The 115343-nt window shown below is 71.9% G+C and carries 95 protein-coding genes, 1 tRNA gene and 1 pseudogene (1 of these 97 cut by a window edge); 43 read left to right on the plus strand and 54 right to left on the minus strand.

The window, feature by feature from the left end:
• Positions 1–119 precede the first annotated feature (119 nt).
• Positions 120–1319 (plus strand): sensor histidine kinase, encoded by a 1200-nt coding sequence (locus ACIGDI_RS16700; protein WP_399896620.1) that lies wholly within the window; start codon positions 120–122, stop codon positions 1317–1319.
• The gene (locus ACIGDI_RS16705; RefSeq protein ID WP_200701186.1) at positions 1316–1984 is read left to right on the plus strand and encodes a response regulator transcription factor; all 669 of its coding nucleotides are present in this window, start codon (positions 1316–1318) and stop codon (positions 1982–1984) included. The genes ACIGDI_RS16700 and ACIGDI_RS16705 overlap by 4 nt, the downstream gene beginning before the upstream one ends.
• Before the next feature lie 27 nt (positions 1985–2011).
• Here ACIGDI_RS16705 and ACIGDI_RS16710 read toward each other — a convergent pair whose 3' ends face one another.
• Positions 2012–2425: a VOC family protein gene (locus tag ACIGDI_RS16710; protein WP_399896624.1), complete on the minus strand. Its 414-nt coding sequence runs from the start codon at positions 2423–2425 to the stop codon at positions 2012–2014.
• 208 nt (positions 2426–2633) lie between these two features.
• Between ACIGDI_RS16710 and ACIGDI_RS16715 the strand changes: the two genes are divergently transcribed.
• The 3 genes from ACIGDI_RS16715 to ACIGDI_RS16725 all read left to right on the plus strand — a co-directional run bounded on the left by ACIGDI_RS16715 (position 2634) and on the right by ACIGDI_RS16725 (position 7681).
• Entirely contained in the window at positions 2634–4751 is a 2118-nt protein-coding gene (locus ACIGDI_RS16715; protein WP_399897653.1) for an MMPL family transporter, read from the plus strand.
• A gap of 126 nt (positions 4752–4877) precedes the next feature.
• Positions 4878–6122, plus strand: a complete 1245-nt coding sequence (locus tag ACIGDI_RS16720) for an Ig-like domain-containing protein (protein WP_399896627.1) — start codon at positions 4878–4880, stop codon at positions 6120–6122.
• Between the two features lie 173 nt (positions 6123–6295).
• Entirely contained in the window at positions 6296–7681 is a 1386-nt protein-coding gene (locus ACIGDI_RS16725) for a glycoside hydrolase family 16 protein (RefSeq protein ID WP_399896630.1), read from the plus strand.
• A 58-nt stretch (positions 7682–7739) separates the two neighbouring features.
• Here ACIGDI_RS16725 and ACIGDI_RS16730 read toward each other — a convergent pair whose 3' ends face one another.
• Positions 7740–8645 (minus strand): helix-turn-helix domain-containing protein, encoded by a 906-nt coding sequence (locus tag ACIGDI_RS16730; RefSeq protein WP_399896633.1) that lies wholly within the window; start codon positions 8643–8645, stop codon positions 7740–7742.
• A 146-nt stretch (positions 8646–8791) separates the two neighbouring features.
• On the opposite strand from ACIGDI_RS16730, the gene tkt reads away from it, so the two are divergent.
• From tkt to ACIGDI_RS16770, 8 genes are all read left to right on the plus strand, one after another.
• Positions 8792–10867 (plus strand): transketolase, encoded by a 2076-nt coding sequence (tkt, locus tag ACIGDI_RS16735; RefSeq protein ID WP_399896636.1) that lies wholly within the window; start codon positions 8792–8794, stop codon positions 10865–10867.
• Between the two features lie 19 nt (positions 10868–10886).
• A complete protein-coding gene (tal, locus tag ACIGDI_RS16740; RefSeq protein WP_399896639.1) occupies positions 10887–12032 on the plus strand; it encodes a transaldolase in 1146 nt (381 codons plus the stop codon).
• The gene (gene zwf, locus ACIGDI_RS16745; RefSeq protein ID WP_399896642.1) at positions 12029–13570 is read left to right on the plus strand and encodes a glucose-6-phosphate dehydrogenase; all 1542 of its coding nucleotides are present in this window, start codon (positions 12029–12031) and stop codon (positions 13568–13570) included. Before tal ends, zwf begins: the two co-directional genes overlap by 4 nt.
• Positions 13567–14493 carry a glucose-6-phosphate dehydrogenase assembly protein OpcA gene (gene opcA, locus ACIGDI_RS16750; RefSeq protein WP_399896645.1) on the plus strand — a complete coding sequence of 309 codons (927 nt, stop codon included), beginning with the start codon at positions 13567–13569 and terminating at the stop codon, positions 14491–14493. The genes zwf and opcA overlap by 4 nt, the downstream gene beginning before the upstream one ends.
• The gene (pgi, locus tag ACIGDI_RS16755) at positions 14493–16139 is read left to right on the plus strand and encodes a glucose-6-phosphate isomerase (protein ID WP_399896648.1); all 1647 of its coding nucleotides are present in this window, start codon (positions 14493–14495) and stop codon (positions 16137–16139) included. Before opcA ends, pgi begins: the two co-directional genes overlap by 1 nt.
• An 11-nt stretch (positions 16140–16150) precedes the next feature.
• On the plus strand, positions 16151–17029 hold the full coding sequence (gnd, locus tag ACIGDI_RS16760; RefSeq protein ID WP_399897656.1) for a phosphogluconate dehydrogenase (NAD(+)-dependent, decarboxylating): 879 nt from the start codon (positions 16151–16153) through the stop codon (positions 17027–17029).
• Between the two features lie 6 nt (positions 17030–17035).
• Positions 17036–17629, plus strand: a complete 594-nt coding sequence (locus ACIGDI_RS16765; protein ID WP_399896651.1) for a histidine phosphatase family protein — start codon at positions 17036–17038, stop codon at positions 17627–17629.
• A 106-nt stretch (positions 17630–17735) separates the two neighbouring features.
• The gene (locus tag ACIGDI_RS16770; RefSeq protein WP_399896654.1) at positions 17736–19193 is read left to right on the plus strand and encodes a membrane-associated oxidoreductase; all 1458 of its coding nucleotides are present in this window, start codon (positions 17736–17738) and stop codon (positions 19191–19193) included.
• Here the strand turns inward: ACIGDI_RS16770 and ACIGDI_RS16775 are convergent.
• Entirely contained in the window at positions 19180–20979 is a 1800-nt protein-coding gene (locus ACIGDI_RS16775; protein WP_399896657.1) for a bifunctional sugar phosphate isomerase/epimerase/4-hydroxyphenylpyruvate dioxygenase family protein, read from the minus strand. The genes ACIGDI_RS16770 and ACIGDI_RS16775 overlap by 14 nt on opposite strands.
• A 39-nt stretch (positions 20980–21018) precedes the next feature.
• Positions 21019–21894 (minus strand): shikimate dehydrogenase, encoded by an 876-nt coding sequence (locus tag ACIGDI_RS16780; protein WP_399896660.1) that lies wholly within the window; start codon positions 21892–21894, stop codon positions 21019–21021.
• 143 nt (positions 21895–22037) lie between these two features.
• Here ACIGDI_RS16780 and ACIGDI_RS16785 point away from each other — a divergent pair, with 143 nt between their 5' ends.
• A complete protein-coding gene (locus ACIGDI_RS16785) occupies positions 22038–22703 on the plus strand; it encodes a TetR/AcrR family transcriptional regulator (RefSeq protein ID WP_399896663.1) in 666 nt (221 codons plus the stop codon).
• Between the two features lie 190 nt (positions 22704–22893).
• Positions 22894–24237 (plus strand): MFS transporter, encoded by a 1344-nt coding sequence (locus ACIGDI_RS16790; RefSeq protein WP_399896666.1) that lies wholly within the window; start codon positions 22894–22896, stop codon positions 24235–24237.
• A 69-nt stretch (positions 24238–24306) separates the two neighbouring features.
• On the opposite strand, the gene ACIGDI_RS16795 is transcribed toward ACIGDI_RS16790, so the two are convergent.
• Complete coding sequence (locus tag ACIGDI_RS16795; protein ID WP_399896669.1) at positions 24307–24681, minus strand: VOC family protein; 375 nt, start codon at positions 24679–24681, stop codon at positions 24307–24309.
• Positions 24682–24785: 104 nt separating this feature from the next.
• Between ACIGDI_RS16795 and ACIGDI_RS16800 the strand changes: the two genes are divergently transcribed.
• Positions 24786–27155, plus strand: a complete 2370-nt coding sequence (locus ACIGDI_RS16800) for an ATP-binding cassette domain-containing protein (protein ID WP_399896672.1) — start codon at positions 24786–24788, stop codon at positions 27153–27155.
• A 13-nt stretch (positions 27156–27168) separates the two neighbouring features.
• Here ACIGDI_RS16800 and ACIGDI_RS16805 read toward each other — a convergent pair whose 3' ends face one another.
• Both ACIGDI_RS16805 and ACIGDI_RS16810 read right to left on the minus strand, forming a co-directional pair.
• The gene (locus tag ACIGDI_RS16805) at positions 27169–27579 is read right to left on the minus strand and encodes a VOC family protein (RefSeq protein ID WP_399896675.1); all 411 of its coding nucleotides are present in this window, start codon (positions 27577–27579) and stop codon (positions 27169–27171) included.
• 182 nt (positions 27580–27761) lie between these two features.
• Complete coding sequence (locus ACIGDI_RS16810) at positions 27762–28199, minus strand: PPOX class F420-dependent oxidoreductase (protein WP_399896678.1); 438 nt, start codon at positions 28197–28199, stop codon at positions 27762–27764.
• A 92-nt stretch (positions 28200–28291) separates the two neighbouring features.
• Between ACIGDI_RS16810 and ACIGDI_RS16815 the strand changes: the two genes are divergently transcribed.
• The 3 genes from ACIGDI_RS16815 to ACIGDI_RS16825 all read left to right on the plus strand — a co-directional run bounded on the left by ACIGDI_RS16815 (position 28292) and on the right by ACIGDI_RS16825 (position 31580).
• On the plus strand, positions 28292–28882 hold the full coding sequence (locus tag ACIGDI_RS16815) for a TetR/AcrR family transcriptional regulator (protein WP_399896681.1): 591 nt from the start codon (positions 28292–28294) through the stop codon (positions 28880–28882).
• The gene (locus ACIGDI_RS16820) at positions 28879–30273 is read left to right on the plus strand and encodes an MFS transporter (RefSeq protein WP_399896684.1); all 1395 of its coding nucleotides are present in this window, start codon (positions 28879–28881) and stop codon (positions 30271–30273) included. Before ACIGDI_RS16815 ends, ACIGDI_RS16820 begins: the two co-directional genes overlap by 4 nt.
• A 74-nt stretch (positions 30274–30347) precedes the next feature.
• Positions 30348–31580: a serine hydrolase domain-containing protein gene (locus tag ACIGDI_RS16825; RefSeq protein WP_399896686.1), complete on the plus strand. Its 1233-nt coding sequence runs from the start codon at positions 30348–30350 to the stop codon at positions 31578–31580.
• 3 nt (positions 31581–31583) lie between these two features.
• Here ACIGDI_RS16825 and ACIGDI_RS16830 read toward each other — a convergent pair whose 3' ends face one another.
• The 4 genes from ACIGDI_RS16830 to ribA form a co-directional block, all read right to left on the minus strand.
• On the minus strand, positions 31584–32735 hold the full coding sequence (locus ACIGDI_RS16830; protein ID WP_399896689.1) for a saccharopine dehydrogenase family protein: 1152 nt from the start codon (positions 32733–32735) through the stop codon (positions 31584–31586).
• Positions 32728–33789, minus strand: a complete 1062-nt coding sequence (locus tag ACIGDI_RS16835; RefSeq protein ID WP_399896692.1) for a saccharopine dehydrogenase — start codon at positions 33787–33789, stop codon at positions 32728–32730. The genes ACIGDI_RS16830 and ACIGDI_RS16835 overlap by 8 nt, the downstream gene beginning before the upstream one ends.
• Complete coding sequence (locus ACIGDI_RS16840; protein WP_399896695.1) at positions 33786–34931, minus strand: NAD(P)/FAD-dependent oxidoreductase; 1146 nt, start codon at positions 34929–34931, stop codon at positions 33786–33788. Before ACIGDI_RS16840 ends, ACIGDI_RS16835 begins: the two co-directional genes overlap by 4 nt.
• A gap of 70 nt (positions 34932–35001) precedes the next feature.
• Positions 35002–35661: a GTP cyclohydrolase II gene (gene ribA, locus ACIGDI_RS16845; protein WP_399896698.1), complete on the minus strand. Its 660-nt coding sequence runs from the start codon at positions 35659–35661 to the stop codon at positions 35002–35004.
• 38 nt (positions 35662–35699) lie between these two features.
• Here ribA and ACIGDI_RS16850 point away from each other — a divergent pair, with 38 nt between their 5' ends.
• Positions 35700–36464: a creatininase family protein gene (locus ACIGDI_RS16850; protein WP_399896701.1), complete on the plus strand. Its 765-nt coding sequence runs from the start codon at positions 35700–35702 to the stop codon at positions 36462–36464.
• Positions 36465–36598: 134 nt separating this feature from the next.
• On the opposite strand, the pseudogene ACIGDI_RS16855 reads toward ACIGDI_RS16850, so the two are convergent.
• The 5 genes and pseudogenes from ACIGDI_RS16855 to ACIGDI_RS16875 all read right to left on the minus strand — a co-directional run.
• Positions 36599–37648: pseudogene (locus tag ACIGDI_RS16855) on the minus strand (YbhN family protein); the annotation flags it as partial.
• Complete coding sequence (locus ACIGDI_RS16860) at positions 37645–38790, minus strand: class I SAM-dependent methyltransferase (RefSeq protein WP_399896704.1); 1146 nt, start codon at positions 38788–38790, stop codon at positions 37645–37647. The gene ACIGDI_RS16860 and the pseudogene ACIGDI_RS16855, both read right to left, overlap by 4 nt.
• Entirely contained in the window at positions 38787–39977 is a 1191-nt protein-coding gene (locus ACIGDI_RS16865) for a glycosyltransferase family 4 protein (RefSeq protein WP_399896707.1), read from the minus strand. Before ACIGDI_RS16865 ends, ACIGDI_RS16860 begins: the two co-directional genes overlap by 4 nt.
• Complete coding sequence (locus tag ACIGDI_RS16870) at positions 39974–40372, minus strand: 6-carboxytetrahydropterin synthase (protein ID WP_142144147.1); 399 nt, start codon at positions 40370–40372, stop codon at positions 39974–39976. The genes ACIGDI_RS16865 and ACIGDI_RS16870 overlap by 4 nt, the downstream gene beginning before the upstream one ends.
• Before the next feature lie 166 nt (positions 40373–40538).
• Positions 40539–41519, minus strand: coding sequence for a dehydrogenase (locus tag ACIGDI_RS16875; RefSeq protein WP_399896710.1), 981 nt, complete (start codon positions 41517–41519; stop codon positions 40539–40541).
• Positions 41520–41625: 106 nt separating this feature from the next.
• On the opposite strand from ACIGDI_RS16875, the gene ACIGDI_RS16880 reads away from it, so the two are divergent.
• On the plus strand, positions 41626–42402 hold the full coding sequence (locus ACIGDI_RS16880) for a CDP-alcohol phosphatidyltransferase family protein (protein WP_390627356.1): 777 nt from the start codon (positions 41626–41628) through the stop codon (positions 42400–42402).
• Between the two features lie 166 nt (positions 42403–42568).
• Here the strand turns inward: ACIGDI_RS16880 and ACIGDI_RS16885 are convergent, their stop codons facing one another.
• Genes ACIGDI_RS16885 through ACIGDI_RS16905 form a run of 5 tightly spaced genes read right to left on the minus strand, consistent with a single transcriptional unit; the run spans position 42569 to position 48042 of the window.
• Positions 42569–43006 carry a GNAT family N-acetyltransferase gene (locus ACIGDI_RS16885; RefSeq protein WP_399896714.1) on the minus strand — a complete coding sequence of 146 codons (438 nt, stop codon included), beginning with the start codon at positions 43004–43006 and terminating at the stop codon, positions 42569–42571.
• A 10-nt stretch (positions 43007–43016) separates the two neighbouring features.
• Positions 43017–44243 carry an MDR family MFS transporter gene (locus ACIGDI_RS16890; RefSeq protein WP_399896717.1) on the minus strand — a complete coding sequence of 409 codons (1227 nt, stop codon included), beginning with the start codon at positions 44241–44243 and terminating at the stop codon, positions 43017–43019.
• Positions 44240–46006 carry an ABC transporter permease subunit gene (locus ACIGDI_RS16895; RefSeq protein WP_399896720.1) on the minus strand — a complete coding sequence of 589 codons (1767 nt, stop codon included), beginning with the start codon at positions 46004–46006 and terminating at the stop codon, positions 44240–44242. Before ACIGDI_RS16895 ends, ACIGDI_RS16890 begins: the two co-directional genes overlap by 4 nt.
• 4 nt (positions 46007–46010) lie before the next feature.
• On the minus strand, positions 46011–47501 hold the full coding sequence (locus ACIGDI_RS16900) for an ABC transporter substrate-binding protein (protein WP_399896723.1): 1491 nt from the start codon (positions 47499–47501) through the stop codon (positions 46011–46013).
• A 4-nt stretch (positions 47502–47505) separates the two neighbouring features.
• The gene (locus ACIGDI_RS16905) at positions 47506–48042 is read right to left on the minus strand and encodes a GNAT family N-acetyltransferase (protein WP_399896726.1); all 537 of its coding nucleotides are present in this window, start codon (positions 48040–48042) and stop codon (positions 47506–47508) included.
• 116 nt (positions 48043–48158) lie between these two features.
• On the opposite strand from ACIGDI_RS16905, the gene ACIGDI_RS16910 reads away from it, so the two are divergent.
• Together ACIGDI_RS16910 and ACIGDI_RS16915 are read left to right on the plus strand one after the other, a co-directional pair.
• Complete coding sequence (locus ACIGDI_RS16910) at positions 48159–49106, plus strand: ATP-binding protein (RefSeq protein WP_399896729.1); 948 nt, start codon at positions 48159–48161, stop codon at positions 49104–49106.
• Positions 49107–49155: 49 nt separating this feature from the next.
• Positions 49156–49548 carry an SCO5389 family protein gene (locus tag ACIGDI_RS16915; RefSeq protein WP_399896732.1) on the plus strand — a complete coding sequence of 131 codons (393 nt, stop codon included), beginning with the start codon at positions 49156–49158 and terminating at the stop codon, positions 49546–49548.
• Between the two features lie 92 nt (positions 49549–49640).
• Here the strand turns inward: ACIGDI_RS16915 and ACIGDI_RS16920 are convergent, their stop codons facing one another.
• Genes ACIGDI_RS16920 through ACIGDI_RS16935 form a run of 4 tightly spaced genes read right to left on the minus strand, consistent with a single transcriptional unit; the run spans position 49641 to position 54193 of the window.
• Positions 49641–51005 carry a GH1 family beta-glucosidase gene (locus ACIGDI_RS16920; protein ID WP_399896735.1) on the minus strand — a complete coding sequence of 455 codons (1365 nt, stop codon included), beginning with the start codon at positions 51003–51005 and terminating at the stop codon, positions 49641–49643.
• A gap of 29 nt (positions 51006–51034) precedes the next feature.
• Positions 51035–51874, minus strand: coding sequence for a carbohydrate ABC transporter permease (locus tag ACIGDI_RS16925; protein ID WP_272176873.1), 840 nt, complete (start codon positions 51872–51874; stop codon positions 51035–51037).
• 7 nt (positions 51875–51881) lie between these two features.
• A complete protein-coding gene (locus ACIGDI_RS16930; protein WP_399896738.1) occupies positions 51882–52871 on the minus strand; it encodes a carbohydrate ABC transporter permease in 990 nt (329 codons plus the stop codon).
• Positions 52872–52876: 5 nt separating this feature from the next.
• Complete coding sequence (locus tag ACIGDI_RS16935) at positions 52877–54193, minus strand: ABC transporter substrate-binding protein (protein ID WP_399896741.1); 1317 nt, start codon at positions 54191–54193, stop codon at positions 52877–52879.
• Between the two features lie 210 nt (positions 54194–54403).
• Here ACIGDI_RS16935 and ACIGDI_RS16940 point away from each other — a divergent pair, with 210 nt between their 5' ends.
• Positions 54404–56176, plus strand: a complete 1773-nt coding sequence (locus ACIGDI_RS16940) for a coagulation factor 5/8 type domain-containing protein (protein WP_399896743.1) — start codon at positions 54404–54406, stop codon at positions 56174–56176.
• Positions 56177–56218: 42 nt separating this feature from the next.
• Here the strand turns inward: ACIGDI_RS16940 and fusA are convergent, their stop codons facing one another.
• The gene (gene fusA, locus ACIGDI_RS16945; protein ID WP_399896746.1) at positions 56219–58249 is read right to left on the minus strand and encodes an elongation factor G; all 2031 of its coding nucleotides are present in this window, start codon (positions 58247–58249) and stop codon (positions 56219–56221) included.
• 453 nt (positions 58250–58702) lie between these two features.
• Here fusA and ACIGDI_RS16950 point away from each other — a divergent pair, with 453 nt between their 5' ends.
• The 3 genes from ACIGDI_RS16950 to ACIGDI_RS16960 all read left to right on the plus strand — a co-directional run bounded on the left by ACIGDI_RS16950 (position 58703) and on the right by ACIGDI_RS16960 (position 62365).
• Complete coding sequence (locus ACIGDI_RS16950; protein WP_399896749.1) at positions 58703–59875, plus strand: acyltransferase family protein; 1173 nt, start codon at positions 58703–58705, stop codon at positions 59873–59875.
• A gap of 139 nt (positions 59876–60014) precedes the next feature.
• Positions 60015–61349, plus strand: a complete 1335-nt coding sequence (locus ACIGDI_RS16955) for a hemolysin family protein (protein ID WP_399896752.1) — start codon at positions 60015–60017, stop codon at positions 61347–61349.
• Positions 61346–62365, plus strand: coding sequence for a hemolysin family protein (locus ACIGDI_RS16960; RefSeq protein WP_399896755.1), 1020 nt, complete (start codon positions 61346–61348; stop codon positions 62363–62365). The genes ACIGDI_RS16955 and ACIGDI_RS16960 overlap by 4 nt, the downstream gene beginning before the upstream one ends.
• A gap of 67 nt (positions 62366–62432) precedes the next feature.
• Here ACIGDI_RS16960 and ACIGDI_RS16965 read toward each other — a convergent pair.
• The 4 genes from ACIGDI_RS16965 to sucC form a co-directional block, all read right to left on the minus strand.
• A tRNA-Leu gene (locus ACIGDI_RS16965) sits at positions 62433–62520 on the minus strand.
• Positions 62521–62673: 153 nt separating this feature from the next.
• Positions 62674–64236 (minus strand): aldehyde dehydrogenase family protein, encoded by a 1563-nt coding sequence (locus tag ACIGDI_RS16970; protein WP_399896758.1) that lies wholly within the window; start codon positions 64234–64236, stop codon positions 62674–62676.
• Between the two features lie 52 nt (positions 64237–64288).
• Positions 64289–65188 (minus strand): succinate--CoA ligase subunit alpha, encoded by a 900-nt coding sequence (gene sucD, locus ACIGDI_RS16975; protein ID WP_399896761.1) that lies wholly within the window; start codon positions 65186–65188, stop codon positions 64289–64291.
• Between the two features lie 10 nt (positions 65189–65198).
• Entirely contained in the window at positions 65199–66329 is a 1131-nt protein-coding gene (gene sucC, locus ACIGDI_RS16980; RefSeq protein ID WP_399896764.1) for an ADP-forming succinate--CoA ligase subunit beta, read from the minus strand.
• A 177-nt stretch (positions 66330–66506) separates the two neighbouring features.
• Here sucC and ACIGDI_RS16985 point away from each other — a divergent pair, with 177 nt between their 5' ends.
• The 5 genes from ACIGDI_RS16985 to ACIGDI_RS17005 all read left to right on the plus strand — a co-directional run bounded on the left by ACIGDI_RS16985 (position 66507) and on the right by ACIGDI_RS17005 (position 74485).
• On the plus strand, positions 66507–68189 hold the full coding sequence (locus tag ACIGDI_RS16985; RefSeq protein WP_399896767.1) for a thiamine pyrophosphate-binding protein: 1683 nt from the start codon (positions 66507–66509) through the stop codon (positions 68187–68189).
• An 11-nt stretch (positions 68190–68200) separates the two neighbouring features.
• On the plus strand, positions 68201–69433 hold the full coding sequence (gene frc / locus ACIGDI_RS16990) for a formyl-CoA transferase (protein ID WP_399896770.1): 1233 nt from the start codon (positions 68201–68203) through the stop codon (positions 69431–69433).
• A gap of 4 nt (positions 69434–69437) precedes the next feature.
• Entirely contained in the window at positions 69438–71582 is a 2145-nt protein-coding gene (locus ACIGDI_RS16995; protein ID WP_399897659.1) for an acetate--CoA ligase family protein, read from the plus strand.
• Between the two features lie 120 nt (positions 71583–71702).
• On the plus strand, positions 71703–73091 hold the full coding sequence (locus ACIGDI_RS17000; RefSeq protein ID WP_399896773.1) for an OFA family MFS transporter: 1389 nt from the start codon (positions 71703–71705) through the stop codon (positions 73089–73091).
• Positions 73092–73093: 2 nt separating this feature from the next.
• Positions 73094–74485: an OFA family MFS transporter gene (locus ACIGDI_RS17005; RefSeq protein ID WP_399896776.1), complete on the plus strand. Its 1392-nt coding sequence runs from the start codon at positions 73094–73096 to the stop codon at positions 74483–74485.
• 66 nt (positions 74486–74551) lie between these two features.
• Here ACIGDI_RS17005 and ACIGDI_RS17010 read toward each other — a convergent pair whose 3' ends face one another.
• The 16 genes from ACIGDI_RS17010 to ACIGDI_RS17085 all read right to left on the minus strand — a co-directional run bounded on the left by ACIGDI_RS17010 (position 74552) and on the right by ACIGDI_RS17085 (position 94463).
• Entirely contained in the window at positions 74552–75604 is a 1053-nt protein-coding gene (locus ACIGDI_RS17010; protein ID WP_399896779.1) for a sugar phosphate isomerase/epimerase family protein, read from the minus strand.
• Entirely contained in the window at positions 75601–77061 is a 1461-nt protein-coding gene (locus ACIGDI_RS17015) for a nucleotide pyrophosphatase/phosphodiesterase family protein (RefSeq protein WP_399896782.1), read from the minus strand. Before ACIGDI_RS17015 ends, ACIGDI_RS17010 begins: the two co-directional genes overlap by 4 nt.
• A complete protein-coding gene (eboE, locus tag ACIGDI_RS17020; protein WP_399896785.1) occupies positions 77058–78227 on the minus strand; it encodes a metabolite traffic protein EboE in 1170 nt (389 codons plus the stop codon). Before eboE ends, ACIGDI_RS17015 begins: the two co-directional genes overlap by 4 nt.
• A 3-nt stretch (positions 78228–78230) precedes the next feature.
• Positions 78231–79079: a TatD family hydrolase gene (locus tag ACIGDI_RS17025; RefSeq protein ID WP_399896788.1), complete on the minus strand. Its 849-nt coding sequence runs from the start codon at positions 79077–79079 to the stop codon at positions 78231–78233.
• Positions 79049–79750: an EboA domain-containing protein gene (locus tag ACIGDI_RS17030; RefSeq protein WP_399896791.1), complete on the minus strand. Its 702-nt coding sequence runs from the start codon at positions 79748–79750 to the stop codon at positions 79049–79051. The genes ACIGDI_RS17025 and ACIGDI_RS17030 overlap by 31 nt, the downstream gene beginning before the upstream one ends.
• Entirely contained in the window at positions 79747–80697 is a 951-nt protein-coding gene (locus tag ACIGDI_RS17035) for a sugar phosphate isomerase/epimerase family protein (protein ID WP_399896795.1), read from the minus strand. Before ACIGDI_RS17035 ends, ACIGDI_RS17030 begins: the two co-directional genes overlap by 4 nt.
• Positions 80694–81839: an SCO3242 family prenyltransferase gene (locus ACIGDI_RS17040; RefSeq protein ID WP_399896798.1), complete on the minus strand. Its 1146-nt coding sequence runs from the start codon at positions 81837–81839 to the stop codon at positions 80694–80696. The genes ACIGDI_RS17035 and ACIGDI_RS17040 overlap by 4 nt, the downstream gene beginning before the upstream one ends.
• Complete coding sequence (locus ACIGDI_RS17045; RefSeq protein WP_399896801.1) at positions 81836–83044, minus strand: inositol-3-phosphate synthase; 1209 nt, start codon at positions 83042–83044, stop codon at positions 81836–81838. Before ACIGDI_RS17045 ends, ACIGDI_RS17040 begins: the two co-directional genes overlap by 4 nt.
• 94 nt (positions 83045–83138) lie before the next feature.
• Entirely contained in the window at positions 83139–84467 is a 1329-nt protein-coding gene (locus tag ACIGDI_RS17050) for a ThuA domain-containing protein (RefSeq protein ID WP_399896804.1), read from the minus strand.
• A gap of 13 nt (positions 84468–84480) precedes the next feature.
• Positions 84481–86985, minus strand: a complete 2505-nt coding sequence (locus ACIGDI_RS17055; protein ID WP_399896807.1) for a PQQ-dependent sugar dehydrogenase — start codon at positions 86983–86985, stop codon at positions 84481–84483.
• Between the two features lie 92 nt (positions 86986–87077).
• Entirely contained in the window at positions 87078–88076 is a 999-nt protein-coding gene (locus ACIGDI_RS17060) for a sugar phosphate isomerase/epimerase family protein (RefSeq protein WP_399896810.1), read from the minus strand.
• Between the two features lie 15 nt (positions 88077–88091).
• A complete protein-coding gene (locus ACIGDI_RS17065; protein ID WP_399896813.1) occupies positions 88092–89300 on the minus strand; it encodes a Gfo/Idh/MocA family protein in 1209 nt (402 codons plus the stop codon).
• A gap of 68 nt (positions 89301–89368) precedes the next feature.
• Positions 89369–90409, minus strand: a complete 1041-nt coding sequence (locus tag ACIGDI_RS17070) for a substrate-binding domain-containing protein (RefSeq protein WP_399896816.1) — start codon at positions 90407–90409, stop codon at positions 89369–89371.
• Between the two features lie 15 nt (positions 90410–90424).
• A complete protein-coding gene (locus ACIGDI_RS17075) occupies positions 90425–91444 on the minus strand; it encodes an ABC transporter permease (RefSeq protein ID WP_272176773.1) in 1020 nt (339 codons plus the stop codon).
• Positions 91441–92958, minus strand: coding sequence for a sugar ABC transporter ATP-binding protein (locus tag ACIGDI_RS17080; RefSeq protein ID WP_399896819.1), 1518 nt, complete (start codon positions 92956–92958; stop codon positions 91441–91443). Before ACIGDI_RS17080 ends, ACIGDI_RS17075 begins: the two co-directional genes overlap by 4 nt.
• A gap of 323 nt (positions 92959–93281) precedes the next feature.
• Positions 93282–94463 carry an ROK family transcriptional regulator gene (locus ACIGDI_RS17085; protein ID WP_200704844.1) on the minus strand — a complete coding sequence of 394 codons (1182 nt, stop codon included), beginning with the start codon at positions 94461–94463 and terminating at the stop codon, positions 93282–93284.
• 242 nt (positions 94464–94705) lie between these two features.
• On the opposite strand from ACIGDI_RS17085, the gene ACIGDI_RS17090 reads away from it, so the two are divergent.
• Positions 94706–95881, plus strand: a complete 1176-nt coding sequence (locus ACIGDI_RS17090; RefSeq protein ID WP_399896824.1) for a low temperature requirement protein A — start codon at positions 94706–94708, stop codon at positions 95879–95881.
• A 45-nt stretch (positions 95882–95926) separates the two neighbouring features.
• Here ACIGDI_RS17090 and ACIGDI_RS17095 read toward each other — a convergent pair whose 3' ends face one another.
• The 4 genes from ACIGDI_RS17095 to ACIGDI_RS17110 form a co-directional block, all read right to left on the minus strand.
• A complete protein-coding gene (locus tag ACIGDI_RS17095) occupies positions 95927–96601 on the minus strand; it encodes a GntR family transcriptional regulator (protein ID WP_272176770.1) in 675 nt (224 codons plus the stop codon).
• Between the two features lie 142 nt (positions 96602–96743).
• Positions 96744–97682: a beta-ketoacyl-ACP synthase III gene (locus tag ACIGDI_RS17100; RefSeq protein WP_399896827.1), complete on the minus strand. Its 939-nt coding sequence runs from the start codon at positions 97680–97682 to the stop codon at positions 96744–96746.
• Between the two features lie 171 nt (positions 97683–97853).
• A complete protein-coding gene (locus ACIGDI_RS17105) occupies positions 97854–97988 on the minus strand; it encodes a hypothetical protein (protein WP_260844764.1) in 135 nt (44 codons plus the stop codon).
• Complete coding sequence (locus ACIGDI_RS17110; RefSeq protein WP_399896832.1) at positions 97957–99291, minus strand: OFA family MFS transporter; 1335 nt, start codon at positions 99289–99291, stop codon at positions 97957–97959. The genes ACIGDI_RS17105 and ACIGDI_RS17110 overlap by 32 nt, the downstream gene beginning before the upstream one ends.
• A 261-nt stretch (positions 99292–99552) precedes the next feature.
• Here ACIGDI_RS17110 and ACIGDI_RS17115 point away from each other — a divergent pair, with 261 nt between their 5' ends.
• From ACIGDI_RS17115 to fdhD, 5 genes are read left to right on the plus strand one after another with little or no spacing between them, the layout of a single operon-like run.
• Entirely contained in the window at positions 99553–100524 is a 972-nt protein-coding gene (locus ACIGDI_RS17115) for a 2-dehydropantoate 2-reductase (protein ID WP_399896835.1), read from the plus strand.
• Between the two features lie 10 nt (positions 100525–100534).
• Complete coding sequence (locus ACIGDI_RS17120) at positions 100535–102460, plus strand: molybdopterin oxidoreductase family protein (protein ID WP_399896838.1); 1926 nt, start codon at positions 100535–100537, stop codon at positions 102458–102460.
• A gap of 4 nt (positions 102461–102464) precedes the next feature.
• Positions 102465–104282 (plus strand): NADH-ubiquinone oxidoreductase-F iron-sulfur binding region domain-containing protein, encoded by a 1818-nt coding sequence (locus ACIGDI_RS17125; protein ID WP_399896841.1) that lies wholly within the window; start codon positions 102465–102467, stop codon positions 104280–104282.
• On the plus strand, positions 104279–105139 hold the full coding sequence (locus ACIGDI_RS17130; RefSeq protein ID WP_399896844.1) for a 2Fe-2S iron-sulfur cluster-binding protein: 861 nt from the start codon (positions 104279–104281) through the stop codon (positions 105137–105139). Before ACIGDI_RS17125 ends, ACIGDI_RS17130 begins: the two co-directional genes overlap by 4 nt.
• A gap of 7 nt (positions 105140–105146) precedes the next feature.
• On the plus strand, positions 105147–105995 hold the full coding sequence (gene fdhD / locus ACIGDI_RS17135; RefSeq protein ID WP_399896847.1) for a formate dehydrogenase accessory sulfurtransferase FdhD: 849 nt from the start codon (positions 105147–105149) through the stop codon (positions 105993–105995).
• A gap of 333 nt (positions 105996–106328) precedes the next feature.
• Here the strand turns inward: fdhD and ACIGDI_RS17140 are convergent, their stop codons facing one another.
• Positions 106329–106856: an isochorismatase family protein gene (locus tag ACIGDI_RS17140; RefSeq protein ID WP_399896850.1), complete on the minus strand. Its 528-nt coding sequence runs from the start codon at positions 106854–106856 to the stop codon at positions 106329–106331.
• 19 nt (positions 106857–106875) lie between these two features.
• On the minus strand, positions 106876–107313 hold the full coding sequence (locus ACIGDI_RS17145) for a MarR family winged helix-turn-helix transcriptional regulator (RefSeq protein ID WP_399896853.1): 438 nt from the start codon (positions 107311–107313) through the stop codon (positions 106876–106878).
• Positions 107314–107423: 110 nt separating this feature from the next.
• Here ACIGDI_RS17145 and ACIGDI_RS17150 point away from each other — a divergent pair, with 110 nt between their 5' ends.
• From ACIGDI_RS17150 to ACIGDI_RS17160, 3 genes are all read left to right on the plus strand, one after another.
• Positions 107424–108341, plus strand: coding sequence for a zinc-binding alcohol dehydrogenase family protein (locus ACIGDI_RS17150; protein WP_399896856.1), 918 nt, complete (start codon positions 107424–107426; stop codon positions 108339–108341).
• Positions 108342–108464: 123 nt separating this feature from the next.
• Positions 108465–110375 carry an exo-alpha-sialidase gene (locus ACIGDI_RS17155; protein WP_399896859.1) on the plus strand — a complete coding sequence of 637 codons (1911 nt, stop codon included), beginning with the start codon at positions 108465–108467 and terminating at the stop codon, positions 110373–110375.
• Between the two features lie 10 nt (positions 110376–110385).
• Complete coding sequence (locus ACIGDI_RS17160; RefSeq protein WP_399896862.1) at positions 110386–111618, plus strand: DUF4185 domain-containing protein; 1233 nt, start codon at positions 110386–110388, stop codon at positions 111616–111618.
• Here the strand turns inward: ACIGDI_RS17160 and ACIGDI_RS17165 are convergent.
• Positions 111554–112570 (minus strand): bile acid:sodium symporter family protein, encoded by a 1017-nt coding sequence (locus tag ACIGDI_RS17165; RefSeq protein WP_399897662.1) that lies wholly within the window; start codon positions 112568–112570, stop codon positions 111554–111556. The genes ACIGDI_RS17160 and ACIGDI_RS17165 overlap by 65 nt on opposite strands.
• A 193-nt stretch (positions 112571–112763) precedes the next feature.
• Here ACIGDI_RS17165 and ACIGDI_RS17170 point away from each other — a divergent pair, with 193 nt between their 5' ends.
• The gene (locus ACIGDI_RS17170; RefSeq protein WP_399896865.1) at positions 112764–113675 is read left to right on the plus strand and encodes a LysR substrate-binding domain-containing protein; all 912 of its coding nucleotides are present in this window, start codon (positions 112764–112766) and stop codon (positions 113673–113675) included.
• A 217-nt stretch (positions 113676–113892) separates the two neighbouring features.
• Here ACIGDI_RS17170 and ACIGDI_RS17175 read toward each other — a convergent pair whose 3' ends face one another.
• A complete protein-coding gene (locus tag ACIGDI_RS17175) occupies positions 113893–114888 on the minus strand; it encodes an Lrp/AsnC family transcriptional regulator (RefSeq protein WP_399896868.1) in 996 nt (331 codons plus the stop codon).
• Between the two features lie 111 nt (positions 114889–114999).
• Between ACIGDI_RS17175 and ACIGDI_RS17180 the strand changes: the two genes are divergently transcribed.
• Positions 115000–115343 carry the start of an MFS transporter gene (locus ACIGDI_RS17180; RefSeq protein WP_399896871.1) on the plus strand. It continues 1147 nt past the right edge of the window, so 344 of the gene's 1491 nt are visible here — the first part of the coding sequence; its start codon is at positions 115000–115002; the stop codon falls past the right edge of the window.

Here is a 115343-nt window from a genome sequence, read left to right on the forward strand (position 1 = left end):
GGCGTGCGCCTTGCGCCGACCGCGCTCCGCCGCCCGCGTTCGGATATCCCTCTCGTCGGCGAGGCCGGCGGCCGGTCGCGGTCGGGATACTGGGACCGCCTTGTCCCGAGGAGCCGCCCATGTCCCCGCAGTCCTGGTTCCGGCGGGTCGCCGCGCGGCTGCGCACGGCCGATCCCTACGTCGTCGACACCGCTCTCGCGGCGCTCGTGCTGTTCGCCGTCTCCCTGCAGTGGCTCTTCCCCGACGAGGGCGACGACCGGCTGTCCTGGCAGGGCTGGCTGCTGGGTGCCGCGACGGCGGTGCCGCTGGTGTGGCGGCGCCGGGCGCCGTTCGCGACCGCGTGGGTCGTGTCCGCGGCCACGCCCGCGATGGCCGTCTACCACGCGCCGCCGCCGGACGTGGTGTGGGGCGGACTGGTGGTCCTCTACACGGTCGCCGCGCTCTCGCCGGCCTGGCAGCGGCGCCTGATGCTGGCGGGCTGGCTGGTCGGGGCCACGCTCACCATGCAGCACAAGGAGCACGCCCGGCCCTTCGAGTACGCCTTCCACCTGCTGACGATCCTGTGCGCGTACGGGCTGGGCACGATGGCCCGGGACCGGCGCGCCCACACGGAGGCGGTCGAGGACCGGGCCCGGCGCCTGGAGCGGGAGCGGGCCGCCGACACCGCGCGGGCGATCGCCGAGGAGCGGTCCCGGATCGCCCGGGACATGCACGACGTCCTGGCGCACGCGGTGAGCCTGATGGTGGTGCAGGCGGAGGCCGGGCCGGTCGTGCTGCGCGGCGATCCGCAGCGCGCGGAGGCGTCCTTCGACGCCATCGCGGCGGCCGGGCGGGACGCCATGGCGCAGCTGCGGCGGATCCTCGGAGTCCTCAAGGAGGAGCAGACGAACGGCACTTCACCGCAGCCCGCCGTGGCGGGTGTGCCCGCGCTCGTACGCCGGGTCACCGAGACCGCGGGCCTGCGCGTGGAGTTGCGTACCAGGGGCGAGCCGCGGCCGCTTCCGGCGGACACCGAGGTCGCCGCCTACCGGGTGACGCAGGAGGCGCTGACCAACACGGTGAAACACGCCTACGCTTCCCGTGCGACGGTCGAACTGGACTGGACGGAGGACGCGTTGACGCTCACGGTGACCGACGACGGACGAGGGCCGACGGCCCTGGACGGCGGGCAGGGGCTGATCGGCATCCGGGAGCGGGCCGCCGCTTGCGGGGGCAGCGCCGAGGCGGGGCGCGGTCCCGACGGCGGCTTCCGGGTGGTCGTACGGCTGCCCGCCGTGGACGAGCGGCGGGCGGAAGTCCGGCACCGGGGCCCGGCGTGAGCATCCGGGTGGTCGTCGCCGACGACCAGGAACTGGTCCGCAGCGGCTTCAGCATGATCCTGGAGGCCCAGGAGGACATCGAGGTGGTCGCCGAGGCCGGGGACGGCGCCGAGGCGGTGGCGGCGGTGCGGCGACACGGACCCGACGTGCTGCTCCTCGACATCCGCATGCCGGTCATGGACGGGCTGGAGGCGGCGCGCCGGGTGTGCGCGCAGTCCGGATGCAAGGTCGTCATGCTGACCACGTTCGACCTCGACGAGTACGTCTACGAGGCGCTGTACGCGGGGGCCAGCGGCTTCCTGCTCAAGGACGTCCGCCGCGACGACCTGGTGCACGCCGTGCGCGTGGTCGCGGCCGGTGACTCCCTCCTCGCGCCGGCGGTCACCCGGCGCCTGGTGGCGGACGTCGTGAGCCGCCGCCGTGCGGAGGCCGCCGCGTCGGTCACCCCGCAGCGCCTGGAGGTGCTGACCGCCCGCGAGGTCGAGACGCTGCGGCTGCTGGCCCGCGGCCTGTCCAACTCCGAGATCGCCACGGCGTTCTTCGTCAGCGAGCACACCGTCAAGACCCATGTCAGCAACGTGCTGGGCAAGTTGGGGCTCAGGGACCGGGTGCAGGCGGTCATCTGCGCCTACGAGACGGGTCTGGTGACACCGGGCAACCCCTGAACCCCGTCGCCGCCGTGGGGCGTTCGCCTACGGGGCCCGGTCGCCCAGCTCCTCGAAGAGGGTCAGCTGGAGGGCGCCCGGGGCCTTCAGCCGGGAGTTCAGGGAGTTCCAGGGGGTGCGGGTCGGCTCGGCGAGGACCTCGGCTCCGGCGGCGGACAGCCGCGTGGTGGCGGCGGCCGCGTCGTCGACCTGGAGGGCGACCCGGATGTGGCCGGCCACCCGGCGCCCCACCTCGACGTCGTCGATGAAGGCCGCGTGCCCGGGGTCGGTCAGCTCCAGCGTGGCCCGGCCCGCCTCCAGGATGGTGACCCTCCCGTCGGGGGACGAGAACGCGCCGCGCTCGGGAAGGCCGAGGACGTCGCGGTAGAAGCGCAGGGCCTCGTCGTAGTCGGGTGCCGTGACGACGAGACGGAGCTCGCGGACGGCGGGTTCCTCGGACATGCGGACTCCTTCGGGATCACGGGTGCCTTCCGCGTCAACCCCGGCGGACCTGCGGACGATTCCCGTCGCCTCCGTCCGGGGAGTGAGCCGGGGCCGCGTCTCCCCCGTGCGGGCGAGTCCTCGAAACCGCTCCCTCCGGCGATCCTGCGGCACCCCGCCCGGCAGCAGTCTGGGGGCGATGGCAACCGACGACCCGCCGGGAGGCACCGTGCTCTCCTCACTCGCCCGGGCGGCGACCCGCCGCCCGCTGACCGTCATCCTGTTGTGGGTGCTCTTCCTGCTGCTCGGCTTCGGGCTGGGTACGGGCGTCTTCGGGCGGCTGTCCGACAACGTGCCCGAGATCCCGGGCACCGAGTCGGAGCACGCCGCCCAGTACCTCGACCGCGCCGACCCGGCCGGTGAGTCGGTCACCGGGGTCGTGGCGGGAGCCGCCGTCACCGAACCCGGGCTGCGCTCTCAGGTCGAGCGGGCCGTCGCCGACGTTCGCGGCATCGACGGGATCGCCGCCGTGCCGGACCCGTACACGACCCGTGGGCTCACGGCCCGGGACGGGAGGGCGCTGCTCATCCCGGTCACCCTCGACGGCGGTCTCGGGGACGACGCCGAGAACAAGGCCGTGGACGCGGCCGTGGACCGCATCAAACAGATCGACGCGCCCCAAGTGCACATCAGCGGCGGCCCGTTGCTGGGCCGGCAGTTGGGCGAGCGGGCCCAGCACGACGTGCGCGACGCCGAGTTGATCTCGCTGCCGGTCGTACTCGCCCTGCTCCTGGTCGTGTTCGGCGGACTGCGCGCGGCCGCGCTGCCGCTGGTGATCGCGGTGAGCGGGATCGCCGGCGCCTTCCTGGCGCTCTTCGGCTTCAGCCGGGTCACCGACATCTCGGTGTACGCGATCCAGGTGACCACCATGCTGGGGCTCGGACTGGCCGTGGACTACGCCCTGTTGATGCTGGTCCGGTTCCGCGAGGAGCGCCGGCACACGCATGACCTCGACGAGGCCGTGCACCGTACGGTCGCGGCGGCCGGGCGGACGGTGCTGTTCTCCGGGCTCACGGTCGCCGTCAGCCTGACCGGGCTGCTGGTCTTCCCGAGCGTGTTCCTGCGCAGCATGGGCCTGGCGGTGGCAGCGGTCGTCGTCATCGACATGCTGGCCGCGCTCACCCTGCTGCCCGCCCTGCTCGCCAGGTTCGGCGGGAGGATCGCCCCGGCGAAGGTCCGGCCGGAGGGCGAGGAGGGCCGCTTCTTCGCCCGCGTCGCCCGTTTCGCGGCCCGCCGCCGTCTCGCCGTCCTGGCGGTGGTCGTACCGGCCCTGCTGGTGCTGGCCATGCCCGTCACAGGCATGCGGATCGAGATCGGCGACGCCGCACAGCTGCCCGCCACCACCGAGGCACGGCGGTTGTACGACACCGTGGACGCCCACTTCCCGGCGGGCACGGGGGTCTCGCCGGTGACGGTGGTGCTGAGGCCGGGCACCGACGCCGCCACCGCCGCCCGGATCCGCGCCCTGTCGCCCACCGCCCGCTCCCGCGAGCTGCCGGGCGGCGCCACGGTCGTACAACTCCAGCCGTCCGGGCAGGTGGACGGCGCGCAGGCCACCGCTCTGGTGGCGGCGGTCCGGGACCTCCGCGGAGGAGAGCCGGTGCAGGTCACCGGGCCGGCCGCGCGTCTGGTCGACTTCCGCGCCATGCTGGCCGATCGGGCGCCGTGGGCGGCGCTGACCGTCCTCGCGGGCATCTGCGTCCTGCTGTTCGCCTTCACGGGCTCGGTCCTGATCCCGCTGCGCACGATCCTGACGACGCTGCTGAGCCTGGGTGCGGCGCTGGGCGTGGTGGTGTGGGTGTTCCAGGACGGCCACCTGGCGGGCCTGCTGGGCGCCGAGGGCCTGGGCGCGCTGAGCCTGACGGCACCGCCGCTGATCGTCGCGATCGCCTTCGGACTCGCCATGGACTACGAGCTGTTCATCCTGGCCCGGATGCGCGAGGCGCGGCGCGGGACGGGCGACAACCGGGAGGCGGTGGTGACCGGGCTGCGTCGCTCGGGCCGCGTGGTCACCTGCGCCGCGCTGCTGCTGGCCGTCGTCTTCGGCGCGTTCATGACGGGCGGCTTCTCGCCCATCCTGCAGATCGGACTCGGCCTGACCCTGGCGGTCCTGATCGACGCGACGGTCGTACGGATGCTGCTGGTCCCGGCGACGATGGCGCTGCTGGGCCGGCGGGCGTGGTGGGCGCCGAGGCCGCTGCACCGGGCGCACGAGCGGTTCGGGTTCGGCGAGGAGGCCCCCGCCCCGGCGGCGGCCGTCGTGGGGACCGGATCCCGGACTCCGTGACGGCAGGTCCCGCCCCGGCCGCTCCTCATCGGAATCTCAGGGAGCGGCCCGCACATTCAAAGGATCAGCACATCTGCGCGGCGCAGGATGCACCCGGAAAAGGTGGATATCCCAGGAAGGCCTGACGTGGGCGTCTCGCACATATCGAACCGGTCGGAGCGGCAGTCGCACAGGTGGTCCCGGCGCGGGCTGCTCGGCGCGCTCGGCGTGGCGCCGGCCGCCGCGGTCCTGACCGCGTGCAGCGGCTCGGCGGGCGCGTCGGAGGGCACGGCGAAGGCGTCCGTGAAGTCGGCCCCGTCCGCCGCCGCGAAGAAGCCCGTCGTCTCGGTCACGCCCGCCGACGGCACCCGGAAGGCCGGCTTCTCCAGCCCCGTCGAGGTCACCGTGACCGACGGCACGCTGGCCTCGGTGAAGGTCACCGGCAACGACGGCTCCACACTGGCCGGTGCCCTCGACGACGCCAGGACGAAGTGGACGTCGGAGAGGAACCCGTACTCGGGTACGAAGTACACGGTCACGGCCACCCCGGTGGGCGCCTCCGCGCAGACGGCGAGCTTCACCACCAGATCGCCCGGCGAGACCTTCGTCGGATACTTCACGCCCGAGGCGGGCTCCACCTCGGGCGTCGGCATGCCCGTGTCGATCAACTTCACGCACGCCGTGAAGGACCGGGCCGCCGTCCAGAAGGCGATCACCGTCACCGCGGAGCCCGCGGTCGAGGTGGTCGGCCACTGGTTCAGCGACACCCGGCTCGACTTCCGCCCGGAGACCTACTGGGCGGCCGGTACGAAGATCACGCTCAGCCTGCGGCTGAAGGACGTGGAGGGCACGGACGGCGTCTACGGCGTCCAGCAGAAGGACGTCACCCTCCACATCGGCCGGGAGCAGATCAGCACGGTCGACCTGTCGAGCAAGGAGATGACGGTCCGGCGGGCCGGCGAGACGATCGCCACCTACCCGGTCTCCGGCGGCAACGCCCAGCACACCACCTGGTCCGGGATCATGGTCATCAGCGAGCGGTTCCGGCAGACCCGCATGGAGTCCTCGACGGTCGGGCTCGGCGACGAGTACGACATCTCCGATGTCCCGCACGCCCAGCGCCTGACCACCTCCGGCACCTTCGTGCACGGCAACTACTGGGCGTCGACCTCGGTGTTCGGCCACCAGAACACCAGCCACGGGTGCGTGGGCCTGCACGACGCCAAGGGCGCGAGCGATCCTTCCGTGGACGGTTACAAGTTCTACGAGTCCTCGATGCTCGGCGACGTCGTCATCGTGAAGAACTCCGGCGAGAGGACGGTCGATCCGGCCAACGGCCTCAACGGGTGGAACCTGTCGTGGGCGGAGTGGAAGGCCGGGAGTGCGGTTTAGCACGATTGGGTCGTTCAGAGTGTGAACTTCCGTGCCGCGAACGGACTTTCCTTGCTTTAACTCTTGACGACCCCGGTGGCGGGGAGCACATTGGGCCCACTTTGAGAGCGCTCTCAGTAGCGCTCCCAACGGTACCCGCAGCCCCTCACCCCGTACCCGGGAGGCACCCCCCAATGAGTGCAACCTCCGGCATGCCCAGACGGCGACGCGCGCTCGTCGCCGCCCTCAGCACGCTCGGCCTGGCGGCCGTACTGGCCACGGCCGCCACCCAGTCCGCCGACGCCTCCGCGCCCACGCCCCCGTCCGGCTGGACGCAGGTGTTCGCCGACGACTTCAACGGCTCGGCCGGCACCGGCGTCAACACCTCCAACTGGCTCTACGACACCGGGACTTCGTACCCCGGCGGCGCCGCCAACTGGGGCACCGGCGAAGTCGAGTCGATGACCAACAGCACCAACAACGTCGCACTCGACGGCAGCGGCAACCTGAAGATCACGCCGCTGCGTGACGGGGCCGGCAACTGGACGTCGGGCCGCATCGAGACCAACCGCACCGACTTCCAGCCCCCCGCCGGCGGCAAGCTGCGCGTGGAGGCGCGCATCCAGATGCCCAACGTCACCGGCAACGCGGCCGCCGGCTACTGGCCCGCGTTCTGGATGCTGGGCGCCCCCTACCGGGGCAACTACCAGAACTGGCCGAGCGTCGGCGAGCTCGACATCATGGAGAACGTCAACGGCATCAACAAGACGTGGGCCACCATGCACTGCGGGACGGCCTCGGGCGGCCCCTGCAACGAGACGACGGGCCTGGGCAACTCGACCGCCTGCCCCAACTCCACCTGTCAGTCCGGCTTCCACACCTACACCATGGAGTGGGACCGCTCGGCCAGCCCGGAGGCGATCCGCTTCTACGTCGACGGCGTCAACTACCAGACGGTGACGGCGAATCAGGTGGACGCCACCACCTGGACCAACGCCACCAACCACGGCTTCTTCATCATCCTGAACGTGGCGATGGGCGGCGGCTTCCCCGCGGCGTTCGGCGGCGGGCCGACCAGCGCGACCGAGTCCGGCCACCCGATGCTGGTGGACTACGTCCAGGTGCTGTCCTCCGGTGGGAGCGGTACCACTCCCCCGCCGTCCGGCAACCGGGACGCCTACAGCGCCATCCAGGCGGAGTCCTACGACAGCCAGTCGGGAGTCACCACCGAGGCCACCTCGGACACCGGCGGCGGCCAGGACGTCGGCTACATCGCGAACGGCGACTGGGCCCTCTACAAGGGCGTCAACTTCGGTTCCACGGCGGCCAAGCAGTTCTACGCCCGGGTGGCCAGCGGCGCCGCGTCCGGGGTCAGCGGGCTGGTCCAGGTACGCCTGGACAGCGCCACCAGCACCCCCATCGGCAGCTTCGCCGTCGGCAACACGGGCGGCTGGCAGTCCTGGACGACGATCCCGGCCAACATCAGCTCGGTCACGGGCACGCACGACGTGTATCTGACCTTCAGCAGCGGCCAGCCCGCGGACTTCGTGAACGTGAACTGGTTCGACTTCGGGCACTGACACGGCCCGGTACCGGCGAGGGGCTTCACGCGCGGCGTGAAGCCCCTCCGTCATGCCGTCACCGCAGCTCCGCCCGGAACGCCGCCGGTGTCAGCTCCGTGTGCTGCTGGAAGAACTTGGAGAAGTTCGCCGCGTCGGGGAAGCCGATCGCCGCGCCCACGCGGCCGATCGGCATGTCCGTGTGGGCGAGGAGGCGTTTGGCCTCCAGGATCACGCGTTTGTCGATGAAGCCCTTCGGGGTCTCGCCGGTGGCGGCGCGGACCGCGCGGACCAGGGTGCGGCGGGAGTAGCCGAGGGAGTCGGCGTAGGCGCTGACGCTGTGGTTGGTGGCGAAGCCCTTCTCCACGGCGTCACGGAAACGGGTGAAGGTGGTGTCCGACTGGAGCCGGGCCGCCTCGGCGGAGCTGGCCGCCAGATGGGCGAGGCGGAGCAGGAACGCCGTGAGGGAGTGGCGCAGTACGGCGGTGTGCAGGCTCGGCGGCAGGCTCTCGGTGTCCTCGTACTCGCGGGCGAGTTGGCCGAGGGCCGAGCGGAGGCCGGCCAGCTGGGGCGCGTCGGGGCTGAGCAGCGGCGGGAGGTCGTAGCGGTAGAGGCCGGTGGCCTCCACGGTGGCGCGCGGGAGGAAGCCGGGCTGCATGGTGAGCACGGTTCCGCGGTACTCGCTCGTGCGGGAGAAGCGGTGCACCTGGCCGGGGCGGATCCACAGCAGGTCGCCGGCGTTCGCCTCGTACTCGGCGAAGTCGATCATGTGGCGGACGGGGCCGGCGTCGAAGAGCATCACGGCATGGAAGTCGATGCGGTGGACACGATGCAGAGGGGCATCCGCGTGCCAGGTGCGGTCGGTTCCCATCGGACCCACCTGCATCCCGACGCCCCGCACGCTCAGCTCGACCGGGAAGGGGAACGTTCTGATCCCGTCCACATCGCCGTCACCGTCTCCGCCTTGGATGCTTCTGTCCGCCATGTCCCTCTACCGCCGCCCAGCTGCTGCTTCCGGTGTCCCACTTTCACCACAGGCTGGCACACGACGACCTTCCGTCGTAAAAGTCAGACTTTTAAGTTTGAACACGTCAGGCCAGCATTCCCACTCTGATCGAGGATTTCTTGAAGATGAGTACGCAGACACCGGACAGCTTCGAATGGACCGATCTCGACCGTCGAGCCGTCGACACCGCCCGTCTGCTCGCGGCCGACGCCGTACAGAAGGTCGGCAACGGCCACCCGGGCACCGCCATGAGCCTCGCCCCGGCGGCGTACACGATCTTTCAGAAGTTGATGCGTCACGATCCGGCCGACCCGGAGTGGACCGGCCGTGACCGGTTCGTCCTCTCCCCCGGACACACCTCGCTGACCCTGTACACACAGCTCTTCCTCGCCGGGTACGAGGTCGAGCTGGACGATCTGAAGGCCTTCCGCACGCACGGCTCGCGGACTCCCGGCCACCCGGAGTACGGGCACACCGCCGGTGTCGAGACCACCACCGGCCCGCTCGGCCAGGGCGCCGCCAACGCCGTCGGCATGGCGATGGCCGCCCGCTACGAGCGCGGCCTGTTCGACCCCGAGGCCCCCGAGGGCACCTCCCCCTTCGACCACACCGTCTGGGCGATCGTCTCCGACGGAGACCTGGAGGAGGGCGTCTCCGCCGAGGCCTCCTCGATGGCCGGCCACCAGAAGCTCGGCAACCTGGTCTTCCTCTACGACGACAACCACATCTCCATCGAGGGCGACACCGCCACCGCGTTCTCCGAGGACGTGCTGAAGCGGTACGAGGCCTACGGCTGGCACACCCAGCGCGTCGAGCCCACGGAGGACGGCGACGTCGACGTGCCCGCGCTGTACGCGGCCCTGAAGGCGGCGCAGGCCGAGACCGGGCGCCCCTCGATCGTCGCGATGCGCACGATCATCGCCTGGCCCGCCCCGAACGCGCGGAACACCGAGGCCTCCCACGGCTCGGCGCTGGGCGCGGAGGAGGTCGCCGCCACCAAGCGCGTCCTCGGCTTCGACCCGGAGCAGTCCTTCCAGGTGGACGCCGACGTCCTCGCCCACGCCCGGCAGGCCCTCGACCGGGGTGCCGAGGCGCACGCGGCCTGGGACAAGCAGATCGACAAGTGGCGCGGCGCCAACCCCGAGCGGGCCGAGCTGTTCGACCGGATCGTGGCCGGCCGGCTCCCCGAGGGCTGGGAGGACGCGCTGCCGGTGTTCGAGGAGGGCAAGGCCGTCGCGACGCGGGCCGCCTCCGGCAAGGTGCTGCAGGCCCTGGGCGCCGTCCTGCCCGAGCTGTGGGGCGGCTCCGCCGACCTGGCCGGCTCGAACAACACCACCATCGACAAGACGTCGTCGTTCCTGCCTGAGGGCAACCCGCTGCCGGAGGCCGACCCCTACGGCCGTACCGTCCACTTCGGCATCCGCGAGTTCTCGATGGCCGCGGAGATGAACGGCATCGCCCTGCACGGCAACACCCGTGTCTACGGCGGCACCTTCCTGGTGTTCTCCGACTACATGCGCAACGCGGTGCGGATGTCGGCGCTGATGCAGCTGCCCGTCACCTACGTGTGGACGCACGACTCCATCGGGCTCGGCGAGGACGGCCCCACCCACCAGCCGGTCGAGCACCTCGCCTCCCTGCGGGCCATCCCCGGCCTGAACGTCGTCCGCCCGGCGGACGCCAACGAGACGGCGATCGCCTGGGCCGAGATCCTCAGGCGGCACGCCACCGACCCCGCCCCGCACGGTCTCGCGCTCACCCGCCAGGGAGTGCCGACGTACGCGCCCGACCCCGATGCGGCGAAGGGCGGTTACGTCCTGAAGGAGTCCTCGACGCAGATCCCGGACGTCGTCCTGATCGCCACCGGCTCCGAGGTGCAGCTCGCCGTCGCGGCGCGGGAGCTGCTGGAGGCCGAGGGGATCGGCGCGCGGGTGGTGTCGATGCCGTCCGTGGAGTGGTTCGAGGAGCAGCCGCGCGAGTACCGCGAGCGGGTCCTTCCGCCGTCGGTGAAGGCGCGTGTCGCGGTCGAGGCCGGGATCGGCCTGACGTGGTACCGCTTCACCGGTGACGCCGGACGCATCGTCTCCCTCGAGCACTTCGGCGCGTCCGCCGACGCCAAGATCCTGTTCGCCGAGTACGGCTTCACCCCCGAGAACGTCGCCGCTGCGGCCCGGGAATCCCTGGCCGCCGCCCGCGGTTGATCCGAGCGCAAGAAAGAAGATGATCACAGTGACCGAAGTGACCGCGACCGCGGGAGCACTCAAGCGCCTGAGCGACGAAGGCGTCTCCATCTGGCTGGACGACCTCTCCCGCCGCCGGATCGAGTCCGGCAACCTCGCCGAACTCGTCGCGAACAGCAACGTGGTGGGCGTGACCACCAACCCGTCCATCTTCCAGGCCGCCATCGGCTCGGGGGAGGGCTACGAGGAGCAACTCGCCGATCTGGCGGTGCGGGACGTCACGGTCGAGGAGGCCGTGCGCATGATGACCACCGCCGACGTCCGCGCCGCCGCCGACGTCCTGCGGCCCGTGTACGACGCCACCGACGGCCGGGACGGCCGGGTCTCCATCGAGGTCGACCCGCGCCTCGCCCACGACACGAAGGCCACCGTCGCCGAGGCCAGGCAGCTCGCCTGGCTGGTGGACCGCCCCAACGTCATGATCAAGATTCCGGCGACGAAGGCCGGCCTCCCGGCGATCACGGAGGTCATCGGCCTCGGCATCAGCGTCAACGTCACGCTGATCTTCTCCCTGGAGCGCTACCGCGAGGTCATGGACGCCTACCTCGCCGGCCTGGAGAAGGCGCGGGCCAAGGGCCTCGACCTCGCCACCATCCACTCCGTGGCCTCCTTCTTCGTCTCCCGCGTCGACTCCGAGGTCGACAAGCGCCTGTCGGCCCTCAGCTCCCCCGAGGCCGCCACCCTCAAGGGCCGGGCCGCCCTCGCCAACGCGCGGCTCGCCTACCAGGCCTACGAGGAGGTCTTCAGCGGTGAGCGCTGGACCACCCTCGCCGGGGCGCGGGCCAACAAGCAGCGCCCGCTGTGGGCGTCGACCGGCGTGAAGGACCCGGCCTACAAGGACACCCTGTACGTCGACGAGCTGGTCGCGCCCGGCACCGTCAACACGATGCCGGAAGCCACGCTCAACGCCACCGCCGACCACGGCGAGATCACCGGCGACACGGTGACCGGCGGCTACGAGCAGGCCCACGCCGACCTGGCCGCCGTGGAGGCGCTCGGGATCTCCTACGACGAGGTCGTGCAGCAGCTCGAGGACGAGGGCGTCGCCAAGTTCGAGGTGGCCTGGCAGGAGCTGCTGGACGCCGTGAAGAAGTCTCTGAACAGCAAGGGGGCCGAGTCGGAATGACCGAGATTCCCGCCATCGACTGGCAGAACCCGCTGCGCGACCCGCGCGACCGGCGGCTGCCCCGCATCGCCGGCCCGTCCGGGCTCGTCATCTTCGGCGTGACCGGTGACCTGTCCCGCAAGAAGCTGATGCCGGCCGTCTACGACCTGGCCAACCGCGGTCTGCTGCCGCCGGGCTTCTCCCTCGTCGGGTTCGCCCGCCGGGACTGGGAGGACCAGGACTTCGCGCAGGTCGTGCACGACGCGGTCCGCGAGCACGCGCGCACCGAGTTCCGCGAGGAGGTCTGGCAGCAGCTCGCCGAGGGCATGCGGTTCATCCCCGGCGACTTCGACGACGACACGGCGTTCGAGCAGCTGCGCAGCACCGTCGACGACCTCGACAAGGCCCGCGGCACGAGCGGCAACTACGCCTTCTACCTCTCCGTGCCGCCGAAGTTCTTCCCCAAGGTCGTCGAGCAGCTGAAGGAGCACGGCCTCGCGGACGCGCCCGAGGGCTCCTGGCGGCGCGCGGTCATCGAGAAGCCCTTCGGCCGCGACCTGGCGACCGCTCGGGAGCTGAACGCGCTCGTGCACGACGTGTTCGAGCCGGACCAGGTCTTCCGCATCGACCACTACCTCGGCAAGGAGACCGTCCAGAACATCCTGGCGCTGCGCTTCGCCAATGAGATGTACGAGCCGATCTGGAACCGGTCGTACGTCGACCACGTGCAGATCACGATGGCCGAGGACATCGGCATCGGCGGCCGCGCCGGCTACTACGACGGCATCGGCGCCGCCCGTGACGTCATCCAGAACCACCTGCTGCAGCTCATGGCGCTGACCGCCATGGAGGAGCCGGCCGCGTTCGACGCGGAGTCGCTGCTGGCGGAGAAGCTGAAGGTGCTCAAGGCCGTGAAGCTGCCGGAAGACCTGGGCCGGCACACGGTGCGCGGGCAGTACGCGACGGGCTGGCAGGGCGGCGAGAAGGTGCGCGGCTACCTCGAAGAGGACGGCATCGACCCGGCCTCGACGACGGACACGTACGCCGCCATCAAGCTCAACGTGGACAACCGGCGGTGGGCGGGTGTGCCGTTCTACCTGCGGGCCGGCAAGCGGCTCGGCCGCCGCGTCACCGAGATCGCGGTCGTCTTCCAGCGGGCGCCGCACTCGCCCTTCGACTCCACGGCAACGGAGGAGCTGGGCGAGAACGCGATCGTCATCCGCGTCCAGCCCGACGAGGGCATGACGGTCCGCTTCGGCTCCAAGGTGCCGGGCACCTCCATGGAGATCCGGGACGTGTCGATGGACTTCGCATACGGCGAGTCCTTCACCGAGTCCAGCCCTGAGGCGTACGAGCGGCTCATCCTGGACGTGCTGCTCGGCGACGCCAACCTTTTCCCCCGTCACCAGGAAGTGGAAGAGTCCTGGAAGATCCTCGACCCGATCGAGGAGTACTGGGCGAAGAACGGCAAGCCGGCGCAGTACGCCTCGGGGACCTGGGGACCCGGGGAAGCCGACGAGATGCTCGCACGAGACGGACGGAGCTGGCGCAGGCCATGAAGATCGACCTGACCGACACCACGGCAAGCAAGATCAACAAGGCGCTGGTGCAGGGGCGCCGCGCCATCGGCACTCCTGCCGTGGGCATGGTCCTGACGATGGTGATCGTCACGGACGAGGAGAACGCCTACGACGCGATCAAGGCGGCCGAGGAGGCCTCGCACGAGCATCCCTCGCGCACCCTGGTCGTCATCAGGCGGCAGGCCCGCACCCCGCGCGACCGCATCGCCTCCAAGCTGGACGCGGAGGTGCGGGTGGGCTCCGACGCGGGCACCGGCGAGACGGTGGTGCTGCGCACCTACGGCGAGGTGTCCGACCACGCCGACTCGGTCGTGCTGCCGCTGCTGCTGCCGGACGCGCCGGTCGTCGTGTGGTGGCCGGTGGACGCGCCGGAGAACCCCTCCAAGGACCCGCTGGGCGCGCTCGCGCAGCGCAGGATCACCGACCTGTACGCGGTGGAGAACCCGCTCCAGGCGCTGGAGACCCGCAGGCGTTCCTACGCGCCCGGCGACACCGACCTCGCCTGGACCCGGCTGACGCCATGGCGTTCGATGCTGGCCGCCGCCCTGGACCAGGCCCGCGCCCAGGTCATCTCGGGCGCGGTGGAGGCCGAGGCGGAGAACCCGGCGGCCGAGCTGCTGGCGCGCTGGCTGGAGGCACGGCTGAACGTGAAGATCGACCGCGTGGTCACCGCGGGACCGGTCGTCACCGCGGTCCGCCTGGGCACGATCGACGGCGAGATCGTCATCGACCGCCCGGAGGGCCCGCTGGCCACCCTGTCCCTGCCGGGCCAGCCGTCCCGCACCCTCGCGCTGAAGGTGCGCACCACCTCCGAACTCATCGCCGAGGAGCTGCGCCGCCTCGACGCCGACGAGATGTACGCCGTGGCCCTCAGGGGCGAGGCCGCCAAGGAGACCGTCTGATGTCCGACAACCCCAAGCTCTCCCGGCGCCCCGAGTGGACCGCGCTGGAGGACCACCGCGCCCAGGGGCAGCCGCAGTTGCGTGATCTGTTCGCGACCGACCCCGGGCGCGCGGAGCGGTACGTGGTGCGCGTGGGCGACCTGCGTATCGACTACTCCAAGCACCTCGTCACCGACGAGACGCTCGCGCTGCTGCAGGAACTGGCCACCGCCACCGACGTGTTCGGGCTGCGGGACGCCATGTTCCGCGGTGAGCGGATCAACGTCACCGAGGACCGCGCCGTCCTGCACACCGCGCTGCGCGCCCCGCGGGACGCGGTGATCGAGGTCGACGGCGAGAACGTGGTGCCGAAGGTGCACGAAGTCCTCGACAAGATGAGCGACTTCGCCGGCCGGGTCCGCTCCGGCGAGTGGACCGGCCACACCGGCAAGCGCATCAGGAACGTCGTGAACATCGGCATCGGCGGCTCGGACCTCGGTCCGGCGATGGCCTACGAGGCCCTGCGGGCTTTCACGGCACGGGAGTTGACGTTCCGCTTCGTGTCGAACGTCGACGGGGCCGACCTGCACGAGGCGGTCCGCGACCTGGATCCGGCGGAGACGCTGTTCATCGTCGCGTCCAAGACGTTCACCACGATCGAGACGATCACCAACGCGACCTCCGCCCGCTCCTGGCTGCTGGCCGGGCTGGGGGGCGACGACAAGGCGGTCGCCCGGCACTTCGTGGCGCTGTCGACGAACGCCGAGAAGGTCACGGACTTCGGCATCGACCCGGACAACATGTTCGAGTTCTGGGACTGGGTCGGCGGCCGCTACTCCTTCGACTCCGCCATCGGCCTGTCCCTGATGATCGCCATCGGCCCCGAGCGCTTCCGCGAGATGCTGGACGGCTTCCGCATCGTCGACGAGCACTTCCGCACCGCGCCCGCCGAGGCCAACGCCCCGCTGCTGCTGGGCCTGCTGGGCATCTGGTACGGCAACTTCTTCGACGCCCAGTCGCACGCCGTGCTGCCCTACAGCCACTACCTCTCCAAGTTCACGGCGTACCTGCAGCAGCTGGACATGGAGTCCAACGGCAAGTCGGTGCAGCGCGACGGACACCCGGTGGGCTGGCAGACCGGCCCGGTGGTGTGGGGCACGCCCGGCACCAACGGCCAGCACGCCTACTACCAGTTGATCCACCAGGGCACCAAGGTCATCCCGGCGGACCTGATCGGCTTCGCCCGCCCGGTCGGCGAACTGAGCGACGAACTCAAGGCCCAGCACGACCTGTTGATGGCCAACCTGTTCGCGCAGGGCCAGGCGCTGGCCTTCGGCAAGACCGCGGAGGAGGTCCGTGCGGAGGGGGTGCCCGAGGAGCAGGTCGCGCACCGCACCTTCAAGGGCAACCACCCCACCACCACCATCCTGGCCCGCGACCTGACGCCCTCCGTCCTCGGCCAGCTGATCGCCCTCTACGAGCACAAGGTGTTCGTGCAGGGCGCCGTCTGGAACATCGACTCCTTCGACCAGTGGGGCGTAGAGCTCGGCAAGGTGCTCGCCAAGCGCGTCGAGCCCGCCCTGACCGAGGGCGCGGACGTCCCCGGCCTCGACCCCTCCACCACCGCACTCGTGGCCGCCTACCGCGACCTCAAGGAAGGCAACTGAACATGACAGCGATGCAGCTGGGCCTCATCGGTCTCGGCAAGATGGGCGGCAACATGCGCGAGCGGCTCCGCCGCGCCGGCCACACCGTCATCGGCTACGACCGCAATCCCGACCTCTCCGACGCGGCGAGCCTCGCCGACCTGGTCGACAAGCTCGAAGCCCCGCGCGTGGTCTGGGTGATGGTGCCGGCCGGCGGCCCCACCCAGTCCGTCGTGGACGAGCTGGGCGACCTCCTGTCCCCCGGCGACACCGTCGTGGACGGCGGCAACTCCCGCTGGAGCGACGACGAGAAGCACGCCGAAGAACTCGGCGCCAAGGGCATCGGCTTCGTCGACGCGGGCGTCTCCGGGGGCGTGTGGGGGCTGCAGAACGGCTACGCGCTCATGGTCGGCGGCGAGAAGGAGCACGTCGAGCGGCTCCAGCCGATCTTCGAGGCGCTCAAGCCGGAGGGCCCGTACGGCTATGTCCACGCGGGCAAGGTCGGTGCCGGGCACTTCTCCAAGATGGTCCACAACGGCATCGAGTACGCCATGATGCAGGCCTACGCCGAGGGCTGGGAGCTGCTGGAGAAGGTCGACTCCGTGGACAACGTCCGCGAGGTCTTCCGCTCCTGGCAGGAGGGCACGGTCATCCGCTCCTGGCTGCTGGACCTCGCGGTCAACGCCCTCGACGAGGACCCGCACCTGGACAGGCTGAAGGGCTTCGCGGAGGACTCCGGCGAGGGCAGGTGGACGGTCGAGGCGGCCATCGACAACGCGGTGCCGCTGCCCGCGATCACGGCCTCCCTCTTCGCGCGGTTCTCCTCCCGCCAGGACGACTCGCCGCAGATGAAGATGATCGCCGCGCTGCGCAACCAGTTCGGCGGCCACGCCGTCGAGTCGAAGAAGTAGCGCGCCGTGGGTGACCTACTCCTGGTCCGGCACGGCGAGACCGAGTGGAGCGCCTCGGGACAGCACACCAGCTTCACGGACCTGCCCCTCACCCACCGCGGTGAGGAGCAGGCCAAGTCCCTCGCTCCGCTCCTCGCCCGGCGGACGTACGCACTCGCCCTCACCAGCCCGCTGGCCCGCGCCGTGCGGACCGCCGAGCTGGCGGGCCTGACCGGAACGGCCGTCGAGCCGAACCTGCACGAGTGGAACTACGGCGCCTACGAGGGCATCACCACCGTGGAGATCCACCGCACCCGTCCGCACTGGGACCTGTGGCTGCACGGCGTCCCGCCGGGCGGCGAGGGCCGGCCGGGCGAGTCGCCGGCCGAGGTCGGCGAGCGGGCCGACCGGGTGCTGGCCCGCGTCGACGCCGCCCTGCAGAACAGCACGGGCGACGTGATCCTGGTCGCCCACGGACACTTCCTGCGCGTGCTGACGGCACGCCGGCTGGGGCTGTCCCCGGCGGAGGGCAGGCTGTTCCAGCTGGCGACGGGCACGGTCGGCCGGCTGTCCACCGAGCACGGTCACCCGGTCATCGCCGAGTGGAACACCCGGCCGTAGGCCCGCGACCGGCCCGGGCCACGCCAACGGCCTCGCTCAACACCCCTGGTGGAGCGAGGCCGTTGGCGTAGTGGCCGGACCCGGGACTGACTAGAGTTCCCGGTTTGTGGAGATCAACGAGCTGACGGAGGCCGAGCGGCGGGTGTGGCGGGCGTTCGCCACGGGGACGGCCGTCGACTTCCGCGCGGGGGACGACGAGGACGCGGCGGAGGGCGCCCAGTGGGGGCCCGAACGGACCGTACGGGCAAGCGTGTTGCGCGCCCTGCTGCTCAACGGGCCGCAGGAGCCGGGGGAGATAGCGGCGCTCAAGCTGGCCGGGGCCCGGATCACCGGCGTGCTCGACCTGCGTTACGGCGCGACCGACTTCGCCGTCCGGCTGAGCCACTGCCACTTCCACGAGGTTCCGGAGCTGTACGGCGCCCGGTTCCGCCAGCTCAACCTGAGCCACTCGGCGCTGCCCGGCCTGATCGCGGCCACCCTGCGCGTGGAGGGCGTGCTGCGGCTGACCGACTGCCGGATCACCGGGCCCGTGCGGCTGGGCGGGGCCCACATCTCCGGTGCGCTGTTCCTGGAACGGGCGCGGCTGTCGGCGCCGGACGACCCGGAGCCGGTGCTGCGACTGCACCACGCCGAGATCGGGGACGACCTGTGGGCTCCCGGCATGCGGGCCGACGGCCAGGTGCAGCTCGACGGGGCGGCCGTCGCCGGCACGGTGAACCTTGAGGGGGCGCACTTCCACAACCCGGGGGCCACGGCCATCAGTGCCCTGCGCCTGGAAACGGGATCCGACCTCAGGATGAGATTCCTGCGCACCCATGGCCGGGTCGACCTTCGCGGCTCCCGCATCCCGGCCCGTTTCGACCTGACCCGCGCGCAGCTGTCGAACCCCGACGGCACGGCCTTGCGCCTGAGCAGTTGCACCGTCGGAGAGCTCTGGCTGCTGAAGGGCGTCATCGCGGGCATTCTCAATCTGCGCCGCGCGCACCTCGACGTCCTGTATCTGGACCCCGAGATGCTCCCGGCCAAGGTCTTCCTCAGCGACCTCACCTACACCACCCTCACCCCGCACGAGCCCGCCGAGCGTCGCCTGCCGATGCTGGAGCGCGACCCCCGGTACGAGCCCCACGCCTACGAGCAGCTGACCGCCGCCTACCGCCGCATCGGCGACGACTACGCCGCCCGCCTGGTCCAGCTCGCCAAACAGCGCCGCCTGCGCACCACCCGCGCGTGGTACGGCCGCGCGTGGGGTTACGTCCAGGACGCCACCGTCGGCTACGGCTTCCGCCCGCTGCGGGCGGCCGTCTGGCTGCTGTCGCTGCTCGCGATCGGCTCGATCGCCTACGCCGTGCACCATCCCCGGCCCCTGAAGGCGTCGGAGGCCCCGCACTTCAACCCCGTCTTCTACACCCTCGACCTGCTCCTGCCGGTGATCTCCTTCGGCCAGGAGGACGCCTTCGCCCCGGCCGGCTGGTACCAGTACCTCGCCTACGGCCTGATCATCACCGGCTGGATCCTGGCCACGACCGTCGTCACCGGCGTGACCAGGAACGTCAGCCGCCAGTGAGCCGGCGCACCGCGTGCTGGGCGGCCAGACGGACGGGGGCGTTGGCCGCGCCGTAGCCGCGGTAGCCGCCGTCGCGCTGGACCAGTTCGAAGAAGACGCGGCCCACGGTCCGGGTGTAGCAGTGCCGGAACTCCCCGTGGGCGTCACGGTCGTAGAGGATGCCCAGTTCGCGATACGTCTCCAGCTCGCCGTCGGCGAACTCGAACCGGGCGGCCAGGTCGTCGTAGTAGTTCGCCGGCATCGGCAGCAGCGGGCCGCCCGCCGCCCGGAAGCGACGGGCCGCCGCCACCACGTCCGGGGTCGCCAGGGCGATGTGCTGGGCGTGGACGGTGTCGTCGGCCGGTGCCGCGCCGACCGACAGGGCGATGCGGACGCCGCCGTCGTCGCCCGTCACCGCGCGGCTGCGCAGCAGTCCGTAGGGGTCGGCGACGTCCACGCTCTCCTGGGCGGACAGGCCGAGGACGCTTCGGTGGAAGAGGGTGGCCTCGTCGAAGTGGTGCCAGGGCTGGACGAGGGCGAGATGGTCGATGCGGGTCACCCCGGTGCCCTCGGCGCGCTGTCCGGTGTCCTCGAAGTCGGCCCGCCAGTCGGGGAGTCCGGGGCGGCCGGTGGCGCAGAAGAAGAGCTCCGTGCCGTCCGGGGCCGCCACGGCGTCCAGCGGGGCGTCCCGCTCGGCCCGCCTGCGCGGCAGCACCGGTGCGAGCAGCGCCTCGGCCCGGCGGGCGGCGCCGGCCGGGTCCGGGGACTCCAGTCCGATCGCGGCGAGACCGGTGCCGTCGCCGCGCCGTACGGCCGTGCCGGTGTTGACGAGGATGCGGGCCTCGCCCTGCTGCCACAGGTCGACCGGCTTGCCGTGGTGCCGGGCGGCGCGGGTGAAGCCCAGGGCGCCGAGCACGTCGGCGACGGGCTCGGCGTCGGGCGTGACGAGTTCGGCGAAGGCGACGCCGGTCGGGACGACCGGGGCGGGCAGGTCGGTCAGGCCCACCTGCTCCTGCAGGGCGAGCAGGGAGCGGTGGGCGTCCACGGCGGTGGGGCCGGCCTCGGCCTGGCGGAAGACGTCGTTGAAGACCTCCAGTGAGAGCGGGCCGTCGTATCCCGTGCGCAGCACGTGCCGCACGAGGCCGGCGACGTCGAAGCCGCCCTGGCCGGGGAAGCAGCGGTAGTGGCGGCTCCACTGCAGGACGTCCATCGCGAGCAGCGGCGCGTCCGCGAGCTGGAGGAAGAAGATCTTCTCGCCGGGGATGTCCTCGATGCCCTTGGGGTCCGAGCCGCGCGAGAGGATGTGGAAGCTGTCCAGGCAGGTTCCCAGCGCGGGGTGGCCGGCCGTCTCGACGACGTGCCAGGCGTGGTCGTAGGTGCTGACGTGCCGGCCCCAGGCGAGCGCTTCATAGGCGACGCGGACGCCGAAGTCCTGTGCGAGGTCGGCGAGTCGGCTCAGGTGCTCGGCGGCGAGCGCGTCGTCGTCGACGGCGAGCGGGTGCACGCTGGAGCAGACGAGGACCGTGTCCGCGCCGAGGCGCCGCATCAGCTCGAACTTGTGCCGGGCGCGGCGCAGGTTCTGCGCGAACTCCTCCTCCGGTACGGCCTCGATGTCCCGCATGGGCTGGTAGAGGTCGACGGTGAGGCCGAGGTCGGCGCACCGGGCGCGGATCTCCTCGGGGGTGAGCGGGCTCGCGAGCAGGTCGTTCTCGAAGATCTCCACGCCGTCGAAGCCGGCCCGGGAGGCCGCGGTCAGCTTCTCGGTGAGGGAGCCGCTGAGGGAGACGGTGGCGATGGACGTACGCACCTTCTGGTACCTCGCTTCGGTCGGCACTGATGCCTCTATTCAGTTCGCGGCGGTGACGGCGCCCGCGAGTTCGCCGATGTCCCGCAGCATGCGTGCCGTGTCGGGCTCGCGGCCGGTGAAGAGGCGGAAGGCGTCCGCGGCCTGGAAGGCGGCCATGCCGGCGCCGTCCAGCGTGGCGCAGCCCGACGCGCGCGCGGTGCGCAGCAGTTCGGTCTCCAGCGGGCGGTAGACGACCTCGGCCACCCAGAGTCCGGGGCGCAGGAGTCCGGCGGCGAAGGGCAGGCCGGGGTGGGCGGCCATGCCGGTCGGCGTGGCGTGCACGACGCCGTCGGCCCGGTCGAGGAGGTCCGCCAGCCGGTCCGGGGCCGCGGCGGTGGCGCGCCCGGCGCCGAAGTGGCGGTTCAGGGCGGCGGCGAGGTCCGCCGCCCGGTCGGCCAGCGCGTCCACGACGGTGACCTGCCCGGCGCCGAGGGTGAGCGTGGCGTGGGCGACGGCGGCACCCGCCCCGCCGGCGCCGAGCTGCACGACCCGCTCCAGCGGTACGTCGGGCAGCCCGCGGGCGAAGGACGCGGCGAAGCCGGTGACGTCGGTGTTGTGGCCGGTCGCGCGGCCGTCCTCGAAGACGATCGTGTTGACCGCGCCGAGCGCCTCGGCCTGCGGGGCGAGGGCATCGAGGTGGTCGATGACCAGTTGCTTGCACGGGTGGGTGATGTTCAGGCCGTCGTAGCCGAGGTCGCGGGCAGCCCGCACCAGGTCGCCGACCGCCTCCGGGCGCACGCCGAGGGTGTCGATGTCGATGAGCCGGTACAGGTAGCGCAGGCCCTGCCGGTCCGCTTCCCGCTCGTGCAGCGCCGGGCTGAGCGAGGGGCCGATGCCGGCGCCGATCAGTCCGACGAGATACGAGTCCTTGGTCACGCGGTCCTCCTGAGCCAGGCGCTAATGTACGAACCAGTACGTTAGCTATATCAGGCGGGCGGCTTCCCCGGAAGGCCCCGCAGGGCGGCACCCGGCGCTCCTTCTAGAATCTGCGGCACCGGCCGCACTCCCGAAGGAACCCGATGACCCGCGTCGACGAACCGGCACGACCGAACGGGCGGATCCGCGACGCCGCCCGCACCCAGGCCGAGATCCTCGACGTGGCCACCCAGGAGTTCGCGCGGGCCGGCTACGACGGCGCCCGGGTCGACGAGATCGCCGCCCGCACCCGCACCACCAAGCGGATGATCTACTACTACTTCGGCGGCAAGGAGCAGCTCTTCACGGCCGTCCTGGAGCGGGCGTACGGCGTGATCCGCGAGGCCGAGCAGCAGCTCGACGTCGACCACCTGGACCCGGTCGCGGCGATCCGGCGCCTGGCGGAGCTGACCTTCGACCACCACGAGCAGCACCCGGACTTCATCCGCCTGGTCAGCATCGAGAACATCCACGGCGCCGAGCACATCGCCGCCTCCGAGAAGCTCGGCAGGATCGGCTCCCCCGCCCTCGACGTGATCCGCCGCATCCTGGCCGCCGGGCAGGAGTCGGGCCTGTTCACGGCCGACGTCGACGCGGTCGACCTGCACGCGATGATCAGCTCGTTCTGCTTCTTCCGGGTCGCCAACCGGGCGACCTTCGGCGCCCTGTTCGACCGCGACCTGGTGGACCCGGGCCGGCGCGAGCACTACCGCACCATGCTGGGCGACATGGTGATCGCCTACCTGACGGCGGAGCGGACCGCCGGCTGAGGTCGCACGACGGCACCCCTTGACACCCGGGAAACGTGGCTGCAACATCCCTGGACAACCGCTACTAACTATCCAGTGCGTTAATTAGCCGGGTAGCACCCGGCGCGGCCGCCCCGCCACCCCAGGGCTGCGGCACCTTCCCTCTCCGCTCACTCCACCTACGCTGGAGTTCCCCCGAAGGAGCAACGCCGTGTCGTCCGTCCCCGCCGAAGCCGTCGGGCAGCCGAAGAAGGCGGCCGCCGCCGCCTGGATCGGCAGCGCCCTGGAGTACTACGACTTCTTCATCTACGGCAGCGCGGCCGCGCTGATCTTCCCGAAGGTGTTCTTCGACGAGTCCGACCCCGCCACCGCGACCCTGCTGTCGCTGGCCACGTTCGGTGTCGCCTACGCCGCCCGCCCGGTCGGCGCGCTCTTCCTCGGCCACTTCGGCGACAAGCTCGGCCGCAAGAAGATCATGGTCTTCACGCTGATCCTGATGGGCCTGTCGACGTTCCTGATCGGCTGTCTGCCCACCCGCGCCCAGGTCGGCACCCTCGCGCCGGTCCTGCTCGTGCTGTGCCGGGTGCTGCAGGGCATCTCCGCCGCCGGCGAGCAGGCCAGCGCCAACTCCATGACCCTGGAGCACGCGCCGGGGCATCGGCGCGGCTTCTTCACCAGCTTCACGCTCAGCGGCACCCAGGGCGGCCAGCTCATCGCCACCCTGGTCTTCATCCCCGTGGCGGCCCTGCCCGAGGACCAGTTGCTGTCGTGGGGCTGGCGGGTCCCGTTCTGGGCGAGCGTCGGCGTCGCGGCCGTCGGCTACGTCATCCGCCGCAAGCTGGAGGAGACGCCGGTGTTCACGCAGCAGGCGGCCTCCTCCGAGGGGGTCGTGAAGCTGCCGCTGGTGGTGCTCCTGCGCGAGCACTGGGCGGATGTGCTGCGGGTGATCGCGGGCGCGCTGGTCGCCTCGGTCTCCACGATCTTCACGGTCTGGGCGCTCGCCTACGCCACCAGCGACTCCGTCGGCATGTCCCGCTCCTCGATGCTGTGGGTGGGGGCGCTCGCGAACCTCGTCGCGCTGGCGGCGATCCCGCTGTGGGCGACGCTGTCGGACCGCATCGGCCGCCGGCCGGTGTACCTGATCGGCGCGGCGGGCAGCGCGGTGGCGATGTTCGGGTACCTCTGGGCGATCTCCACCGGTGACTACCCGCTGACCCTGGTGCTGGGCATCGTCGCCTTCGGTGTCGTCTACAGCGCCGCGAACGGTGTGTGGCCGTCCTTCTACGGCGAGATGTTCTCCACCCGGGTCCGCCTGTCCGGGATGGCGATCGGCACCCAGATCGGCTTCGCCGTGGCCGGCTTCGCGGTCACCTTCGCCGCCGAGATCGCGGGTCCCGACGGCAGCGACTGGTCCTCGGTCGCCCTGTTCACCGCGGCCCTGTGCGTCCCGCCGGTGATCGCCGCCCTCTCGGCCCGCGAGACGGCCGAGGTCCCGACCGAACGACTCGGCGAGCGCCAGGTCGGCGAGCCGGCCCGGGAGACGGTGACGGCCTGACCCGCACGCCGCCGACACCCCGGACTCCGCACGGCACCGGCCGCCGGAGTCCGGGGTGTCGGCGTCAGGTCACCGCCCCGGCTCCCGTACGGCATCGGCTTCCCCCGGCCGCGGGTGCCGCGGCTCGTACACGGCGATCTCGCCGCCGCCCGGCAGCCGGAAGGCCGTCACCCGGCCCCAGCGGACGTCCTGCACGGGGCGCGTGAACTCCACTTCCGCCCGGGTGAGTTCGGCGACGGTCGCGTCCAGGTCGTCGCACATCAGCATCAGTTCGTGCGAGGGCTCGCCCTCGGTCGGATGGCAGGCGACCTCGGTGGGCGGCGCCTCGAAGATCAGCCAGCCGTGCCCGGCGTCGACGTACGCCCAGCCGAGGACGTCCCGGAGGAAGAGGCGGTCCGCCTCGGCGTCGCGGGAATGGATCACCATGTGTGCGCCATTGATCACGTGACGGAGCCTACGCACTCGTATCAGGAATGGAGAAGCGCCGCTCCCGGGCCTCGCCTAGCCTGACCGTCACGGGCGTCACCCGCGCTACGGATGGAGAGACGATGAGCAAGGTCCCGGCACCCTCGCAGCACGCCGCCGACAGCCATGACCTGATCCGCGTGCACGGTGCCCGCGAGAACAACCTCAAGGACGTCAGCGTCGAGCTCCCGAAGCGCCGGCTGACCGTGTTCACCGGCGTCTCCGGCTCCGGCAAGAGCTCCCTGGTGTTCGACACGATCGCCGCCGAGTCGCAGCGGCTGATCAACGAGACCTACAGCACCTTCGTGCAGGGCTTCATGCCGACCCTGGCCCGCCCCGAGGTGGACGTCCTCGACGGCCTGACCACCGCGATCAGCGTCGACCAGCAGCGCATGGGCGCCGACCCCCGCTCCACCGTCGGCACCGCCACCGACGCCAACGCGATGCTGCGCATCCTCTTCAGCCGCCTCGGCAAGCCCTACGTCGGCCCGCCCGGCGCGTTCGCCTTCAACGTGCCCTCGGTCTCGGCGGCCGGCGCGATCAAGGTCGGCGGCGCCAAGAAGGCCCAGAAGGTCACCTTCAACAAGGTCGGCGGCATGTGCCCGCGCTGCGAGGGCCGCGGCGCGGTCTCCGACCTCGACCTCGGCCAGCTCTACGACGACACCAAGTCGATCAACGAGGGCGCCTTCACCGTCCCCGGCTACACCGGCGGCGGCTGGAACTCCCGCCTCTACGCCGAGTCCGGGTTCTTCGACCCCGACAAGCCGATCCGGAAGTTCACCAAGAAGGAACTGCACGACCTGCTGCACCACGAGCCGGTCCGGATGAAGATCGCGGGCATCAACATGACCTACGAGGGTCTGATCCCGCGCATCCAGAAGTCGATGCTCGCCAAGGACACGGAGGCGATGCAGCCGCACGTCCGGGCGTTCGTGGAGCGCGCGGTCACCTTCACCACCTGCCCCGACTGCGACGGCACCCGGCTCGCCGAGCACGCCCGCTCGGCGCGGATCAAGAAGCTCAACATCGCCGACGTCTGCGCCATGCAGATCAGCGACCTGGCCGAGTGGGTGCGCGGGCTGAAGGAGCCGTCGGTGGCGCCGCTGCTCACCGCGCTGCAGCAGACCCTCGACTCGTTCACCGAGATCGGCCTCGGCTACCTCTCCCTCGACCGCCCGGCGGGCACCCTCTCCGGCGGCGAGGCGCAGCGCGTCAAGATGATCCGCCACCTCGGCTCCTCCCTCACCGACGTCACGTACGTCTTCGACGAGCCGACCATCGGCCTGCACCCGCACGACATCCAGCGGATGAACGACCTGCTGCTGCGCCTGCGGGACAAGGGCAACACGGTGCTGGTCGTGGAGCACAAGCCGGAGGTCATCGCGATCGCCGACCACGTCGTCGACCTCGGCCCCGGAGCCGGCACGGGCGGCGGCACGGTCTGCTACGAGGGCACGCTGGAGGGGCTGCGGGACAGCGACACCATCACCGGCCGCCACCTCGGCGACCGGGCGGCCCTGAAGGACACAGTGCGCAAGGCGACCGGCAGTCTGGAGATCCGGGGCGCGCGCACGCACAACCTCCAGGGCGTCGACGTCGACCTCCCGCTGGGCGTGCTGTGCGTGATCACCGGTGTCGCCGGTTCCGGCAAGAGCTCGCTGGTCCACGGGTCGATCCCGGCCGACGCGGGTGTGGTGGCCGTCGACCAGAGCCCGATCCGCGGTTCCAGGCGCAGCAACCCGGCGACGTACACCGGTCTCCTCGACCCGATCCGCAGCGCCTTCGCCAAGGCCAACGGGGTGAAGCCGGCCCTGTTCAGCGCCAACTCCGAGGGGGCGTGCCCCACTTGCAACGGCGCGGGCGTCATCTACACCGATCTGGGGATGATGGCCGGTGTCTCCAGCACCTGCGAGGACTGCGAGGGCAAGCGGTTCGACGCGTCGGTGCTGGAGTACCGCTTCGGCGGCCGGGACATCAGCGAGGTGCTCGCGATGCCGGTGGCCGAGGCGGAGGAGTTCTTCGCGGCCGGCGAGGCGCGCACCCCGGCCGCCCACCGGATCCTGACGCGGCTGGCCGACGTCGGGCTCGGCTACCTGACCCTCGGCCAGCCGCTCACCACCCTCTCCGGCGGCGAGCGGCAGCGCCTGAAGCTGGCCACGCACATGGGCGACAAGGGCGGCGTCTACGTCCTGGACGAGCCGACCGCCGGCCTGCACCTGGCCGACGTCGAGCAGCTGCTCGTCCTGCTGGACCGGCTCGTGGACGCCGGGAAGTCGGTCATCGTGGTGGAGCACCACCAGGCGGTGATGGCCCACGCCGACTGGATCGTCGACCTCGGCCCCGGCGCCGGCCACGACGGCGGCCGGATCGTCTTCGAGGGCACCCCGGCCGACCTGGTGGCGGCACGCTCCACCCTGACGGGGCAGCACCTGGCCGCCTACGTGGGCAACTGACGCGTCCGCGCGGCTAGTTGTTCGACCAGCCGCGTTCGCACAGCACCAGGCGGTAGCCGTCCGGGTCCTCGACGGTGACGCCCCAGCGGTTCCAGTACGGGTTGGGAGACGGCACCCGTTTCCCCCCGTGCCGCTCCAGCCGCGCCACGAGGTCCTCCGGGACCGGCCCGTCGACGTAGACGACGAGCAGGTCCTCCTCGGTGGGCCGGGGCTCGACCGGGGCGGCGGACTCGTGGACGAGCTCCAGGTGCCACCCGGCGTCCGGCCAGCCCAGCATCAGCAGATCGTGCTCGCCGGGTTCGCCGGCGCCCTCGGTCCGCCATACGACGCTCAGCCCGAGTCCCTCCACCCAGAACCGCTCGGCGGCGGCGAGGTCACGCGACGGGCGGGCGACACGGATGTGGCTGCGGCCGTTGACGGGCATCGGGGTCTCCTCCTGAGCTGCGAAGTCTCCGTGAGCAGCCTAGGCAGCGGGTGATCGCCGGGCCATGCGACATCCGACCTGCGGCCACGGACCTAGGACCGAGCATCCGGCCGTGCCGCGCGCTCCTTTTCAGCCCTGGTCGGCGCCTTTCGACAATCAGCCCGAGCTGGCGCCCTTCGGATTCAGCCCAGGTTGGCGCCCTTCGGGATTCCGTACGCCCGTTCCACCTTCAGCCGCAGCACCAGCCGGCCGTCGCGCACCATCGCGGCGCGGTAGTCGTCCCAGTCGGGGTGCTCGCCCAGGACGGCGCGGTAGAGGCGGACGAGTTCCTCCACCGTGTCGTCGTGCGGGTCCTTGGCGACGGGCGAGAGGTCGGCGGTGCCCTCGACGACGGTGTAGGCGCGGCGGTCGGGGGTGGACACGTGGTACGACACCCGCGGGTCGCGGCGCAGGTTGCGGGTCTTGGCGCGGTCGTCGGTCACGGAGATCCGGATGATCCGCTCGTCCGGGTCGTAGTGGTGGCTGACGTTCGACAGCTGGGGGCGGCCGTCGCGCTTGAGGGTGACCAGTACGCCGCCGCGGTGGTCCGACAGCAGTTCGAGCAGTGTGTCCTGAGTCATATCCCGGTCAACCCCTGCGGCTCGGCAGTGCATTCCCGGCTTCGGCCAACCAGTGGTAGACAGTGTCTACCAATCGCTGGTAGACACTGTCTATGCCTCAATCCTCAAAACCCGACCCGGAGACGGGACTGCGAGCCCGGCTCGTCGATGTCGGTGTGGAGCTGGTCGCCCGGGAAGGGGCGCAGGCACTGACCCTGCGGGAGATCGCGCGCCGGGCGGGCGTCTCGCACGGGGCGCCGCGGCGCTACTTCCCCACCCACGTCGAGCTGCTCTCGGCCATCGCCCGGCGCGGGTTCGCCGAGCTGGCCGAGCGGGCCGCGGCGGCGGTCGGGGACGGTACGGCGTCGCCGCGCGAGCAGGTGACGGAACTGGGGCGCGTGTACCTGGAGTTCGCGCTGACCAACCGCGGAATGTACGAGCTGATGTTCCGTCACGACCTGCTGGCGAGCGGCCACCTGGGCCTGCGGGACACCAGCCTGCCGCTGTTCGGCGCGCTGGTGGAGCTGGTCGGCCGGGCCCGCCCCGAGGCGGACGCCCGGGTCGTCGCGGGGGCGCTGTGGGCGAACCTGCACGGCATCGCCCAGCTCTGGGGCTGGGGCAGCCTCCAACTCGCCACGGCGGCAGAGGACTTCACGCCGTTGCTGCACGCCGCTCTGGACGCGCACCTCGGGGCCGAGGCATGACAGGTCAGCGGGCGCTTGCGCTGACGGGCAGCGTCGTCGGAGCCGTGGTGGTCGCCCTGGACGGCACGATCCTCTCCGTCGTGCAGCCGACCCTGCGGCGGGACCTGGACGCCTCGTTCGCACAGGTCCAGTGGACCAGCACGGGCTATCTCATCGCGGTGGCGGGACTGCTGGTGTTCTCGGGGCGGCTCGGGGACCGGTACGGGCACCAACGGCTGTTCGGCATCGGCATGCTGGGCTTCGGAGCGGCCTCGGCGGGTATCGGCCTGGCCCCCGGGATCGGCTGGGTGATCGCGCTGCGCGTGGTTCAGGGGGTGTTCGGGGCGCTGCTCCAGCCGGCCACGCTGGGCATGCTGCGGGCCGCGTTCCCACCGGACCGGCTGCGGATGCCGATCGCCGTACGGACCAGTGCGATCGGGCTGGCGGCCGCGGCGGGGCCGGTACTGGGCGGGGTCCTGGTGGCCGGCCCGGGCTGGCGGGCCGCGTTCTTCCTGAACGTCGCACCGACCCTGACCCTGGGCGCCCTGGCCCTCTCCTCGCGCGGTGGGGCGAGGCGACCGGACCGGACCTGCCCTCGGCCCGTCACCGCCCTCGACCTGTCCGGTGCCCTGCTCCTGGCGCTGACCCTGGCCTGCCTGGTCCAGGCTCTCGTCGGGCTGCCGGTGCGGGGCTGGACGCCGGCGAGCGGTGCCGGCGTCGCGGCGGCCCTCGCCACGGGCGCGGTGTTCGTGCGGCACGAGCGGCGGGCCGCGAGTCCGCTGGTGCCGCCGGACCTCGTCGGCTCGGCGGGCGTCGGCCGGGCGGTCGGCGTCCTGGTCGTGGCGTCGGCCGCGCTGCAGGGCACCTTGTTCACCGCCACCTTCCTGCTGCAGAACACCCTCGGCGTCGGTCCGCTGCGTATGGCCCTGCTCAGCCTGCCGCTGGCGGCCCTGATGATCCTCGCGGCGCCGTGCTGCGCGGTGCTGCTGCGCCGGTTCGGGGCCCGGCGTACGACGGTCGCGGCGATGGCCGTGCTGGCCGCCGGGATCGCGGTCCTGGACCGCGCCACGGGCACCCTCGCCTTCTGCGCCGGGTTCGGTCTGCTGGGCGCCGGCTTCGGCACGGTCATGGTGGCGGCCACCCACGTCGTCGTACGGGAGGCGGCGGTCGAGTCGGCCGGGGTGGCGGGCGGGCTGAAGCAGACGGCGATGAACGTCGGGCCGGTGCTGGGCGTGGCCGTGGCGACGACGCTGATGGGATCGCACGCGAGTGGCGCGCGGCTGCCGCTGATCGTCCTCGCCGCCGTGGCCGCGGTGGGCGCGGTCGTGGCCGGATCTCTGCCGGAACGTTCCGCCTTGATGATCAATCCTGGTCAACCCGGGGACCGTTCCGGTGTTCCTGCGCGACGATGAGTTCTGAGGTCAGGGCGGCGGGATATGCGGGATATCCCGTCCGGCACCTTGACGAGCGCATTCGGAGGAGAGCGATGGCACAGCTGCGGCAAGAGGTCGACCCGAGCGAGGTCGGGCTGGACGCGAAGGCGCTGGACCGCCTCGACCAGCACCTCGCCCACCACGTCGACGAGGGGCGCGTGCCCGGCTTCCTGGTGGCCGTGGCCCGCGGCGGACGCGTCGCCCATCTCACCATGCTCGGCCGCCGCGACGTCGCGGCCGGACTTCCGGTCGAGCACGACACGCTGTGGCGGATCTACTCCATGACGAAGCCGGTCACCTCGGTCGCCGCGCTGATGCTCGTGGAGGAGGGCCGGCTGTCGCTGGACGACCCGGTCGCCCGTCATCTGCCGGCCTTCGCGGACCCGCAGGTGTACGAGAGCGGCTCCGGCGCCGACGTCCGCACCCGCCCGGCTCACGGTCCCATTCTGATCAGGCACCTGTTGACCCACACCGCGGGCCTCACCTTCGCCTTCTACCGCTCCCACCCGGTCGACGCCCTCTACCGCGCGGCAGGCCTCGAGTCCTCGGTCGTACCGGGCACGGACCTGGCGCGGACGGTCGATGTGTACGCGAGCCTGCCGCTGCAGTTCGAGCCCGGGACGCAGTGGAACTACTCGGTCGCCAGCAACGTGCTCGGCCGGGTGATCGAGGTGGTGAGCGGGCAGTCGCTCGACGTGTTCTTCGCCGAGCGCATCCTCGGCCCGCTCGGCATGTCCGACGCGGGCTTCCAGGTCACCGACGAACAGGCGCCGAGGCTGGCGGAGTTGTACGGCGAGACGGACTCCGGCGGCATCGAGCCGGTGCCCGGGCTGCCGCTGCGCGGCGGGCGGCCCCGTCTGCTGTCCGGCAGCGGCGGGATGGTGGCCTCCGCGCACGACATGCACCGTTTCATGGAGCTGCTGCGCCGGCGGGGCGAGCTCGACGGCGTCCGTCTGCTGACCCCCGAGACCGTGGACCTGATGACCAGGAACCACCTGCCCGGCAACGCGGACCTGCGCTCCTTCGGCGCCCGCCCGGCCCACGACGAGCCCAACAACGACGGCGTCGGCTTCGGCCTCGGCGTCTCGGTCGTCATCGACCCCGAGCGCACCCAGGTCCCGTCGACCCTGGGCGCCTACGGCTGGAGCGGCGCCGCGACGACGACCTTCTGGGTCGACCCCGTCCATGACCTGACCGTCCAGTTCATGACCCAGGTCCGCCCCAAGACGTCCCTGAGGATCGTCCCGGACCTCAAGCGGCTGGTCCACGAGGCCATCACCGGCTGACCGCTACGGAGCGAGACGCAGGGCGAACTCCAGCCCCTCGGATCTGAGTTCGTCCAGCCACTCCTCGGAACGGGCCGCCGTCCCGGCGGCCCTGTTCAGCCCCGCCGGCAGGCCTCCGGCCAGGATGTGCCGGACGCCCAGTGCCAGCGGGCGCGACACGCAGCGGGCCATGGCGCTCTCCTCGGCGTCCCCCACGAGGTCGAGGAGGTAGCTCCCCGACCAACGGCGGTCCCGTGCGCGCACGTCCAGTGACACGGCGAGGACGACCCGGTCGCGGCCGGGGTCCGTCGTCGGGTGGCGGGCCGCCAACTCCTGCGCCAGGGCGGCGATCCGCGCGTCGTCACCGGCCTTCAGCTCCTCGAACACCGCATCCCAGGCCCGCAGCCAGCCGTCGAGCCGCAGGGTGCCGCGGACGAAGGACCACGCGTGCCAGGCCGCCGGAAGCCCGTACTGCTCGACGAAGGGCACGCTGTCGCGGTTGGGGTAGACCTCGAAGGGTTCCCCGTCCAGGACGTGGGTGCGGGTGGCCTCCCACGGACGGTCGGCGGTGGTCTCGGTGCCGTCCTCGATGTAACGGGCGGGGGAACGCAGGGCGTTGAGGACGCCGGCGGGGGCCCAGCTGAAGCGGTACCGGAAGTCGTTCGGGACGGCGGGTATGCCGCCGCAGTACGAGGTGAAGGTGTACGACGCCGGGGTGCCCACACCGATGGCCGCACCGGCACGGGCGACCAGGCTGTGGGCGAAGAGGTGGTCGATGCCCGGGTCGAGCCCGGCCTCGGTGAGCACGACCAGGCCCGCCCGCGCCGCCCGCGGCACCTGTCCGAGGACGGCGTCCGAGACGTAGCTGGAGCAGGCGAAGTGGGCGCGGCCCGCGACACAGGCGGCCAGGATTCCGGCGTGCTCCGGCGCGGGCAGCATCGACACGACGACGTCGCCGGGCGCCAGTTCGGCGGTGAGCGTGGGGAGCGTGTAGGCGCAGGGCTCGGCGCGCGAGCCGAGCCCGAGGCGGTCCAGGGCGTCCGCGGCCCGCTCCTCGGTTCGGTGCCACAGGCGCACCCGCCCGGCGCTCTCGCACAGCCGGGCAAGCCCGCTGCCCGTGGACAGTCCGGCGCCGACCCAGTGGACGGTGCCGGACGCGGCGACGGGCTCAGTCATTGCCGGACTCCCCTTCCGTGACGCCGAGTTCACGGCAGGCCTGGTGGAACCGGTCCAGACAGCGTCCCCACGGCCCGCCGACGGAGAACTCCAGCAGTTGGAGCACCAGCGCGGAGGAGAAGTCCGTGCTGGACTCCCGCGGCAGCAGGGAGGGCAGGTTGTCGATGGCGATGAGATCCAGCGGGGGTTCCTTGCGCAGCCGGCGCACCGGCTCGTCCCAGTCCGTGGTGCGGTCGTAGACCGGCAGGACGTTCAGCGGCGAGCCGACGTCGCAGGTGACGTCGCACAGGGTGCGCAGACGGCGGGCCGGGTCGTCGAGGTCCTCCTCGCGCAGGAAGGGCGGGACGGGCGAGGTGGCGAGGACCGCGTTCACCATGACGTCGTGGGCGAGCAGGGCGGGGCGGTCCAGGTCACGGGTCTCGGCGAGGTCCCAGCAGGTCGGGTCGATCCCCGCGACCTGGAAGGCGACCCGCGCGCCGCGGCCGCTGCGGCCCAGGGCGCCGACCACCAGCGCGGAGAACCCCTCGTCCCCGTCGTTCGGCCGGAGCCTGTCGTCCAGCTCCTCCTTCGATCCCGGCGTGAGCGGGGCGGCCAGCCTGCCGCGGTGCTGGAGCACGGCCAGGGCGGCGCCCAGGTAGCCCGCCCAGAAACCGAAGGCGGCGAGGCGACGGCCGTCGTCGTCGACCAGGTACTCGAGGTCGAGCAGGGCCCCTCCCCCGGCGGCGAAGCGCCGCAGCAGGGTCTCGGCCCCCGGCTGCCGCTTGTAGGCGTGCCCGAAGAAGATGTGGCGGTGCGGCAACTCGGCCGGTTCGTCCGGGAGTTCCTTCAGACCCAGGATCACGGCGTCGTCCGGCGCCGACACCCACGACCCCGCGGGCGCGACGCCGCAGCCCGCCGCCTCGTACTCCTCGATCGGGAAGATCCGCTGCGGCGACCGCTCCACGGTCAGCGTCACCCCCGCCTCGACGAGCCGCCGGGCGTCGGACGGCACGAGCGGCGTGCGGCGTTCGGTCGTACGGGCCTCGTGGCGCAGCCACAGGTGGAGCTCGGTCATACGAGATTGGCCTCCGGGCGCGGGGCGTCGGCCGCGAAGCGGTCGGCGCTCAAGGGGCGGACGTCCACGAAGGGTACGCGGCCCAGGTACAGGTCGCGGATCACCTCGCCGACGGCGGGCCCCTGCAGGAAGCCGTGTCCGGAGAAGCCGGTGGCGTAGAGGAAACGGGAGACCGAAGTGGCCTCGCCGATCAGCGCGTTGTGGTCGGGGGTGATCTCGTACAGGCCGGCCCAGCCGCCGGTGCGGCGCAGGTCGAGCAGGGCCGGGGCGCGGCGCTCCATGGCCGCGTACAGGGCGGGGATCCAGCGGTCGTGGGTGTCGGTGGCGAAGCCGGGCCGTTCCTCGGGGTCGGACATCCCCAGGAGGAGGCCGGGGCCTTCGGCGTGGAAGTAGAGGCTGGTGGTGAAGTCGATGGTCATGGGGAGGTCGGGACGCGGCTCGGCGAGGGGTTCGGTGACCGCGATCTGGCGGCGCAGCGGCACCACCGGCAGGTCGACGCCGGCCATCGCGCCGACCGCCCGCGACCAGGGGCCGGCCGCGCAGATCACCGTGTCGGTCGCGATCCGGCCCAGCGTCGTGGACACGGCGGTGATCCGGTCGCCCCGCAGCTCGATGCCGGTGGCCTCGGTGTGCCGCAGGACGCGGGCGCCCAGGGCGCGGGCGGCGGCGGCATAGCCGTGGACGACCGTCTCCGGGGTGCAGTGGCCGTCGTCCGGGGAGAAGGCGGCGGCGAGCAGGCCGTCGGTCCTGATCAGCGGGGAGAGCCTGCGGGCCTCCTTCGGTGTGATCATGCGGCTGGGCACGCCCAGGGAGTTCTGCAGTTCCACGCTCCGCTCGAAGGAGGCGACCTCTTCCGGCGTCGACAGCAGGAACAGGTAGCCGACGCGGTGCAGCCCGATGTCGTACCCGAACTCCTCGTGGAAGCGGCCGAACGCCTCCAGGCTGCGCGCCCCGAGCCGGATGTTCAACTCGTCGGAGAACTGCGCCCGCACCCCGCCGGCCGCCCTCGACGTGGACCCGGAGGCGAGTTCGTCCCGTTCGACGAGGACGACGTCACGGACACCGGCGGCGGCGAGATGGTAGGCGATGCTCGCGCCCATCACCCCGCCGCCGATGACGACGGCACTGGCCTGCGTGTTCACCGGCGAGCCTCCCAGGGATGTCGGGCCGTGCCCTCTTCCTGTCCCCGCTCGCCGGCCCGTAAGCGCATGTTCAGGACAGGTGGGCCAGGGCGTCCAGGTGCGGCAGCACGTGGTCGAGCCGTTCCCGCTTGGTGCGCAGGTAGGTGATGTTGCTCTCGCACGGCGGGATCAACAGGGGCACGGTCTCGGCGACTTCGATGCCGTGCTGCTGCAACGCCTCGCGCTTGCGCGGGTTGTTGGACATCAGACGTACGGAGTTCACGCCCAGGTCGTGCAGGATGCCGGCGGCGACACCGTAGTCGCGGGCGTCGACCGGCAGCCCGAGCGCGAGGTTGGCCTCGACCGTGTCCAGGCCCTCCGCCTGAAGGGCCATCGCACGCAGCTTGGCGAGCAGGCCGATACCGCGGCCCTCGTGCCCCCGCAGGTAGACGACGATGCCGCTGCCTTCGGCGACCACGGCCTTCAGCGCGGACGCCAGTTGGTCCCCGCACTCGCAGTGCTGGGAGCCGAACGCGTCACCCGTCAGGCACTCGGAATGCAGCCGGGTCAGGACATCGTCGGTGCCGATCTCACCGTGCACGAGGGCGACTTGTTCGTCACCGCGATCGTGATCGATGTAACCGACCGCCCGGAATTGTCCGTACACCGTGGGCAGCGGGGCATTCACTATGCGTTCCACGCCGGTCCGCTTCGCGGTCTTCTTGCCGAGTACTCCGATTTTTTCTGTCATGATTCGATTCCTAAGCAGAGACGAAAGGCCGTGAAGAAATGAGTGGTTCGGGCGCGCGTACGGCGGCGGACGGGCTGGTGCCGGCGGACACTACGGAAGAGGTACGGACCAGGGCGGCGGGTGTCTCAACGCAGGTCGCGGTCCTTCCGGTGGGAAGCTTCGAACAGCACGGTCCGTTCCTTCCGCTGGCGACCGACACGCTGGTCGCCTGTGCCGTGGCCCGGGAGATCGCGGCGGCGTACCCGGTGCACCTCCTCCCTCCGGTGACGATCTCCTGCTCGCACGAGCACGCGGGCTGGCCCGGGACCGTCAGCATCTCCTCTGTGACCCTTCATGCGGTGGTGAGTGACATCGCGCAGTCCCTGCGGCGTTCCGGCGTCGACGCCCTGGTGGTGGTCAACGGTCACGGCGGAAACTACGTGCTGGGCAACGTCGTTCAGGAATCCTCCGCCCGCGGCGAGCGCATGGCGCTCTTCCCGGCCGTGGAGGACTGGGAGGCGGCTCGGCAGCGGGCGGGGGTGACCACCTCGCTGCTGACCGACATGCACGCGGGAGAAATCGAGACCTCCATCCTTCTGCACGCCAACCCGGAATTCCTCCGGCCCGGTTACGAGACCTCCGATTTCGTCGCGGACGACCGTCGTCATCTGCTCACCCTCGGTATGTCCGGCTATACCGATTCGGGCGTCATCGGACGGCCTTCGCTGGGTTCCGCGGAAAAGGGGAAGGAACTGCTGGCGAGCCTCGCGGATTCCTTCGGTGCGTATTTCTCGCTCCTCACCTCGGAGGACGGACGCGAATAGCCGGTGCCGGGTTCCGGGACCTGCCCGGAACCCGCCCGCAGCCCGGTGTACCAGCGTGCGACGAGGACGACCGCGCCCGGCAGGGCGGCGACGAAGCTGAGCACGCCGTACACGACGGCGACCGCCACGCCGCTGCTCGCACCGAGTCCGGCCGCGCCGAACGCCCAGGCGGTGACGCCCTCCCGGGGGCCGAAGCCGCCGACGTTCAGCGGCAGCCCCATGGCGACCAGTGCCAGCACCGCGAGCGGGATCAGCGCGGCGACGGAGGCCGGGGAGCCGGCGACCCGGGCGGCGAGCACGAACATCCCGATGTGACCGGCGAGGACGAGCAGCGAGGAGATTGCGACGCCGGGTCCGCTGCGGCGGGAGAGCAGCCCCTCGCGCGCCTCCGCGAGGGTCGCGCGCAGGGCGCGGCCGCGGCGCGAGTCGGCGGTACGGTTCATCCGCAGCGCCAGGACGACGGCCAGCGCGCCGACCACCGCGAGCAGGGCGGGCGGGGCGAAGCTGCGGACCTCGGCGCGCACGGGGGACGGCATCGTCAGCAGCACCGCGCCGCCGACGACGGTCAACGCGACCTGTCCGGCGACACGTTCGAGGACGACCGACCGTACGCCGCGGCCGAGGTCACCGGCGTCCTTGCCGTGCCGGACGGCCCGGTGCACGTCGCCGAGGACACCGCCGGGCAGGGCGGCGTTCAGGAACAGCGCGCGGTAGTAGTCGGCGACGGCCGCACCGAGCGGCAGCCGCATCTTCAGGCTCCGGGCCACCAGCGCCCAGCGCCAGGCGCTGAGCACGGTGGTGACCACCCCGGTCAGCAGCGCCAGCACCAGTGTCGTCGCGTCGATCCGCCGCAGTCCGTCCAGCAGCACACCGGTACCGAGGTGCCACAGCAGCGCCCCGAGGATGACGACACCCGCGACGGTCCCGAAGTGGCGGCGCAGAACCGGCGAGTTGAGCCGCGCCAGAACGGGCCGCCACCAGGACGTGCCGCCCGCGGCGCCGGCACGCTCCTCGCCGAGGGCGAGATCCGCGTCCCGCGCCCGCAGGGCCGACTCCCGCGCCGCGAGACAGGCGGCCCCGTCGTCCCACACCTCGACCACGAGGGAGGCGGCGGCCGCCGACCCCGCCACGCCCGCGCCCTCGACGCGAGGGCTCACCGGTGTGCTCACCGTCTCCACGCTCATGACGCCCCGCCCGTCGGGCGGGACATCGCCAGTAGGTCGCTGTGATGGACGGTGACGTGCAGTTCGCCGGCCTCGCAGGCGGCCAGGCGGTCGCGCAGATACCGTTCCGCACGCGCCGCCAGCTCGGGACGTTCCTCGACGGCCGCGCCGACCCAGCCGCGCAGCCACTGGGCCGTCAGCTCGGCCTCGCCGGGACCCAGCCGCCAGGGGCTCGGGTTGACCCGTACCGTGGCGCCCCGTTCCGAGAAGATCTCGCAGGCGACGTCGACCGCGTCCGGGCCGAGCAGGCCGTCGCGGCGCTGGTGGGCGTTGAACGCCTCGGTGATCTCCGCGTCCATCGGGTCGGCCGGCGTGAGCTCGACGCGGCCGGCGACGGAGAGCGTCAGCAGGGCCGGGCAGCCCGCCCCCGTGCAAGCGTCGGCCAGCGTCTCCATCTCCTCGCGGGTGAGGACGTCGAGAAGGGCGGAGGCGGTCACCAGAGAGGCGCCGGCGAGACCGTCGGCGGTGAGCCGGCCGACATCGCCGCGGCGGGTCTCCACCGAGACCCTGCTGCCGTCGGCGGCGGACCGCGGCGAGGCGACGGCCGCGAAGTGCAGCAGGTACGGGTCGCGGTCGTGCAGCACCCAGTGCTGGGCGCCGTCGAGGTGCGAGGCGAGCCAGCGGCCCATGGAGCCGGTGCCGCAGCCCAGGTCGTGGATGACCAGCCCGGCCTTGCCCGGCAGGTTGGCGAGCCGGATGCGCAGCGGGTCGAGCAGCTCGTGCGAGCGCGCGGCGGCGTCGGCCGGTTCGCGCAGCTCCAGCCACTCGGGGGCGTAGCGCGGGGGCTCGTCCGGCCCGGTCTCGCGCAGGCGTAGGGTGGCGCGCTCGCCGGACCGCGCGGGGCCGGCCCCGGGGATCACGGAACCGCCCGCGCCCGGCGAACCGCCGGCCGGGAGACCGGCGCCCGCTCCCGGGCCGTCCGTGCCCTGCGTGCCCTCCGCCACGGAAGCCACCGCCTTCGCCTCGTGCGCCCCTGCCTCCGTGGGCACATCCGCCGTCCCTGTCACCATCTGCCGCCCCTCCCCCACCGTCTCCCGCGTGTCCCTCGGCCCCGGCTGCGCCGGGATCTTCCCCCCGGCCCGCGCCGGTACGGTCCTGTTCATGCCGCCCTCCCGGGCTCGCTCGGCAGCCGGCCCAGCACTCCGGCGAGGCTGCGTGCCGTGGCCGCCCAGCCGTCCAGGGCGGCCCGCCGGCCCCGGGCCGCGGCCTTCAGCCGGCGCCGTACGTCGGCCTCGCCGAACCAGCCGCGCAGTTCGGCGGCGAGGGCGGCGGGGTCCTCCGGCGGCACGAGGATGCCGGGCACCCCGCCGTCGGGGGCGCGGCCGACCGCCTCGGGCAGGCCGCCGACGTCGGTCGCGAGCACGGGGATGCCGCGCGCGAGGGCCTCGGTCACGGCCATGCCGTACGTCTCCGCGTAGGAGGTGAGAACCATGAGGTCGGCCGAGTTGTAGCTGGCGTCGAGCTCGGCGCCGGCCTGCGGGCCGGCCAGCTGGATCCGGTCCTCGAGACCGTGCTCCCTGATGAGCTGCCGCAGTTCGGCGACGTACTCCGGGTCGTGCCCGAGGCCGCCCACGCACACGCAGCTCCACGGCAGTTCGGCCGCCGCGGCCAGCGCCTGCACCAGCCGGTGCTGGCCCTTGCGCGGGGTGACGGCGGCGACGCACAGCAGCCGCGAGACTCCGTCGGTGCCGGAGGCCAGGGGCGCGATGTCGGCGCCGGGGGCGGCGACATGGACCCGCTCGGGGGCGAGGCCGTGGTGGGAGACGAGCCGGCGGACCGCCCAGTCGCTGGTGGCGATCACGGCGGGCACGGCCCGCAGCACGACCCGCTCCCTGGCGTCCAGCTCGGCGGCCACCGCGGGCTCCAGACCCGTCTCGTCACCGAGCGGCAGATGCACCAGCACGGCGAGGCTCAGCCGCTCCGTCTCCGGTACGACGATCTCGGGCACCCCGCAGGCGACCAGCCCGTCCAGCAGGACGACCGTGCCGTCGGGCAGCTCCCGCAGGATGCGGGCGAGCTCCGCGCGGGCCGCCGCCCCCGGCCGGGGCCACTCCCCGGCCACGGCGTGCTTGTGCACCTGCCAGCCGAAGCCGGGCAGGTCCAGGCTCACGCGCCGGTCGTAGGCGTTGCCGCCGCTCGGCGCCGCCGGGTCGTCGACGCCGCCCGGCATCACGAAGTGCACGGAGCGCAGCGACATGGGGATGATCTCGGCGTTCTTCAGCGTGGAGACCTGCACCGGGACGTATCCGAGTGCCGGATGCGCCGTCTTCTCCAGGGTCACGTCGGTCACAGGGCACGCTCGTAACTCGCCCAGGCGATGTGCGACTCGTGCAGGGTGACGGTGATCCCGGCGATGCCCTTGGCGCCCTCGCCGAGGGCGCCCTTCTCGATGCGGTCGGCGAGCCGGTCGGCGATGACCTTGGCCAGGAACTCCGTGGAGGTGTTGGTCCCGGCGAACTCGGGTTCGTTGTCGAGGTTTCTGTAGTTCAGCTCGCTGACGACGGCGCCGAGTTCCTGGGTGGCCAGTCCGATGTCGACGACGATGTTGTCGTCGTCCAGCTGCTCGCGCCGGAAGGTGGCGTCCACCAGGAACGTCGCTCCGTGCAGGCGCTGCGCGGGTCCGAAGACCTCGCCGCGGAAGCTGTGGGCGATCATGATGTGATCGCGGACGGTGACACTGAACAACGGACGACCCTCCAGGTGCGGCGCGTCTGGCCCCCCGGCAGTCGGCCGCCGGGGGATGCCGTGTAGTACGGCTCTCCGGTTTCCCGCGTTCAGCCGTCCCTCACTCTTTTCTCAGGTCAGGCGGTCTTGCCAGGCCCCGAAGGTCGTCCCGGATTGAACGACTGCGTCAGAGTGTGTCCTCGTACCGGATGCGGTGGCAGAGCGCGGGCAACTCGCCGGAGGCCAGCCTCGGCATGAGGTCCGGCAGTTCGTCGAAGGCGGACTCGCCGGTGACGAGGGCGTCGAGCGCCGGGTCGGCGAGCAGTTCGAGGGCGAGGGCGAGCCGGTCGGCGTAGCTCCGGCCGGCGCGGCGCGGGGAGACGGTGCCGACCTGGCTGGAGCGGATGACGAGCCGGCGGGAGTGGAAGGCCTCGCCGAGCGGGAGGGAGACCTTCCGGTCGCCGTACCAGCTGAGTTCGATCACCGTGCCCTCGGCGGAGAGCAGTTCGAGGGAGCGTGCGAGCCCCTGTTCGGTGGCGCTGGCGTGGACGACGAGGTCCCGTTCGCCGTGGGCGTCCGCCGGCAGGGCGAAGTCGACCCCGAGGGCCTGGGCGACCTTGGCCCGGGCGGGGTCGGCGTCCACGAGCTGCACCTTCACGCCCGGAAAGCGCGCGAGCAGTGCGGCCACCGAGCAGCCGACCATGCCGCCGCCGACGACGGCGATCCGGTCGCCGATCAGGGGTGCGGCGTCCCAGAGGGCGTTCACGGCGGTCTCCACGGTGCCGGCGAGGACGGCCCGCTCGGCGGGCACGTCGTCCGGTACGACGGTGACGGCGGTGGCCGGTACGACGTACCGGGTCTGGTGCGGATAGAGGCAGAACACGGTCCGCCCGGCCAGGCCGTCGGGCCCCTCCTCCACCACCCCCACGTTCAGGTAGCCGTACTTCACGGGGGCCGGGAAGTCGCCCTCCTGGAAGGGGGCCCGCATGGCCGCGTGCTGGCTCTCGGGCACTCCGCCCCGGAAGACGAGCGTCTCCGTCCCACGGCTCACACCGGAGAACAGGGACCGCACCAGTACCTCGCCCTCGGCGGGTTCCGGCAGGTCGACGTCCCGTATCCGGCCCTCGCCCGGGCGATCCAGCCAGAACGCGCGTGCGACGCGGTTCATCGACGTCCTCCTGAACGATCGGGAAGCGGTTCACGTACCGAGGTGTGCACAGGCCGCGCACAGTACGCGGCGTGATCGACTCTGTCACATGGCCGGAGGGTGTGCGGTGGCCCTGAACAACACTTACGACGCAAGGCTGGTCCAGCAGGAGACCGCTGTGGGAGCGGGCGTGCAGATCCTGTTGCTGGCCCTGCTCGGCACGGCGATCGGCATGGGGCCGGCGGGCTGGCTGACCGGCCTCGCCTTCGCCGTCGCCACGTGGGCGGTGCTGTCCCGGGCCCTGCACCGCACCCGGGTGCGGTCCTTCGGCCCGGCCAACCGGGTGACGCTGGGCCGCGCGACCCTGGTCGGAGGTGTGACCGCCCTGGTCGCGGACTCCTTCGAGAGCTCGCCGCCGGTCACCGTCTTCGTCGGTCTCACGGCCGTCGCCCTGATCCTCGACGGTGTGGACGGCAAGGTGGCCCGCGCCACGGGCACCTCGACGCCTCTGGGCGCCCGCTTCGACATGGAGGTGGACGCGTTCCTGATCCTGGTACTGAGCGTGTACGTCTCCATGCAGGAGGGCCCGTGGGTCCTGCTGATAGGCGGCATGCGCTACGCGTTCGTGGCGGCGGCCCGCGTCTACCCGTGGCTGAACGCCCCGCTCCCCCCGAGCATGGCCCGCAAGACGGTGGCCGCGATGCAGGGCGTCTGCCTCCTCCTGTCCGCCTCGGGCTACCTCCCCGCAGCGGCCTCCTTCGCCGTCACGGCCCTCGCCCTCGCCTCCCTGAGCTGGTCCTTCGGCCGCGACGTCCACTACCTCCACCGCACGTCCCGCATCCGCGAGGCCGAGGTGGAGGAAATGCTGGAACTGGCGACGGAACGAGAGACGGTGGCGTCCTGAGCGGCGGGACGGGCGAGGGGGGCGCCATGAGCGACGTCATGAGTGACGGTGCCGGCCTGAGCGGCGGCCCGAGTGGCGATGCCGGCCTGAGCGACGGCCCGCGTGGCGATGCCGGCCTGAGCGGCGGCCCGCGTGACCGTGCCGCCCTGGGCGAGGAGCCGCCTCCTCATCCCTCGATCGGGTACCGGTACACGGTCGATCCGCGCCTTTGGAAGCCGAGCCGCTCGTAGAGCCGGTTCGCCGCCTCCCGGTCCGGGCGGGAGGTGAGGTCGACGGTGCGGGCTCCGGCCTCGCGGGCCAGTCCCAGCGCCTGTTCCATCAGCAGCCCGGCGATCCCGTGCCCTCGCGCCGCCTCGTCGACGATCACGTCCTCGACCCGGGCGCGCAGACCGGACGGCAGCGCCACCATCGTCAGGGTCAGGGTGCCGACGATGTCGTGGTCGGCGCGGGCGACGAGGACGGTGTTCGCGTCGGACGCGAGAACGCGGGCGAGGGCCCGGGCGTCGAGTGGTCGCGCGGAACGGGACAGTTGCGGCAGCAGACGTCCGAAGGCATCGACGAGCTCCTGGTCCGCTTCCCGGGCGGTCTCCACCTGGATCTTCATGGCGGCGAGCCTAGCGGCGCGGTAGGAGTGCGGTCGCCGCCAGTGGTACGGCCGCCAGGGCCAGCCACGGTGTCGCCGGGGGCAGTCCGGCGTCGAGGAGGGTGCCCGTCGCGGCGCTGCCGAGCAGCACGATCAGGCCGGACGCCGAGGACAACGCGCCGGTGTAGAGGCCGAGTCGGCCTTCCTCCGCGAGGTCGGGCACCCATGCGCGGGCGACCGGCGCGACGAGCATCTGGCCGAGGGTGAGCAGGACCACGAAGCCGGCGGCGGGCAGCAGGCCCGTGGCGCCGGTCCGCCCGGCGGGCCGCGCGGCGGCCACGGTCAGGAACCCCGCCGCGACCAGCAGCAGACCGGCGAGCATCGCGCTCCGTGGCGTGAGGCGGGCCGCGGCCCAGCGGGTGACGGGGAGTTGGGCGGTGACCACCAGCAGCGAGGACAGCGCGAACAGCCAGGCCAGCGGCGCCTGTGATCCCGCCGCCCGCTCCACCTCGGCGGGCAGGGCGAGGTACAGCTGGTTGTAGGCGAGGAGGTAGGCGCCGTAGGCGCAACACAGCCCGAGGAAGGGGCGGTTGTGCAGCAGGGCGCGCATTCCGCCCTTGACCCGCGTCCGCTCGCGTCCGGGGATGCGCTGGGGCAGCAGCCGCGCGTGCCCGGCGAGGACCAGCACGAAGATCCCGGCGCCGGTCAGGCACACGGCCCGGAAGTCCACCGCGAGCAGCAGCGCCCCCAGCAGCGGCCCCACGAACGCCCCCGCCTGCCCGGCCACCGTGAACAGAGCCAGCACCCGGGTCCGGGAGCCTCCCCCCGCCTTCTCCAACTCCACTGCCTGACGGGCGACTTCGGACTCCACGGCGTGAGAGAACAGCGCGGCGGCGAACCCGATCAGCAGCACCGCCCCGATCACCGCCCAGGTCTGCCGCGCGAACCCGAGCCACCCGAACCCGGCGATCCGCAGCGCGCACCCGGCCAGCACCACCGGCCGTATCCTGTACCGGTCGGCCAGCGCCCCGCCCACCACGAACAGCCCCTGCTGGCTGAACGTCCGCAGCCCGAGCACGAACCCGATCAGCCAGCCCGCCATCCCGACCGCCTGCCCGAGGTGCTCGGCCAGGAAGGGCAGGACGGCGAAGAAGCCGAGATTGAAGGCGAGTTGGGTGAGGATCAGCAGCCGGAGCAGTGGGGTGAGGCGGGTGCCGCCGTCCTCGGCCCGTGGCAGGCGGATCGTCGGCGAGCTCATTCCGTCGCCGCCGGCTCCCGCACAGCAAGGCGCTTTTGCGCGCCGGCCTCCGTCGTACGACGCCCCCGCCGCCGCACTCCCCCGGCCGCGCTGACCGCCAGCGCGCCGAGCAGGGCGAGTACGGCGGCCGGGGCGAGGACCGCCCAGGGGGCGCGCTCGGCGTAGGGCTGGTTCTCGGCGAGCAGCAACCCCCATTCGGGGGAGGGAGGTTGGGCGCCCAGTCCGAGGAAGGCCAGCGAGGCGAGGGCGAGGGCGGTGCCGGGCAGCCGGAGCAGGGCGTGTCGGGTGACGGGCGGCAGGACGGCCGGCAGCAGCGCGCGCCGGAACAGATGCCGGCGGCCCGCGCCCAGTCCGCGGGCCGCCATCACGTGCGGCGCGGCCCGCTCCTGCCGCAGCAGTGCGGAGGTGTGCGCGGTGAGCGGCACCCAGGCGACGGCGCTCACGGCGATGGCGGGCGTGGCCGGTCCGCTGCCCGCGACGGCGGTCACCAGCAGCGCGCCGAGGACGGGCGGTACGGCGTTGAGGGTGTCGGCCAGCGGCCCGGACAGGCGGGGCAGCGCCCCGAGCACCAGGCCGGTCAGCAGGGAGACGGCGCCGATCGCGACGGCGAGCAGCAGGGTGTCGAACGCGCCGTGGGCGACCCGGCCGAGCATGTCGCGGCCGAGCGCGTCGGTCCCGAACGGGTGGGACCAGGAGGGTGGTCGGAGCCGCTCGGCGGTGTCGACGGCGAGCGGGTCGCGAGGCAGGCCGAGGGCCACGACCGCGAGCAACCCCCCGCCGTACAGCAGGGGTTGGGCGCCGCGAGCGGGCGCGGTGGGCCGGTGCAGAGTGGGCAGGGCGCCGTCGTGCAGGGCGGGGCCGGTCAGCAGGCGGGCGGCGAGCCGTGCGGCGCCCGCGGCCGCGGCGGCCAGCAGGACGAGGACGAGCGTGCCGGCCTGCAGGACGGGCAGGTCCTGGGCGAGGGCGGCCTGGAGGGTGGTACGGCCGAGGCCGGGGATGTCGAAGATCTGCTCCACGGCGACGGATCCGCCGGTCAGCCCGACCACGAACAGGCCGAGGTTGGGCAGGAGTCCGGGCAGACAGCGGTGCACCGCGTGCCGGGCGATACGCCGGCGGGGCAGCCCACGGGCGACGGCGGCCGCGGCCCACGGTTCGGCGAAGGCGCCGGGCAGCAGGTCGTCGAGGAGCCGTCCGAGCACGGCCCCGGCGGGCAGGCCGAGGGCGAGCGCGGGCAGCACGGTCCACCGGGGCCCGTACCAGCCGAGGGCGGGCAGCCAGCCGAGTTGCACGCCGACGACGGTGGCGAGCACGGACGCGGTGAGGAACTCGGGCAGCGCGGCGAGGACCGCGGAGCCGCCGCCCGCCCGTCGCCGCCCGCCCTGCCGGTACAGGGTGCGGGCGCACACCAGCGCGGCCGTGCCGGCGGCGGCCGCGAGGGCCACCGCCATCAGCAGCAGGGACACGCCCAGCGCGTGCAGTACGACGGGTGTGACCTCGGCACCGGAGAGCCACGACCGGCCCGCGTCCCCGCGCCACAGTCCGCCGGCCCACTCGCCGAGCAGTCGCAACGGGCCCGCGTCCAGACCGAGTCGGGCACGGATGTCGGCGAGCACCTCGGGGGTCGGAGTACGGTCGGCGGAGCGCGCCCTGAGCACGGTGAGCGCGGGGTCGGTGCGCGAGAGCCAGGGCAGCAGACCGATGCCGCACACCAGGGCGAGGGCCAGTCCGGTCCGCCACAGCAGCGGGGTCAGTCGGTCGCCCATGGCCTCAGCGCCGGGTGCCGGGGCCGACGAGGGTGCGCTCGTACGGGTCGAGGAGCGCCCCGCGGACCGAGCCGGCGACGCCGGTCACCATGCGCTGGTGGACGAGCGGGACGACGGCGTCGGTGCGGAGGATCTCCGCCTCGGCCGCCATGACCGCGTCCTGCCGCCCGGCGAGGTCGGCGACGCCCTCGGCCTTCGCCACGGCCCGGTCGACGTCCTTGTCGCACAGCAGCGCCAGGTTGTAGCCGCCGTCGCAGGTGAAGTCGCTCGCCAGGACGGCGACGGGGTCGCCGGTGTCGACGAGCGTGTTGCGGGCGAGCACGACGGCGTCGAACTTGCCGTGCAACGCGTCGCTCTCCAGCCGCGAGTACTCCCGCACCTCCAGCTCGACCCGGAACCCGGCCTTCTCCAGCTGCTGCTTCAACACCTGTGCCGCTTCGGGAAGTTCGGGCCGGTTGTCGTACGTGGCCAGGGTGATCTTCGCCCCGTCGGGCGCCGTCGCCGCGGTGCGCCCGGTCGGCCGGGTCCGCTTGCCGTCGGCCCAGGTGACGGCGGGCCCGAAGATGCCGGCGTCGGCGTCGGCGTGTCCCTCGTAGACGCCGTCGGCGAGGGGGGAGGTGTCGACGGCCCGGCGGGCGGCGGCCCGCAGGCCGGGGTCCGTGAAGGGACCGGAACGGGTGTTGAGCAGCAGGCTCGTGGTGCGGGTGGTGGCCGTCTCCCGGCGGGTGGCCCGATCGAGGGTGGCGGCCTGGGCGACCGGGATTGCCTCGGCCAGGTCGACCTGGCCGGTGCGCAGGGCGGCGGCGCGGGCGGCGCCGTCGGCGATGAACTTCACGTCGATGCCCGGGGTTTGGGCGAGGCCTCCCCAGTGGTCGTCGAAGCGGTCGAGGTCGGCGGACGCGGTGCCGTCGAGTGCGCGGATCTCGAAGGGGCCGGTGGCGGTGCCGACCGGGTCGACGTGGCCGGTCCTGTCGTACGCCTTCTCGGCGAAGACGGCGAGGCTCGGGCTGGACAGGCGCAGCGGCAGGACGGGGTCGGGGGTGGCGGTCGTGATCCGCACGCCGTTCGGGCCGGCGGGCTTCGCGGCGAGGGTGACGCCGGAGAGTGCGGCGGGGGCGGGTTCGGCCTCGGTGGCGTGGGTGAGGGAGCCGGCCACGGCGGCGGGGGTGACGTCCGTGCCGTCCTGGAAGGTGGCCTGGCGCAGGGTGAACAGCCAGGTGCGGTCGTCCTCGCGGCGCCAAGAGGCGGCGAGGGCGGGGGTCGCGGTGCCGTTGCCGTCCAGGGCGGTCAGGCCTTCGGAGACGCCGAGGCGGCTGAGGACGGTGGCGTCGTCGCCGTACGGGGAGAGGTTCTCCGTGGGCGGGAAGGCGAGGGCGACCCGCAGCCGGGAGCCGGACTCGGCCTTCCCGGCGGAACCGCCGGAACCGGCGGAGGCGAAGCAGCCGGTGAGGACCGGGGCGAGCAGCAGGGCCAGGAGGAGGCGGGTTCGGCGCACGGGTCTATCGCCCCATCGGTATCTCGAAGTGGATGATCCCCTGCCCGGTCGCCGGGTCCTCCCGCTCGTCGAGTACGACCTTGCCGAGGGACCGCCAGAAGGGCTCGGCGCCCGGCACCGCCGGGTCGGTGTGCAGGTAGACGGAGCGGTAGCCGCCGTCGGCGGCCGCGAACTCGAGGAGTTCGCGGACCAGTCGCCGGGCGAGCCCGCGGCGCCGGTGTTCGGGGCGGACGTAGACGCGGCGCAGTTGGGCGGTCTCGCCGGAGGGGTATCGCTCGGCGAGCCGGCGCGGGTTCGGCGGGTGGGCGGGGCCGCGGGAGTCCAGGGCGGCGGTGCCGACGACCTCGCCGCCGTCCGGGGCGAGCGCCACGAGCAGGATGTGACGCTCGGAGGCGAGGTAGGCGGCGACCGGATCGACGATGTCTCCGTGCCATCGGGGCACGTAGCCGGTGCCGAAGTCGCGGTACACGGTGTCGAGCATCACCGCTCGCGCACCGTCGAGGTCGTCCGGGCCCGCGGCCCTGATGCAGTAGTTACGCACTTGCACATCATATGCATTAAGCAGCCCGTCTTGATCATCGCGATTTGACAGAACCTCGGAAGCTGCCTACAACCTAGCGACATGACATTCATTTTCAAAACTGGGTCGAGCCGGTAATGCGGGTGGCGTTCGTCGGCAAGGGCGGCAGCGGCAAGACCACCCTGTCCGCGCTCTTCGCCCGCCATCTGCTGGCTTCCGGCGCTCCCGTGCTCGCCGTCGACGGCGACATCAACCAGCACCTCGCCGAGGCGCTGGGCCACCACGGCGGCCCCTTCACCGCCCCACCGCTCGGGGCCCACCTCACCGGGATCAAGGACTACCTGCGCGGCAGCAACCCCCGTGTACCCTCAGCCGATTCCATGATCAAGACCATGCCTCCGGGCCGCGGCTCCCGTCTGCTGCGCCTGCTCGGCGACGACGAACTGCACGCGCGGCACGTCCGGCGCGCGGGCGGGGTCCCGCTGATGGTGACGGGCGAGTTCGACGAGAGCGACCTGGGCGTGGCCTGCTACCACTCCAAGCTGGGCCGGGTCGAGCTGTATCTGGGCCATCTGGTGGACGGCCCCGGCGAGTACGTCGTCGTCGACATGACGGCGGGCGCGGACGCGTTCGCCTCGGGCCTGTTCACGCGCTTCGACCTCACGTTCCTGGTGGCGGAGCCGACGCGCAAGGGTGTCTCGGTGTACCGCCAGTACCGCGACCACGCCCGGGAGTTCGGCATCCCGATCGCGGTCGTCGGCAACAAGGTGACCGGCGAGGACGACCTGCTGTTCCTCAAGGAGCGGGTGGGCGACGACCTCCTCACCCACCTGGTCCACTCGCCCTGGGTGCGGGCGAACGAACAGGGCCGCGCACAGGGCGAGTTGGAGGGGCACAACCGCCACGCCCTGAACGTCCTGCGCGCCGCGGTGGACGCCCGCCCCAAGGACTGGGACACCCTGCACCGCCACGCCGTCGAGTTCCACCTGCGCAACGCCCGCGCATGGGCGGACCGCGCCACGGGCGAGGACCTGGCCCACCAGATCGACCCGGACTTCGTGCCGGGCCCGACGGCACCGACCTGACCGAACCGCCCTTCACCCACACGTACCGACGACCAGAACGGACACCTTCGTGTCTCTCGACGTCTCCCCCGAGCTCCTCGCCGAAGCCGAGTCCGGTGACATCCGCGAGGAGGACTTCGTGGCCACCGTCCGCACGTCCCTCCCCTACGCCTACGACCTCATCGCTTCCCTGGCTGCCGAACTCGGGTCCGGGACGGCCGAGTTCGCCGACAACCGGACCCCGCCGCCGTCGGAGACCGAACGCGGGCAGCTGCTGCGCGCCCTCGCAAGCGACGCGATCCGGGGCAACCTGGAGCGCCACTTCGGCATCGAACTGGCCTTCCAGAACTGCCACCGCGTGGCGGCGTTCCGCCCGGGCGCCCGGGACGGCTGGACATACGGCCGGTTCACTTCCGTCCGGTCCCAGGTCCTGAACCAGTCACCGGAGTTCAGGGACTGCTGACCGCGGGAACGCGGCGGCACGGGCCGGGAGGTGAGACCCACGGCCGACGGGCTCTGGTCGCGGGCGAGGCCGCCGGTCCGTGCCGGGTCGGCTCAGGCAGCCTGCGAGGACCTACCGCGGTGCGCCCGGATGATGTCCGCGTACCGGTGCCCCGTGCCCTTGATCGTGCGCTTCTGTGTCTCGTAGTCCACGTGGACCAGTCCGAACCGCTTGTCGTAGCCGTACGCCCACTCGAAGTTGTCCAGCAGGGACCAGGCGAAGTAGCCCGCCAGCGGAGCGCCCTTGCGGACGGCCGAGGCGCAGGCGGCGAGGTGGCGCTCCAGGTAGTCCTGGCGCTCCGGGTCGTCGACGGTTCCGTCGGGGCGTACGACGTCCGGGTAGGCGGAGCCGTTCTCGGTGACGTACAGGCGGCGGATCGGGTACTCGTCGGTGAGGCGCAGCAGGAGCGTCTCGATGCCGTTCGCGTCGATCTCCCAGTCCATGCCGGTGCGCGGGACGCCGAGGCGGTGCACGGAGCGGACGTGGGGCGCCGGGGCCGAGGGGTCGTCGGCGACGGTGGACGGCATGTAGTAGTTCAGGCCGTGCCAGTCGAGCGGCGCGGCGATCTTCGCCAAGTCGCCTTCCCGCTCGGGCAGTTCGACGCCGTAGACCTCGCGCATGTCGGCCGGGAAGCCGCGGCCGTAGACCGGGTCCAGCCACCAGCGGTTGATGTGGCCGTCCTGCCGGCGGGCGGCCGCCACGTCCTCCTCGCGGTCGGTGGCGGCGTGCACCGTGGAGAGGTTGGTGACGATGCCGACCTGGGCGGACGGGGCCGCGGCCCGGATCGCGTCGACGGCGAGACCGTGGCCGAGCAGCAGGTGGTAGGAGGCGCGGACGGCGGCCGTCAGGTCGGTCAGCCCCGGAGCCATCCTGCCCTCCAGGTGGCCGATCCAGGCCGAGCAGAGCGGCTCGTTGAGCGTCGCCCAGTGGGAGACGCGGTCGCCGAGGCGCTCGGCGACGACGGAGGCGTACTCGGCGAACGCCAGCGCGGTGTCCCGCTCGGGCCAGCCGCCGCGGTCCTGGAGGGCCTGGGGCAGGTCCCAGTGGTAGAGGGTGACGGACGGGGTGATGTCCGCCTCCAGCAGGGCGTCGATCAACTCGTCGTAGAAGGCGAGGCCCTTGGGGTTCACCGGGCCGTCGCCGCCGGGCATCACCCGTGGCCAGGCGACCGACAGCCGGTAGGCGTTGGTGCCCAGTCGCCGCATCAGGCCGATGTCCTCGCGCCAGCGGTGGTAGTGGTCGCAGGCCACGTCTCCGTTGTCGTCGTCGGCGACCTTGCCGGGGGTGTGGGAGTAGGTGTCCCAGATCGACGGGGCGCGGCCGTCCTCCGCGACGGCTCCCTCGATCTGGTACGCCGCTGTGGCCGTGCCCCACAGAAAGTCGTGGGGGAAGGCGGCGAGGTCGATGCGGTCGGACACGGAAGTCCTCTCAAGGCGATGGGAGTTGGTCACTTGACGGCTCCCGCCGTCAGCCCGGCGACGAGGTAGCGCTGCAGCAGCAGGAAGCCGGCGACCACGGGCACGCTGACGACCAGCGAGGCGGCCATGATCTGGTTCCAGTACACGTCGTTGAGCGTGGAGTAGCCCTGGAGGCCGACGGCGAGGGTGCGGGTGGTGTCGTTGGTCATGACGGAGGCGAACAGCACCTCGCCCCAGGCGGTCATGAAGGCGTAGACGGCGACCGCGACGATGCCGGGGATCGCGGCCGGCACGACCACCCGGAACAGGGCGCCGAGCGGGCCGCAGCCGTCCACCAGCGCCGCCTCGTCGAGGTCGCGCGGCACCGAGTCGAAGTACCCGATCAGCATCCAGATGGAGAATGGCAGGGAGAAGGTCAGGTAGGTGAGGATCAGGCCGCCGCGGGAGCCGAACAGGGCGATGCCGGTGGCGTTGCCGATGTTGACGTAGAGGAGGAACAGCGGCAGCAGGAAGAGGATGCCCGGGAACATCTGCGTGGACAGCACGGTGACCGTGAAGACGCGCTTGCCGCGGAAGTCGTAGCGGCTGACGGCGTACGCGGCGAACACCGCGATCACCACCGAGCAGACGGTCGCCGCGCCCGCCACGATCAGCGAGTTGGCGAAGTAGCGCGCCAGCGGGACCGTCGACCAGATGTCGATGTACGGGCGGATCGTCAGACCGCTGGGCAGCCACCGGAACTTTCCGGTGACGTCCGCGAGCGGCTTCAGCGAGCTGGAGACCATCACGTACACCGGGACCAGGACGAACCCGGTGAGCAGGGTGAGGAAGACCCGGCGCGACCAGAGGAAGGAACTCGGGGGCGCCATGGGGGACTTAGACATCGCCGGTCCTCCGTCCGCGCGTGGTGAGCACGAGGTACACGCCCGTCACGACGAGCAGGAACAGCAGCAGCAGGACGGACATGGCGGAGCCGGTGCCGAAGTTCCAGGTGACGAACGAGGCTTGGTAGATGTGGACCGAGATGAGGTCCGCGGCCTCGGGCGCGGACTTGCCGAACAGGACGTAGGGGGCGTTGAAGTCGTTGAACGTCCACAGGAACAGGACCAGCAGCAGGACCTGGTTGACCGGGCGCAGCGACGGCAGGGTGATGCGGCGGATCTGCTGCCACCTCCCGGCACCGTCCAAGGCCGCGGCCTCGTACAGCTCCGCGGGGATGTTCTGCAGGCCGGCCATGACGATGAGGAAGGCGAAGGGCCAGCCCTTCCACACGGACACCGTCAGCAGGGCGTAGAAGCTGTTGTCGCCGATCAGCCAGAAGGACGGCTTGTCGGTGAGGTGGAGCTGGTCGTGCAGGACGTGGTTCACCAGGCCGTTGTCGTGCTGGAACATGAACACCCAGGTGATGACGGCCGCGTAGACCGGCAGCGCGTACGGCACCAGGAACAGTGCCCGCAGCAGGCCGCGGCCGGTGAAGGTGTCCTGCATGTAGACGGCGGCCGCGGTGCCGATCAGCCAGCACAGGGCGACGGAGAGCAGGGTGAAGGCGACGGTGACGAAGAAGGAGTGGAGCAGCGCCTCGCCGACGGGGGCGTCGAAGTCCACCGACACCTTGTAGTTGCCGAGGCCGGACCAGGGCGCGGTGCCCCAGTCGCGGATGTAGAACTGCGTGAGCTCCTTGAAGCTCATCACGATGCCGATCACCATCGGCACGAGGTGGACCAGGAGTTCGAGGATCAGGGCGGGCAGGAGCAGCAGGTACGGGAGTCCGGCGCGGCGGATCCGCCCGGTGCGGCGACGCGGTTCGCGCGTCGCCGCCCCGGCGGGACTCCCCCTCAGCGGTTCCTTGAGGGTGGTGGTGGTCATCGGGCTCACTTCGCCGGCATCTGCTGCTGGGCCTTCTCGAGGGCTGCCTTCACCGAGGCGGTGGTGACCGCGCGTCCGGCCGCCGCGTCGGCGAACAGGTTCTTGACCGCGGTACCGACCGCCGTCTCGAACTGCGACTCGTCGGCGACCTGCGGCAGCGCGGCGGCGCTCTTGGCGAGGGTGTCCTTGAGGACCGCGTTGGCCGGCGAGTTGAAGGCGGCGTCGGTCTGCGCGGTCTTGACCGGCGGGATCGAGCTGTACGCCGTGTTGAGGATCTTCTGCTCGGCGTCGCTGGTCATGAACTTCACGAACTTCGCGGCGCCGTCGAGGTTGTGGCTGTTCTTGAAGACGGCCAGGTTGATGCCGGCGACCATGGAGTTGACCTGGGTGCCGGTGCCGGGGGTGCCGGACTGCACGGGGACCGGCGCGATGCCGTACTGGTCGGGGCTCATGCCCTGCGACTTGAGGTTGGCCGACGCCGACTGCCACAGCAGCATGGCCTGCTTGCCCTTGGCGAAGTCGCTGACGGACTGGTTCTGCGCGTACTCGGCGTCGCCGGTCGGGATGACCTTGTCCTTGGCCATCAGGTCGACGTACTGCTTGACCGCGTCGACCACCTTGGCGTTGGTGAAGTCGGCCTTGCCGTCGGCGGTGAAGAACTCGCCGCCGTGCTGCTTGGCGAAGACGAAGACGTGGTGGATGTTCTCGGAGAGGTTCGAACCCTCGGCGCCGAGCGGCGACTTGCCCTTCGCGGAGATCTTCTTGCCGTCGGCGACGAGCTCGTCCCAGGTGGCCGGGGGCTTGGAGATGCCGGCGTCGGCGAAGATCTGCTTGTTGTAGTAGAGGGCGTAGGCCATCGAGTACAACGGGACGGCGGCCGGGTCCTTGCCCGCCGCGCCGGTCGAGCCGAGCGCCGAGTCGACGAAGCGGTCCTTTCCGCCGATCTTGGCGAGGTTCTTCGCGTCCCACGGCAGCAGCGCGCCGGTGGCCTGCAGGGACGCGCTCCAGGTGTTGCCGATGTTCAGGACGTCGGGGCCCTGACCGGAGGTGGTGGCGGTGAGGATCCGGTTCAGCAGGTCCGACCAGGGGACCACCTCCAGCTTCACCTTGATGCCCGTCTGCTTCTCGAACTTGTCGAGTTCGGGCTGCAGGACCTTCTTGTCGATGGCGATGCTCGCGCCCTGGTTGGAGGCCCAGTAGGTGAGCGTCTTCGGCGAGTCGTTGGACCCGCCGCCGTTCGACGAACCGCCTCCGCAGGCCGTGGCGGCAAGGGCGAGTGACACGGTGACGGCGCCTACGGCCGCGGCTCGGATGCTGCGCATGGCTCCCGGTGTCCCTTCGGGGTTTGCACTCATGGCTTAATTTAGGACGTGAGTTAAACCTCCGGAGAGGAACTCGTCAAGAGGTACGGCAGCCCCGCGGCAATCCGGTCCCAGCTCTTGACGCGAGTGTTCGGGCAGTTGAAGCATGCACGGCCAAGAGAGCGCTCCCAAACCGCACCTCGTTCACTTCCCGAACAGGAGAGCCGCCGTATGCCCCTGCCCGACATAGGCCGCAGAACCGTCCTCGGCGCGGCCGCCGCCTCCGCGCCCGCGCTGCTCGGACTGTCGGCGCCCGCGCACGCCGCCCCCAAGACGCCCAGGAAGCCGCGCCTCCTCCCCGGTGGCGGCGACCTGGGCCCCAACGTCCTGGTCTTCGACCCGTCCACCCCGGGCATCCAGGCCAGGCTGGACGAGGTGTTCCGGCAGCAGGAGTCGGCCCAGTTCGGCACCGGCCGCTACGCGCTGCTGTTCAAACCGGGCACCTACCACGGCCTCAACGCCCAACTCGGCTTCTACACCTCCATAGCGGGCCTGGGCCTGTCCCCCGACGACACCACCATCAACGGGGACGTGACGGTCGACGCCGGCTGGTTCGGGGGCAACGCCACGCAGAACTTCTGGCGTTCGGCGGAGAACCTGGCCCTGGTCCCGGCGAACGGCACCAACCGGTGGGCGGTCGCGCAGGCGGCGCCGTTCCGCCGTATGCACGTGCGCGGCGGCCTCGACCTGGAGCCCTCCGGCTACGGCTGGGCGAGCGGCGGCTACATCGCCGACAGCCGGATCGACGGCCAGGTGGGCCCGTACTCGCAGCAGCAGTGGTACACCCGGGACAGCGCGATCGGCAGCTGGCTCAACGGCGTGTGGAACATGGTCTTCTCGGGTGTCGAGGGCGCCCCCGCGCAGAGCTTCCCGAACCCGCCGTACACCACCCTCGACACCACCCCGGTCTCCCGGGAGAAGCCCTTCCTGTACGTCGACCGAGCGGGCGCGTTCCATGTTTTCCTGCCCGCGAAGCGCACCCACGCCCGCGGTGTCACCTGGGGCAACGGCGCCCCGAGGGGCACCTCGCTGCCGCTGTCGCGTTTCTACGTCGCCAAGCCGGGCGTCTCCGCGGCCACCCTCAACCGGGCGCTGGCGCAGGGACTGCACCTGCTGCTGACGCCGGGGATCTACCACCTGGACCGGCCGGTTGAGGTGAACCGCGCCGACACCGTCGTCCTGGGCCTGGGTTACGCGACCCTCGTCCCCGACAACGGCGTCACCGCCCTGCGGGTCGCGGACGTCGACGGCGTCCGCCTGGCCGGCTTCCTCATCGACGCCGGACCGGTCAACTCCCGGACGCTGCTGGAGGTCGGCCCGCGGGGAGCTCACCGGGACCACTCGGCCAACCCCACCACCGTGCAGGACGTGTTCGTCCGCATCGGCGGGGCGGGCCCGGGCAGGGCCACCACCAGCATCGTGATCAACAGCCGGCACACCATCGTCGACCACACCTGGGTCTGGCGCGCCGACCACGGCGACGGCGTCGGCTGGGAGACCAACCGGGCCGACTACGGCATCGTCGTCAACGGCGACGACGTCCTGTGCACGGGCCTGTTCGTCGAACACTTCAACAAGTACGACGTCCAGTGGTACGGGCAGCGCGGGCGCACGATCTTCTTCCAGAACGAGAAGGCGTACGACGCCCCGAACCAGGCGGCCATCCAGAACGGCACGGTCAAGGGCTACGCCGCCTACAAGGTCGGCGACCACGTCACCGCGCACGAGGGCTGGGGACTGGGCAGTTACTGCTTCTACAACGTCGACCCGAGCATCGTGCAGCACAACGGCTTCGCCGCCCCGAACACCCCGGGCGTGCGGTTCCACGACCTGCTCGTGGTCTCGCTGGGCGGCCAGGGACAGTACGAGCACGTGATCAACGAGACCGGGGCGGCGACGTCGGGCACGTCGACCGTGCCGTCCACGGTGGTGTCGTACCCGTGAGCCGGGGCGGCCCCGCCCGCGTGGGGCGGGGCCGCCGTGGTGTCACCGTGCCGGTGCCGGCGCGTAGCCGGTGGGGCGGGCGGTGAAGGTGCCGCGACCCTGGGTGCGGCTGCGCAACCGGGTCGCGTAGCCGAAGAGTTCGGCCAGCGGCACCGTCGCCGTCACCACCGCCGAACCCGCCCGGGTGAGCGAGCCGGAGACCCGGCCGCGCCGCGCGGCGAGGTCGCCGAGGACCCCGCCGACGGCGTCCTCGGGGACGCTCACCGTGACCTCCACGACGGGCTCCAGCAGCACCATCGCGCAGGCGCGCAGGGCCTCGCGCAGGCCCAGCCTGCCGGCGGTGCGGAAGACGGTGTCCGAGGAGTCCTTCACATGGGTCGACCCGTCGGTGAGGGTGACGCGCAGCCCGGTCACCGGGTGCCCGCCCAGCGGCCCCTCGCCGAGGGCCTCCCGGCAGCCTGCCTCCACCGCGCGCACGTACTCCTGCGGCACCCGCCCGCCGACGACGGCCGAGCGGAACTCGAACCCCTCGTCCAGCGGCTCGACATCGAGGACCACATGGGCGAACTGCCCCGCCCCGCCGTCCTGTTTGACATGCCGGAAGACCACACCGGACACCCCGCGGCCCACGGTCTGGCGGTGACTCACCGCGGGACGGCCGACGTTGACCTCGACGCCGTACCCGCGCCGCAGCTGCTCCGTCGCGACCTCCAGGTGCAGTTCACCCATGCCCGACAGCACCGTCTGGCCGGTCTCGGGATCCGTGCGGACCACCAGTGACGGGTCCTCCTCGGTCAGCCGCGCCAGCGCCGTGGCCAGCCGGTCGGTGTCGGTGGACGTGCGGGCCTCGACGGCGACCGACACCACCGGATCGGTGACGCCCGGCGGTTCCAGTACGAGCGGGGCCCGCGGGTCGCACAGCGTCGAGCCGGCCCGGGCCGACCTCAGCCCGACCACCGCGACGATGTCCCCGGCCAGCGCACGGTCCACCTGCGTGTGGCGGTCGGCCTGGACCCGCAGGATCCGTCCGATCCGCTCGCTGCGGCGCGCGCCCGCGTCCCACACGGTGTCCCCCTTCCCGATCGTTCCCGAATAGATCCGCACGTACGTCAGCCGCCCGGTCGGCGTGGCGTTCACCTTGAACGCCAGGGCCGCGAACGGCGCCGCCGGGTCGGCCGCCCGCTCCTGCTCCGTACCGTCGTGACCGCCTCGTACAGCGGGCACGTCCAGCGGCGAGGGCAGGTAGGCCACCACCGCGTCGAGCAGCGGCTCGATGCCGCGGTTGCGGTAGGCGGAACCGCAGAGCACCACCACGCCGTCACCGCTGCGGGTCACATCGCGCAGGGCGGCGGCCAGGGTTTCGGCGGACAGCTCCTCCCGGCCGACGAATTCCTCCAGCGCCGCCGGGTGCAGCTCGGCGACGGCCTCCTCCAGCAGCCTGCGGCGCCGCCGCGCCTCCTCGCGCAGGTCCTGCGGCACCGGCACCTCCTCGGCCGTGTCGCCTCCCTCGGCCCAGACCAGAGCGCGCATGCGCAGCAGATCGACGACGCCGGTGAAGCGGTCCTCCGCGCCGATGGGCAACTGGACGACCAGGGGCGCCGGATGCAGCCGCTCCCGGATCGAGGCGACGGCCTTGTCGAGGTCGGCGCCCGCCCGGTCCAGCTTGTTGACGAACGCGATCCTCGGCACGCCGTGCCGGTCGGCCTGCCGCCACACCGACTCGCTCTGCGGCTCCACGCCGGCCACCGCGTCGAACACGGCGACCGCGCCGTCGAGGACCCGGAGCGAGCGTTCCACCTCGGCGGCGAAGTCGACGTGGCCCGGGGTGTCGATCAGGTTGATCCGGTGGCCGTCCCAGGCGCAGCTGACGGCCGCGGCGAAGATGGTGATGCCCCGGTCGCGCTCCTGCGGGTCGAAGTCGGTGACGGTGGTGCCGTCGTGGACCTCGCCGCGCCGGTGCGTGGTGCCGGTGGCGTACAGGATCCGCTCGGTGACGGTGGTCTTGCCCGCGTCGACGTGGGCGAGGATGCCGAGGTTGCGGACGGTGGTGAGGGTATCGAGGTTGGTGCGCACGGCCCGTTGGCCTTTCTGGTGGAGTGGAGCGGGCGGCGCGATTCCCGGACGTGGCGGAACGCAGGGCGGGCCTGCGGGGTCAGACGCTCGTCGCGGGTATCCGGTACCGGCCGCGCAGCGGGCACCGGACGGACGGGGACACCAGGATCACCTCGTACCGGGAGCGGGGGTCGACGACAGCGGTGCGGTACGGCACGGCCGGTCTCCCCTCGTCACTCGGTCCGCGCGTCACGGCGACGCGCGGTGCGTGGCGAGTGTAGGGAACGGGCAGGCCGCGGGGCATCACCTTTTCCCCGCTGCCCCGCTCAACGCCCGCCCCGTCGTCGTGAGATGGTTCGCGCCCGTCGGGAAACGGCTCCCGCAGCGGCCCTCGTGCCTCGGCGTCAAGCCGCGCGCCCTGCCGACACCCTTTGCGGGTGGTTTACGGACGCCAGAACCGGTCAGGCGACTGCAATGTCCCAGCCCCAGACGACAGCCGTAGCAGCGGCGAAAGACGCACCCCGCAAAGCCGTACCCGAGGCGGCGGGCTCTCCCCTCGGCGCGCGGGAGGCTCGGGCGAAGCAGCGTGACGCCTACTTCGACAACGCGAAGTACCTGGCCATCGTGCTGGTGGCGATCGGCCACGCGTGGGAGCCGCTGCGCGACGACAGCCGGGTGGTCAGCGCGCTCTACAACTTCGTCTACGCCTTCCACATGCCGGCGTTCATCGTCATCTCCGGTTACTTCTCCCGGAGCTTCGACGCGAGCCCCGGGCGGGTCAGACGCCTGGTGACGGGAGTGGCCGTGCCGTACGTCGTCTTCGAGATGGCGTACACCCTTTTCACCCGCTGGACCGACGGGGTGCCGGACCGGCCGATCAGCCTGCTGGACCCCCTGTACCTGACGTGGTTCCTGGCCGCGCTGTTCGTCTGGCGGCTGACCACCCCGCTGTGGCAGCGCATGCGGTGGCCGCTGCCGATCGCGCTGACCGTCGCGGCCCTCGCCACCCTCTCCCCGTCCATCGGCAACGACCTCGACCTGCAGCGGGTCCTGCAGTTCCTGCCGTACTTCGTGCTGGGGCTGTGTCTGCGGCCGGAGCACTTCCGGCTGGTGCGACGGTGGCCGGTGAGGCTGCTGGCCCTCCCGGTCCTGGGCGGCGCGATGGCGGTGTCGTACTGGGCGGAGCCGCGGATGACCGGGGCCTGGTTCTACCACCGCGACAGCGCCCAGGAGCTGGGGGCGTCCGCCTGGTTCGGGCCGGTGATGACACTGGCCGCCTTCGGTTTCTCGATGGTCCTGGTCGCCTGCTTCCTGTCCTGGGTGCCGGGGCGGCGGCTGTGGTTCACCGCGCTGGGCGCCGGCACGCTCTACGGCTATCTGCTGCACGGCTTCGTCGCCCAGGGCTCCAAGTACTGGGGCTGGTACTCCCCCGACTGGATCCACCGCCCGCTCGGTGCGGCCACCGTCACGCTGGTCGCCGGAGCCGTCGTGACGCTGCTGTGCACACCGCCCGTGCGGCGGGTCTTCCGTTTCGTCGTGGAACCGGACATGAAGTGGGCGTTCCGCCGGGAGCCGCGCGAGCGGCTGCCCGTTCCGGCGCAGACCCGTGAGCCGGGAACCCGGACCGGGTCCCGGGCGTTGTCCTGACAAGCGCCGAGAAGACCAGAGGAGCCACCCCTTTGTCCGCCAGACCGACGGACCCCCCGGGGCACAGTCCCCGCCCCTCCCGCCGCGGTGAGCCCGACCGCGGCACACGGCCGGGCAGCCCCTCCCGGCCGTCACGCCGGTGAGTGCCGCCGCCGTCCTGGGCCTCTTGGCCGTGTTCGTGCTGACCGCCGGAACGGGCTACTTCGTGGCCCAGGAGTTCGCCTACGTCTCCGCCGACCGCCTCGCCCTGGCCCGTGAGGCGCGAGCCGGGGACCGCCGGGCCGCGCGGGCGCTGAAGGTGCTCGAGAGGCTGTCGTTCATGCTGTCCGGCGCCCAGCTGGGCATCACGGTGACCGGCCTGGTCGTCGGCTTCATCGCCGAGCCGTCCGTGTCCGCGCTGCTCAGGCCCGCCCTGTCCGGCGTCGGCGTCCCGGGCGCGGCCGTCACCGGCATCTCCGTGGTGGTCTCCTTCGTCGGCGCCACGGTGGTGCAGATGGTGCTGGGCGAGCTGGTCCCGAAGAACCTCGCCATCGCGGTGCCCGAGCGGCTGGCGAAGTCGCTCGCCGCCTCGACGCTGACGTATCTGAAGATCGTCGGGCCGGTCGTACGGATCTTCGACGGCGCGGCGAACCGGCTGCTGCGCGAGACCGGCATCGAGCCGGTCGAGGAGCTGCACCACGGCGCCACCCTGGAGGAGCTCGGCCATCTCATCGGCGAGTCGCACGAGCAGGGGCGGCTGTCCAAGGACACCGCCGAGCTGCTGGACCACGCACTGGAGTTCTCCGAGCGCACGCTGGACGAGGTGATGGTGCCGCGCGCGGACACCGTGTTCGTCCGCGCGGACGCGAACGCGTCCGAGGCCGTCGACCTCATCGGCAAGTACGGCCACTCCAACCATCCGGTGCTGGGCGAGCACCCCGACGACGTCGGTGGAGTGCTGGGCGTGCGGGAGCTGATGCGGCTGCCCGCCGACCGGCTGGCCTCCACGACCGCCGGCGAGCTCGCCCGGCGCCCGCTGCTGCTGCCCGACACCCTGCCCCTGCCCGAGGCGGTCGAGCGGATGCGGGAGCGCGACGACGAGTTCGCGGTCGTACTCGACGAGCACGGCGGCGTGGCGGGCGTCGTCACCTACGAGGACATCGCCGAGGAACTGTTCGGCGACATCGCCGACGAGTCCGACACGGTCACCCACCTCGCCGTCGCCGACACCGACGGCTGGCTGGTGGACGCCGGACGCCGACTGGACGAGGTCGCCGAGGCCACCGGCATCGAGCTGCCCGAGGAGGACGACTACGACACGGTGGCCGGGCTGGTCGTGGACCGTCTCGGCCGCTTCCCGGCCGTCGGCGACCGGCTCACCGTGGCGCTGCCCGACGGCGGGCGCGCGGTGATCGACGTACGCGCCCTGGACCGGCACGTGCCCGAGCGCGTGCGGATCGCGCGGCTGGCGGAGCGGACGGAGGAGCAGGCGTGAGTTTCCCGATGGCGCTCTTCGTCACCGTCGTGCTGCTGATCGGCAGCGGCTTCTTCGTGGCCGCCGAGTTCGCGCTGGTCGCCGCCAAGCGGCACCGCGTGGAGAAGGCGGCCGCCGAGGAGCGGCGCGGCGCGCGGGCGGCCCTGGACGGCATGCGCGAGCTGTCGCTGATGCTGGCCGGCGCACAGCTCGGCATCACCGTCTGCACGCTGGGTCTGGGTTCGGTCTCCAAACCGGCGATCTCGCACTCGCTGGAGCCGCTGCTGCACGCGCTGGGCCTGCCGAGCGCGGTCGGCTACGGCATCGCCTTCGCCGTCGCCATGATCGTCGTGGTGTTCCTGCACATGGTGGTGGGCGAGATGGCCCCCAAGTCCTGGGCGATCGCGCATCCGGAGCGCTCGGCGATGCTGCTCGCGCCGCCGTTCCGCGCCATGGTGACGGCCGTACGGCCGCTGATCTCGCTGCTCGACAAGGTCAGCAACGCGCTGGTGCGGCTCGTCCGGGTCACCCCGCGCGACGAGCCGGCCCCGGTGCACGGCCGGGAGCAGCTGACCCATCTGGTCGCGGAGTCACGGCGGCTCGGCCTGATCGGCGAGGCCGACTCGGTGCTGATCACCCGCTCGCTGACCGAGCCCGAGACCCCGGTGGGCGAGCTCCAGGTCCCGGCCTCGCGGATCACCTCGGTGGACGGCGCGGCCGATGCCGAGGAGGTGCTGCGCACGGCGGCCGACAGTGACCGTACCCGGCTGCTGGTCCGTGAGGGCGATCGCGTCCTCGGCTCGGTGCACGCCCGGGACGCCCTGGTGGCCCGCGCCCGGGGTCACGGCGCGAGCGCGCGCGACCTGGCCCGGCCGGTCCCGGAGTTGGCTGCGGACACCACGGTCGCGGACGCGATCGACCTCCTGCGCGCGCACCGCGCCTCGCTCGCCGTGGTCCGAGACGGCACCGGCCGGCTGACCGGCATGGTGGCCCTGGACGACCTGTTGGCGCGCTTCCTGCAGCCGCGGGCGGCGTAGTGAGGCCGTTCCCGGCGGAGGTGGTCTCCGGAAACGCGAGAGACCCCTGGTGAACAGGGGTCTCAGCTGGTGTCCGAGGGGGGACTTGAACCCCCACGCCCGATAAAGGGCACTAGCACCTCAAGCTAGCGCGTCTGCCATTCCGCCACCCGGACGAGGTGTCCGCCGCCTGACAGGGAGCGTTCCCCGCGGCGACACGCACAACAATACCAAGGTTTCGGAGTGCGTTTCACCTGCGTATCCGTGTGCCGCCGGGTGGCGTCCACGGGCCCCGGACGCGGGCACCGGGGACGCCACCGGGCCGTCTGTCAGGGCATGAGGTGGTAGTCCGGGAAGTTCCCGGGCAGCCGTTCGTGCGCCGGGCCCCGTGTCACGGCGCGCACCAGGAGGTTGCCGCCGACGAACGCGCCGCGCCAGGACGCCCCGAAGCCGCCGAAGAGCTCGTCGCGGTCGCCGCGGGAGCGGGCCTTTCCGTGGCCGACCTTGAACGCGCGGATCTGCGGGGCCAGCCGGTCGAAGGTGGCCCGGTCGTCCGTGGACAGGGTGGCGACGAGCGCGCCGTTGGAGGCGTTCATCGCGGCCAGCAGTTCCGCCTCCGTGTCGACCAGGACGATGGTGTCGACCGGGCCGAACGGTTCGGCGTGGTGCAGCGGCGAGGACCGCGGCGGGTTCAGGAGCGTGACCGGCTGGACGTATGCCGAGGTGTCCTGGCCGGGCAGGAAGCGGGCGTCGCTCTCGCGGCCGCGGTGCAGCGGCACGGCGCCGCGGTCGATGGCCTCGGCGACCTGGTCGTGCAGCTCCTTGGCCTTGGCCGCGTTGATCACGGGCCCGAAGTCGAGCGCGGGGAAGGGGTCCTCCGGGCGCTCGACGGCGAGCGGGTGCCCGACCCTCAGCGTGCGCACCGCCGGCAGGTACGCCGCCAGGAAGTCGTCGAACAGCTGCCGCTGGACGACGAAGCGCGGGTAGGCCGTGCAGCGCTGCTTGCCGTAGTCGAAGAGCTTGGGCACGACCGCCGCGAGCTCGTCCCAGTCCGAGTGGTTCCAGATGCCCCAGGTGTTGAGTCCCTCCTGTTCGAGGATGTGCCGTTTGCCGAGGTCGGCGACGGCGGTGGCCACGGCGGCGCCGGTGTCGCGGCCGCCGACGAAGGAGACGCAGCCGATCTCGGGCGCCCGCACCAGCGCCTGGGACAGCTCTCCCCCGCTGCCGCTGACGAGGGTGGCGGGGATTCCCTCGCGGGCGGCGAGCGCGCAGGCCAGGGTGAGGCAGGCGAGGCCGCCGTCGGTGGGGGTCTTGGCGATCACCGAGTTGCCCGCCAGTGCCTGGACCAGCATGGCGTGGACGAGGACGCTCATCGGATAGTTCCAGCTGGCGATGTTGGACACCGGGCCGTCCAGCGGGGCCCGGCCGGCGAGCATCGGCTCGATGCCGTCGACGTACCAGCGGACCCCGTCGATGGCCCGGTCGACGTCCGCCTGCGCGAGCCGCCAGGGCTTGCCGATCTCCCAGACGAGCAGCAGGGCGAGCAGTTCGCGGTGTTCGGTGAGGGCGTCGAGGGTGGCGGCGACCCGGGCCCGGCGCTCGTCCAGGGGGACGTGCCGCCAGGCGCGGTGCCGGTCGAGGGAGGCGCGGACCGCCTGGTGCGCGGTGCGGCCGTCGAGTCGGGGCGGGCCGGCGATGGGGCTGCCGTCGACGGGGCTGGCGGCGGGCAGGGCCCGGCCGTCGGCCTGCCAGGTGTCGGCCCAGAGGTTGAGGACGCGGTCGTCCCGGAAGGCCTCCGGGGCGACGGTCAGGCAGCGCTGCCAGGCGTCGGCCCAGGACGTGCCTGATTTGAGGGTGAGGGTGGTGGTGTCGGGGGTGAGGGTGGATGCCATTCGGTTGCTCCGCTCTCGGTGCACAGTCGGGGGCGGGGATGTATGGCTCACGTCAACTATGGGTGACCGACCGCTCCTCTTCGAGACGGGCGAGCACGAGTTTCGCGGTTTCGGTCGGTGTGCCGCCCACACGCACCCCTGCCGCCTCCAGGGCCTCCTTCTTCGCCTGTGCGGTGCCGGAGGAGCCCGACACGATGGCGCCCGCGTGGCCCATGGTCTTGCCCTCGGGGGCGGTGAATCCGGCGATGTAGCCGACGACGGGCTTGGCGACGTGCTCCCGGACGTAGGCGGCCGCGCGTTCCTCCGCGTCGCCGCCGATCTCGCCGATGAGGACGATCAGTTCGGTGTCGGGGTCGTCCTGGAAGGCGGCGAGGCAGTCGATGTGGGTCGTCCCCACCACCGGGTCGCCGCCGATGCCGACACAGGTCGAGAAGCCGATGTCCCGGAGCTCGTACATGAGTTGGTAGGTGAGCGTGCCGGACTTGGACACCAGGCCGATACGGCCCGGCTTGGTGATGTCGGCGGGGATGATGCCGGCGTGGGACTGGCCGGGGGTGATCAGGCCGGGGCAGTTGGGGCCGACGATCCGGGTGCCCTTCTCCCTGGCGTACGCGGTGAAGGCGACGGAGTCGTGGACCGGGATGCCCTCGGTGATGACGACCGCGAGGCCGATGCCGGCGTCGGCCGCCTCGACGACGGCCGCTTTCGCGAAGGCCGGTGGGACGAACACGACGGTGACGTCGGCGCCGGTCGCGTCGATGCCCTCGGCGACCGAGCCGAAGACGGGGACGGCCCGCTCGTCGAAGTCGACGGTGGCGCCCGCCTTTCGGGGGTTGACGCCGCCGACGACGTTCGTACCGGCGGCGAGCATGCGCCGGGTGTGCTTCATGCCCTCGCCGCCGGTCATGCCCTGGACGAGGACCTTGCTCTCCTTGGTGAGATAGATGGCCATGTCCGTCTCCTCAGGCGGTGGTGGCGAGTTGGGCGGCACGGCGTGCGGCGCCGTCCATGGTGGTGGCCTGCTCGACCAGCGGGTGGGCGCGCGCGTCGAGGATGGCGCGGCCGCGGGCCGCGTTGTTGCCGTCGAGACGGACGACCAGCGGTTTGGTCAGCCGCACGGCGTCCAGCGCCTGCACGATGCCGTCGGCGACCGCGTCGCAGGCGGTGATCCCGCCGAAGACGTTGACGAACACCGACTTCACGTCGGGGTCGGAGAGGATGACGGACAGTCCGTCGGCCATGATCCGGGCGGAGGCGCCGCCGCCGATGTCGAGGAAGTCGGCGGGCCGGGCGCCGCAGCCGGCGACCACGTCGAGGGTCGACATGACCAGTCCCGCGCCGTTGCCGATGATGCCGACCTCGCCGTCCAGCTTCACGTAGTTGAGGCCCTTCGCGGCGGCCGTCGCCTCCAGCGCGTCGTCGTGCTCGACGTCGTCGGCGCCCCAACGCGACTGCCGGAAGCGTGCGTTGTCGTCGAGGGTGACCTTGCCGTCGAGCGCGAGGATGCGGCCTCCTTTCGTGCGCACGAGCGGGTTGACCTCGACGAGCAGCGCGTCCTCGCGGACGAGCACCTCCCACAGGCGTACGAGGACGTCGACCGTCTGCGCCGGAAGTCCCGCCGCCTCGGCGATCTCGGCCGCCTTCGCCGAGGTCACGCCCTCCGCCGGGTCGACGGGGATGCGGGCGACGGCCTCGGGCCTGCTCGCGGCGACCTCCTCGATCTCCATGCCGCCCTCGGCGGACGCGATCGCGAGGAAGGTGCCCGCGGCGCGGTCGAGGACGTAGGAGACGTAGAACTCGTCCTCGATGTCGACCGGTTGGGCCAGCATGACCTTGCCGACGGTGTGGCCCTTGATGTCCATGCCGAGGATCTGACGTGCCGTGAGTTCCGCGGCGGCCGGGTCCGCGGCGAGCTTCACGCCGCCTGCCTTGCCTCGCCCGCCCGTCTTGACCTGGGCCTTCACCACTACGCGCCCGCCGAGTGCGCGGGCGATCTCACGGGCCTTCCTGGGTGAGTCCGTCACCTGGGCCCTCGGTACCAAGATGCCGTGTTCTTCGAAGAGTTCCCTTGCCTGGTGTTCGTACAGGTCCATCTCGGCTCCTGTCTGCGAAGTCATCGCGAGGCCGAACTCCGATGACTGAAAAGTGCCGCACGCCCCCTGGACACCACCCACCGGATGCGGGATAACAAGGTTCATACAGTATTCGTCGACTGTATGCAATGTACCGCGAGAGCGTTCCCACCCCCTACGAAGGGACAGGACTTCGCCATGCCCGACGACACCCAGGACGTGATTTCCGGCGGTCACCTCGTCGCCAAGGCTCTGAAGGCCGAAGGGGTCGACCGCATCTACACGTTGTGCGGCGGCCACATCATCGACATCTACGACGGCTGCGTCGACGAGGGCATCGAGGTCGTCGACGTACGACACGAACAGGTCGCCGCCCACGCCGCCGACGGCTACGCCCGCATCACCGGCAAGCCGGGCTGCGCGGTCGTCACCGCGGGACCGGGCACGACCGACGCCGTCACCGGTGTCGCCAACGCCTTCCGCGCGGAGTCCCCGATGCTGCTGATCGGCGGCCAAGGGGCCCTCACCCAGCACAAGATGGGGTCCCTGCAGGACCTGCCGCACGTCGACATGATGACGCCGATCACCAAGTTCGCGGCGGCCGTGCCGGACACGGCGCGCGCCGCCGACATGGTGTCCATGGCGTTCCGCGAGTGCTACCACGGCGCGCCAGGACCCTCCTTCCTGGAGATCCCGCGGGACGTCCTCGACGCCAAGGTCCCGGTGAGCAGGGCCCGCGTGCCGAGGGAGGGCGCCTACCGCGCCTCGACCCGCTCCGCCGGAGATCCCGAGGCGATCGAGAAGCTCGCCGACCTGCTGGTGCACGCCGAGAAGCCGGCGATCCTGCTGGGCAGTCAGGTCTGGACGACCCGCGGCACCGAGGCGGCCGTCGAGCTCGTACGGACCCTCAACATCCCGGCGTACATGAACGGCGCGGGCCGCGGCACCCTGCCGCCGGGCGACCCGCACCACTTCCAGCTCTCGCGCCGGTACGCCTTCTCCAACGCCGACGTCATCGTCATCGTCGGCACGCCCTTCGACTTCCGCATGGGCTACGGCAAGCGGCTGTCCCCCGAGGCGACCGTCGTACAGATCGACCTCGACTACCGGACCGTCGGCAAGAACCGCGACATCGACCTCGGGATCGTCGGCGACGCCGGGCTCGTCCTGAAGTCGGTGACCGAGGCGGCCTCGGGACGCCTCAACGGCGGCGCCGCCAAACGCAAGGAGTGGCTCGACGAGCTGCGCGCCGCCGAGCAGACCGCGATCGAGAAGCGGCTGCCGAGCCTGAAGTCGGACGCCTCGCCGATCCACCCGTACCGCCTGGTCAGCGAGATCAACGACTTCCTCACCGAGGACTCGATCTACATCGGCGACGGCGGCGACATCGTCACCTTCTCCGGGCAGGTCGTCCAGCCCAAGTCGCCCGGCCACTGGATGGACCCGGGCCCGCTCGGCACCCTCGGCGTCGGCGTCCCCTTCGTGCTCGCGGCCAAGCAGGCACGGCCCGACAAGGAGGTCGTCGCCCTCTTCGGCGACGGCGCCTTCTCCCTCACCGGCTGGGACTTCGAGACCCTCGTCCGCTACGACCTCCCGTTCGTCGGCATCGTGGGCAACAACTCCTCGATGAACCAGATCCGTTACGGCCAGAAGGCCAAGTACGGCGAGGAGCGCGAGCGGGTCGGCAACACCCTCGGCGACGTCCACTACGACAAGTTCGCCGAGATGCTGGGCGGTTACGGCGAGGAGGTCCGCGACCCCGCCGACATCGGCCCCGCCCTGCGCCGCGCCCGCGAGTCGGGCAAGCCGTCACTGATCAACGTCTGGGTCGACCCGGACGCGTACGCCCCCGGAACCATGAACCAGACGATGTACAAGTGAGGTGAACGCCCGTGACCCGCAAGGCACTTGAGGGCATCCGCGTCCTCGACATGACCCACGTCCAGTCCGGGCCCTCCGCCACCCAGCTGCTGGCCTGGCTCGGCGCGGACGTCGTCAAGCTGGAGGCGCCGACCGGCGACATCACGCGCAAGCAGCTGCGCGACCTGCCGGACGTCGACTCCCTCTACTTCACGATGCTCAACTGCAACAAGCGCAGCATCACCCTCAACACCAAGACCGAGCGCGGCAAGGAGATCCTCACCGAGCTGATCCGGCGCTCCGACGTCATGGTCGAGAACTTCGGCCCCGGCGCGGTCGACCGGATGGGCTTCACCTGGGACCGCATCCAGGAGATCAATCCGCGGATCGTCTACGCCTCCATCAAGGGGTTCGGGGACGGCCCGTACACCAGCTTCAAGGCGTACGAGGTCGTCGCGCAGGCCATGGGCGGGTCGATGTCGACCACCGGTTTCGAGGACGGGCCGCCGCTGGCGACGGGGGCCCAGATCGGGGACTCGGGCACGGGCGTGCACGCCGTGGCGGGGATACTCGCCGCGCTGTTCCAGCGCGAGCACACCGGGCGCGGTCAGCGGGTGAACGTGGCCATGCAGCACGCGGTGCTCAACCTCTGCCGGGTGAAGCTGCGCGACCAGCAGCGCCTGGCCCACGGCCCGCTCGCCGAATATCCCAACGACGACTTCGGCACCGAGGTTCCCCGCTCGGGAAACGCGTCCGGCGGCGGTCAGCCCGGCTGGGCGGTCAAGTGCGCGCCGGGCGGCCCGAACGACTACGTGTACGTCATCGTGCAGCCCGTCGGCTGGAGGCCGATCAGCGAGCTCATCGGCCGGCCCGAACTGGCGGAGGACCCCGAGTGGGCCACGCCGGAGGCCCGGCTGCCCAAGCTCAACAAGATGTTCCAGCTGATCGAGGAGTGGTCCTCGACGCTGCCCAAGTGGGAGGTGCTGGAGCGGCTCAACGCGCACAACATCCCGTGCGGGCCGATCCTGTCGACGAAGGAGATCATCGAGGACGAGTCGCTGGTCGCCAACGAGATGGTCGTCACCGTCCCGCACCCCGAGCGCGGCGAGTTCACGACCGTCGGCAGCCCGCTGAAACTCTCCGACTCCCCCGTCGAGGTGAGCAGTTCACCGCTGCTCGGCGAGCACAACGAAGAGGTCTACGTCGGCGAGCTCGGCCTCGGCGACGAGGAGCTGCGCCTGCTCAAGTCGAACGGAGTGATCTGACGTGATGGCGGAAGACCGGGAGCTGCGGGTGCGCTCGCTCCTCGACGCTGTGCGGGCCGAGGGGCGGACCGCGCTGACCGCGCCCGAGGGCAAGGTGATCGCCGACGCGTACGGGATCGCCGTACCGGGCGAGGAGTTGGCCAGGGACGTCGACGAAGCCGTCGCCTGCGCGGCGCGGTTCGGCGGGCCGGTGGTGATGAAGATCGTCTCGCCGGACATCCTGCACAAGACCGACGCCGGCGGTGTGATCGTCGGCGTCGAGGGTGCCACGGACGTACGGGCCGCGTTCTGCAGGATCGTCGAGAACGCGCGCGCTTACGACGCGGACGCGCGCATCGAGGGCGTGCAGGTCCAGGAGTTGCTGCCGCAGGGGCAGGAGGTCATCGTCGGCGCGGTGACGGACCCGACCTTCGGGAAGGTCGTCGCGTTCGGGCTCGGCGGGGTGCTCGTCGAGGTGCTCAAGGACGTGACGTTCCGGCTGGCGCCGGTGAGCGCGGACGAGGCACTGTCCATGCTGGACTCGATCCGGTCGGCGGAGATCCTGCACGGGGTGCGAGGTGCGCCGGCCGTGGACCGGTGGGCGATCGCGGAGCAGATCCGGCGGGTGTCCCAACTCGTCGCGGACTTCCCGGAGATCGCCGAGGTGGACCTCAATCCGGTGATCGCCACGCCGGAGGGCGCGGTCGCCGCCGACATCCGGGTGATCCTCGCCGAGAAGCAGCCGCCACCGCGCAGGAAGTACACGCGCGAGGAGATCCTCACCTCGATGCGCCGGCTGATGCAGCCCGCGTCGGTCGCCGTGATCGGCGCCTCCAACGAGCCGGGCAAGATCGGCAATTCGGTGATGCGCAACCTCGTCGACGGAGGCTTCGCCGGGGACATCTTCCCGGTGAACCCCAAGGCCGATGACATTCTGGGCCGCAAGGCGTACAAGAGTGTCACGGACGTTCCCGGTGAGGTGGATGTGGCGGTCTTCGCGATCCCCGCCAAGTTCGTGGCCTCGGCGCTGGAGGAGGTGGGACGCAAGAACATCCCCAACGCCGTACTGATCCCCTCCGGGTTCGCGGAGACCGGCGAGCACGCACTCCAGGCGGAGATCGTGGCGATCGCCGAGCGGTACGGCGTCCGCCTCCTCGGCCCGAACATCTACGGCTACTACTCCACATGGCAGGACCTGTGCGCCACGTTCTGCACGCCGTACGACGTCAAGGGCGGGGTGGCGCTGACCTCGCAGTCCGGCGGCATCGGGATGGCGATCCTGGGCTTCGCCCGCACCACTAAGACGGGCGTGTCGGCGATCGTCGGCCTCGGCAACAAGTCGGACCTCGACGAGGACGACCTGCTGACCTGGTTCGGCGAGGACCCGCACACCGAGTGCATAGCGATGCACCTGGAGGACCTCAAGGACGGCCGCGCCTTCGTGGAGGCGGCGCGGGCGACCGTACCGAGGAAGCCCGTCGTGGTGCTCAAGGCGGGACGTACGGCGGCCGGCGCCAAGGCCGCCGGGTCGCACACCGGGGCGCTCGCGGGCGACGACGCCGTGTACGACGACATCCTGAGGCAGGCCGGTGTGATCAGGGCGCCCGGGCTGAACGAGATGCTCGAGTACGCGCGCGCGTTGCCGGTGCTGCCCACCCCGCGGGGCGACAACATCGTGATCATCACCGGGGCCGGCGGCAGCGGCGTACTGCTGTCGGACGCGGTGACCGACAACGGCCTGTCGCTGATGGAGATCCCGCCGGACCTGGACGAGGCCTTCCGGAAGTTCATCCCGCCGTTCGGGGCCGCGGGCAACCCGGTCGACATCACGGGCGGCGAGCCGCCGTCGACGTACGAGGCGACGATCCGGCTGGGCCTCGAGGACCCGCGCATCCACGCGCTCGTCCTCGGCTACTGGCACACCATCGTCACTCCCCCGATGGTCTTCGCGGAGCTCACCGCGCGCGTGGTGGCCGAGTTCCGGGAGCGCGGCATCGAGAAGCCCGTGGTGGCCTCCCTCGCGGGCGACGTCGAGGTCGAGGAGGCCTGCCAGTACCTCTACGAACGCGGGGTCGTGGCATACCCGTACACGACCGAGAAGCCGGTCGCCGTCCTCGGAGCGAAGTATCGCTGGGCGCGTGCCGCCGGGTTGTTGGGGGGCGGTTCATGACGTGACCCACGCGCGGGGCCGGTCGGCAGTGCGGCCGGCCGGTCCCGGGACCCGTGCGCACACGAAAGGCATTGGACAGGGGGCGCTGGCCAGAGCTTTCGACGCAAGGGGCACTGAACGATGACAACGACCGACTGTTCGGCCTCCGTCCCGTACCGGGAGGTGAGGGATCGCAACGGCCGCGTGTACCGGATCGGCGAGTCAGACGTCGACGTCATGGGCCGGACACGCAAGTGGATGGTCATCCTGCCCTGGGTGGGCATGATGGGCATCAGCTCCGCCGAGTACGCGTTCACCTCGGCGGAGGACACGCTCCACGAGGCACATCTGTGGAGCAGCGGACACATCTTCTGGCTGATGGGCGTCTGGGTGTTCTTCCAGGCGGCCGTGGCCTTCCCCGCCGGGCAGCTGCGCGAGAGCGGCAGACTCCCGGCTCGTACGGCGATGCTGCTGGGTGCCGTCGGCACGATGCTGGGCTATCTGTCGCTGGCGTTCGCGCCGCACGTCGCGGTCGCCTACCTCGGCTTCGGGATGTTCAGCGGCATCGGCGCCGGTCTCGTCTACGCGACCTGCGTGAACATGGTCGGCAAGTGGTATCCGGAGCGCAAGGGCGGCAAGACGGGCTTCGTCAACGGCGGTTTCGCCTACGGGTCCGTGCCCTTCGTCTTCCTGTTCACCTCGTACATGGACCTGGGCAACTACCGGACCGTGCTCGCCACGGTGGGCATCGGGCTGTGCCTGCTGGTGGCCTCGGCGGGCTGGTTCTTCAAGGACCCGCCGAAGAACTGGTGGCCGGCGCACGTCGACCCGCTCAGTCTGACCGACGACCCGAAGATCCGCCGGGCGCTGGAGAAGAACCCGCCGGCGGTCAGGCAGTACACCCCGAGGGAGGCCGCCCGTACGCCCGTCCTGTGGATGATGTGGTTCTGTCTGCTGTGCACGGCCGGCATCAACATCTTCGGCATCGCCTTCCAGGTGCCGTTCGGCAAGGACATGGGGTTCGCGGGCGGGGTCGTGGCCACGGCCATGTCCCTGAAGGCCGTCGTCAACGGCACCGGGCGGGGCGTGATCGGCTGGATCTCCGACCGCTCCGGGCGCCGCACCACCCTGATCATCGTCTGCATCGTGCTGGGCACCGCCCAGTTCGGCGTGCTGGTCTCCGGCCAGATGGGCAGCATGCCGTTCTTCCTGTTCTGCTCCATGGTCTCCGGATTCGGCGGCGGGGCGATCTTCCCGCTGTTCGCGGCCATGACCGCCGACTACTTCGGCGAGAACAACAACGCCACCAACTACGGAATGGTCTACAGCTCGAAGCTGATATCCGGGCTCGTCGGCTCCGGCCTGGGCGCGGTCGTGGTCGGCGCGTGGGACTACCACGGCGCGTTCGTCCTGGCGGGTTCCGTCGGGCTGGCCTCCGCGGTTCTGGCGCTCTTCCTGAAGTCCCCGGGCAGGCCCGATGCCCGGCGCATCGTTCCCAACCCGCACCCGCTCGGCGAGGAGATGGCATAAGCATGACAGCAGATCCGCTCTCGGCCGATCCGGCAGCCGCACACCGTCCCTACCGTGAGGTCACCGACGCCCGCGGTCGCGTCTACCGCATCGGCGAGACCGACCACGACATCCTCGGCCACTCCCGCAAACTCATGGTGTACCTCCCCTGGATGGCCATGATGGCCATCAGCGTCTTCGAGTACGCGTACGGCTCCGCGGAGGACACCCTGTCCCACGCGCACGGCTGGACGCAGTCCAACACCTTCTGGATCCTCAGCGTCTGGGTGTTCTTCCAGGCCGGCATCGCCTTCCCGGCGGGCTGGCTGCGCGAGAAGGGCATCCTGACCGCGCGCCGGGCCATGTACATCGGCTCCGGGATGTGCCTGGTCGGCTTCCTCGCCCTGTCGCACCTGAGCAACGTGCTGCTGGCGATCGTCGGTTTCGGCGTCATCGGCGGTCTGGGCGCCGGCCTGGTCTACGCGACCTGCATCAACATGGTCGGCAAGTGGTTCCCCGAACGCCGCGGCGCCCGCACGGGCTTCGTCAACGGCGGCTTCGCCTACGGATCGCTGCCGTTCATCTTCATCTTCAACTACGCCTTCGACACCGGTAACTACCACCGCGTGCTGGACCTGATCGGCTGCTACGTCATGATCGTGGTCTTCGGGTGCGCGTTCTTCTTCAAGGACCCGCCGAAGAACTGGTGGCCCGCAGACATCGACCCGCTCACCTTCTCCGGCGACCGGAAGAACGCGACGAGCCTCGCCAAGAACCCCCCGGCGACGCGGCAGTACACGCCCAAGGAGGCGATCAGGACCGGCATGCTGCCCCTGATGTGGATCTCCATCGTGATGACCGCCGGTGTGTCGATCTTCGGGATCTCCTTCCAGGTCGACTACGCCAAGGAGGTCGGCTTCGGCCCCCTGGTGGCGGCCTCCTCGATGGGCGTCATGGCGGTCATCAACGGCATCGGACGCGGTGTCGTCGGCTGGCTGTCCGACAGGTGGGGCCGCAAGTCGACCCTGGTGTTCGTCATCGTCGTCCTGGGCGTCGCCCAGTTCGGGGTGATCCTGGCGGGCGAGATGAAGAGCGAGTGGCTCTTCCTGTTCTTCGCCTTCCTCTCCGGATTCGGCGGCGGCGCCTTCTACCCGATGTTCGCGGCGCTGACCCCGGACTACTTCGGGGAGAACTACAACGCCACCAACTACGGCCTGGTGTACAGCGGCAAGCTGATCAGCGGCCTGTTCGGCGGCGGCCTCGGCTCGATGGTGGTCGCGGCCTGGGGCTACGACGGGGCGTACGCCCTGGCCGGCGGCGTCTCGATGATCGCGGCGGCGATCGCCCTGCTGCTACGGCAGCCGGGACGCAGCGGCGCGGACGCGCTGACCGCGCAGCCCCAGCCGACGGGGTGACGGCACGCGCGCGTGAGGAGGCCCTCCCCGGGATGCGGGGAGGGCCTCCTCGTGTGCGGGCGGGGCTCAGCAGTCCTCGCGCAGCGAGTGCAGGTAGGCGCTGGAGCGGCGGGCGAAGGTGAATGACTCGGCGGGCTGGTCGTGTTCGGTCTGCCAGTGGTGGGCGAGGCGCTCACCGCGGAGCCTGGTGACGGCCGAGACGAACTTCTTGTAGTCGATGTCTCCGTCGCCCACGTCGGCCATCCGGTAGCCGAACTGGTTGGAGGGGTCGCTCACGCCGTCCTTCACGTGGAACAGCGGGTAGCGGTGGGGCTGCCTGAGGACGTAGTCGAGGGGCTCGAAGGGGGCGGGGCTGCCGTCGGGCCGCTTCGAGAAGCGGAACTGGCCTGCGTAGGCCCAGAAGATGTCCATCTCCAGGAACACCAGGTCGGGGTCGGTCTCCGCGAGCAGCACGTCGTAGAGGCGGACCTTGGGGTCGTCGGTGGCGAAGGAGAACTCGTCGGAGTGGTTGTGCTGGTAGAACTTCATGCCGCGGGCCTTCGCCGCCGCGCCGTAGGTGTTGAACTCCTCGGCGGCACGCTTCCACGCGTCGACCGTCGAGCCGTAGCGGAACGGTCCGGAGGCGGTGCCGATGTGCTTGAGGCCGAGGGCCTGGGCGTCGTCGAGGACCTTGGTGAGGTTCTGGGCGAAGGTGTACGCGTTCGGGTCGTCGGAGTAGTAGCCGACGTGGCTGCCGATCGGGGTCAGGCCGTGGTCCCGCGCCAGCCGCCTGAGTCGGGCGAGGGTGATAGGGCCGGCCGAGCCTTGGGTGTACCCGGCGAACTCGACCTCGTCGTACCCGTACTTCTCCAGTTCGGCGAAGACGGGGGCGAAGCCGAGCGTGGAGACCTTGTCGCGCAGGCTGTACAGCTGGATGCCGAGACGGCCGGGCGGCAGGACGGGACGGCCGCGGCCCGCGGGGGCGGAGTCCGTGGCGGCGGTGGAGTCGGCGGCCGCGGTGGCCGGGGTCGTCGCGGCGCCGAGCAGCGCGGCGGCGGTGGCGCCCGCGGCGACGCCCAGCATGCCTCGTCTGGTGAGGCGGTGGGTGAGGTCGGGGTCGGTCTGGGAGGTGCGGCTCATGTCTGGGACTCCTCGGGTCGGAGGGCGTTGTCAGTGGCGGGTGCTTCACTGGTGACCGGCTGGGAAAGGCCGGCCAGTCGGAGCAGGAGTGACTTGACGTCGGTGGCCGCGAGGCGGTCGCCGACTGCGCGGGGGGTGGAGCAGATGAGGAGCGGACCGTCGTCGTCGCTCGCGGGAAGGCGGCCGTGGCTGCCTCGAACAGGTGACGGGTCGAGAGGCACGACCGCCATCCGGTAGCGCAGGCCCAGCTTCTTGCGGGCGAGCGCCGTCGCCGCCCTGACCTTGACGTAGGGGTCGAGGGGATCCATGAACAGCTCGACCGGGTCGTAGCCGGGCTTGCGGTGGATCTCGACGAGCCGCGCGAAGTCGGGCGCGCGGTCGTCGTCGAGCCAGTAGTAGTACGTTAACCAGGCGTCCGGCTCCGCGACGGCGACGAGTTCGCCCGAGCGCGGATGGTCGAGGTGGTGGGTCTTCTTGCCCTCGTCGTCGAGGAGCTGGTCGATTCCCGGCAGGCCGGCCAGGGCCGCCCGGGTGGCGTCGAGGTCCTCGGGGCGGCGCACGTAGACGTGGGCGATCTGGTGGTCGGCGACCGCGAAGGCACGGGACGCCATCGGGTCGAGGTACTCCATGCCGTCCTGCGTGTGGACCTCCAGCAGGCCGGCGCGGCGCAGCGCCCGGTTGATGTCGACGGGCCGGTCGGCGCGCGTGATGCCGTACTCGGACAGCGCGACGACGGTCCGGCCCCCGGCGCGGGCGTCGTCCAGGAGCGGGGCCAGGGCGGCGTCCAGATCGGTGGCCGCCTTCAGGGAGCGCGGGTCGTCGGGGCCGTGGCGTTGCAGGTCGTAGTCGAGGTGAGGGAGGTAGCAGAGGGTCAGGTCGGGGTGCCGGGTGCGCATGATGTGGCGGGTCGCGTCGATGATCCACCTGCTGGAGACCAGGTCCGCGCCGGGTCCCCAGAAGTGGAAGAGGGGGAAGGTGCCGAGTCGGTCGGTGAGTTCGTCGTGCAGGGCCGGGGGCCGGGTGTAGCAGTCGGGTTCCTTGCGGCCGTCGGAGTAGTAGACCGGGCGGGGGGTGACAGTGATGTCGGTGTCGGCGCCCATGGCGTACCACCAGCAGATGTTGGCGACCGTGTAGCCGGGGTGGGCGCGGCGGGCGGCGTCCCAGAGCTTGTCCCCGGCGACGAGGCCGTTGTGCTGCCGCCACAGCAGGACGTCGCCGAGCTCGCGGAAGTACCAGCCGTTGCCGACGATGCCGTGCTCGGACGGGTGGGTGCCGGTGAGGAAGGTGGACTGGGCGGCGCAGGTCACGGCGGGCAGGACGGTGCCGAGCGCGGCGCGGGAGCCGGACCGGGCGAGCGCCTTGAGGTGTGGCATGTGGTCGAGAAGTCGGGGGGTGAGGCCGACGACGTCGAGGACGAGGAGCGGGGTGGGGTCCGGGCCGGCCCGGTGGGTGCTCATGGCAGTTCCTTCAGGCCGAGATCGGTCAACAGGTCGCGGACGAGGACGAGTTCGGCGGCGATGCCGTCGGCGAGCTGCGCGCGGCCGCGGGGCCGCAGGTCGGCCGGCAGGGCCTGCCAGGTGTAGGTCTCCACTTCCAGGTGGCGGGTGAGCGGGTGCGGGCCGCCGACGAGCCGGGTCAGCGCGGCCTTGAGCACGGGGAGCGTGGAGGTGAGGGGTACGGCGGGGGCCGCGTGCAGGGGGACGTGGAAGTGGGCGCGCCAGGGTGCCGCTTCGGGCAGGGCGTCGGTTTCGAGGGCCTCGCCGAGGTCGTCGGTGCCGCGCAGGCCGGCGACGGTGGCGGTACGGGTCTGGTGCAGGAAGCGTGGTTCGTCGAAGGCGGCGAGGGCCCGGCGGACCTCGGGGAGGTGGGGGCTCTCGGCGTGCAGGGCGGCCGACAGCTGGGCCTTGACGACGGGGACGCGGGCGGCGGCGAGGGCGTCCAGGGCGGTGTGCGGGTTCTCGAAGGAGGTGGCGAGATGGCAGGTGTCGACGCAGATGCCGACGCGCTCGTGGGCGAGTGCGGTGAGCGGGGCGATGGCGTCCGCGGTGGTCTCGATGACGCAGCCGGGTTCGGGCTCCAGCCCGAGGCGGACGGAGCGGCCCGTCAACTCGGCCAGGGCGTCGAGTCGTTCGGCCAGGGTGAGCAGCGCCGCGCGGGCCTTGTCGGCGCGGTCCTCGCCGTAGGCGGTGCGCCAGGCCAGCGGCAGCGTCGAGATCGTGCCCTCGGTGACGTCGTCGGGCAGCAGGCCGGCGAGGACGCGGGCCAGGGCGGTGGTGTGCTCCAGGCGTTCGGGGTCGGCCCAGTCGGGCCGGTACACGCGGTACTTGACCTCCTCGGCACCGAAGCCCTCGTAGGGGAAGCCGTTGAGGGTGACGACCTCCAGGCCGCGCCGGTCGAGTCGGGTGCGCAGGCCGCGCAGGGCCGACGGGTCGGTGACCAGGGTGTGGGCCGCGTCCCTGGCGAGCCACAGGCCGATGCCCAGGCGGTCGCGTCCGAGGCGTCGGCGGACCGGTTCGCAGTGGTCGCGGAGCTGGGCGAGGACGCCGTCGAGGGTTTCGGCCGGGTGGACGTTGGTGCAGTAGGCGAGGTGGACGGTGGTGCCGTCGGGGTGGCGGAAACGCATCGGTCACTCCCCGCCGCGCAGGACCGAGTTGCCCTCGTGGGTGGGGTCGGTGGGGGTGACGTCGAGGTTCAGGCGGCCGCTGAGCCCGTAGAAGGCGACGGGGTTGCGCCACAGGACCCGGTCGACGTCGTCCTCGGAGAAGCCCTCGGCCAGCATCAGGTCGGCGACCCTGCGGGTCTTGAGGGGGTCGCTGCGGCCCCAGTCGGCGGCGGAGTTCACCAACACCCGTTCGGGGCCGTGGGTGCGCAGGATCGCCACCATCCGCTGCTCGTCCATCTTGGTGTCGGGATAGACGGAGAAGCCCAGCCAGCAGCCGCTGTCCTTCGCCACGTCCACGGTGGTCTCGTTGAGGTGGTCGACCAGGACGCGGTCCGGGGGCAGCCGGGACTCGCGGACCACGTCGAGGGTGCGGCGCAGGCCGGCGAGTTTGTCGCGGTGAGGGGTGTGCACGAGCGCGGGCAGCCCGTGATCCGCGGCGAGTTGGAGCTGTGCGGCGAGTGCGGTGTCCTCGGCGGGGGTCATCGAGTCGTAGCCGATCTCGCCGACGGCGACGACCTGGTCCTTGACGAGATAGCGGGGCAGTTCGTCGAGGACGGGCACGCATCGCGGGTTGTTGGCCTCCTTGGGGTTGAGGGCGAGCGTGCAGTGGTGGGCGATGCCGTACTGGGCGGCGCGGAACGGCTCCCAGCCGAGGAGGGAGTCGAAGTAGTCGAAGAAGGAGGCCGGCGAGGTGCGGGGCTGGCCGAGCCAGAAGGCGGGTTCGACGACGGCGCGGACGCCCGCGGCGTGCATGGCCTCGTAGTCGTCCGTGGTGCGGGACGTCATGTGGACGTGGGGGTCGAAGATGCGCATCGGGACTCCTCGCCGTCGGTGGGGTCGGTCAGGGTGAGGACGCGGTGCAGGTCTCGGGGCACGGAACGGCCCGCCGCGGTGCGTTCGGCGGCGTGGTCGCGGAGCATCCGCGCGAGTTCGGTGTCGCCGCGGGCGCGCCGGTCCAGGTCGGCGACGTGGTCGACGGGGACGCCGGTGAAGAGGCACTTCAGGACCGCGTGGCGCCAGGGGTGCGGGGCGAGGTGCCGGGCGGCGTAGGGGCCGACGGCGGCGGCCACGAGGCGGGTGTCGTTGGTGCGCAGGGCGTCCTCGACGAGCGGGAGCGCGTCGGGGCCCTCGACCAGGTGGGGCAGGGCGTGCAGGACGGCGCGGCGTTCGGCGGCGGTGCCCTGGGAGTAGACGCGGCCGAGGGCGTCCGCGTCGGCGCGGGCGGCGTGCAGGATCAGGACGCGGGCGGCGTCGGCGTGCGCGGGTCCGCACCGGCGTCCGGCCTCGGCCAGGCGCAGCTCCCACACGGTGATGGGCCCGTGGATGCCTGGCTGGGCGGCGGCCTCGTCGAGGGCCCGGTCGAGCCAGGCGCGGGCGGCCGCGTCGAGGTGGGCGATCAGGCGGGCGCGCAGGTCGTCGAGGTGGGTGCGGGCGAGCGTGGTGGCCGCGATGTCGGCCCCGGAGGTGGCGTGCGTGTCTGTCATGAGGTGCTGCTCCCTTCGAGGGCGGCGGAGGGATCGCCGTGGGGTGGGGCGGGGGCGGCGCGGCGCAGGAACTGCAGGGAGCGTTCGGCGTGGTGCGGCCCGGCGTGGGAGTGGCGGGGCAGTTCGACGACCGTCAGGCCCCGGTAGCCGGTCGCGGCGAGGGCCGCGAGGACGGGCGGGAAGTCGATCTCGCCCTCGCCGAAGGGGAGGTGTTCGTGAACGCCGCGGCGCATGTCCTCGATCTGGACGTGCCGCAGCCAGGGAGCGGCGGCGCGGACGCATTCGGCCGGTGGCAGGGGTTCGAGGCACTGGCAGTGGCCGATGTCGAGGGTCACGCCCAGGTGTTCGGGGCCGCCGAGGGTGCGGCGCAGGTGGTGGAAGTCGGCGAGGGTGGCCAGCAGATGGCCCGGTTCGGGCTCGACCGCGAGAGGGACGCCGGCGCGGGCGGCGGCCTCCAGGACCGGGGTGAGCGCCTCGGCCAGGCGCTCCCACGCCTTGTCCCGGTCGGTTCCCGCGGGGGTGGTTCCGCTGAAGCAGTGGATAGCGTGGGCGCCCAGGTCGGCGGCCACCTCGACCGCGCGGATCAGCAGGGCGACGCGGCGGGCGCGGTCGTCGGGGTCCGGGTCCAGGAGCGAGGGGCCGTGCTTGCGGCGCGGGTCGAGCACATAGCGGGCACCCGTCTCCACGGTGACGTCGAGGCCGAGCGCGTCGAGGCGTGCGGCGAGGCGGCGGGTGCGGGCGGCCAGATCCGGTGCCAGGGGATCGAGGTGCATATGGTCGAGGGTCAGACCGACGCCGTCGTAGCCGAGGTCGGCGAGGAGGGCGAGGGCGTCGTCGAGGCGGAGGTCGGCGAGGCCGTTGGTGCCGTAGCCGAAGCGGAGGGAGGTGCTTTCGGGGGCCGGGGCGGGGGCTGGCGTGCCGTCGGGGCGCTGCGTCGCGGGGGTCATGTGATGCTCACCGTCCTCGCGAACCGCCTGCCGAGCGGGGCCAGGGCCGCGACGAGCAGGGCGGTGGCGCCCGCCCCGGCGCGGGCGGCCAGGGCCGCCTGGAGCGGGATCATGGCGCGGATGCCGCCGCCGACGGCCCGCTGGGTGAGCGGGGGTGAGGGATTGAGGGCCGCGTGGAGGTAGGGGCGGGCGGCGGTGGCGGCGTAAGCGGCGCCGAGGGCGAGACGCGGAACACCGGCGAGCAGCGCTTGGGGCTGCGCCGAGGGCTGGAGGGGCGAGAACGACTCGGCTGCGGCGCGGCCCGGGAGGGAGAGGGCCGACCGATCGCCCGGTGAGCCGACGCGCACGGCGGCGCCAGGCGGACCAGGGCGGTTCCGGCCCGGGAGGGTCGGGCGCGCCACTCGCAAGATTCCGCTTCGAGCCGGGCGCGCGGATTCGGCGGCGAGGCGGTGGCCACGCGCGCCCAGTGACCAGCCGGTCGTCGGCGTGGCCCGACGTGCGAGGCGTCGCATGAGGAGGGCCGTCGTGGCGAGGGCCGTCAGGGGAGCCAGGGTCGAGCCGCCCGTTGTCTCCCGGCGGGACACCGTCGTCACCGCGAGCGTGTGCGTCGCCAGGAGGGCGGCCGAGGGGAGCGCCCGGCGGGGGTGGCCGGTGCTGGCCGCCGCGCCCAGCAGCAGGTCGAGGCCGCGGGCCGCCGCCATGGCCACCGGGCCCACCGGTGTGCGCTTGAGGGCGAGGTCGTAGGCCCAGACCGTGGCCGCGAGGGGGGCGGCGACCGTGAGGGCGGGGCGGCCGGCGCGGGCGGCGAGGGCGAGGCCCGCCGCGGTGAGCGCGCATGCCGCCGAGAGCGCTGCGGCCGGGTGGACGCGGCCGGACGGGAGGGGGCGGTGCGGACGTTCGGCGGCGTCCTCGTCGCGGTCGGCCCAGTCGTTGAGCGCCATGCCGGCCTCGTAGAGGCAGAGGGAGGAGCCGATGGCGAGCAGGGTGCGGGAGTTCGGGGCGGCGGCGACCGCGGCCGCCCCGGCGAGGGCGTCGCCGGGGACCGTGAACAGGGCTGGGAGGCGGAGCAGTTCGGCCCAGGCGCGGGCGACGCCGGTCGGCCGTGCGCCCGCACCGCTCGCCGTGGCGGACTCGCCGCTCACCGTTTCTCCCCCGACGCACCGCAAGGCCCGGAGTCGCCGCCCCGCGCGGGCCGGCTCTCCGTCGCCCCCGGGAAGCGCGGCTCCGTCAGTCGTCGGGCGAAGGCCGTCAGGGCCCTGTACTGCTCCGCCAGCGCCGAAGGCCCGTCCCCCACCGGGTCCTTGAAGTAGAAGGCGAGTTCGGTGAGCGGTCCGGACAGGCCTGCTTCGTCGGCCCGGGCGGTCAGGCGTACGAGGTCCAGGACCAGGGGCGCCGCCAGCGCCGAGTCGCAGCCCTGCCAGATGGTCTGCAGGACCATCCGTGTGCCGAGGAACCCGTCGAAGGCGATGTGGTCCCAGGCGGTCTTCCATTCGCCGAGCGCGGGCACGTCGTCGATGTGCACCTCGCCCTCGGGCGCGGTGCCGAGGGTGTCGGTCAGGACGCGTTCCTTGCCGGCGTTCTTCGCGGCCGCGGCCGCGGGGTCGGCGAGGGCGGCGCCGTCGCCGCCGCCGAGGAGGTTGGTCCCGGACCAGGCGCGGACCCGCAGGGCCCGCTGGGTGAACATGGGGCCCAGGACGGAACGCAGTAGCGTCTGGCCCGTCTTGCCGTCGCGGCCGGCGTACGGCAGTCCGCTCGACTCGGCGGCGGCCCGCAGCGCGGGGTGGTGCAGGCCGGTCGACGGGGTGAAGTCGACGTAGGGGCAGCCGGCACGCAGCGCGGCCGCGGCGTAGAGGGAGCTGGGTGGGAGGGCGTCGCCTGCCGCCGGGGGCTCGGTGGAGGCCACGTTGACCACCACAGCCCGCTCCAGCTCGTGTCGCCGTACGAAGCCGGTGATGTCGGCGGCGAATGCGGCGATCAGTTCCTGTTCGGTGCGGGTGTCCCCGGGTGTCGGGCCACCCGGTCTGATCTCCCGTTCGGCGGCGGCCAGTTCGGCGGTGACGGCGGCGGGGAGGCCCGGGGGCAGGACTCCGCCGGCTTCGAGGGCCTCCGCGCGCTTGGGCAGGGGGCAGTCCCGTATGTCGTGGCCGCCGAAGACCAGCGAGGCGAGCGGGGGCAGACCGGCCTCCGCGAACGCGGGGGTCTCGGTGACGAGTCCGGTCGGCGGGTGCAGGCCCGCCGTGATCGCGGCGCAGCCCGCGACGACGGTCGTGGCGACGGAGCCGCGGGCGCCGATGAGCCAGACGCCGACGCGCTGAACGGGGACGGAAGGGGAGTCGGACGCGAGCATGGGCAGCCTCCTGGTCGAACGCGTCGTGAGCGAGGCCCGTGACGGGAGGGGTGAGACGGCGGGCGGAGGTCCGGCGTCCTCCGCCCGCCGTCGCTCAGTCGCCCTGGGCGGGCAGTTCCTTGATCCGGATGTCGCGGAAGGACACCTGGTCGTCGGCTCCGTGGTTCTGGATGCCGATGTGTCCGTCGGCCAGGCTCCGGGCCGGATCGGTGTTGGTGAAGTCGTTGATCTTCACGCCGTTGAGCCAGACGCGAAGGCGTTCGCCCTCCACGCGGATCTCGTACGTGTTCCACTCCCCCGGCGGGTTCAGCGCACGGTCGCGCTTGTGCAGATCGGCGGACTGGAAGCCGTAGACGGACCCGGTCGTCTTCTCGGGCACGTCGGTGGCGTCGATCTGGATCTCGTAGCCGTTGTCCACTGCCGACCACGGGTCGTCCGAGGGCGGGAAGCCCACGAACACACCGGAGTTGTCGTCGCCGGCCGTCATCCAGTCGAGCTTCAGCGAGTACGCGGAGAAGTCCGACGCCGCGTACCAGAGCAGGCCCATGCCGCCCGACGACGTCAGGGTGCCGTCGCCGTCCGGTTCGAACGCACCCGGCCCCGCCTGTTTCCAGCCGTCCAGGGTCGTGCCGTCGAACAGCGGGCGGTAGCCGTTCTCCGGCCGGCAGTCGGCCTGCGCGTCGCCGACGGCCCAGCGGATGCCGCCCAACAGGTGCTGCCGGAAAGCCGGTTCGGCATACGACTCCTTGGTGTGGCCGCCTCCGGTGTAGAAGGCGCGGCCGCCCCGGTAGTTCTGGCACCAGGCGATGGGATGGTCACCGTTCATGGTGCCGCCGGTGTACGACGACTCGTCGAGGGAGGCCAGGACATGGGCTCGGTCCCGGGGATTCGAGCGGTAGTTGTACCACTCGTCCGTGCGGGACCAGGTCCGGGCCAGGCCCGAGGTCGCCGGATGGGCGCGGTCCTCGACGTCCACGGTCGCCGGCTGGATCGCCGGGTGCGACTGGAAGTAGGCGCCGGCGAGGCCGCCGTAGAACGCCCAGTCGTACTCGGTGTCGGCGGCGGCGTGGACGCCGACATAGCCGCCGCCGTGCCGGATGTAGCCCTCGAACGCGCTCTGTTGGGCCGCGTCGAGGACGTCGCCGGTGGTCGAGAGGAACACCACGGCGTCGTAGCGCCGCAGGTTCTTCGCGGTGAACGCTGTCGCGTCCTCGGTCGCGTCGACGGTGAAGCCGCCCTCGGAGCCGATCTGCCTCACCGCCGCCACGCCGTCGGGGATGGAGTCATGACGGAAACCGGCCGTCTTGGAGAAGACCAGCACCCGCTTGTCCTCGGCGGGGTGCGAGGCGGCCGGGCCCGAGACACAGCCGAGGAGCAGTGCGGCACCCACAACAGCGGTCGTCAGTCGGGTGGTTGAGCGCATCACGTTCCTCCTCTCAGCCGGTGGTGAAGGTGAAGTCGTCCACGTCGAACAGCGCGCCGGAGCCGCCTTTGAAGACGAGGTAGAGCGTGGTCGTGCCCCTCGGCGCCCGGGACAGATCGGCGCTGACGTCCTGGAAGGTGTCCCAGCCGCCGGTCACGGGGACGGGCGCCTTGCCCAGCAGGGTGCCGGTCGACGAGCCGGCGCGGATCTCCAGCGTGCCGCCCGCGCCGCCGGAGGAGACCCGAGCGGTGATCTTCTCGGCGTTGTTCAGGACGTACGGCGTGAAGGAGATCCAGTCGCCGTTGTCGATGTCGCCGACCGTCTTGCCCCCGTGCGCGGTGTCCTTGGCGACGACGGTGACGCCGGAGCCGTTGCCGAAGTGTTCGGCCTGGCGGTGCCGGGGCTGCAGGACGTTGCCGTCGTGGGAGGTGAGCGGGGCCTGTCCGCCGCCGCCGTTGTCGGTGTACTCGGCGTCCAGGACGCCGAAGATGTTGGCGTTCTCGTCGTGGCCGCCGTCGGCGGTGGTCTGGAGGGTGCCGGTGCAGCCGGTTGCCGAGGTGATGGGGTGGCCGTGGGTGTCGTGGCCGAGGACGAAGGTGACTTTGACCTTCGAACAGTCGATGGCCGTGCCGTCCTCCGGGTCGGTGACCCTCACCTTGAACGGGATGGCGTCACCGAAGCTGAACAGCTGCCCGTCCTTGGGGAGTTCGACGGTCACCTTGGGCGCGGTGTTGCCGACCACGATCTGCACGCTCGCGCTGCCGGTGCGGCCGGTCGGGTCCTTCGCGGTCAGGGTCGCGGTGTAGGTGCCGTTCTTCCGGTAGGTGTGCGAGGGGTCGGCCGCCGTCGACGTGCCGCCGTCGCCGAAGTCCCAGCGGTACGTGACCGCGTCGCCGTCCTGATCGGAGGTGCCCGCGGAGGAGAACCGGACCTTGAGCGGTGCCTGACCGGATGTCCTGCTCGCCGCGGCCTGCGCCACCGGGGAGTGGCCGTCGGTCGCGTTCTCGATGCGGTACAGACCGGAGTTGTCGTCGCCGCCGAACCACGCGGTGCCGTAGTCGAGGACGTACAGCGCGCCGTCGGGGCCGAAGGCCATGTCCATCACCTGGGTGCCGGTCCAGGGGAAGGCGTTGATGGACTGCACGGTGCCACTGCCGTCGCTGACGATCCGCTTGATCCAGCGGCGGCCGAACTCCCCGGCGAAGAAGTTCCCGTCGTAGGCCTCGGGGAACTTCACGGGTGAGTCGAGCGAGGCGTCGTAGTGGTACACCGGGCCGCCCATCGGGGACTCGGAGCCGTCGCCGAACTCGGGCACGGACGGGCCGTCGTACGGGATCCAGGCGGGCTGGGCCGGGGGCAGGTCCGTGAGGCCGCTGTTGTGCGGGGAGTTGTTCTTCGGCGCGGCGCAGTCGAAGGACGCTCCGGACGCCTTGGTCGCGAAGTCGTAGTCGACGTAGGCGTCGTTGGCGCCGGTGCAGTACGGCCAGCCGAAGTTGCCGGGGCCGGTCACCCGCGCGAACTCGACCTGGCCGGCCGGTCCGCGGGCGGGGTCGGCGGCGCCCGCGTCGGGGCCGTAGTCACCGACGTAGAGGATGCCGGTCTTCTTGTCGACGCTGAAGCGGAACGGGTTGCGGAAGCCCATGGCGTAGATCTCGGGCCGCGTCTTGTCCGTGCCGGGTGCGAACAGGTTGCCGTCGGGGATCGTGTACGAGCCGTCGGCGCCGACCTTGATGCGCAGGATCTTGCCGCGCAGGTCGTTGGTGTTGCCCGCCGAACGCTGGGCGTCGAAGGCGGGGTTGCGGTCGGCGCGCTCGTCGATGGGCGTGTAGCCGTCGGACTGGAAGGGGTTGGTGTCGTCGCCCGTGGACAGGTACAGGTTGCCCGCCGCGTCGAAGTCGATGTCGCCGCCGACGTGGCAGCACAGGCCCCGGGACGCCGGGATGTCGATGACCTTCTTCTCGCTTGCGGTGTCGAGGGTGCCGTCCGCCTTCAGGACGAAGCGGGAGAGGCGGTTGACCCCGTCGAAGGGGGCGAAGTCGGCCGCGGTGCCGGTCTCCGGGGCATCGCCGGCCGGGGTGTTCAGCGGGGGCGCGTAGTAGAGGTAGATGGCCCGGTTGGTGGCGAAGTCGGGGTCGACGCCGATGCCTTGGAGGCCTTCCTCGTCGTGGGAGTAGACGTTCAGTTTGCCGATCAGCCGCGTGTTGCCCGCCGCGTCGGTGAGGCGGAGTTCGCCGTCGCGGGAGGTGTGCAGGACCGAGCGGTCGGGGAGGACGGCGAGCGACATGGGCTCGCCGACCTCAGCCTCGCCCTTGGCGAGGGTGACCTGCTGGAAGTCCTCCGCCGCCGCTGCGGCACGCGCGTTCTCCGGGTCGGCGACGGCTGCGCCGGCCTGGGGGGTGGTCAGGGTGAGTGACGCTCCGGCGAGGAGCGCGCCGCCGAGCAGGGCGACGGCTCTGCGCAGGCGTCGTCTGTGGGTCTCGATTCTGCCGGTGCCGGTGGTGCGGTCGTTCCCGTGCACGGATGCCTCCAGTAAGGGGCCGGTTGTACGGGCGGGTGCGTACGCCGGGATGCGCCGTCATCCCGGAGCTGCCAACAGATGGTCGTGCGGTTCTAGTTGCCGAAGGCCGCGTCGAAGGAGGCCGACGGCGGCTCGAAGTCGTATGCCTTCAGGCGGGTCAGTGCCTCGGGGGCGCCCTGGAGCCGGTCCATGCCGGCGTCCTCCCACTCGACCGAGACGGGGCCCTGGTAGTCGATGGAGCGGAGCATGCGGAAGACGTCCTCCCAGGGCACGTCGCCGTGGCCCGCGGACACGAAGTCCCAGCCGCGGCGCGGGTCGCCCCAGGGCAGGTGGGAGCCGAGGCGGCCGTTGCGGCCGTCGAGGCGCTTGCGGGCCTCCTTGCAGTCGACGTGGTAGATCCGCTCGCGGAAGTCCCACAGGAAGCCGACCGGGTCCAGGTCCTGCCAGACGAAGTGGGAGGGGTCGAAGTTGAGGCCGAAGGCGGCCCGCCCGTCGACCGCCGCCAGGGCGCGGTGGGTGGTCCAGTAGTCGTAGGCGATCTCGCTGGGGTGGACCTCGTGCGCGAACCGCACGCCCTCCTGGTCGAAGACGTCGAGGATCGGGTTCCAGCGCTCGGCGAAGTCGTCGTAGCCGCGTTCGATCATCGACTCGGGGGCGGGCGGGAACATGGCGACCAGGTGCCAGATCGCGGAGCCGGTGAAGCCGATGACGGTGTCGACGCCGAAGGCCGCCGCGGCCCGAGCCGTGTCCTTCATCCGCTCCGCCGCGCGCCGCCGGACGCCTTCCGGATCGCCGTCGCCCCACACCTCGGCGGGCAGGATGGCCCGGTGGCGTTCGTCGATGATGGCGTCGCAGACGGCCTGCCCGGTCAGGTGGTTGGAGACGGCCCAGCACTTGAGGCCGTACTTGTCGAGCAGTTGCCTACGGGAGTCGATGTACGCCGGGTCGCCGAGGGCCTTGTCGACCTCGAAGTGGTCGCCCCAGCAGGCGAGTTCGAGGCCGTCGTAGCCGAAGTCGCGGGCGAGTCGGCAGACTTCCTCGAGGGGCAGGTCGGCCCACTGGCCGGTGAAGAGCGTGAACTGTCGCGGCATGTCTTCGAGCCCTCCTCAGACGGCTATGGGCGTGTAGACGGAGTTCTTCTCGGCGCTCTCCTCCACCGCGGCCAGCACGCGCTGGACCTGCAGCCCGTCGGCGAAGGAGGGTTCGGGCCGCCGGCCCTCGGCGATCGCGTGGACGAGGTCGCGGGCCTGGTGCACGAAGGTGTGCTCGTAGCCGAGGCCGTGGCCCGGCGGCCACCAGGCGTCCAGATAGGGGTGGTCGGGTTCGGTGACGAGGATGCGGCGGAAGCCGGCGCGCGCTCCCGGTTCGGTGCCGTCGTGGTACGACAGCTCGTTGAGGCGTTCCAGGTCGAAGGCCAACGAGCCGCGCTCGCCGTTGATTTCGATGCGCAGGGCGTTCTTGCGGCCGGTGGCGTAGCGCGTCGCCTCGAAGGAGGCGAGGGCGCCGGAGGTGAAGCGGCCGGTGAACAGGGCGGCGTCGTCGACGGTGACCGTGCCGGTGCCGGCGGACGACACGGCGGACAGGCCGCTGCTGGCACCCGACGGCAGCGGGCGCTGTCGTACGAAGGTCTCCGTCAGGGCCGACACCCCGGCCAGCCGCTCCCCCGCCAGGTACTGGGCGAGGTCGACGATGTGGGCGCCGAGGTCGCCCAGCGAGCCTGAGCCGGCGGACTCCCTGCGCAGCCGCCAGGTGAGCGGGAACCGCGGGTCGACGAGCCAGTCCTGGAGATAAGTCACCCGGACGTGGCGCAGGGTGCCGATCCTGCCATCGGCCACCATGCCGCGGGCGAGCGCGGTGGCGGGCAGCCGCCGGTAGTTGAAGCCGACCATCGACAACTGGCCTCGGCCGTAAGCCTCTTCGGCCGCCTCGGTCATCGCCGAGGCCTCCTCGACGGTGTTCGCGAGCGGCTTCTCGCACAGCACGTGCTTTCCGGCGGCGAGGGCGGCGAGGGCGATCTCGGCGTGGCTGTCGCCGGGGGTGCAGATGTCGACGAGGTCGACGTCGTCCCGGGCGATCAGGGCCCGCCAGTCGGTCTCGGCCGCGGCCCAGCCGTGCCGGTCGGCGGCCCGGCGCACCGCGGCGGCGTCGCGCCCGCAGATCGCCGACAGGACCGGGCGGCGCGGCAGGTCGAAGACGTGTCCCGCCGTGCGCCAGCCCTGGGAATGGGCGGCGCCCATGAAGGCGTAGCCGACCATGCCGACGCGCAGGGGCGGTATCGCGGCCTCCGGTCCGTCCGGCTGCTGGGGCTGTCCCATACGGATGTCCTCCTCGTCCTCGTCGTCTCCGTCGTGATGGCGCCGTGGGGGGTGCGGGGCGGGTCGGGTCAGCTGAATCCGGTGGGCATGTAGCGGTCGACGTTGTCCTTGTCGACGACGGCCGAGTAGAGGGTGATCGACGCGGGGATCTCGAACTCGGCCATCCCGGTGACGCCCTTGCCCTGGCCGAGGGCACGGGCCAGGTCGATCGCGGACGCGGCCATCGTCGGCGGGTAGAGGACCGTGGCCTTGAGGACGCCGTCGTCCTGCTTGATGGCCTGGAAGGCGGAGAGGGCGCCCGCGCCGCCGACCATCAGGAAGTCGTCGCGCCCGGCCTGGTCGATGGCGCGCAGCGCGCCGACGCCCTGGTCGTCGTCGTGGTTCCACAGGGCGTCGAACCTGGACTGCGCCTGCAGGAGCTGGGCCATCTTGGCCTGGCCGGACTCCACCGTGAACTCGGCGGCCTGGCGGGCGACCTTCTTGATGTTGGGGTAGTTCTTCAGCGCGTCGTCGAAGCCCTGGGTGCGCTGCTTGGTCAGCTCCAGGTTGTCCAGTCCGGCCAGTTCGACGACCCTGGCGTTCGACTTCCCCTTGAGCTTCTCGCCGATGTAGGTGCCGGCGTTGAGGCCCATGCCGTAGTTGTCGCCGCCGATCCAGCAGCGGTAGGCCTGGGGGGAGTTGAAGATCCGGTCGAGGTTGACGACGGGGATGCCGGCGCGCATCGCCTTGAGCCCGACCTGGGTGAGGGCCTTGCCGTCGGCGGGCAGCACCACCAGGACGTCGACCTTCTTGTTGATGAGGGTCTCGATCTGGCCGATCTGCGCGGCGGTGTCGTTGGAGCCCTCGGTGATCTCCAGGGTGACGTCGGAGTACTTTTTCGCCCGGTTCTTGGCGTTGTCGTTGATGGCGTTGAGCCAGCCGTGGTCGGCCTGCGGTCCGGCGAAGCCGATGGTGACGTGCTTGCCGGGCTTGTCGTCGGCGGCCGACCCTTCGTCGGCGGCCGGGCTCTCGTCCTTGGTCTCGTTGCTGGTGCAACCCGCGAGGAGGGCACCGGTGGACACGGCGGCGGCCCCGAAGAGCAGCCCTCTGCGACTGGTGGAATGTGACATGTTACTGAACCCCTCTCAGGTCGTGCTCGCGGTACGGCGCTGGACCAGCACGGCGGCGACGATGATCGCGCCCTTGGCGATCTGCTGGACGTCGCTCTGCAGGTTGTTCAGGGCGAAGATGTTGGTGATCGTGGTGAAGATCAGGACGCCGAGCACGGAGCCGGTGATGGTGCCGCGGCCCCCGCTGAGCAGCGTGCCTCCGATGATCGCGGCCGCGATGGCGTCGAGTTCGTAGAGGTTGCCGTTGGTGTTCTGGCCGGAGCCGGAAAGGATGATCAGCAGGAAGGCGGCGATGCCGCAGCACAGCCCGGACAGCAGGTACAGGTAGAGGCGCTGGCGGCGCACGTCGATGCCGGCGAGCCGGGCGGCCTCCGCGTTGCCGCCCACGGCGACGGTGCGGCGGCCGAAGGTGGTGCGGTTCAGGATCAGCCAGCCGAGGATCGTCACGACCGCGAACACGAGGACGAGCGGCGGGACGCCGAGCACGTAGGAGTCGCGTTCGCCGAGGTCGAGGATGCCGCCGATGGTGACGATCTGCGTCTTGCCGTCGGTGATCTGCAGCGCGAGACCGCGCGCGGAGGCCAGCATGGCGAGCGTGGCGATGAACGGGACCATGCCGCCGTACGCGATGAGCAGGCCGTTGACCAGGCCGCAGCCCACACCGACGAGCACCGCGGTGAACAGGACGCCCGCGAAGCCGTACTCCTGGGTCGCGACCGTCGTCGCCCACACCGAGGACAGGGCGACGATCGCGCCGACCGAGAGGTCGATACCGCCGGAGGTGATGACGAAGGTCATGCCGACGGTGACGACACCGATCACCGAGGCCTGGGTGAGGACGAGTTGGAGGTTGCGGGTGTCGAGGAACTCGTCGGGTTTGGTGATGCCGCCGATGAGCACCAGCGCGGCGAGGACACCGAGGAGGGAGAGGGTGCGGACGTCGGCGCGGGCGAACAGGCCGCGCCAGACGGGGGGTCGGCCGACCGACGGCACCTTGCCGGTGTCGTCCCGGGGTGGGGAGGCGTGCTGCGTCATGACACCGGGCTTCCTTCCATGACCAGGTCGAGTACGCGGTGTTCGTCGAGCTCGCGGGCCGGCGCCGTGTGGACGACGCGGCCCTCGCGGAGCACCAGGACGCGGTCGGCGAGGCCGAGCACCTCGGGCACCTCGCTGGAGACCAGCAGCACGGCGAGGCCCTCGTCGGCGAGGCGGCGGATGACCGCGTAGAGCTCGGCGCGGGCGCCGACGTCGACGCCCCGGGTCGGTTCGTCGAGCAGCAGGACCCGGCAGCCGCGCAGCAGCCAGCGGGCCAGGACGGCCTTCTGCTGGTTGCCGCCGGAGAGGGTGCGCACCGGAACCGACGGGTTGTCGGGGCGCAGCGACAGCTCGCGCGTGGCCGCCCTTGCCGCGCCCCTTTCGGCGCTCCGGTCGATCCAGCCCGCGCGTGCGAAGCGGGACATGGAGGAGACCGAGACGTTGCGGGTGACGGACTCCAGCATCAGCAGGGCCTGTGCCTTGCGTTCCTCGGGCGCGAGCCCGAGGCCGGCGCGGACGGCCGCCCGGACGCTGCCGGGCCTCAACGTCCGCCCGTCGACGCGGACTTGACCGGCGGTGGGTTTGCGGGCGCCGTAGACGGTCTCCAGGATCTCGGAGCGTCCCGAGCCGACGAGCCCGGCCAGACCGACGATCTCCCCGGGGCGTACGTCCAGGTCGAGGGGTGCGAACTCCCCTTCCCTGGCCAGTCCCCGGACCTCCAGCACGGGCGGTCCGTCCGCGGCCGACGCGGGCCGCTCGGGGAAGACGTACTCGACGTTGCGGCCCGTCATCAGCGCGACCACCTCCCGTGTCGGCGTGGACTTCGCGGGCAGTCCGCCGGCCACCGCCCGGCCGTCCTTCAGCACGGTCACGCGGTCGCCGATGCGGCGGATCTCCTCCAGGCGGTGGGAGATGTAGACGACGGCGACCCCGTCGGCGGTCAGGTCGCCGACGATGCGGAAGAGGTTGTCGACCTCGTCGGGGTCGAGGGCGGCGGACGGCTCGTCCATGACGATGAGCCGTACGTCGTGGGAGAGCGCCCGGGCCATCGACACGATCTGCTGCTGGGCGGCGGACAACTCCCCCACCAGGCGGGCGGGATCGATCTCGGGATGCCCGAGCCGCTTCAGCAGCCTTGCGGTCGACGCCTTCGACACCCTCTTGCGTACGACGAACCCGGCGGCGGTCGGCTCGTGCCCGAGATGGACGTTCTCGGCCACCGACAGGTGCTCCACCAGGTCGAGTTCCTGGTAGATGGTGGCGATGCCGAGGCGCATGGCGGCGATCGGCGAGCGGAGGGTGACCGGTTCGCCGCGCCAGCGGATGGTGCCGGTGTCGGGCTGGTGGGCGCCGGCCAGGACCTTGATGAGGGTGGACTTGCCGGCTCCGTTCTGGCCGAGCAGGCAGTGCACCTCACCGGCCTGGACATCGAGGTCGACGCCGTCGAGGGCCCGGACCCCAGGGAAGGACTTGGTGATGCCGGACATGCTGAGCAGCGGTGGTTCTGGTGCCATGCGGATCCCCTTGGCGGGCGTACGGGCCGGTTGCAGGGTGCGTGCGGGCAGGCGGGGTCCGGGGCACGGCGAAGCCGCGCGCCGGACACGCCGAACGGTGTGCCGAGCCGGTGCTGTGGGCGGGCGAGAACTCGTGGTCGCCGATAGGCCGATGCTTACGCGGGTGAGAACAAGTGGTCGGTGGCAGATGAGCCGGTGCTTACGCGGACGAGAAAAAGTGGTCGGTCGCAGATGGGCCGATGCTTACGCGGACGAGAACAAGTGGACGCTGACGAGCCGGTGCTTACGCGGGCGAGAACAAGTGGACGCTGACGAGCCGGTGCTTACGCGGGCGAGAACAGGTGGTCGCTGATGAGCCGGGCCGCGCCGATGACGCCGGCGGTCGGCCCCAACTCCCCCAGCACGATGGGCAGGTTGCCCGTCGCGAGGGGCAGTGACTGGCGGTAGACCTGGGTGCGGATCGCGGCGAGCAGGGTGTGGCCGAGGCCGGTCACCCCGCCGCCGATCACCACCAGGCCGGGATTGAAGAAGGAGACCAGGCCGGCGATGACCTGGCCGGTGCGGTTGCCGCCCTCGCGGATCAGGTCGAGGGCGGTGGCGTCGCCCGCGGCGGCCGCGGCGGCGACGTCGACGGCGGTCAGGGTGCCGCTCGCCGCGAGCCGCGTGGCGAGTTCCTCCGACAGCCCCTGTCCGGCTGCCTCCACGGCGTCCCGGGCGAGGGCCGCCCCGCTGAAGTGGGCTTCCAGACAGCCCCGGTTGCCGCAGGCGCAGGGGCGGCCGTCGGGCACGGCCTGGATGTGCCCGATGTCGCCCGCGCTGCCGGTGACGCCGCGGTGGACCTCACCGCCGGCGACGATGCCGCAGCCGATGCCGGTGCCGATCTTGACGCACAGGAAGTCGCGCACGGAGCGTGCGACGCCCGCGTGCATCTCCCCCATGGCCATGAGGTTCACGTCGTTGTCGACCATGACCGGGCAGCCGAGTTCCTGGCTGAGCGCCTCCCGTACCGGGAAGCCGTCCCAGCCCGGCATGATCGGCGGAGCCACCGGCACGCCGTCGGGGAAGCGGACCGGGCCCGGGACGCCGATGCCGGCGCCGTCGAAGCCCTCCGCGAGCCCGGAGGCGCGCAGCTTGGCGGCCATGGACAGGACCTGCTCGAAGACCGCGACCGGGCCCTCGCGCACGTCCATCGGCTGGTTGAGGTGTCCGAGGATCTCCAGCTCGGCGTTGGTGACGGCGACGTCGACCGAGGTCGCGCCGATGTCCACGCCGAGGAACCGCAGGTTCGGATGGAGGCGGACGTTGTGGGAGCGGCGGCCGCCGCGCGAGGCGGCGAGTCCGTCGGCCACGACCAGGCCCGTTTCCAGGAGCCGGTCCACCTCCACGGCCAGCTTGGACCGCGAGAGGTCGACCTGGTCGCCCAGCTGGGCGCGGGAGTTGGGACCTCCGTCGCGCAACAGCTTGAGCAGCTTGGCCTGATGGGCGTTGGCGGGTCGTGCCGTCATGCGTCTCACGAGCCCCTCCCCGCCTCAATCGGCCACCTGTTGTTCGGGCTTCCGAGGGGAACGTAGCAGTGGACAGCGAACCTGAGAAGAAGTCATGCGGGAATTCATCGCTACTTTCTCCACTCCCAGGACAAAGAAAGTGGCGGGCCCGTGGCCGAAGAAAGTGGCGGGCCCCTGGCCGCCGGGACCGCCTACGATCTGGTCGGCATCGCCGCAGGGGGCCACGGACACAGGGGGACGGCATGGGCAGCGCAGTGGAGGAACCGGGCCGCAGGGTCACGACGTTGGAGCTCTTCTTCGACCTGGTCTTCGTCTTCACCCTCACCCAGCTCACCGTGCTGCTCGCCGGTGATCTGACCTTCGCCACCGCGGGGCGCGTGGCCCTGATCTTCGTGGTGCTGTTCTGGATGTACGGCGCCTACGCCTACCTCACCAACCAGGTGCCGCCGGACCGCCCCTCCCGCCGGCTGCTGCTGATGCTGGGCATGGGGGCGTTCCTGGTCTGCGCGCTGGCGATCCCGCGCGTCTTCGACGACACCGGCGTGGTCTTCGGACTCGGCTTCCTGGCGGTCGTGGTCGTGCACACCGCCCTCTACACGCGCAGCCACGGCCGGGACACCATCTGGTACGGCGTCCCGAACGGGCTCGCCGCGCTGTCCGTGACCGCCGCCGGTCTCGTCGACGGCCTGGCTGCGGACGGCCTGTGGGTGCTCGCGCTCCTGCTGCAGTTCGTGACGCCGTTCCTGGCCGAGCACGGGCCCGGGCGGGCCGACGGGCGGTCGGCCGACGTCATGCGGGCGCAACTGGGCGGGCTGGATCCGGCGCACTTCGTGGAGCGGCACGGGCTGCTGCTGATCGTCGCGTTCGGCGAGTCCGTCATCGCGATCGGCACCGGTATCGGCGATCTGCCGCTCACCGCGGGGCTGTTCGGCGGGGCGTTCCTCTCGCTGGCGCTGGCGGTCGCGCTGTGGTGGACGTACTTCGTGCGGGACGAGGAGCTCGCCGAGGCCGTGTTCCGTGCCACGCCCGCGCCGAGTCGCTGGCGCCTGGCGATGAACGCGTACTACTACGCGTTCCTGCCGATGCTGCTCGGCATCGCCTACCTGGCGACGGGTGTGAAGAAGACCCTCGGCCATCTCACCGAGCACCTGCACACCGGTCCGGCGCTGGCGCTCGCGGGCGGTGTGGCACTCTTTCTCGCGGGGGACGTGGCCTTCCGGGCCGTACTGCGGCTGTACCCCGTCCGCTTCCGCGCGGCCGCGGCCCCGGCCGCCCTGGCCGCGGCACTCGTCGGCATCCACGTGTCGGCGGTCGCCGAACTGCTCGCCCTGGTCGCGGTGTTGATCGTCATGCTGGTGATCGAGGCGCGGACGGCGCCCCGCACGACCCCGGCACCCGCGGTCGCCCGCACCCCGTGACTCCGCCGCAACCAGGGGGCGTTGGATCGAACTACCCGACGGCGGTCACTTCGCGCGCTCATGGTACGAGCGGCGGGTGTGCTCCGTGTGCTCCCTCATCAGTTGGGTTGCCCGGTCCTCGTCACGGTCCGAGACGGCCGCGATCAGCGCGCGGTGCTCGATCCAGGACTGCTGTCCGCGCTGCCGGGCGATGGGCGTGTAGTACCAGCGCACCCGGCGGTCGACCTGGGCGGCCAGTTCGGCGAGGACGGCGTTGCCCGCCAGCTCCATGATCTTCGCGTGGAAGCGGGCGTTCATGGCGACCGCGCCGTCCACGTCGTCCGCGGCCACCGCCTTCTCGCCCTCGGCGCACAGCTCTTCGAGCACCTTGATGCCGGCGCTGCCCGCGTTCGCGGCGGCCAGCCGGGCGGCCTCGGCCTCCAGCAGCGTACGGACGGTGAGGAGCTGGTCGGCCTCCTCCTCGGTCGGCTCGTGCACGAACGCGCCCTGGGCGGGCCGCAGATCGACCCAGCCCTCGGTGTTCAGCCGCTGCAGCGCCTCCCGCACCGGCTGGCGCGACACGCCCAGGTGGCCCGCGAGTTCGCTCTCCACGAGGTGCTGCCCGGGCTGGAGGGCGCGAGTGGTGATGAGTTCGAGCAGTGCCTCGTAGACGCGGTCGCGCAGCGGGCCGGGGCGTTCGAGCTTGGGCACCGCACCCTGCGGCAGTCCTGTCGACAACATCGGTCGGTCCCCCTCCTGGGCAGCGCGGGGCAACTGCAGCCGGACAACATCCAGTATGGATTGTCTTTCGTCTACAGTCTACGGCGCACAAGAGCCAGCGGGTCGAGGGGTCGACTGCGTCACATCGGCTCGAATCCGCAGGTCACGGGCAGTGGACGACCTGGCCGGCGTACGACAGGTTTCCGCCGAATCCGAACAGCAGCACAGGATCGCCGGTGGAGACGGCGCCCTGTTCGACGAGCTTGGAGAACGCGAGCGGGATGCTGGCCGCCGAGGTGTTGCCGGAGTCGACGACGTCCCGCGCGACGACGGCGTTGACGGCGCCGATCTTCTCCGCGAGGGGCTCGATGATACGGAGGTTGGCCTGGTGCAGCACGACGGCGGCGAGGTCGGCGGGCTCGAGCCCGGCACGCTCGCAGGCCTTGCGGGCGATGGGCGGCAACTGGGTGGTGGCCCAGCGGTAGACGCTCTGCCCCTCCTGGGCGAACCGCGCGGGCGTGCCCTCGATGCGGACGGCGTGTCCCATCTCGGGCACCGAGCCCCACAGCACGGGCCCGATCCCGGCCTCTGCGGACGCCTCGACGACGGCGGCCCCCGCCCCGTCGCCGACGAGCACGCAGGTGGTGCGGTCGGTCCAGTCGGTGACGTCGGTCATCTTGTCGGCGCCGATCACCAGGGCCCGCGCGGACGCGCCGGCGCGCACCGCGTGGTCGGCGGTGGCGAGGGCGTGGGTGAAGCCCGCGCACACGACGTTGACGTCCATCGCGGCGGGCGAGGGGATGCCGAGGCGGGCGGCGACCCGGGCGGCCATGTTGGGCGAGCGGTCGACGGCGGTGGACGTGGCGACCAGGACCAGGTCGATGTCGGCGGGCGTGAGACCGGCGCCGGCGAGCGCCTTGGCGGCGGCGTGCGCGGCGAGTTCGTCGACGGGCTCGTCGGGTCCGGCGATGTGGCGTGTGCGGATGCCGACCCGGGACGTGATCCACTCGTCGCTGGTGTCGACCATGCCCGCCAGGTCCTCGTTGGTGAGCACCCTGGCGGGCTGGTAGTGGCCGACGGCGGCGATGCGCGAGCCGTTCATGCGGTGGTCCCCCTCGTGCCGTGGGTTGCGGGATCCACCAGTCTGATCAGTGACTCACCGGTACGGCGGCACGTAAGGCGACAGGAAACGGGCGTCCGGGTTGTCGGATTCTGTCATCCTCCCAAGGGGAGAAAAGGGACGGCCGGACACTTCTCCAGGAGTTACCCCCAGTCACCCGGTGAAGAGCTTCGTCGCCTTCTGCACCAGCTCGTACAGCCCGTAGGCGAGCGGCGCCCCGACCCACAGCCAGGCGAAGGCGATGAGCGGGCGCCGGTCAGGCGGACTCTGGCTGCTGTCGTTCGACATCGAGGGCCTCCTCCCGCGCGGCGGGGACGTGGTGGCGGGCATGGACGGGACGGACGAACTCGTTGGCGACGAAGCCGATGACGAGCAGACCGATCATGATCATGAAGGACATGCTGTACAGGCTCGCGCCGCTCTTGCCGGCCTCCTTCTGGTGGTCGGCGATCCAGTTCACGATCAGCGGGCCGAGCACTCCGGCCGTGGACCAGGCGGTGAGCAGCCGGCCGTGGATGGCGCCGACCTGGTACGTCCCGAAGAGATCCTTCAGATAGGCGGGGACGGTCGCGAAGCCGCCGCCGTAGAAGGACAGGATCACCATCGCGCACAGGACGAACAGCGGCTTGGAGGAGTCGCCGAACAGGGCGAGGAGCGCGTACATCACCGCGCCGACACCGAGGTAGACGCGGTAGATGTTCTTGCGGCCGATCAGGTCGGAGGTGGACGACCAGCCGATGCGGCCCGCCATGTTGGCGGCCGACAGCAGGGCGACGAAGCCCGCCGCGGCCGAGACCGACACGGGGGTCGAGGTGTCGGCGAAGAAGTCCGTGATCATCGGGGCGGCCTTCTCCAGGATGCCGATGCCCGCGGTCACGTTCATGCAGAGCACGACCCACAGGCACCAGAACTGCGGGGTGCGCAGGGCGCTGCCCGCGGAGACCTGCGGCCCCTGGAGGGCGCTCGGTGCCCCGTCGACCGGCCTGTCGGTGCGCGGGACCCGCACCAGCAGGACACCGAGCGACATGAAGACGGCGTACGTCAGTCCGTGCACGAGGAACGCCAGCGCGATCCCGGAGCTGTCGGTGCCGAACGACTGGAGCATCTGCGTCGACCAGGGCGAGGCGATCAGCGCGCCGCCGCCGAAGCCCATGATGGCGATGCCGGTGGCCATGCCCGGCCGGTCGGGGAACCACTTGATCAGGGTGGAGACCGGGGAGATGTAGCCGATGCCCAGGCCGATGCCGCCGACGAAGCCGTAGCCGAGGACGATCAGCCAGTACTGCTCGGTGGCCGCGCCGAGGGCGGAGATCAGGAAGCCGGAGGAGAAGCAGACCAGGGCCACCGTCATCGCCCAGCGCGGCCCGTTGCGTTCGACCAGCGTGCCGCCGAACGCGGCGGACAGACCGAGCATCACGATGGCGAGCTGGAAGGGCAGCGCGCTCTCGGTGCCGCTCAGACCCAGCGCGGACTCCAGGGGCGGCTTGAACACGCTCCAGGCGTACGCCTGACCGATGGAGAGATGGACGGAGAGTGCGGCGGGGGGAACCAGCCAGCGGCTCCAGCCGGCCGGTGCGACAGGGGGACTCATGATCCCGAACGGTAGGCACCGGCAAGGTAGTTGAAAAGGCGACGCGTCGACCGTATGCGATGAGCGGTATGCGACGCGCGCCGAACGGTCGGGCGGGCAGCGGCCGGATGGCACGCCGCCGAGTCCGTCCGGGCGCGGGGCACCGGTGCTGCGCGAAGTCTTGTCGCCCCCACTTCCATACTGTAGACAATATTCAGTCGACACAGTTCGGCAGTGCGCTCATCTCCGCGGTATCCCTCGACCGAACGGAGCTCCCTCGTCATGAAAGTCGCAGTCCTGGGCGCCGGTGCGATCGGCGCCTACGTCGGAGCCGCGCTGCACCGCGCGGGCGCCGACGTCCATCTCATCGCCCGTGGACCGCACTTGGCGGCCATGAGGCAGCACGGAGTCCGGGTCCTCTCCCCGCGCGGCGACTTCACCGCGCACGCCCACGCCACCGACGACCCGACGCAAGTCGGCCCGGTCGACTACGTCTTCCTGGGCCTGAAGGCCAACTCGTACGCGGCGTGCGGGCCGCTGATCGAGCCCCTGCTGCACCAGACCACGGCAGTGGTGGCCGCCCAGAACGGCATCCCCTGGTGGTACTTCCACCGGCACGGCGGCCCCTACGACGGCCACCGCGTCGAGAGCGTGGACCCGGACGGCGCGGTCAGTGCGGTGCTCGCGCCCGAAAGGGCCGTCGGATGCGTCGTCTACGCGGCGACCGAGCTGGAAGGGCCCGGTGTCGTACGGCACTTGGAAGGCACCCGGTTCTCCGTCGGCGAGCCCGACCGGAGTGTGTCCAGGCGCTGCTCGGAGTTCAGCGAGGCCATGGTCGCCGGCGGCCTGAAGTGCCCGGTGGAGCCCGACCTGCGCAACGACATCTGGCTCAAGCTGCTCGGCAACATCTCGTTCAACCCGATCAGCGCCCTGGCCCGCGCCACCATGCGGCAGATGTGCCTGCACGGCGGCACCCGCAAGGTCATCGAGACGATGATGGCCGAGACGCTCGCGGTCGCCGAGGCCCTCGGCTGCGAGGTCGGCGTCTCCATCGAACGCCGGCTGGCCGGCGCCGAGCGCGTCGGCGACCACCGCACCTCCACGCTCCAGGACCTGGAGCGCGGAAAGCCGCTCGAACTCGACGTCCTGCTCGCCGCCGTCGTCGAACTGGCCGAGATCACCGGCGTCCAGGTGCCCACCCTGCGCACCGTGCACGCCATCTCGGACCTGCTCGCACTGAGGACCGCCGCATGAGGAGCGCCGTATGAGCAAACGCGACCGGACCCCGAAGACCTACACCCGGCTCACCCACCCCCTGGTCCGCGACTCCCGCGACGAGCCCTTCAGGCAGGCGAGTTGGCAGGAGGCCCTGGACCGGACCGCCCGCGGCCTGGAACGCAACCGCGGCGCGTTCGGCATGTTCTCCTGCGCCCGGGCCACCAACGAGATGAACTACATGGCGCAGAAGTTCGCGCGGGTCGTCATGGGCACCAACAACGTCGACTCCTGCAACCGGACCTGTCACGCCCCCAGCGTCGCCGGCCTCTCCGCCGCCTTCGGCTCGGGCGGCGGGACCTCGTCGTACGAGGAGATCGAGCACACCGACGTCATCGTGATGTGGGGCTCCAACGCCCGCTTCGCGCACCCGATCTTCTTCCAGCACGTCCTCAAGGGGATCAGGAACGGCGCCCGGATGTACGCCGTCGATCCGCGCCGCACCTCCACCGCCGAATGGGCGGAGAGCTGGCTCGGCCTCAACGTCGGCACCGACATCCCGATGGCGCACGCCATCGGCCGCGAGATCATCCACGCGGGCCTGGCCAACGAGGCGTTCATCGAACGGGCGACGACCGGCTTCGAGGAGTACCGGGCGCTCGTCGAGCCGTGGACACTGTCCCTGGCCGAGAAGGTGACGGGCGTACCGGCGCGCGCCATAAGGGAGTTGGCGCACGCCTACGCCCGCGCCGAGCGCGCCCAGCTGTGCTGGACCCTGGGCATCACCGAGCACCACAACGGCACCGACAACGTCCGAGCGCTCATCAACCTCTCCCTGCTCACCGGTCAAGTCGGGCGGTACGGAGCCGGGTTGCAGCCGCTGCGCGGCCAGAACAACGTGCAGGGCGGCGGCGACATGGGCGCGATCCCCAACCGCCTGCCCGGCTTCCAGGACGTCCTCGATCCCGGCACCCGGCTGAAGTTCGAGTCGGCCTGGGACACCGTCATCCAGCCGCACTACGGACTGAACCTGACGGAGATGTTCGAGGCGATGGAGGAGGGCACCCTCAAGGCCGTCTACTGCATCGGGGAGAACCCGGCCCAGTCGGAGGCCGACAGCGAGCAGGCCGTACGGCGCATGCGGCAGCTCGACTTCCTCGTCGTGCAGGACATCTTCCTGACGAAGACGGCCGAACTGGCCGACGTGGTCCTGCCCGCGACCGCCGGCTGGGCGGAGACCGACGGCACGACCACCAACAGCGAGCGGCGGGTCCAGCGCGTCCGGCGGGCGGTCACCCCGCCCGGCGAGGCCCGCGAGGACATCGACATCATCTGCGAACTCGCCGCCCGCCTCGGCCACGACTGGAAGTACGCCGACGCCGAGACGGTGTGGAACGAACTGCGCTCGGTCTCACCGGACCACTACGGGATGACCTACGAACGCCTGGAGGAGCACCAGGGCATCCAGTGGCCGTGCCCCAGCACCGAAGCGCTCGAACCGACCTACCTGCACGGCCGGTTGTGGGAGAAGGACCCCGCCAGGCGCGGCATGCCCGCACCCTTCGGGATCGTGCGGCACGATCCGCCGGTCGACCTCACCGACGAGCGGTACCCGATCCGGCTGACCACCGGGCGGCGCCTGGACTCCTACAACACCGGTGTGCAGAGCGGCGGTTTCGCCTCCCCGCTCAGGCGCGGCGAGTACGTCGAGCTGTCCCCGGAGGACGCCGAGCACTACGGCGTCGTGGTCGGCGAGCAGGTGCAGGTATCCTCGCGGCGCGGATCGGTGGTGGCGCCCGTGTGGGTCGACCCGGCGCTGCGCCCCGGCCTCGCCTTCATGACCATGCACTTCCCCGACGACGTGGACACCAACCGGCTGACGATCGAGGCCAACTGCCCGATCGCGGGGACGGCGGAGTTCAAGGCGTCGGCGATCCGGATCGAGAAGCTCCCCGTCGCGACCATCGTGAGGTGACCTGGTGGATCTGCACTTCGGCGACAGCAAGCCGACGGACGACGAACGGGCCGCCGTCGACGCCCTGTTGGGCCCTCCCGAGTCCTCCTGGGAGGGCGCCGACCGGTCCGACGCCGACCTGAGGTGGGCGCGGGGCGGCCGCGAGGCCCGGGACCGGCGCGAGATGCTGCTGCCGGGGCTGCACGCGATCAACGACCGGATCGGCTGGATCAGCGACGGCGCTCTCGACTACCTGTGCCGGCGGCTGACCGTGCCGCCGGCGGAGGCGTACGGCGTCGCCACGTTCTACGCGATGTTCTCCGTCAGGCCGCGCCCGGCCACCGTGCTGCACGTCTGCACGGACCTGGCCTGCGCGGCGGCCGGGCCGGCCGACCTGTGCGCCGGCGTCGAGGCCCGCCTCGGCCCCGGTGTCTCGGTGCAGCGCAGCCCCTGTCTGGGCCTGTGCGAACGCGCCCCGGCCACCCTCGCCGTCCGCGCGGGCGACCCGGTGCGTACGGCGGTGTCGGCGCCGGCGACGGTCGAGGCGGCCGTCCTCGCCGCGAGCGCCCCGGACTCCGCCCCCGAGGAACCGCCGGCGGCGATGGCCGTGCCACAGGCCGGCGCCCCGGGGCTCACGCTGCTCGGCAGGGTGGGCGTCGTCGACCCGTCCTCCCTGGACGACTACCGCGCCCACGGCGGCTACACCGCCCTGCGCCGGGCCTTCGAGCTCGGACCCGCCGGAGTCATCCGCGAGGTCACCGACTCCGGCCTGGTCGGGCGCGGCGGCGCCGCCTTCCCCACCGGCCGCAAATGGCAGGCCACGGCGTCCCAGCCCGACCACCCCCACTACCTGGTGTGCAACGCCGACGAATCCGAGCCGGGCACCTTCAAGGACCGCGTCCTGATGGAGGGCGACCCGTACGCCCTCGTCGAGGCGATGACCGTCGCCGGATACGCGGTCGGCGCACACCGCGGTTACCTGTACCTGCGCGGCGAGTACCCCCGGGCGCTGCGGCGGCTGGAACACGCCGTCGCGCAGGCACGCGCGCGCGGCTTCCTCGGCGACGACGTCCTGGGCCAGGGCTACGCCTTCGACATCGAGATCCGGCGCGGTGCGGGGGCGTACATCTGCGGCGAGGAGACGGCCCTGTTCAACTCCATCGAGGGCTACCGGGGCGAGCCGCGCTCCAAGCCGCCGTTCCCCGTGGAGAAGGGCCTGTTCGGCAAGCCGACGGTGGAGAACAACGTCGAGACACTCATCAACGTCTTGCCGATCCTGACCATGGGCGCCCCCGCCTACGCGGCGATCGGCACGGACCGGTCCACCGGCCCCAAGCTGTTCTGCGTCTCGGGCAGCGTGGAACGGCCCGGCATCTACGAACTGCCGTTCGGGGCGACGCTCGGCGAGGTCCTCGCCCTGGCCGGGGTCCGCGACAATCTGCGGGCGGTGCTGCTCGGCGGCGCGGCCGGCGGCTTCGTACGGCCCGACGAACTGGACATCCCGCTCACCTTCGAAGGCACCCGGGAGGCGGGCACCACGCTCGGTTCGGGGGTCGTCATGGCCTTCGACGACACCGTCCCGCTGCCCCGGCTGCTGCTGCGCATCGCCGAGTTCTTCCGCGACGAGTCCTGCGGGCAGTGCGTGCCCTGCCGGGTCGGGACCGTACGGCAGGAGGAGGCCCTGCACCGGATCGTGCGGCGTACGGGGGCGGCCGCCGCCGATGACATCGCGCTGCTCAGGGAGGTCGGCCGCGCCATGCGGGACGCCTCGATCTGCGGTCTCGGGCAGACCGCCTGGAACGCCGTGGAATCCGCCATCGACCGTCTGGGGGCGTACGAATGACCGTGACATCGCTGGGGATCCCGCGCCGGCTGCTGGAGTTCACCATCGACGGGCAGGCGGTCCGGACGCCCGAGGGCTCGACGATCCTCGACGCCTGCCGGGCCGCCGGGAAGGACATCCCCACCCTCTGCCAGGGCGACACCCTGCGGCCCAAGAACGCCTGCCGGGTCTGTGTGGTCGAGGTGGAGGGCTCCCGGACCCTCGTCCCGGCCTGCTCGCGCCGCGCCGAGCCCGGGATGGAGGTACGCACCGACACCGAGCGGGCCCGGCACAGCCGCAAGATCGTCCTGGAGCTGCTCGCCTCGTCGGTCGATCTGTCGACAACTCCACAAGTCGCCGAATGGATCAAGGAGTACGAGGCGAAGCCGGACCGGTTCGGCCCGGACGCGGCCCGGCTGAACGAGGAACCGAAGATCGACAACGATCTGTACGTGCGCGACTACGACAAGTGCATCCTCTGCTACAAGTGCGTCGACGCCTGCGGCGACCAGTGGCAGAACACCTTCGCGATCTCCGTCTCCGGCCGCGGCTTCGACGCGCGGATCGCAGTGGAGCACGACGCCCCGCTCACCGACTCCGCCTGCGTGTACTGCGGCAACTGCATCGAGGTGTGCCCCACCGGCGCACTCTCGTTCAAGTCGGAGTTCGACATGCGGGCGGCGGGTACCTGGGACGAGACCAGGCAGACCGAGACGACCACCGTGTGCGCCTACTGCGGAGTGGGCTGCAACCTCACGCTCCATGTGCAGGACAATGAGATCGTGAAGGTCACCTCCCCGCACGACAACCCGGTGACCCACGGCAACCTCTGCATCAAGGGCCGCTTCGGCTACCAGCACGTACAGAACCGGGACTGAGGCACACATGGGACGAGTCACGGAACGACGCAAGGTGCTCCGCATCCGCGACGGGGCGGTCTCGTCCCGCCCGGACACGCTGGTCGCCGAGGAACCGCTGGAGATCCGGCTGAACGGCAAACCGCTCGCCATCACCATGCGCACCCCCGGCGACGACTTCGCGCTGGCCGCGGGCTTCCTGGTCAGCGAGGGCGTCCTCGCCGAGCAGGACGACCTGCAGAACATCGTGTACTGCGCCGGTGCCACCGTCGACGGCTCCAACACGTACAACGTGGTGGACGTGCGGACCGCCCCGGGCGTGGCCATCCCCGACATCACCCTCGAACGGAACGTCTACACCACCTCGTCCTGCGGACTGTGCGGCAAAGCCAGCCTCGACGCCGTACGTACGACGGCCCGCTGGCCGATAGCCGACACTCCCCCGGTCCGGGTCGACCCCGAGCTGCTCGCCGGCCTCCCCGACCGGCTGCGCGCGGCCCAACGGGTCTTCGACCGGACCGGGGGCCTCCACGCGGCCGCCCTGTTCAGCGAGGACGGAGAGCTGCTGGACGTACGGGAGGACGTGGGCCGGCACAACGCCGTCGACAAGCTGGTCGGCCGCGCCCTGCAGAACGGGGACCTGCCCCTGTCCCGGACCATCCTGCTGGTCTCCGGACGGGCCTCCTTCGAGCTGGCACAGAAGGCCGTGATGGCCGGCATCCCCGTCCTGGCCGCGGTCTCGGCCCCCTCCTCGCTGGCGGTGGACCTGGCCGCGGAGACCGGGCTGACCCTGGTGGGCTTCCTGCGGGGCACCTCCATGAACGTGTACGCGGGCGAGGACCGCATCGCCCTGCGGACCGCGGCCGCCCAGGGGTGACCGCCTCCCCGCGACACGGCGGCGGGGCCCCGACCGGTGGGGAGCGCCCCCTGCGCCTTCGGGGTCCCGCTTCTTTTTCTGCTGCGTTCGCCTCCCGGGGCGCTCTTTTCTGCTGCGTTCGCCTCCGGGGGCGCTCTTTTCTGCTGCGTTCGCCTCCGGGGGCGCTTTGTGCCGGTGTCGAGAGCGCGATCGTGCTCGGCGCTGCGCGCCTCCGCGCGTTCGCGCTCTCGACACCGGCGCGCCCCCTGCGGCTCTCTTCGCGGCCGGCGCGTGGGTGCGGTTTGCGTTGGTGGGCTCTTGCCGTCCGTTCGGGGAGGAGCACCGGCGTTTGGGTCAGCCGGCGACGAAACGCACCTGCGCCGTTGTCACCACAGTGCCGAGCCTTGGGAAGTCCAGTCGTACCGATGCCTCGTGCTCTGCGGACGTGAAGGCGGCCATGGCGTCCTCGACAAAGATCAGGTCGTAGCCGAGGTCGCCGGCGGCGCGGGCGGTGGACTCGACGCCGAGATTGGTGGCGATGCCGCCGAACACGAGCGCGCGTACGCCGCGTTCGCGCAGGAGGTCGTCCAGGTCCGTGCCCTGGAAGCCGCCGATGGTCCGCTTCACCACCTCCAGGTCGCCCTCCCGGGCGAGGCCCGTGACCAGACCGCTGCCGGGCGGCTGTTCGGCGACGCCGGGGCGTTCGACGCGGATGAGGACGACGGGTGCGCCCGCCGAGCGGAAGGCTTTCGCCAACTCCTCTGCTGCGGAGAGGACTTCGGTGCCCTTACGGGGCTCCAGGGGCAGCGCGACGATCCGGTCCATCAGATCGACGAGGACGAGGGCGCTGCGCGCGGGGTCGAGGGCCAGGGGTGGGGTCATGACGGAACGTTATCCGCCGTCAGCCCTCCGTACCGGAAATCCGGATCAACAGGGCCAGGAACCGGTCGCGTTCCGCCGCCGTGAGGGGCGCGAGCAGCTCGTCGTTGGCCGCCCGGGCGGCCTTCTCGCAGCGCTCCAGCAGCCGCGCGCCCGGCGCGGTGAGGGACACGGCGTTCTTGCGGCGGTCCCGGGGGTCCGGTTCGCGGACGACGAGGCCGGCGGCCTGGAGGTCGTTGAGGACGCCGACGAGGTCCTTCGGGTCGAGCCGCACGCTGCGGCCCAGGTCGGCCTGGGCGACGGGCGCGAGGTCGCGGACGGCGGAGAGCACGACGTGGTGCCACATCTTCAGCCCCTCCGCGGCCAGTGCCTCGGCCACCAGGGCGCGTCCCCGGTCGGCGGCGCGGCCGAGCAGCCAGCTTGGCAGGGAGCGGATCGCGGCGAGCGGGGCTTCGGGCATGGCGAGAGTCTAGGCGAAAAATCGTTGGGAGTCCCAACGAGATCGGATATCGTTGGGACTCCCAACGACAAGCGTCGTCGTCGGGCGTCCCGACGACCCCTGGAGGTGCGATGCGCCGCGTCCGCTACGAGTCCACCGGCGGCCCCCTGTTCCTGGAGGAGACCGAGATCCCGGAGCCCGGCCCGGGTGAGCTCCTCGTCCGGTGCGAGGCCGTCGGCGTCACCCTTCCGGTCGTCCGCAAGGTCACCGAGGCCGCCGAGCCCATCCCGCTGGGCGGTGAGATCGCCGGGGAGGTGGTGGCCGTCGGCGAAGGGGTCGGCCGCTTCGGCACCGGCGACCGGGTGACCGGGCTCGTCTTCGGGCACGGCTACGCGGACTTCGCGCTGTTGCGGGAGGTCATGGCCTCGCCGGTGCCGGACGTCGCGTCCGCCGTCGACGCCGTCGCCTTGGTCCGCAGCGGCCTCGTCGCGCTCGGGGCCCTGGAGGCGGCCCGCCCCGAGCCGGGTGAGGCGGCGCTGGTCACGGCCGCCGCGAGCGGAGTGGGTCATCTGGCCGTGCAGCTGACGCGGACGCGGGGCGCGGGCCGGGTGGTGGGGGCCGTCTCCGATCCGGGCAAGGGCGATTTCGTGCGCTCGCTCGGCGCCGACGAGGTGATCGGGTACGGCGACGAGAGCTGGGGCGAACCCGTCGACTACGTACTCGACGCGGTGGGCGGCGAGTTGCTGACCCCGGCGGTGGCCGCGCTGGCCCCGGGCGGGCGGCTGGTGGCGTACAGCTCGGGCGGCGGGACCGTCCGGGCGTACGACCTGCTCGTGGGCGCCAAGTCGGTGATCGGCTTTCAGATGGCGCGGATCGCGCGCGGGAAGCCGGAGTTGTACGAGCGGTGGCGGCGGGAGCTGTGGCGGCTGTTCGCGGAGGGTGCGCTGAAGCCTGTCGTGCACGGGGAGTTCGCGCTGGAGGACGCCGCGAAGGCCCATGCGGTGATCGAGTCGCGCGGCAACCTCGGGAAGGTGGTCCTGCGGCCCTGACAGCAAGTGGCCGCACGCTTCTTGTGAGTCCTCGGAGGCCGCAACTAGCCTCTGTGACACGGACATTGGACGTCGGATGTCCGAATGTCCGGTCGTAGGGCCTCTGAAGGGCAGGTTCGCACCATGCCGTCACGTCTTCGCACCCGTCTGAGAGCCGTCGGCACGGCACTCGCCGCCGTCGCGGCCCTCGCCGCCCTCCCGGCCCCCGCCGCGCACGCCCGAGGGGCGGCCGCCGCGCCCGAGTTCGAGCAGCAGGTGCTGTTCAAGGCCGCCCAGGACCCCGGCTACGCCTGCTTCCGGATACCGGCGGTCGTGCGGACGACCGCCGGCACACTGCTCGCGTTCGCCGAGGGACGACGCCTGAACTGCGGGGACGCCGCGGACATCGACATCGTGCTCAAACGCTCCACGGACGGCGGGCGCACCTGGGGCCCGCTGCGGGTCGTCAGCGCGGGCGGCGGTGACACGCACGGCAATCCGGCGCCGGTCGTGGACCGGGAGACGGGCCGCGTGCTGCTGGCCGAGACGTACAACACCGGCCGTACGGACAGCGCGAGTTGCTCGGTGCCGTGCGACCGGACCCCGCATCTGCAGTACAGCGACGACGACGGCCTGACCTGGTCGACGCCGCGCGACCTGAGCGACGAGATCCTGCCCGCGGACTGGAACTCCTGGTACGCCACCGGACCCGTGCACGGCATCCAGCTCACCCGCGGGAAGCATGCCGGGCGACTCGTCTTCGGCGTCAACACCGAGACCTGGAACGGCGAGCGAAGCGAGATGGGGGTCCCCCCGGCCGGAGGCTGGGGGAGGGTCACCGCCAACCACGCGGCACTGATCGTCAGCGACGACGGCGGCGACCACTGGCGGGCCGGCGCCACGGACTCCTGGCCGATCGCGGACGACGGCACCTTCCGCCAGAAGCCCTCCGAACTCACCCTCGCCGAGCGCACCGACGGCTCGGTCCTGGTCAGCGGCCGCGAACAGGACGGCACCGACCTCGGACACCGCACCCAGGCCGTCAGCCGGGACGGCGGCGACAGCTTCGCCGCCCCCTTCCGCGACCTCCCCGACCTCTACACGCCCCAGGTGCAGGGCTCGATGCTGCGCCTGGGCGACCGCATCCTGCTGGCCTGCCCGGGCGACCCGGACCGGCGCCGGACCATGATGATCCGCTCCTCCTACGACGGCGGCCGCACCTGGGACAGCGTGGACCGCGGCACGGTCGTGACGACGGACTGGTCGGGCTACTCCGACCTGGCGCGCATCGACCGGGACACCGTGGGGCTGATGTACGAGGGCGGGGCGGTGGACGCGCGCGACGAGATCCGCTTCGCCCGCTTCACCGAGGACTGGCTGCTGCCGCGGCGCGGCCCCGACCCCACCACCCCCGACCTGGCCCGGCACGCGCGCCCGGCGGCCGTGCTCGGCGGGCCCGTGCGGACGAAGGGCGTCCTCGGCGGTGCGCTGGAGTTCGACGGCGCCGACGACGCCGTACGCCTGCCCTACAGCGACCGGCTGCCGCTCGGGACCAAGGACTTCACCGCGTCGCTGTGGTTCCGCTACACCGCCACCACCGGCGAGCAGCCGCTGCTGTGGATGGGCGGCATCGGCACCACCCAGCCGCAGGTGTGGCTGCGCGGGGAGCCCGCGAACGACCGCATCCAGGGACTGATCACGGTGCGCGACGGGGCGGCGGCCTCGCGGTCGGTGTCCGTGCGCACCACCGGCGCCTACAACGACGGCCAGTGGCACCGGCTCGCGATGCGCCGCGGCGGCGGGCGGCTGACGCTGTTCGTCGACGGCACGGCCGTCGGCGCCGCCGCCGACGTGCCGGGCTCGGTCAGCCGCAACTCCCCCTTCGGCGTGCACATCGGCCAGCGGATGGACAGCCGCGCCTTCTTCACCGGCGCGATCGACGACGTCCATGTGTGGGACCGGGCGCTGAGCGACGAGGAGATCGCCGCGCGGGACGCGTCCTTGAAGGACACCGTCGTATGGCTGCCCATGGACCATGTGAGCGACAGCCACTAACGTCCCGTGGGTGCCCGACGACGTACGAGCACGACAGCGGACGGGGACCGGCGTCGGCCTGCTGCTGACGCTGGTCCTCGCGGCCGTGCTGCTCACCGCCCTCCCGGACCACGGCGGACGGCAGGGCGGCGGGTGCGCGCCGTACACGGTCTCCTCGTGGTCCCGGGACGACCGGCTCACGGACGAGTTCACCCGCTACGGCGACGACCCGACCCGCGGCGACGACTGGACCGGCGGCGACGGCACCCACTCGGTACGGCTGCCGGACGGCCGGGTGCTGTGGCTGTTCTCGGACACCTACCTCGGCCAGGTGCACGCCCCGCCCAACCCGGTCGGCGAGTCCGCCTCCTGGCGGGACACCTCGGCGCCGCTGGTGCGCAACTCGGCCGTGGTGATGCGTGACGGCCGGCTGCAGGCCACTCTTCCCGCCCCGCTCTTCGCCGACCCGGCGGCGAACCAGTGGCGCTGGCCCGTCGCGGCCCGCGTCGAACCGCGCTCCCCCGGCTCGTCCGAGAAGGTCGTCCGGGTACTGCTGTGGGTGCGGACGGCGGGACAGGCGCCGTGGATCTACGGCGTGCCGACGGCCACCGAGGTGGCCACGCTGTCGCTGCCCGACCTGCGGGTGGAGTCGGTCGTGAAGGTGCTCGACCAGAGCCTGGTCGCCGATCCCTCGCGCCGGGTCCTGTTCGGGACGACGCTGGTCGAGAAGGGCGGCTGGAGCTACGTGTTCGGCGGCGACGACCGGCAGGCGGCCTCCCGCCCGTCGTCCTCGGCCTATGTGGCGCGCGTTCCGGAGGGCAGGCTCGGCGATCCGTCGGCCTGGCGGTACTGGGACGGCTCCGGATGGGGGACGCGGCTCGCCGCGGTGCGCGGGGCGAAGGTGGGCAGCGCCTTCTCGGTGGTGCGCCAGGACGGCACGTACGTGCTGTTCACGATGGCCGCGGGCAGTGCGGGGCTGACCACCGTGACCTCCTACTGGGCCTGCTCCCCCACCGGGCCGTGGCACGGCCCGACGAGGAACTTCGGCGCCTCGCTGCCGACGTCCGAGGTCGCCGCGTACAACCCGCAGGCGCATCCCGCCGTGTCCGACGGCGCCTCCGGCGCGGGCGGCGACGGTGGCCGGCTGGTGCTCAGCTACGACGTCAACTGGCTGCAGACGACGGGCGCTTCGGCCGGCATCAACGCGAACGTGTCCCTGTACCGACCGCGTTTCGTGACGGTGCGGCTGACTCGGACGCGGTGACGTCCTCGTCGAGGGGGTCGCGCGAGCGGCGCTTGGCGATCACCGCGCACACCATCAGCTGCATCTGGTGGAAGAGCATCAGCGGCAGCACGGCCAGCGAGGCGTGGGCGCCGAACAGGACGCTCGCCATGGGCAGTCCGGAGGCGAGGGACTTCTTGGAACCCGCGAACTGGATCGCGATCCGGTCCTCGCGGCCGAAGCGCAGTGCCTTGGCGCCGTACCAGGTCAGCGCCAGCATCACGGCGAGCAGCAGCGCCTCGACGACCAGCAGGCCGCCCAGCCGGACCGGGCTCACCTGGTGCCAGATGCCCTGCACCATGCCCTCGCTGAACGCGGTGTAGACGACCAGCAGGATCGAACCGCGGTCGACCAGGCCGAGGACCTTCTTGTGCCGTGCGACGAAGCCGCCGATCCAGCGGCGCAGCACCTGCCCGGCGAGGAACGGCACCAGCAGCTGCAGCACGATCTTGACGAGCGAGTCGGCGCTGAAGCCGCCGCCGCTGTTGCCGAGGAGGGCGGCCGCCAGCAGCGGCGTGACGACGATGCCGACCAGCGAGGAGAAGGAGCCCGCGCAGATCGCGGCGGGCACGTTGCCACGGGCGATCGACGTGAAGGCGATCGACGACTGGATGGTGGACGGGACGAGGGTGAGGAAGAGCAGGCCCTGGTAGAGCGGCTGGGTCAGGAAGACCGGGACGAGGCCCCGGGCGGCCAGGCCCAGCAGCGGGAAGACCACGAACGTACAGGCGAGGACGGTGCCGTGCAGCCGCCAGTGCCTGAGCCCGTCCAGCGCCTCACGCGTGGACAGCCGGGCGCCGTACAGGAAGAAGAGGAAGGCGATCGCCGCCGTGGAGGCGCCCGAGGCCACGTCGGCCCCCGTCCCGCGCGCCGGGAACAGGGCCGCCAGGCCCACCGTCCCGAGCAGCAGCAGGATGTACGGGTCGATCGGCATCCAACTCGGCCATCGCAGGCGTTTCACGGTGCTCCACTTGCTTGTCACTGTCGTCGGTACGGGGGTCTGTAAGAGGGGCTGTGGGAGGCACGGAGTCCCCCGCTCCATCGTCCTCCTCCGACGAGCGATCGGGAATCCGTCATACCGCTCTGACTGTCATCGCCGTTCGCGATGACCGGCTACCGTGGACCTCATGTACGAGCCCTCCCACCTGCGTACTTTTCTGGCGGTCTCGCAGACCCTGAGCTTCACGCAGGCCGCGCGGCGGCTCGGGCTGCGGCAGTCCACGGTCAGCCAGCACGTCCGCCGCCTCGAGGACGCCACCGGCCGCCGCCTGTTCTCCCGGGACACGCACTCCGTGGAGCTGACCGAGGACGGTGAGGCGATGCTGGGCTTCGCGCGCCGCATCCTGGAGGTGCACGAACAGGCGACGGCGTTCTTCGCGGGCACGCGGCTGCGCGGCCGGCTCCGCTTCGGCGCCTCGGAGGACTTCGTGCTGACCCGGCTGCCGGAGATCCTGGAGGGCTTCCGCCACGACCATCCCGAGGTCGACCTGGAACTGACCGTCGAGCTGTCGGGCACCCTGCACGAACAGTTGCAGGCCGGGAAGCTGGACCTGGTGCTGGCGAAGCGGCGCCCCGAGGACCCGCGCGGGGAGCTGGTCTGGCACGACGAGCTCGTCTGGATCGGCGCGGAGCGGCTGCGCCTGGACCCGGACCGGCCGGTCCCGCTGATCGTCTTCCCGCCGCCGGGCATCACACGCGCCCTCGCCCTGGAGGCCCTGGAGCGGCAGGGACGGGAGTGGCGCATCGCCTGCACCAGCGGCAGCCTCAACGGACTGATCGCGGCGGCCCGGGCGGGGCTCGGCGTGATGGCCCACTCCCGGGGACTCGTCCCACCGGGCCTCGCCCGGGTACCGGAGCGGGCGGGGCTGCCGGAGCTGGGGAAGGTCGACTTCGTCCTGGTCCACGGCCGCCGCCGGGCCTCCGCCCAGAGCGCGGCCGACGCACTGGCGGCGGCGATCCTGGCAGCCGGCGACAGACTGCACCGCCGCTGGGCACCTCCCGCACGGACGCCGGTCGGCGGGGCGGGAGCGGAAAGGTGAGCCCCTGGATGCGGACGCCGGTCAGCGCGGCGGAAGCGGAAAGGCAAGCCTCCTTCGTGCGCCGCCCGCACCCGGAGGCGAATAGGCAAGCCTCCTTCGTGCCCCGCCCGGAGACCCGGCGGCCGACCGCACCGCCACTGGGGCCCCGCACGGACGCCGGTCAACGGGCCGGAAGCGAATAGGCAAGCCCCCTTTGCCCCCCCCGCACGGACGCCGGTCAGCGCGCCGGAAGTGGATACGTCAGCTGTTTGATGCGGCGCAGGAACACGGTCGTCTCCACGTGCTGGACGCCCTCCAGGTGGCCGAGGGGGCCGCTGAGGTAGGCGTAGAGCGCGGCGGTGCTCTCCGCCAGGGCGGTCGCGACGATGTTGCAGGGGCCGGCCGTGGCGGAGGCGTGGGCGATGGGACGGTGGCCGGCCAGGGCCTCGCCGACGGAGTGCAGGGCGGCCGGGGCCGCGGTGATCCACAGGATGGCGGCGACCGGGTGGCCGACCACCGCCGGGTCGCACTCCGAGTCGACGTACACCGCGCCCGAGGCGCGCAGCGCGGCCAGACGGCGCTTGACCGCGGACTCGGACAGGCCGGTGGCGCGCTGCAGTTCGGGGTAGGTGGCGCGGCCGTCGCGCTCCAGGGCGTCCAGCAGGGGCTCGTCCTCGGCGGTCAGCCGGGCGGATCCCGGGGCCGGGCCGGTGGGCGGGCGCAGGGCCTCGGTCTCCTCGGCGGTGAGCGCGCCGAGCTTGCTGATCCAGCCCTGCGCACCGCCGTAGAACCGGTGCAGCAGCTGGTGGGCGCGGATCTCCACCACGCTGGGGGTACGCGGGAGCTTGCCGAGCAGCAGGTCGTCGTGGTCGGTCGAACTGCGCGGGCGGGTCAGGCACAGGACCTCGGTGCCGCCCGAGGCGAGCCCGACCCAGGACGTGTCGGGGCGCTTCGCGAGCGCCTCCCCGATGGCCGGGGCACTGTCCGGCGCGCAGCGCACCCGCAGCATCCACTGGTCCCGGCCCAGCAGGTGGGCGTCCCGCAGCACCACGACCCGCAGCCCGCCGTCGGCGCACAGCCGGCGGTAGCGGCGGGCGACGGTCTGGTCGGAGACGCCGAGCACCGAGGCGACCTTGCTGAACGGCGCCCGGCCGTCGAGCTCCAGCGCCGTCAGCAGGCGCACGTCGAGGTCGTCGACACCGGGCGGCAGCGGCGCGTGGCTATTCGTCTCCATACGGCCCCCTGATGTCGGATTCCGGCGCCCGGGCACTCGTGGCCACCGTGATCGGCCGGACCGTCCCATCGTACGGAGACGGACGCAGCCATCGCACGAGGAGTTGAGGACATGCGTACTTGGGGGCCACTCACGGCCGTCTGCCTGGGCACGTTCATGCTGTTGCTGGACGTGACCATCGCGGTGGTCGCACTGCCGGACATGGCGGGCTCGCTGCACGCCTCGCTGAGCGACCTGCAGTGGGTGATGGACGGTTACGCGCTGGCGCTCGCCGCCGTGCTGCTCGGCGTGGGCGCGGCGGCCGACATCCTGGGGCGGCGGCGCGTGCACGTCGCGGGGGTCGTGGTGTTCGCGACGGCGTCGCTGCTGTGCGGCATGGCGGGCGGGCCGGGGACGCTGATCGCGGCGCGCGGACTGCAGGGCCTCGGCGCGGCGGCGATGTTCTCGACCACGCT

Origin of the sequence: Streptomyces sp. NPDC085900 (assembly GCF_044540925.1) — a bacterium.
GTDB classification, from domain to species: domain Bacteria; phylum Actinomycetota; class Actinomycetes; order Streptomycetales; family Streptomycetaceae; genus Streptomyces; species Streptomyces gilvifuscus.

Excerpts from the sequence above, each read along its gene's own strand:
- ACIGDI_RS16700 (WP_399896620.1), top strand. The coding sequence starts at position 120 with ATGTCCCCGCAGTCCTGGTTCCGGCGGGTCGCCGCGCGGCTGCGCACG.
- ACIGDI_RS16710 (WP_399896624.1), bottom strand. The coding sequence starts at position 2,425 with ATGTCCGAGGAACCCGCCGTCCGCGAGCTCCGTCTCGTCGTCACGGCA.
- ACIGDI_RS16725 (WP_399896630.1), top strand. The coding sequence starts at position 6,296 with ATGAGTGCAACCTCCGGCATGCCCAGACGGCGACGCGCGCTCGTCGCC.
- ACIGDI_RS16730 (WP_399896633.1), bottom strand. The coding sequence starts at position 8,645 with ATGGCGGACAGAAGCATCCAAGGCGGAGACGGTGACGGCGATGTGGAC.
- tkt (WP_399896636.1), top strand. The coding sequence starts at position 8,792 with ATGAGTACGCAGACACCGGACAGCTTCGAATGGACCGATCTCGACCGT.
- tal (WP_399896639.1), top strand. The coding sequence starts at position 10,887 with ATGATCACAGTGACCGAAGTGACCGCGACCGCGGGAGCACTCAAGCGC.
- zwf (WP_399896642.1), top strand. The coding sequence starts at position 12,029 with ATGACCGAGATTCCCGCCATCGACTGGCAGAACCCGCTGCGCGACCCG.
- opcA (WP_399896645.1), top strand. The coding sequence starts at position 13,567 with ATGAAGATCGACCTGACCGACACCACGGCAAGCAAGATCAACAAGGCG.
- pgi (WP_399896648.1), top strand. The coding sequence starts at position 14,493 with ATGTCCGACAACCCCAAGCTCTCCCGGCGCCCCGAGTGGACCGCGCTG.
- gnd (WP_399897656.1), top strand. The coding sequence starts at position 16,151 with ATGCAGCTGGGCCTCATCGGTCTCGGCAAGATGGGCGGCAACATGCGC.
- ACIGDI_RS16785 (WP_399896663.1), top strand. The coding sequence starts at position 22,038 with ATGACCCGCGTCGACGAACCGGCACGACCGAACGGGCGGATCCGCGAC.
- ACIGDI_RS16800 (WP_399896672.1), top strand. The coding sequence starts at position 24,786 with ATGAGCAAGGTCCCGGCACCCTCGCAGCACGCCGCCGACAGCCATGAC.
- ACIGDI_RS16805 (WP_399896675.1), bottom strand. The coding sequence starts at position 27,579 with ATGCCCGTCAACGGCCGCAGCCACATCCGTGTCGCCCGCCCGTCGCGT.
- ACIGDI_RS16810 (WP_399896678.1), bottom strand. The coding sequence starts at position 28,199 with ATGACTCAGGACACACTGCTCGAACTGCTGTCGGACCACCGCGGCGGC.
- ACIGDI_RS16815 (WP_399896681.1), top strand. The coding sequence starts at position 28,292 with ATGCCTCAATCCTCAAAACCCGACCCGGAGACGGGACTGCGAGCCCGG.
- ACIGDI_RS16820 (WP_399896684.1), top strand. The coding sequence starts at position 28,879 with ATGACAGGTCAGCGGGCGCTTGCGCTGACGGGCAGCGTCGTCGGAGCC.
- ACIGDI_RS16825 (WP_399896686.1), top strand. The coding sequence starts at position 30,348 with ATGGCACAGCTGCGGCAAGAGGTCGACCCGAGCGAGGTCGGGCTGGAC.
- ACIGDI_RS16830 (WP_399896689.1), bottom strand. The coding sequence starts at position 32,735 with ATGACTGAGCCCGTCGCCGCGTCCGGCACCGTCCACTGGGTCGGCGCC.
- ACIGDI_RS16835 (WP_399896692.1), bottom strand. The coding sequence starts at position 33,789 with ATGACCGAGCTCCACCTGTGGCTGCGCCACGAGGCCCGTACGACCGAA.
- ribA (WP_399896698.1), bottom strand. The coding sequence starts at position 35,661 with ATGACAGAAAAAATCGGAGTACTCGGCAAGAAGACCGCGAAGCGGACC.
- ACIGDI_RS16850 (WP_399896701.1), top strand. The coding sequence starts at position 35,700 with ATGAGTGGTTCGGGCGCGCGTACGGCGGCGGACGGGCTGGTGCCGGCG.
- ACIGDI_RS16860 (WP_399896704.1), bottom strand. The coding sequence starts at position 38,790 with ATGAACAGGACCGTACCGGCGCGGGCCGGGGGGAAGATCCCGGCGCAG.
- ACIGDI_RS16875 (WP_399896710.1), bottom strand. The coding sequence starts at position 41,519 with ATGAACCGCGTCGCACGCGCGTTCTGGCTGGATCGCCCGGGCGAGGGC.
- ACIGDI_RS16885 (WP_399896714.1), bottom strand. The coding sequence starts at position 43,006 with ATGAAGATCCAGGTGGAGACCGCCCGGGAAGCGGACCAGGAGCTCGTC.
- ACIGDI_RS16890 (WP_399896717.1), bottom strand. The coding sequence starts at position 44,243 with ATGAGCTCGCCGACGATCCGCCTGCCACGGGCCGAGGACGGCGGCACC.
- ACIGDI_RS16895 (WP_399896720.1), bottom strand. The coding sequence starts at position 46,006 with ATGGGCGACCGACTGACCCCGCTGCTGTGGCGGACCGGACTGGCCCTC.
- ACIGDI_RS16910 (WP_399896729.1), top strand. The coding sequence starts at position 48,159 with ATGCGGGTGGCGTTCGTCGGCAAGGGCGGCAGCGGCAAGACCACCCTG.
- ACIGDI_RS16925 (WP_272176873.1), bottom strand. The coding sequence starts at position 51,874 with ATGGCGCCCCCGAGTTCCTTCCTCTGGTCGCGCCGGGTCTTCCTCACC.
- ACIGDI_RS16930 (WP_399896738.1), bottom strand. The coding sequence starts at position 52,871 with ATGACCACCACCACCCTCAAGGAACCGCTGAGGGGGAGTCCCGCCGGG.
- ACIGDI_RS16935 (WP_399896741.1), bottom strand. The coding sequence starts at position 54,193 with ATGCGCAGCATCCGAGCCGCGGCCGTAGGCGCCGTCACCGTGTCACTC.
- ACIGDI_RS16940 (WP_399896743.1), top strand. The coding sequence starts at position 54,404 with ATGCCCCTGCCCGACATAGGCCGCAGAACCGTCCTCGGCGCGGCCGCC.
- ACIGDI_RS16950 (WP_399896749.1), top strand. The coding sequence starts at position 58,703 with ATGTCCCAGCCCCAGACGACAGCCGTAGCAGCGGCGAAAGACGCACCC.
- ACIGDI_RS16970 (WP_399896758.1), bottom strand. The coding sequence starts at position 64,236 with ATGGCATCCACCCTCACCCCCGACACCACCACCCTCACCCTCAAATCA.
- sucD (WP_399896761.1), bottom strand. The coding sequence starts at position 65,188 with ATGGCCATCTATCTCACCAAGGAGAGCAAGGTCCTCGTCCAGGGCATG.
- sucC (WP_399896764.1), bottom strand. The coding sequence starts at position 66,329 with ATGGACCTGTACGAACACCAGGCAAGGGAACTCTTCGAAGAACACGGC.
- ACIGDI_RS16985 (WP_399896767.1), top strand. The coding sequence starts at position 66,507 with ATGCCCGACGACACCCAGGACGTGATTTCCGGCGGTCACCTCGTCGCC.
- ACIGDI_RS16995 (WP_399897659.1), top strand. The coding sequence starts at position 69,438 with ATGGCGGAAGACCGGGAGCTGCGGGTGCGCTCGCTCCTCGACGCTGTG.
- ACIGDI_RS17000 (WP_399896773.1), top strand. The coding sequence starts at position 71,703 with ATGACAACGACCGACTGTTCGGCCTCCGTCCCGTACCGGGAGGTGAGG.
- ACIGDI_RS17005 (WP_399896776.1), top strand. The coding sequence starts at position 73,094 with ATGACAGCAGATCCGCTCTCGGCCGATCCGGCAGCCGCACACCGTCCC.
- ACIGDI_RS17010 (WP_399896779.1), bottom strand. The coding sequence starts at position 75,604 with ATGAGCCGCACCTCCCAGACCGACCCCGACCTCACCCACCGCCTCACC.
- ACIGDI_RS17015 (WP_399896782.1), bottom strand. The coding sequence starts at position 77,061 with ATGAGCACCCACCGGGCCGGCCCGGACCCCACCCCGCTCCTCGTCCTC.
- eboE (WP_399896785.1), bottom strand. The coding sequence starts at position 78,227 with ATGCGTTTCCGCCACCCCGACGGCACCACCGTCCACCTCGCCTACTGC.
- ACIGDI_RS17025 (WP_399896788.1), bottom strand. The coding sequence starts at position 79,079 with ATGCGCATCTTCGACCCCCACGTCCACATGACGTCCCGCACCACGGAC.
- ACIGDI_RS17030 (WP_399896791.1), bottom strand. The coding sequence starts at position 79,750 with ATGACAGACACGCACGCCACCTCCGGGGCCGACATCGCGGCCACCACG.
- ACIGDI_RS17035 (WP_399896795.1), bottom strand. The coding sequence starts at position 80,697 with ATGACCCCCGCGACGCAGCGCCCCGACGGCACGCCAGCCCCCGCCCCG.
- ACIGDI_RS17045 (WP_399896801.1), bottom strand. The coding sequence starts at position 83,044 with ATGCTCGCGTCCGACTCCCCTTCCGTCCCCGTTCAGCGCGTCGGCGTC.
- ACIGDI_RS17050 (WP_399896804.1), bottom strand. The coding sequence starts at position 84,467 with ATGCGCTCAACCACCCGACTGACGACCGCTGTTGTGGGTGCCGCACTG.
- ACIGDI_RS17060 (WP_399896810.1), bottom strand. The coding sequence starts at position 88,076 with ATGCCGCGACAGTTCACGCTCTTCACCGGCCAGTGGGCCGACCTGCCC.
- ACIGDI_RS17065 (WP_399896813.1), bottom strand. The coding sequence starts at position 89,300 with ATGGGACAGCCCCAGCAGCCGGACGGACCGGAGGCCGCGATACCGCCC.
- ACIGDI_RS17070 (WP_399896816.1), bottom strand. The coding sequence starts at position 90,409 with ATGTCACATTCCACCAGTCGCAGAGGGCTGCTCTTCGGGGCCGCCGCC.
- ACIGDI_RS17075 (WP_272176773.1), bottom strand. The coding sequence starts at position 91,444 with ATGACGCAGCACGCCTCCCCACCCCGGGACGACACCGGCAAGGTGCCG.
- ACIGDI_RS17080 (WP_399896819.1), bottom strand. The coding sequence starts at position 92,958 with ATGGCACCAGAACCACCGCTGCTCAGCATGTCCGGCATCACCAAGTCC.
- ACIGDI_RS17085 (WP_200704844.1), bottom strand. The coding sequence starts at position 94,463 with ATGACGGCACGACCCGCCAACGCCCATCAGGCCAAGCTGCTCAAGCTG.
- ACIGDI_RS17090 (WP_399896824.1), top strand. The coding sequence starts at position 94,706 with ATGGGCAGCGCAGTGGAGGAACCGGGCCGCAGGGTCACGACGTTGGAG.
- ACIGDI_RS17095 (WP_272176770.1), bottom strand. The coding sequence starts at position 96,601 with ATGTTGTCGACAGGACTGCCGCAGGGTGCGGTGCCCAAGCTCGAACGC.
- ACIGDI_RS17100 (WP_399896827.1), bottom strand. The coding sequence starts at position 97,682 with ATGAACGGCTCGCGCATCGCCGCCGTCGGCCACTACCAGCCCGCCAGG.
- ACIGDI_RS17105 (WP_260844764.1), bottom strand. The coding sequence starts at position 97,988 with ATGTCGAACGACAGCAGCCAGAGTCCGCCTGACCGGCGCCCGCTCATC.
- ACIGDI_RS17110 (WP_399896832.1), bottom strand. The coding sequence starts at position 99,291 with ATGAGTCCCCCTGTCGCACCGGCCGGCTGGAGCCGCTGGCTGGTTCCC.
- ACIGDI_RS17115 (WP_399896835.1), top strand. The coding sequence starts at position 99,553 with ATGAAAGTCGCAGTCCTGGGCGCCGGTGCGATCGGCGCCTACGTCGGA.
- ACIGDI_RS17120 (WP_399896838.1), top strand. The coding sequence starts at position 100,535 with ATGAGCAAACGCGACCGGACCCCGAAGACCTACACCCGGCTCACCCAC.
- ACIGDI_RS17130 (WP_399896844.1), top strand. The coding sequence starts at position 104,279 with ATGACCGTGACATCGCTGGGGATCCCGCGCCGGCTGCTGGAGTTCACC.
- fdhD (WP_399896847.1), top strand. The coding sequence starts at position 105,147 with ATGGGACGAGTCACGGAACGACGCAAGGTGCTCCGCATCCGCGACGGG.
- ACIGDI_RS17140 (WP_399896850.1), bottom strand. The coding sequence starts at position 106,856 with ATGACCCCACCCCTGGCCCTCGACCCCGCGCGCAGCGCCCTCGTCCTC.
- ACIGDI_RS17145 (WP_399896853.1), bottom strand. The coding sequence starts at position 107,313 with ATGCCCGAAGCCCCGCTCGCCGCGATCCGCTCCCTGCCAAGCTGGCTG.
- ACIGDI_RS17150 (WP_399896856.1), top strand. The coding sequence starts at position 107,424 with ATGCGCCGCGTCCGCTACGAGTCCACCGGCGGCCCCCTGTTCCTGGAG.
- ACIGDI_RS17155 (WP_399896859.1), top strand. The coding sequence starts at position 108,465 with ATGCCGTCACGTCTTCGCACCCGTCTGAGAGCCGTCGGCACGGCACTC.
- ACIGDI_RS17165 (WP_399897662.1), bottom strand. The coding sequence starts at position 112,570 with ATGCCGATCGACCCGTACATCCTGCTGCTGCTCGGGACGGTGGGCCTG.
- ACIGDI_RS17170 (WP_399896865.1), top strand. The coding sequence starts at position 112,764 with ATGTACGAGCCCTCCCACCTGCGTACTTTTCTGGCGGTCTCGCAGACC.
- ACIGDI_RS17175 (WP_399896868.1), bottom strand. The coding sequence starts at position 114,888 with ATGGAGACGAATAGCCACGCGCCGCTGCCGCCCGGTGTCGACGACCTC.